Source organism: Psychrobacter sp. KCTC 72983 (genome assembly GCF_014280455.1).
In the GTDB taxonomy this organism is placed as follows: Bacteria; Pseudomonadota; Gammaproteobacteria; order Pseudomonadales; family Moraxellaceae; genus Psychrobacter; species Psychrobacter pacificensis.
The window spans coordinates 57,672-173,014 of the sequence record NZ_CP060390.1 but is presented as its reverse complement, the minus strand read 5'-3'; the positions used below and the strand labels follow the sequence as shown (position 1 = coordinate 173,014).

The 115,343-nt window shown below is 44.1% G+C and carries 92 protein-coding genes and 1 pseudogene (1 of these 93 only partly in view); 52 read left to right on the top strand and 41 right to left on the bottom strand.

Going from position 1 to position 115,343, the window contains the following annotated elements; all coding sequences use genetic code 11:
• From PSBA01_RS00685 to gspK, 7 genes are all read left to right on the top strand, one after another.
• Positions 1-395 carry the end of a GspE/PulE family protein gene (locus PSBA01_RS00685; RefSeq protein ID WP_186474751.1) on the top strand. 1,393 nt of this gene lie to the left of the window's left edge, so only the last 395 of its 1,788 coding nucleotides appear in the window; its start codon lies beyond the left edge, outside the window; its stop codon occupies positions 393-395.
• A 174-nt stretch (positions 396-569) separates the two neighbouring features.
• Positions 570-1,358, top strand: a complete 789-nt coding sequence (locus tag PSBA01_RS00680; protein ID WP_071001301.1) for a TatD family hydrolase — start codon at positions 570-572, stop codon at positions 1,356-1,358.
• 234 nt (positions 1,359-1,592) lie between these two features.
• Positions 1,593-2,276 (top strand): TetR/AcrR family transcriptional regulator, encoded by a 684-nt coding sequence (locus tag PSBA01_RS00675; RefSeq protein ID WP_058023814.1) that lies wholly within the window; start codon positions 1,593-1,595, stop codon positions 2,274-2,276.
• A gap of 166 nt (positions 2,277-2,442) precedes the next feature.
• Positions 2,443-3,267, top strand: coding sequence for a prepilin-type N-terminal cleavage/methylation domain-containing protein (locus PSBA01_RS00670; RefSeq protein WP_186474750.1), 825 nt, complete (start codon positions 2,443-2,445; stop codon positions 3,265-3,267).
• Positions 3,267-3,770 (top strand): type II secretion system minor pseudopilin GspI, encoded by a 504-nt coding sequence (gene gspI / locus PSBA01_RS00665; RefSeq protein WP_228724603.1) that lies wholly within the window; start codon positions 3,267-3,269, stop codon positions 3,768-3,770. Before PSBA01_RS00670 ends, gspI begins: the two co-directional genes overlap by 1 nt.
• 2 nt (positions 3,771-3,772) lie before the next feature.
• Positions 3,773-4,624 (top strand): type II secretion system minor pseudopilin GspJ, encoded by an 852-nt coding sequence (gene gspJ, locus PSBA01_RS00660; protein WP_186475387.1) that lies wholly within the window; start codon positions 3,773-3,775, stop codon positions 4,622-4,624.
• Positions 4,625-4,672: 48 nt separating this feature from the next.
• A complete protein-coding gene (gspK, locus tag PSBA01_RS00655) occupies positions 4,673-5,719 on the top strand; it encodes a type II secretion system minor pseudopilin GspK (protein WP_228724602.1) in 1,047 nt (348 codons plus the stop codon).
• A gap of 21 nt (positions 5,720-5,740) precedes the next feature.
• Here gspK and PSBA01_RS00650 read toward each other — a convergent pair whose 3' ends face one another.
• From PSBA01_RS00650 to ychF, 4 genes are all read right to left on the bottom strand, one after another.
• Positions 5,741-6,421: a TetR family transcriptional regulator gene (locus PSBA01_RS00650; protein ID WP_058023818.1), complete on the bottom strand. Its 681-nt coding sequence runs from the start codon at positions 6,419-6,421 to the stop codon at positions 5,741-5,743.
• Positions 6,422-6,525: 104 nt separating this feature from the next.
• Positions 6,526-7,941, bottom strand: coding sequence for a deoxyguanosinetriphosphate triphosphohydrolase (locus PSBA01_RS00645; protein WP_186474749.1), 1,416 nt, complete (start codon positions 7,939-7,941; stop codon positions 6,526-6,528).
• A gap of 78 nt (positions 7,942-8,019) precedes the next feature.
• Positions 8,020-8,532, bottom strand: a complete 513-nt coding sequence (locus PSBA01_RS13190; protein ID WP_071001306.1) for a hypothetical protein — start codon at positions 8,530-8,532, stop codon at positions 8,020-8,022.
• 185 nt (positions 8,533-8,717) lie between these two features.
• Entirely contained in the window at positions 8,718-9,809 is a 1,092-nt protein-coding gene (ychF, locus tag PSBA01_RS00635; RefSeq protein WP_186474748.1) for a redox-regulated ATPase YchF, read from the bottom strand.
• A 443-nt stretch (positions 9,810-10,252) separates the two neighbouring features.
• Between ychF and PSBA01_RS00630 the strand changes: the two genes are divergently transcribed.
• The 3 genes from PSBA01_RS00630 (at position 10,253) to PSBA01_RS00620 (ending at position 14,356) form a co-directional block, all read left to right on the top strand.
• Positions 10,253-12,451, top strand: a complete 2,199-nt coding sequence (locus PSBA01_RS00630) for an ATP-dependent helicase (protein WP_186474747.1) — start codon at positions 10,253-10,255, stop codon at positions 12,449-12,451.
• A 264-nt stretch (positions 12,452-12,715) separates the two neighbouring features.
• The gene (locus PSBA01_RS00625; RefSeq protein WP_186474746.1) at positions 12,716-13,963 is read left to right on the top strand and encodes an NAD(P)/FAD-dependent oxidoreductase; all 1,248 of its coding nucleotides are present in this window, start codon (positions 12,716-12,718) and stop codon (positions 13,961-13,963) included.
• Between the two features lie 54 nt (positions 13,964-14,017).
• On the top strand, positions 14,018-14,356 hold the full coding sequence (locus PSBA01_RS00620) for a RidA family protein (protein WP_055124581.1): 339 nt from the start codon (positions 14,018-14,020) through the stop codon (positions 14,354-14,356).
• Between the two features lie 187 nt (positions 14,357-14,543).
• Here the strand turns inward: PSBA01_RS00620 and PSBA01_RS00615 are convergent, their stop codons facing one another.
• Complete coding sequence (locus tag PSBA01_RS00615) at positions 14,544-14,690, bottom strand: hypothetical protein (protein ID WP_228724601.1); 147 nt, start codon at positions 14,688-14,690, stop codon at positions 14,544-14,546.
• A 237-nt stretch (positions 14,691-14,927) separates the two neighbouring features.
• Positions 14,928-15,428, bottom strand: a complete 501-nt coding sequence (locus PSBA01_RS00610) for a lactoylglutathione lyase family protein (RefSeq protein WP_186474745.1) — start codon at positions 15,426-15,428, stop codon at positions 14,928-14,930.
• A 107-nt stretch (positions 15,429-15,535) separates the two neighbouring features.
• On the opposite strand from PSBA01_RS00610, the gene PSBA01_RS00605 reads away from it, so the two are divergent.
• A complete protein-coding gene (locus tag PSBA01_RS00605) occupies positions 15,536-16,405 on the top strand; it encodes a LysR family transcriptional regulator (protein ID WP_186474744.1) in 870 nt (289 codons plus the stop codon).
• 95 nt (positions 16,406-16,500) lie between these two features.
• On the opposite strand, the gene PSBA01_RS00600 is transcribed toward PSBA01_RS00605, so the two are convergent.
• The 8 genes from PSBA01_RS00600 to ppsA form a co-directional block, all read right to left on the bottom strand.
• Entirely contained in the window at positions 16,501-17,637 is a 1,137-nt protein-coding gene (locus PSBA01_RS00600) for a glycerate kinase (protein WP_186474743.1), read from the bottom strand.
• 112 nt (positions 17,638-17,749) lie between these two features.
• Complete coding sequence (locus PSBA01_RS00595; protein ID WP_222436681.1) at positions 17,750-19,108, bottom strand: GntP family permease; 1,359 nt, start codon at positions 19,106-19,108, stop codon at positions 17,750-17,752.
• A 334-nt stretch (positions 19,109-19,442) separates the two neighbouring features.
• Entirely contained in the window at positions 19,443-19,682 is a 240-nt protein-coding gene (locus PSBA01_RS00590) for a hypothetical protein (RefSeq protein WP_093070989.1), read from the bottom strand.
• A gap of 321 nt (positions 19,683-20,003) precedes the next feature.
• Positions 20,004-20,510 (bottom strand): 50S ribosomal protein L9, encoded by a 507-nt coding sequence (gene rplI, locus PSBA01_RS00585; protein WP_186474741.1) that lies wholly within the window; start codon positions 20,508-20,510, stop codon positions 20,004-20,006.
• Between the two features lie 20 nt (positions 20,511-20,530).
• Entirely contained in the window at positions 20,531-20,761 is a 231-nt protein-coding gene (gene rpsR, locus PSBA01_RS00580) for a 30S ribosomal protein S18 (RefSeq protein ID WP_010198808.1), read from the bottom strand.
• A gap of 16 nt (positions 20,762-20,777) precedes the next feature.
• Positions 20,778-21,182, bottom strand: a complete 405-nt coding sequence (gene rpsF, locus PSBA01_RS00575) for a 30S ribosomal protein S6 (RefSeq protein ID WP_058023829.1) — start codon at positions 21,180-21,182, stop codon at positions 20,778-20,780.
• Positions 21,183-21,473: 291 nt separating this feature from the next.
• Complete coding sequence (locus tag PSBA01_RS00570; protein WP_186474740.1) at positions 21,474-22,454, bottom strand: RDD family protein; 981 nt, start codon at positions 22,452-22,454, stop codon at positions 21,474-21,476.
• 114 nt (positions 22,455-22,568) lie between these two features.
• Positions 22,569-24,950: a phosphoenolpyruvate synthase gene (gene ppsA / locus PSBA01_RS00565; protein WP_186474739.1), complete on the bottom strand. Its 2,382-nt coding sequence runs from the start codon at positions 24,948-24,950 to the stop codon at positions 22,569-22,571.
• A 596-nt stretch (positions 24,951-25,546) separates the two neighbouring features.
• Here ppsA and PSBA01_RS00560 point away from each other — a divergent pair.
• Both PSBA01_RS00560 and sthA read left to right on the top strand, forming a co-directional pair.
• The gene (locus PSBA01_RS00560) at positions 25,547-26,443 is read left to right on the top strand and encodes a pyruvate, water dikinase regulatory protein (RefSeq protein ID WP_071001320.1); all 897 of its coding nucleotides are present in this window, start codon (positions 25,547-25,549) and stop codon (positions 26,441-26,443) included.
• 158 nt (positions 26,444-26,601) lie between these two features.
• Complete coding sequence (gene sthA, locus PSBA01_RS00555) at positions 26,602-28,251, top strand: Si-specific NAD(P)(+) transhydrogenase (protein WP_186475385.1); 1,650 nt, start codon at positions 26,602-26,604, stop codon at positions 28,249-28,251.
• A 106-nt stretch (positions 28,252-28,357) separates the two neighbouring features.
• Here sthA and PSBA01_RS00550 read toward each other — a convergent pair whose 3' ends face one another.
• The 5 genes from PSBA01_RS00550 to PSBA01_RS00530 form a co-directional block, all read right to left on the bottom strand.
• On the bottom strand, positions 28,358-29,545 hold the full coding sequence (locus PSBA01_RS00550; protein WP_071001324.1) for an ABC transporter permease: 1,188 nt from the start codon (positions 29,543-29,545) through the stop codon (positions 28,358-28,360).
• Complete coding sequence (locus tag PSBA01_RS00545) at positions 29,545-30,855, bottom strand: ABC transporter permease (RefSeq protein ID WP_071001325.1); 1,311 nt, start codon at positions 30,853-30,855, stop codon at positions 29,545-29,547. Before PSBA01_RS00545 ends, PSBA01_RS00550 begins: the two co-directional genes overlap by 1 nt.
• A gap of 3 nt (positions 30,856-30,858) precedes the next feature.
• Positions 30,859-32,058, bottom strand: coding sequence for an HlyD family secretion protein (locus PSBA01_RS00540; protein ID WP_071001327.1), 1,200 nt, complete (start codon positions 32,056-32,058; stop codon positions 30,859-30,861).
• A 48-nt stretch (positions 32,059-32,106) separates the two neighbouring features.
• Positions 32,107-32,973, bottom strand: coding sequence for a YihY/virulence factor BrkB family protein (locus tag PSBA01_RS00535; RefSeq protein WP_071001329.1), 867 nt, complete (start codon positions 32,971-32,973; stop codon positions 32,107-32,109).
• Positions 32,974-33,139: 166 nt separating this feature from the next.
• Entirely contained in the window at positions 33,140-34,816 is a 1,677-nt protein-coding gene (locus PSBA01_RS00530; RefSeq protein WP_186474738.1) for a TolC family protein, read from the bottom strand.
• Positions 34,817-35,620: 804 nt separating this feature from the next.
• Here PSBA01_RS00530 and glpK point away from each other — a divergent pair.
• From glpK to PSBA01_RS00510, 4 genes are all read left to right on the top strand, one after another.
• Positions 35,621-37,231, top strand: a complete 1,611-nt coding sequence (glpK, locus tag PSBA01_RS00525) for a glycerol kinase GlpK (protein WP_186474737.1) — start codon at positions 35,621-35,623, stop codon at positions 37,229-37,231.
• A 248-nt stretch (positions 37,232-37,479) separates the two neighbouring features.
• Complete coding sequence (locus PSBA01_RS00520) at positions 37,480-37,992, top strand: hypothetical protein (RefSeq protein WP_071001334.1); 513 nt, start codon at positions 37,480-37,482, stop codon at positions 37,990-37,992.
• Positions 37,993-38,290: 298 nt separating this feature from the next.
• Positions 38,291-39,310 (top strand): endonuclease/exonuclease/phosphatase family protein, encoded by a 1,020-nt coding sequence (locus tag PSBA01_RS00515; protein WP_186474736.1) that lies wholly within the window; start codon positions 38,291-38,293, stop codon positions 39,308-39,310.
• Positions 39,311-39,547: 237 nt separating this feature from the next.
• Positions 39,548-40,240, top strand: a complete 693-nt coding sequence (locus tag PSBA01_RS00510) for a TetR/AcrR family transcriptional regulator (protein ID WP_186474735.1) — start codon at positions 39,548-39,550, stop codon at positions 40,238-40,240.
• 73 nt (positions 40,241-40,313) lie between these two features.
• On the opposite strand, the gene PSBA01_RS00505 is transcribed toward PSBA01_RS00510, so the two are convergent.
• The 5 genes from PSBA01_RS00505 to PSBA01_RS00485 form a co-directional block, all read right to left on the bottom strand.
• Positions 40,314-41,099 carry a hypothetical protein gene (locus PSBA01_RS00505; protein ID WP_186474734.1) on the bottom strand — a complete coding sequence of 262 codons (786 nt, stop codon included), beginning with the start codon at positions 41,097-41,099 and terminating at the stop codon, positions 40,314-40,316.
• A gap of 123 nt (positions 41,100-41,222) precedes the next feature.
• Positions 41,223-46,571 carry a DUF11 domain-containing protein gene (locus tag PSBA01_RS00500; protein ID WP_186474733.1) on the bottom strand — a complete coding sequence of 1,783 codons (5,349 nt, stop codon included), beginning with the start codon at positions 46,569-46,571 and terminating at the stop codon, positions 41,223-41,225.
• 139 nt (positions 46,572-46,710) lie between these two features.
• Positions 46,711-48,813: a beta strand repeat-containing protein gene (locus PSBA01_RS00495; protein ID WP_186474732.1), complete on the bottom strand. Its 2,103-nt coding sequence runs from the start codon at positions 48,811-48,813 to the stop codon at positions 46,711-46,713.
• Positions 48,814-48,879: 66 nt separating this feature from the next.
• The gene (locus PSBA01_RS00490; RefSeq protein ID WP_093070858.1) at positions 48,880-49,344 is read right to left on the bottom strand and encodes a hypothetical protein; all 465 of its coding nucleotides are present in this window, start codon (positions 49,342-49,344) and stop codon (positions 48,880-48,882) included.
• A 268-nt stretch (positions 49,345-49,612) separates the two neighbouring features.
• Positions 49,613-51,643, bottom strand: coding sequence for a hypothetical protein (locus tag PSBA01_RS00485; RefSeq protein WP_186474731.1), 2,031 nt, complete (start codon positions 51,641-51,643; stop codon positions 49,613-49,615).
• Positions 51,644-52,180: 537 nt separating this feature from the next.
• Here PSBA01_RS00485 and aceE point away from each other — a divergent pair.
• Both aceE and PSBA01_RS00475 read left to right on the top strand, forming a co-directional pair.
• Positions 52,181-54,994 (top strand): pyruvate dehydrogenase (acetyl-transferring), homodimeric type, encoded by a 2,814-nt coding sequence (gene aceE / locus PSBA01_RS00480; protein WP_186474730.1) that lies wholly within the window; start codon positions 52,181-52,183, stop codon positions 54,992-54,994.
• Positions 54,995-55,019: 25 nt separating this feature from the next.
• Positions 55,020-56,717: a 2-oxo acid dehydrogenase subunit E2 gene (locus PSBA01_RS00475; RefSeq protein WP_093070852.1), complete on the top strand. Its 1,698-nt coding sequence runs from the start codon at positions 55,020-55,022 to the stop codon at positions 56,715-56,717.
• Between the two features lie 162 nt (positions 56,718-56,879).
• Here PSBA01_RS00475 and PSBA01_RS00470 read toward each other — a convergent pair whose 3' ends face one another.
• On the bottom strand, positions 56,880-57,506 hold the full coding sequence (locus tag PSBA01_RS00470) for an OmpW/AlkL family protein (RefSeq protein WP_071001346.1): 627 nt from the start codon (positions 57,504-57,506) through the stop codon (positions 56,880-56,882).
• 890 nt (positions 57,507-58,396) lie between these two features.
• On the opposite strand from PSBA01_RS00470, the gene PSBA01_RS00465 reads away from it, so the two are divergent.
• A complete protein-coding gene (locus PSBA01_RS00465) occupies positions 58,397-59,380 on the top strand; it encodes an ion transporter (protein ID WP_186474729.1) in 984 nt (327 codons plus the stop codon).
• Positions 59,381-59,513: 133 nt separating this feature from the next.
• Here PSBA01_RS00465 and PSBA01_RS00460 read toward each other — a convergent pair whose 3' ends face one another.
• The 3 genes from PSBA01_RS00460 to PSBA01_RS00450 form a co-directional block, all read right to left on the bottom strand.
• Complete coding sequence (locus PSBA01_RS00460) at positions 59,514-60,161, bottom strand: TerD family protein (RefSeq protein WP_186474728.1); 648 nt, start codon at positions 60,159-60,161, stop codon at positions 59,514-59,516.
• 50 nt (positions 60,162-60,211) lie between these two features.
• Positions 60,212-61,339: a helix-turn-helix transcriptional regulator gene (locus PSBA01_RS00455; protein WP_186474727.1), complete on the bottom strand. Its 1,128-nt coding sequence runs from the start codon at positions 61,337-61,339 to the stop codon at positions 60,212-60,214.
• A 194-nt stretch (positions 61,340-61,533) separates the two neighbouring features.
• The gene (locus PSBA01_RS00450; protein ID WP_416383507.1) at positions 61,534-64,299 is read right to left on the bottom strand and encodes an AAA family ATPase; all 2,766 of its coding nucleotides are present in this window, start codon (positions 64,297-64,299) and stop codon (positions 61,534-61,536) included.
• A 379-nt stretch (positions 64,300-64,678) separates the two neighbouring features.
• Between PSBA01_RS00450 and rsmG the strand changes: the two genes are divergently transcribed.
• The 10 genes from rsmG to PSBA01_RS00400 all read left to right on the top strand — a co-directional run bounded on the left by rsmG (position 64,679) and on the right by PSBA01_RS00400 (position 74,590).
• Positions 64,679-65,395 carry a 16S rRNA (guanine(527)-N(7))-methyltransferase RsmG gene (gene rsmG / locus PSBA01_RS00445; protein ID WP_186474725.1) on the top strand — a complete coding sequence of 239 codons (717 nt, stop codon included), beginning with the start codon at positions 64,679-64,681 and terminating at the stop codon, positions 65,393-65,395.
• A 258-nt stretch (positions 65,396-65,653) separates the two neighbouring features.
• Positions 65,654-66,433: a ParA family protein gene (locus PSBA01_RS00440; protein ID WP_186474724.1), complete on the top strand. Its 780-nt coding sequence runs from the start codon at positions 65,654-65,656 to the stop codon at positions 66,431-66,433.
• 104 nt (positions 66,434-66,537) lie between these two features.
• Positions 66,538-67,680, top strand: coding sequence for a ParB/RepB/Spo0J family partition protein (locus tag PSBA01_RS00435; protein ID WP_071001353.1), 1,143 nt, complete (start codon positions 66,538-66,540; stop codon positions 67,678-67,680).
• A gap of 101 nt (positions 67,681-67,781) precedes the next feature.
• Positions 67,782-68,495, top strand: a complete 714-nt coding sequence (locus PSBA01_RS00430; RefSeq protein WP_071001354.1) for a MotA/TolQ/ExbB proton channel family protein — start codon at positions 67,782-67,784, stop codon at positions 68,493-68,495.
• Positions 68,496-68,567: 72 nt separating this feature from the next.
• Complete coding sequence (locus PSBA01_RS00425; RefSeq protein ID WP_058024949.1) at positions 68,568-68,999, top strand: ExbD/TolR family protein; 432 nt, start codon at positions 68,568-68,570, stop codon at positions 68,997-68,999.
• A 76-nt stretch (positions 69,000-69,075) separates the two neighbouring features.
• Complete coding sequence (gene msbA, locus PSBA01_RS00420) at positions 69,076-70,863, top strand: lipid A export permease/ATP-binding protein MsbA (protein WP_071001355.1); 1,788 nt, start codon at positions 69,076-69,078, stop codon at positions 70,861-70,863.
• Positions 70,864-70,929: 66 nt separating this feature from the next.
• Positions 70,930-72,051, top strand: a complete 1,122-nt coding sequence (gene lpxK / locus PSBA01_RS00415; protein WP_186474723.1) for a tetraacyldisaccharide 4'-kinase — start codon at positions 70,930-70,932, stop codon at positions 72,049-72,051.
• 45 nt (positions 72,052-72,096) lie between these two features.
• On the top strand, positions 72,097-72,909 hold the full coding sequence (kdsB, locus tag PSBA01_RS00410; protein ID WP_186474722.1) for a 3-deoxy-manno-octulosonate cytidylyltransferase: 813 nt from the start codon (positions 72,097-72,099) through the stop codon (positions 72,907-72,909).
• 86 nt (positions 72,910-72,995) lie between these two features.
• Positions 72,996-74,126, top strand: coding sequence for a DNA polymerase III subunit delta' (locus PSBA01_RS00405; RefSeq protein ID WP_071001358.1), 1,131 nt, complete (start codon positions 72,996-72,998; stop codon positions 74,124-74,126).
• 116 nt (positions 74,127-74,242) lie between these two features.
• Complete coding sequence (locus PSBA01_RS00400; RefSeq protein ID WP_058024954.1) at positions 74,243-74,590, top strand: PilZ domain-containing protein; 348 nt, start codon at positions 74,243-74,245, stop codon at positions 74,588-74,590.
• 123 nt (positions 74,591-74,713) lie between these two features.
• Here the strand turns inward: PSBA01_RS00400 and ppk2 are convergent, their stop codons facing one another.
• Complete coding sequence (ppk2, locus tag PSBA01_RS00395; protein WP_228724600.1) at positions 74,714-75,763, bottom strand: polyphosphate kinase 2; 1,050 nt, start codon at positions 75,761-75,763, stop codon at positions 74,714-74,716.
• A 232-nt stretch (positions 75,764-75,995) separates the two neighbouring features.
• Positions 75,996-77,624, bottom strand: a complete 1,629-nt coding sequence (locus PSBA01_RS00390; protein WP_071001359.1) for an acetyl-CoA C-acetyltransferase — start codon at positions 77,622-77,624, stop codon at positions 75,996-75,998.
• Positions 77,625-78,190: 566 nt separating this feature from the next.
• Here PSBA01_RS00390 and PSBA01_RS00385 point away from each other — a divergent pair.
• The 4 genes from PSBA01_RS00385 to PSBA01_RS00370 all read left to right on the top strand — a co-directional run bounded on the left by PSBA01_RS00385 (position 78,191) and on the right by PSBA01_RS00370 (position 83,057).
• On the top strand, positions 78,191-79,591 hold the full coding sequence (locus PSBA01_RS00385; RefSeq protein WP_058024956.1) for a 3-oxoacyl-ACP reductase: 1,401 nt from the start codon (positions 78,191-78,193) through the stop codon (positions 79,589-79,591).
• A gap of 306 nt (positions 79,592-79,897) precedes the next feature.
• The gene (locus PSBA01_RS00380) at positions 79,898-80,809 is read left to right on the top strand and encodes a MaoC family dehydratase (protein WP_071001360.1); all 912 of its coding nucleotides are present in this window, start codon (positions 79,898-79,900) and stop codon (positions 80,807-80,809) included.
• A gap of 129 nt (positions 80,810-80,938) precedes the next feature.
• Complete coding sequence (locus tag PSBA01_RS00375; RefSeq protein ID WP_186475384.1) at positions 80,939-81,463, top strand: beta-lactamase hydrolase domain-containing protein; 525 nt, start codon at positions 80,939-80,941, stop codon at positions 81,461-81,463.
• Positions 81,464-81,617: 154 nt separating this feature from the next.
• Entirely contained in the window at positions 81,618-83,057 is a 1,440-nt protein-coding gene (locus PSBA01_RS00370; protein WP_416383506.1) for a serine hydrolase domain-containing protein, read from the top strand.
• A gap of 56 nt (positions 83,058-83,113) precedes the next feature.
• Here PSBA01_RS00370 and PSBA01_RS00365 read toward each other — a convergent pair whose 3' ends face one another.
• Positions 83,114-84,361 (bottom strand): cation:proton antiporter, encoded by a 1,248-nt coding sequence (locus PSBA01_RS00365; RefSeq protein ID WP_186474721.1) that lies wholly within the window; start codon positions 84,359-84,361, stop codon positions 83,114-83,116.
• Between the two features lie 100 nt (positions 84,362-84,461).
• Between PSBA01_RS00365 and PSBA01_RS13360 the strand changes: the two genes are divergently transcribed.
• On the top strand, positions 84,462-84,587 hold the full coding sequence (locus PSBA01_RS13360) for a hypothetical protein (protein ID WP_267448336.1): 126 nt from the start codon (positions 84,462-84,464) through the stop codon (positions 84,585-84,587).
• A gap of 31 nt (positions 84,588-84,618) precedes the next feature.
• Here the strand turns inward: PSBA01_RS13360 and ilvD are convergent, their stop codons facing one another.
• Together ilvD and PSBA01_RS00355 are read right to left on the bottom strand one after the other, a co-directional pair.
• The gene (gene ilvD, locus PSBA01_RS00360) at positions 84,619-86,505 is read right to left on the bottom strand and encodes a dihydroxy-acid dehydratase (RefSeq protein WP_186474720.1); all 1,887 of its coding nucleotides are present in this window, start codon (positions 86,503-86,505) and stop codon (positions 84,619-84,621) included.
• 192 nt (positions 86,506-86,697) lie between these two features.
• Entirely contained in the window at positions 86,698-87,453 is a 756-nt protein-coding gene (locus tag PSBA01_RS00355; protein WP_228724599.1) for a hypothetical protein, read from the bottom strand.
• Between the two features lie 223 nt (positions 87,454-87,676).
• Between PSBA01_RS00355 and PSBA01_RS00350 the strand changes: the two genes are divergently transcribed.
• From PSBA01_RS00350 to dusB, 3 genes are all read left to right on the top strand, one after another.
• Positions 87,677-88,120: an HIT family protein gene (locus tag PSBA01_RS00350; protein WP_186474719.1), complete on the top strand. Its 444-nt coding sequence runs from the start codon at positions 87,677-87,679 to the stop codon at positions 88,118-88,120.
• A gap of 317 nt (positions 88,121-88,437) precedes the next feature.
• Positions 88,438-90,483, top strand: coding sequence for a BCCT family transporter (locus tag PSBA01_RS00345; protein WP_186474718.1), 2,046 nt, complete (start codon positions 88,438-88,440; stop codon positions 90,481-90,483).
• Positions 90,484-90,604: 121 nt separating this feature from the next.
• Entirely contained in the window at positions 90,605-91,636 is a 1,032-nt protein-coding gene (gene dusB, locus PSBA01_RS00340) for a tRNA dihydrouridine synthase DusB (protein WP_186474717.1), read from the top strand.
• Between the two features lie 76 nt (positions 91,637-91,712).
• Here dusB and PSBA01_RS00335 read toward each other — a convergent pair whose 3' ends face one another.
• Positions 91,713-92,120: a DUF1622 domain-containing protein gene (locus tag PSBA01_RS00335; protein WP_228724598.1), complete on the bottom strand. Its 408-nt coding sequence runs from the start codon at positions 92,118-92,120 to the stop codon at positions 91,713-91,715.
• A gap of 199 nt (positions 92,121-92,319) precedes the next feature.
• Between PSBA01_RS00335 and PSBA01_RS00330 the strand changes: the two genes are divergently transcribed.
• A complete protein-coding gene (locus PSBA01_RS00330) occupies positions 92,320-93,207 on the top strand; it encodes an SDR family NAD(P)-dependent oxidoreductase (RefSeq protein ID WP_071001368.1) in 888 nt (295 codons plus the stop codon).
• 609 nt (positions 93,208-93,816) lie between these two features.
• Here the strand turns inward: PSBA01_RS00330 and PSBA01_RS00325 are convergent.
• On the bottom strand, positions 93,817-94,650 hold the full coding sequence (locus PSBA01_RS00325; protein WP_186474716.1) for a cation transporter: 834 nt from the start codon (positions 94,648-94,650) through the stop codon (positions 93,817-93,819).
• A gap of 76 nt (positions 94,651-94,726) precedes the next feature.
• On the opposite strand from PSBA01_RS00325, the pseudogene PSBA01_RS00320 reads away from it, so the two are divergent.
• Positions 94,727-94,801: pseudogene (locus PSBA01_RS00320) on the top strand (IS1 family transposase); the annotation flags it as partial.
• Positions 94,802-95,010: 209 nt separating this feature from the next.
• On the opposite strand, the gene PSBA01_RS00315 reads toward PSBA01_RS00320, so the two are convergent.
• The 3 genes from PSBA01_RS00315 to lipB all read right to left on the bottom strand — a co-directional run bounded on the left by PSBA01_RS00315 (position 95,011) and on the right by lipB (position 97,234).
• Positions 95,011-95,478 carry a hypothetical protein gene (locus tag PSBA01_RS00315; protein ID WP_186474715.1) on the bottom strand — a complete coding sequence of 156 codons (468 nt, stop codon included), beginning with the start codon at positions 95,476-95,478 and terminating at the stop codon, positions 95,011-95,013.
• A gap of 177 nt (positions 95,479-95,655) precedes the next feature.
• A complete protein-coding gene (locus tag PSBA01_RS00310; RefSeq protein WP_186474714.1) occupies positions 95,656-96,186 on the bottom strand; it encodes an inorganic diphosphatase in 531 nt (176 codons plus the stop codon).
• 193 nt (positions 96,187-96,379) lie between these two features.
• The gene (gene lipB / locus PSBA01_RS00305) at positions 96,380-97,234 is read right to left on the bottom strand and encodes a lipoyl(octanoyl) transferase LipB (RefSeq protein ID WP_186474713.1); all 855 of its coding nucleotides are present in this window, start codon (positions 97,232-97,234) and stop codon (positions 96,380-96,382) included.
• Positions 97,235-97,643: 409 nt separating this feature from the next.
• Between lipB and PSBA01_RS00300 the strand changes: the two genes are divergently transcribed.
• The 5 genes from PSBA01_RS00300 (at position 97,644) to pncB (ending at position 105,943) form a co-directional block, all read left to right on the top strand.
• A complete protein-coding gene (locus PSBA01_RS00300; protein WP_186474712.1) occupies positions 97,644-99,128 on the top strand; it encodes a coniferyl aldehyde dehydrogenase in 1,485 nt (494 codons plus the stop codon).
• A 345-nt stretch (positions 99,129-99,473) separates the two neighbouring features.
• A complete protein-coding gene (locus tag PSBA01_RS00295; RefSeq protein WP_186474711.1) occupies positions 99,474-101,402 on the top strand; it encodes a glycine betaine ABC transporter substrate-binding protein in 1,929 nt (642 codons plus the stop codon).
• 64 nt (positions 101,403-101,466) lie between these two features.
• Entirely contained in the window at positions 101,467-102,360 is an 894-nt protein-coding gene (locus PSBA01_RS00290) for an ATP-binding cassette domain-containing protein (protein WP_186474710.1), read from the top strand.
• Positions 102,361-102,674: 314 nt separating this feature from the next.
• Complete coding sequence (gene msrAB, locus PSBA01_RS00285; protein WP_416383523.1) at positions 102,675-104,420, top strand: bifunctional peptide-methionine (S)-S-oxide reductase MsrA/peptide-methionine (R)-S-oxide reductase MsrB; 1,746 nt, start codon at positions 102,675-102,677, stop codon at positions 104,418-104,420.
• 296 nt (positions 104,421-104,716) lie between these two features.
• Positions 104,717-105,943: a nicotinate phosphoribosyltransferase gene (pncB, locus tag PSBA01_RS00280; RefSeq protein WP_186474708.1), complete on the top strand. Its 1,227-nt coding sequence runs from the start codon at positions 104,717-104,719 to the stop codon at positions 105,941-105,943.
• Between the two features lies 1 nt (position 105,944).
• Here the strand turns inward: pncB and xseB are convergent, their stop codons facing one another.
• From xseB to PSBA01_RS00265, 3 genes are all read right to left on the bottom strand, one after another.
• On the bottom strand, positions 105,945-106,190 hold the full coding sequence (xseB, locus tag PSBA01_RS00275) for an exodeoxyribonuclease VII small subunit (RefSeq protein ID WP_075106096.1): 246 nt from the start codon (positions 106,188-106,190) through the stop codon (positions 105,945-105,947).
• A 58-nt stretch (positions 106,191-106,248) separates the two neighbouring features.
• Positions 106,249-107,781 (bottom strand): exodeoxyribonuclease VII large subunit, encoded by a 1,533-nt coding sequence (xseA, locus tag PSBA01_RS00270; protein ID WP_186474707.1) that lies wholly within the window; start codon positions 107,779-107,781, stop codon positions 106,249-106,251.
• Between the two features lie 241 nt (positions 107,782-108,022).
• Positions 108,023-108,391 carry a hypothetical protein gene (locus PSBA01_RS00265; protein ID WP_186474706.1) on the bottom strand — a complete coding sequence of 123 codons (369 nt, stop codon included), beginning with the start codon at positions 108,389-108,391 and terminating at the stop codon, positions 108,023-108,025.
• Positions 108,392-108,681: 290 nt separating this feature from the next.
• On the opposite strand from PSBA01_RS00265, the gene PSBA01_RS00260 reads away from it, so the two are divergent.
• The 7 genes from PSBA01_RS00260 (at position 108,682) to gspM (ending at position 115,326) form a co-directional block, all read left to right on the top strand.
• Positions 108,682-109,332 carry an alpha/beta hydrolase gene (locus tag PSBA01_RS00260; protein WP_186474705.1) on the top strand — a complete coding sequence of 217 codons (651 nt, stop codon included), beginning with the start codon at positions 108,682-108,684 and terminating at the stop codon, positions 109,330-109,332.
• Positions 109,333-109,418: 86 nt separating this feature from the next.
• Entirely contained in the window at positions 109,419-110,519 is a 1,101-nt protein-coding gene (zapE, locus tag PSBA01_RS00255) for a cell division protein ZapE (protein ID WP_186474704.1), read from the top strand.
• Between the two features lie 134 nt (positions 110,520-110,653).
• On the top strand, positions 110,654-111,313 hold the full coding sequence (locus tag PSBA01_RS00250) for a nitroreductase (RefSeq protein WP_186474703.1): 660 nt from the start codon (positions 110,654-110,656) through the stop codon (positions 111,311-111,313).
• A gap of 123 nt (positions 111,314-111,436) precedes the next feature.
• Positions 111,437-112,753 (top strand): NAD(P)H-dependent glycerol-3-phosphate dehydrogenase, encoded by a 1,317-nt coding sequence (locus tag PSBA01_RS00245; protein WP_186474702.1) that lies wholly within the window; start codon positions 111,437-111,439, stop codon positions 112,751-112,753.
• A 60-nt stretch (positions 112,754-112,813) separates the two neighbouring features.
• Positions 112,814-113,272: a SixA phosphatase family protein gene (locus PSBA01_RS00240; protein WP_186474701.1), complete on the top strand. Its 459-nt coding sequence runs from the start codon at positions 112,814-112,816 to the stop codon at positions 113,270-113,272.
• A gap of 155 nt (positions 113,273-113,427) precedes the next feature.
• Complete coding sequence (gene gspL, locus PSBA01_RS00235; RefSeq protein WP_186474700.1) at positions 113,428-114,723, top strand: type II secretion system protein GspL; 1,296 nt, start codon at positions 113,428-113,430, stop codon at positions 114,721-114,723.
• 33 nt (positions 114,724-114,756) lie between these two features.
• The gene (gene gspM, locus PSBA01_RS00230) at positions 114,757-115,326 is read left to right on the top strand and encodes a type II secretion system protein GspM (RefSeq protein WP_186474699.1); all 570 of its coding nucleotides are present in this window, start codon (positions 114,757-114,759) and stop codon (positions 115,324-115,326) included.
• The last annotated feature ends 17 nt before the right edge of the window (positions 115,327-115,343 follow it).

Below are 115,343 nucleotides of genomic sequence, written 5' to 3'. Positions count from 1 at the left end.
CAGCGACTATATTAGGGGTCATGGCACAGCGCCTGTTACGGACGCTATGTCCGCACTGCAAACAAGCTGTGGACGTCACCGTAGATAGTGAGAGTGCCATCCAATGGCAAGAGCTTGTTCAGCCTTGGCGCGCGCCAGTACCCACACAGATTTATACCGCGCAAGGCTGCGAGCACTGTCGACATACTGGTTATCAAGGACGAGTCGGACTCTATGAGATTATGCCGCTCTCTAATGAGTTAAAAAAATTGGTCGCTGCCGATGCCAATTTAGACGTACTTAAGCAACAGGCATACCGCGAAGGGGTGCAACCCTTACGTGTCTCTGGTGCAAAACGCGTGAGTGAAGGGGTGACGACGATAGAAGAGGTGATGCGTGTGGTGCCGCTACATTAGTATGAAATATTTACAAACCAGATTATCAACAATAGCCACACCTAAATATTGCTGTGTTTGACTATAGCGATATTTTCTCGACTTGAAAATATAAGTCTTTAGAGCAATCAATACACTAACGAATGTTAAATTCCAATAACTTTTACTGATACTGTTCCAATAACGAGATTATTTATGTTTACAGATACGCATTGCCATCTTAACCGCTTAGATCTAACCAAATATGATGGCCAACTGGCTGGCGCGATTGACGCCATGAAAACGGCTAATGTCACTCGCGCGATGGCGATCATGTGTGATTTTGCTGAATATGATGAGATTGCTGATATTGTCAGCACTTATAATGATGAGACTTTAAACCTAGGGATGAGCGTCGGTATTCATCCTTGTGAAGACATTGGTATATTACAATCAGCGACAGTCGAGCGTCTGATAGAAACGGCCAAAGCGGATCATGTGTGGGCAATTGGAGAGACAGGACTCGATTATTACTGGTCAACAGAAAACAAAAAAGCGCAGCAAGCCAGCCTTGCGCGTCATATTCATGCCAGTCAGCAACTAAAAAAGCCACTCGTCATCCATATGCGTGATGCCAAAGAAGACACGATTGATATTCTAAAAAGTGAAGGTGCGGAGCATGGCATCATTCATTGTTTTACTGAAGATTGGGAGACGGCGAAGCGTGCGCTAGATCTAGGGTTTTATATCTCATTCTCAGGTATCGTGAGCTTTAAGAGCGCGCAAGACATCAAGGATGCAGCTCAAAAAATGCCGAGAGACAGAATACTCATTGAAACTGACAGTCCATACTTGGCGCCAGTCCCCAAACGCGGTAGACCAAACGAGCCTGCATATGTTCCCTACGTGGCAAACTGTATCGCAGACATGTATGGATGTAGTAGCGAGGAAGTCGGTGCACTGACGGCAAAAAACTTTGAAAATTTACTAGCACAGTATCATTAAAATGGTTATGCTATGACCACTCAGTCATTTATTTGATAGTCTTGTGGTTCAATCCCCTTAGGTATGTATCACACTAAATATAGCCACCTGATTATCAATGACTATTTAGCAAACATAAGCATATTCCCTTTTGTGGTCCTCGAGCAGTCTTGGTACAGTCCCATACTTTCATTGCCGATGTACTGCCGTAAATGATGGTTGTATGCTTAATCTTGTCATGTTTTAGGAGAGATTATGAGTCGTCAGCATCAGTTTAAGGCACGAGAAGAAAATATCTTAGCGATGGCAGAGCAATTGCTACTTGAGTCAGGCGATGGTGATATTACTTTGGACAGTTTGGCCGATCAGCTCGACTTGGCTAAAGGCACGCTATATAAGCATTTTTCTAGCAAAGATGAGCTTTATCTGCGTATTATTATCCGCTACGAAGAGCAGCTATTTGATATCAACCGTATTGATGACTGCCCATCGGCAGGCGTTGCCCGCATGATTTTTCAGCAGCTATTTAATCCGCAAAAAGCCATGCTATTGAATCAAATCGAAGAGCGTCTGGCAGCATCGGTCACTGGTCTGAATCGCTTATTTGGCGAGTTGTATGATATTCGTCGCCAGCGTATGAAGCGCTTGATTGATATTATCAGTGCTTATCTGAAAGACGAGCATAGTAGTCTGAGTACTCGCGATTATTTATCTTCTATTTGGGCGATGGGTCAAGGCGGTGCGGGTCTACTAAACTCAAGCTTTTATCAGCGTTATTTGGGTCGACGTGATACCTTGCGCTACGCCTTTGTTCAGCAAATGTTAGAATTGCCGAGTCATTATCCTGCCGAAGATGAAGAGGTGATGGATGAGGATATGCAAGAGTTGGTCGAGCAAATCGATACAGAATCAGAAGAGCATCGCAATACCAATTATTAGAATGTCGACTGATTTTCGATGTCATTGATTATTTAGTGTTACGTGTTGTCATACCTGATATGGCAGCACGTCAAAATCTATCTTTCAATGTATCTTTCTTAGCGTTCATAAAAATGAACGTTATCACCCTATATACAAAACTGAATTATAGGCTTATAGGTGCAATATGCCGGTCACTGTCAAGACTCAGTCCAGCTCAGCGGCCAACTGCCCTTTAGCCATCGTCGGTCAAACGCCTTGTCCAAATCGCTTTGGTATTTTAGCTACATCGTCTGATTGTAGTTGTCTCTCTCTATCAAGTAATGCATGTCCCTCACAACATACCTCATCAATAAGCAGTCATAAGCAAAGTGGTTTTACGCTGGTTGAAATCGTGGTAGTGGTGGTGATTCTATCTATATTTGCCGGCATGATGAGTCTGTCTGTCGGCAGTAGTGACTCTCGCAAAAACCGTGCATTTTATGAACACTTCACTGATTCACTGAGCTACGTCCGTTTGCTATCAGTTGAGCGTATGCAGCCGATGGGCTTACGTTTGCAGGCAGATAAGCAGGGACAGGTAGCGCCTGTAATCGTTACCTTATCGAATCCTTATATTGCCTATCAAACGGCTGATATTTCAGTAGGTAACAGGGACAGCCAGCCAAAGAACGCAATGGAGCTGTCTGCTGATTTGAGCAGTCTGTCAGACGCTACTGGAGAGACGCAGCCAACACCAAGCTGGGAGGTTGAATCAGAGGTTAGCCTGCCTGAGCTGCCCGCTGGCGTGAGTATCAGAGTGCAGAGCTTGGATGCTAGTAATTCAACGAGTACAGGACAGACGCAAACGCTACAGCCTTGGTTTAGTGATCAAAGCGTGCCGCAGGTATTATGGTTTGGTACGGGCCAAGCGACGCCTGTCACCATCGAAGTAATTCACGATTCGCGTCTGGTGGGTGAGGTGATTACGATAATGCCCGATGGTAGTATGATGATAGGGCAGGGATTATAGTGAATAAGTTGTCCAAATATTCTGCGACGAAGGCTCAGCCTACGTCTCTCAAATCTATATCACTTAAGTCTGGGCGCGAGAGTGGTTTTACCTTGATTGAGGTAATGGTTGCCTTAGCCATTCTGGCAGTAGTGGCCGTCGCGGCGAGCCGTGCTAGCAGTGCGTATTTGAAATCGGTTGATATATTGCGCACCCGCACGCTTGCTCATTTTGTTGCACAAAATGCCGCTGTTGATTTGCGTATTCAAGACACATGGTTGACTGCCAACCGTACCCAAACGATTAATGCTCAAGGGCGTGACTGGCAAATAGTCATGACTGTCGGTGATGCCATCACACCTGCACTAAAACAAATAAATATCGCAGTGGCGCCTATCATAGACGGACAGGCAGGCACGTCGGTCACTGATATTAGTGTCATGCTAAGCAATGCCGACCAAGATACGAGCAGTTTAGATTTAAGTAGTGAAAGTATTATCGGACAAGCAGGGGGCGGCTTGTGAGTATGAAACTACAGCGCGGGTTTACGCTGCTTGAGCTGATGGTTGCTATGGCGATATTTGCCATGTTGGCAGTCGCAGGCTGGCAAGTATTTGACAGTGTCAGCCGCGCCCGCGAGCGCGCACAACGTCATGCGGATAATTTGGCCGTACTACAGTATGCCTATCTACAACTACAGCAAGACATGGCACAAGTGATTCCTTATCAAGCGCTTAATACTCAAAATAATAGTACGCCAACTAACAGTACAAACGACAGTACAAGTAATAGTAACCAAGCAGGCGAGCAAAAAAATGAGATAGCACCTGAGCCTTTTATGAGGGTAGATGGTGAACATATCAGCTTTGTACGCTTTGCTGATCCTGATCCACGTTATCAAAGCAGCACTAGTCTCCAGCATATTGAATATATTTTTGCAGATGAGCGCCTGATACGTCGTCAATATACCAGTCTTGAAGATGGGCGCGATAGCGTCAGTTTAGACAGTGTGTTATTAGAAGGTGTTACTGCTGGGCGTTGGCAAGCCTATTTGCCAGAGCTTAGCACCAAATTTCCAAGCGATGACGTCAATAATAGTAGCAATACAAATATAGCATTGGGGCAAGCAGCGGGTGCTAATCCCGATGTTGTTTTGCTACCGAAAGGAATTGCCGTCAACTTTACTTATCAAGACATGCCTATCACTTGGCAGTGGGCCCTAGCGCCACAACCAATACCCCGTAGTAGCGCAAAGGCTGCTAATAGCAACGATAGTAATGATGATAATAGCAGCGACAATAATAATGGTAGTGATAGTAATAGTAATAACAGTAATAGCAGTAATACAGATAATAGCAGTGTGGGAAACAGTAATTGAGAAGGTAGTATTTAACATGCATCACTTGCTCAGCAACATAAGCTCTCTATGACAATGAAAGCAAACTCTCAGCGCGGTGTGGCGCTGCTTACTATCTTACTATTGGTGGTGAGTATCACGGTGGTGGCAGGCGCGATGCTTGCTAACCAAAAAGTTGCGATTAGGCGCAGCGGATTATTGTTTGATCAAAATCAGCTATTGCAAGATATCGATGCCGGTCAGCAGTTAGCAGTGACGATGATTCGTGCTGATAGCAAACTCAACGACACCGATAGTGAGCAAGATATCTGGGCACAGCCGATACCGCCGTACACATTAGCAAACCATAGTGTCAGCATCGAGCTGCGTGATGAGGCGGGTCGTTTTAATATCAATAACTTGTACCAAGGTGGTACGGTTGATACTGCTGCGCTAGAAGTGTTCCAACGTCTCTTAACACAGTTGAATTTAGAACCAGATATTGCTATTGCCGTCCTCGATTGGCAAGATACGGACAGTGAAGTTTATCTAGATGGCGGTGATGAAAGTGCGGTATATACCCAGCAACTAAACCGTTCAGTAGATGGCGCACTACCAAACCAGCCTTTTGTTAGCGTTGATCAGTTACAAGAGGTTCGGGGGGTGAGTGCAGAGGTGTTAGCGACACTACGACCTTATCTGACGGCTGTTCCTTATTATTTACCTATCAATATTAATACTGCGAGCCCCGCATTGCTTGCCGCACTGATCGATGGTGCCACCAGTCAGCAGATGCAGGGGATAGTCGACACGCGCAGTAAGCAAGTGCTCACATCTATCGATGAGCTATGGCAACTGCCAATTTTGAGTGGCTTAGATGAAAAGCAGCGGGCAGCATTGACGCCTTTGTTGGCAGTTGATAGCCAAGCCTTTATGGCGCTTATTACCGCGAGTGATAATGCAACTGTTGGTCAGGCAAGACAGCGCTTTGCCACTGTCTTGATTGGTAAAAACGCAGCGAACGACAGTCAAGCCACAAATGACACTAGTAGTAACAGCAGCGATGTCACTAGCGAAAAGCCCAAGGAAGTCAAAGTAGTCACGCAGCGACTATGGGCGTTTCGTCCTAGCTTTTGATGAATGGTGGTGCGCTTTTTATTAATCTCTTAAGCGAGTCTCTTCACTAGATTTCCAGTTGTAAGCACCATAAAATAGCATCTGCGCTTGGCGAGTGCAGTTATGTAGCATCAACTGTTTATTTTCTTCGATGACGTTTAGATCGATTTCGTCATCGTGATCTTCAGTGTAGGTCAATTCTAACCAGTCGATAATCCAAGAAAAGAACATATTTACGCCAGCCTCAGCCAATAGACGACGGTCATAATCATTGATATGGGTAAATGCTGGCTGTAATGCCAGATCATCTGCCAAACTTTGGGCATGTTTTTTAACCAGTTCATTGATGGCTTTTCGCACAGATTCTGAGCCACCGTAGCGCTCACTGACCAAAAACTGCCAGTAGTAAGGCTGATCGCTGACCATATATAAGAACAACTGAATGCTTTTGGCTATCTGACGATCAAAGCTACGCTTGCGCCCAATTTGTAGGCTATCGCTGAGTGTGGCGAGCGTACCACCCAACTCTTCGATGACCAAGGCGCGACCGAGCGACTCCATATCATCAAAATGGCGATAAAACGCAGTCGGCACAACGCCAACCTCACGCGTGACTTGTCTGAGACTGATAGAGCTAAAAGACTGCCCTGTCATACATAGATCGAGTACGGCATTAAAAAAAGCGTGCCGAGTTTGAAGTTTTTTTTGTTCGCGACTGCTCATAATATTTCAAAATTATCCGATAGAGGTTTATCATACTCATTTCAGCGCACAAATACGACCAAAATGCACAATTCGTGCTAATTTACTAAACCTGCATTGGTCTTTTAAACCACCGTACCCCAGTGACCTTGTAATTCTTGCGCCAATCGATAGGCTTCATGGTCATTCATACCTGTAATAAAATCTAAAATATTCAATATATTGTGATAAATATTATCTGATAACACGCGGCGATGCTCATCTAAGTGTGGCTGTAGTAATCTTAACAGACTCTGTTGCTCAAACGACATAGATGCAGCAGCTTCTACTGCCTCAGTCCCCGTCCAAGCCAGTGGTACAAAGGCATCCATGAGACGATGCAAGCATTGATTGGCCATTAGCTCCATTCTTACTTTGTTTGGATGATTAAATATTTTTTCGCGGGCCAATTGCTTGGCCTGCAAGATGCCAGTTTGTACAGTGGTGTCGCAATGGGCAAACAAGCTGCCTTGGAGCGTACCTGCCAGCAAGTCTTCACTATTGGCCACAAAAGCATCGGTGATCGTATTGACCAAGCGCATCATAGCGCGTGATCGCAAAGAGGCCAGACTCTGCCTGACTGACATATGCACAGGCAGGCTGACGCTATCAGGATGCTCGCCAATCAGCTCGTAAAATATCGTGGCAACCTCGCTATAGGTTAGCATATTCAGATTAATACCATCTTCTAAATCTATTAGCGCATAACAGATATCATCTGCCGCTTCTAACAGATACGCCAACGGATGGCGTGCAAAGCCATCGTGATGTGTTGAGCGCGGCAAATGCAAACAGGCTGCCAGCTCCTCTAACTGAGAGGTCTCGCTATAAAAGCAGCCGAATTTCTGTACATTATGGGCGTTGTCATTTGCATCATTGCTGTGAGTGGCAAGCCAAGGATATTTCATAAAAGCGCCTAGCGTTGCGCAGGTAAGACGCATACCGCCTTTATCGGGATGGTGCTCATTGCGCACCAGCAACCGAAACCCTTGTGCATTGCCTTCGTAGGCCAGTAAGTCTAACCGCTCGTTGCTGCTTAATTTTTGCAAAATCGCTTGAGGATCAGGCTGCCGAAACCAGTCACGAATGGCGTACTCTCCAGCATGACCAAACGGCGGATTACCAATATCGTGAGCGAGGCAGGCTGCTTGTACAATTACGCCAATATCAGATGGCGAGACTCCTGCTAGTAAGCCATTGCCTAGCTTATCATGGAGCTTTTCTGCGGTCATCATCCCTAAAGAGCGTCCAATAGAGGAGACCTCAAGCGAATGGGTCAGGCGAGTATGGATACCCAGCTGATTGGTCAATGGATGAACTTGGGTTTTTTGATTCAACTGCCTAAACGAGTGAGAGAATACCAGTCTGTCATAGTCTTTGTGAAACTGTGAGCGAGTACTTGTATTAGCGCCGTATTTTTTGGCAGCGCCAAGACGCTGTGAGTTGAGAAGATGAGACCATTGCGCAGTAGAAGACGACAAAGAGGTTGGGGTACTTAGCATATTGGAACATCCGAAACCAAGGGAGCCTCTAGCATAACAAAATAGCGCCCTTGGTACAGCCACTAAGCGCCATGGCAATTAAGATTTATGACAATCAAAAATTACCTCTTCCTCGTCGATAGGCACATCACTATTTAGTGTTTTGTTTAGCAAGGTTGCGTTGTCACCATCCACTTGCCATATAATGCCATGAGTGTCATCTAATCCAATATCACTTGTGTATATGGTTTTGTCAGTAAGGGCGTCGCTACCAGAGGCAGCTGTCAAATCGTATTCGATACCGTCAATAAGTAGGTGCGCGGTCTGTGGTGTGGCATCGGTATGATAGTAGACGCCGATAGTAGCAGTAGGCTCACAAGAGAATGGTGTGCTGTTGCTAGCGTGCTCAGAATGGTCGTGACCCTCATGATCATGTCCTTCGTGAACGTCCATGTCATTATGACTTTCATGGTCATGTCCTGCATGATCGTGTTCCATATCATCATGGGCATGTTCATCGTGCTCTGCGTGACTGTCTACGGTTGTCACATCTTCAGATGCTGCTGGCTCACCGTCTGTTTTTGGCTGGCAGCCTAACAATGAAACTGTCATAACACTGCCTATGAGAGCAGCACTTGCAAATTTGGAAAAAGAGAAAAAGTCAGTCAAAGTATAAGCCCTCAAATAAGCAAGATAAGATATGTTATAATATAACAAAAGGGTAATAAAATAAAGCCGATGCTGGAAAATATCCAACATCGGCTGATTAGCTATCAGATAGTATTGACTAGCTAAAGCTACACGTTAAATCTAAAGTGCATGACATCGCCATCTTGAACGATGTAAGTTTTGCCTTCCAGCCGTGACTTACCAGCGGCAGCAGCGCCTTTTTCACCGTTGTATTCGATGAAATCATCATAAGCGATCACTTCAGCACGAATAAAGCCGCGCTCAAAGTCCGTATGAATCACGCCAGCGGCTTGCGGGGCAGTAGCGCCAATTGCAACGGTCCATGCACGGACTTCTTTGACACCAGCGGTAAAATAGGTCTGCATATCAAGCAAATCATAACCACCGCGAATCACTTGATCAAGACCAGCCTCTTCCATGTCCATCTCAGCCAAAAAGTCTTTTTTGTCCTCTTCATCTAGCTGGGCAATTTCAGCTTCGATTTGGTTGCATAGAGGAATGACGATAGATTCTTCGCCAGTCGCGTAATCACGAACAGCGTCGAGATAGGGATTGTTTTCAAAACCATCTTCAGCAACGTTAGCAATATACATGGTTGGCTTTAGGGTGATGAGGCCGTAGCTGCGGATGAGTTTTTTCTCATCAGCGTCTAGATTGGCCGCGCGCGCCGCTTTGCCTTCTGCTAATAATGGCTCAATCTTTTTGAACACATCCAGCATGGCGCTAGCGTCTTTGTCACCGCCTTTGGCTTTTTTGGTCAAGTTCAGTATCGCGCGTTCAACCGCTTCCAAATCTGCCAATGCCAACTCAATATTGATGGTTTCGATATCATCAATCGGACTGACGCGACCATCGACGTGTACCACGTTGTCATCATCAAAACAGCGAACGACATGGGCAATCGCATCAGTCTCACGGATGTTGGCGAGGAACTGGTTGCCCATGCCTTCGCCTTTTGACGCGCCTGCCACCAAACCTGCGATGTCTACAAACTCCATCGTCGTTGGCAATACGCGTTCAGGGTTGACGATATCAGCCAATTTCTTTAGGCGTGGATCGGGTACTGGTACGATACCGGTGTTGGGATCTTTGGTACAAAACGGAAAGTTTTCAGCGGCGATACCCGCTTTGGTCAACGCATTAAACAAGGTGGATTTACCCACGTTTGGTAGGCCGACGATGCCGCAATTAAAACCCATAACAGTCTCTCAATGTATTAATAAAATAGTTGGTACTGAGCTAATATAAGACTTGATATTTAGTCAGGATAAAACTGAGTTCATCTAAAGCTCAGCTTGTTTGAAATATTAGTCAAATAGACAATCAAAATTGGGCACATTGTAGCAAATTTACGGGAATAGGGGTGAGGTTGTTACTTTATATGCTAAGGTTTTTACTCAGCGGTGGCAGGTGTGTTTGTACTAAGGCTCAGATAGGTTAAACGCTGAAAAGTGAATACAATGGGTTGCTTCTTATTTAGACAAGCGGTGTTCGATTTGGTATTCAGTATTTTTTGCTATAGTACGTTATCATAGATAAATAGTGGCATCAGCTCACAAACAGTCAGTGAAATTTGCTGGCTGGTTTAATTTTTTCAAACAATCAGCTCGCTCCAAAACAAAATGTAAGGCAATATCCGATAATGACAACCTCGATTTTTGATACACGCCGCTATAAATATCCACAGAATTTTCTTGAGATGAAGCCCAAACTTGCTCGACTTGAGCAGGCCATCAAAAAGCTCGAGACAAACCTCATTGACGCTAATGATCAAGCAAATACAAAGCTGCTTACGCAAAGGTTGGATAGTCATTTGGGATTGAAGGTCGACTATGCCAGTGAGCTCAATCCCGATCAGCTCATGGCTGCCACCACTATCGAAGGTAAAGTGTTGGTGATTGCGGGTGCAGGATCGGGCAAAACCAAGACTTTGACCTATCGCACCAGCTATTTGCTCGAAAACGGCGTGTCACCTAAAGAGATTTTGCTACTAACCTTTACTCGTAAAGCGGCAAATGAAATCAAAGATCGCGCTAAATCTTTGCTGGCAAGTAGTCTTTCAAATCAAGAGCTATCTGATGATGCATTGGCTGAAGATAAGCTCCCAACTGACAAGGCATTAAATAATATCACCAGTGGCACCTTTCACTCATTTTGCAATATGCTGCTGCGTCAATACTCTGGTCTGCTCGGTATCAATCCACGATTTACGATTTTAGATACTGGCGATAGCGAGGATGCTATCGACTTGGTACATAAAGAAAAAAAGTATCCTACCCAAACCAAAACCCAAGCCTTTCCGCGCAAAAAAACATTGCAAAATATCATTTCAACCTCTAGAAACAGACGCATTCCTATTCGCGACCTAATAGAAAGTAGCTATCCTGATATCGCCGTACATATTCCTATCATCGAGCAATTAGCAATTGATTTTCATGAGTATAAGCGCGCCAATCACTTATACGATTTTGACGACATTATCAGTCAAGTGGTACGTCATCTAAAAACCAACGACACCTTTAGGCAGCGACTTCAAAACACGTATCGTTATGTCATGGTTGATGAATATCAAGACACCAATATTCCGCAAAAGCAGCTAATTGACTTAATATGTGAGCCTGATTCGGTGTCACTAATGGTCGTTGGCGATGACAATCAAAGCATCTATGCCTTTCGCGGTGCTAATTACGAAAATATTTTGCTATTTGGTGAGACGTATCCCAATGCCAAACTTATCAAGCTTGAGCAAAATTATCGCAGTACACCTTCGGTACTAAACTATATCAACGCGTTGTCAGCGCAAATCACGCTAGGTTATCAAAAGCAGCTGTATTCTGATGCGCCAATAGCAGGCGACAAGCCAATATTTCGACGACTCAGCGATGAGACAAAAGAAGCGAGTTATATCACTGATAAGATAGTCGCGCTAAAGCCTGAGTATGATTATAACGACTTTGCGGTATTGTGCCGCACGTCTTTTCAGTCCAATTACGTACAGCTAGAATTTATGGCGCGCAATATTCCCTTCATCGTGGTGGGCGGTATCAAGTTTATTGAAAGACGCCATATCAAAGACGTGTTGGCTTTTGTCAAAGTTCTCTATAACCCGAACGATACGATTGCTTGGCATCGTATTTTAACTTTGTTTAAAGGGGTAGGAGCAGTCACGGCGACGCGCTTAACCCAAGCCATCACCGCTGACAATAATGCGTTTGAGTCGCTACTGGCAGCATCGTTTGCCAAAAAAAGCGATCAGCTAAAGCCTCTATATCACACGCTTACCAAGGCCCAGCAAGCAGAAACGGTTGAGACAGCCATTGAGCATATTCTTGAGTTTTATATCCCTGTATTAAAGTTGATAGAAGACAACTGGCGTGAGCGTAGCGAGGACTTTCGGGTGCTAAAGAATTTAGCGGCAGAGCACACGAGCCTCGATAGCTTTTTAGAAAATCTTGTGCTCGATCCGCCCAATGATTCTGTCGCGGTCATGGAAAGCTCTGACGATGGACAAAGTAATGATAAAGTCACGATCTCAACCATTCATAGCGCAAAAGGGCTTGAGTGGCCAGTGGTATTCGTCAATTCATTGGTCGATGGCATCACGCCGCATCATCGCTCATTAGATGACTTTGAAGCATTAGAAGAAGAGCGTAAGCTGTTTTATGTGGCCTGTAGTCGTGCGAAGACGCAGCTGTATTTGACCGCGCCGAATTACTTCTCTAGTTACTCTGGATACTTTGATATGGCCTCACGCTTTATTGCGGAGCTATCGGCTGACGAGGTAACAGTAGAGACGGTAAAATCGCCTATCAAGAAAAATGATGACCCAATATGGTGGTGATTTTTTGAGGATATTGATGGTATCTATCATACTGGGTTTTAGTGTGTATTTTGCGGATTTTGGTCGTCCAATAATGGCTTCATACGCCAACTATTCCTTTTGAAAATGACCTACAAATAAATGTATAGCCAAAAGTATTTAATAGCAAAAATATTTTTCAAATAAGGGTTTAAAATTTATCCCAATGCGTTACTATGACCACCTAATTTGGTAAGACCTTTATATTTGATACTCTGTATTAACACCCTAAGAAAAGGATAGGTTATGCGCTACGAAGTGATCGTTATCGGTGCAGGTATGGTTGGCACGTCAATCGCGTGGCATCTACAAAAAAATAACTCAAACGTATTACTCTTAGACAAAAAATTGCCAGGGTCAGAGACCTCATATGGTAATGCCGGCTTGATTCAGCGCGAAGCCATTCATACGCATCCTTTTCCTCGTCAGCTGACAGAGATGATCCGAGTATTACCTAACCAAGGTACTGATATTCGTTATCGCATACCGGCAATTCTGCGTTATCACCAAGCGCTGCTACAGTACTGGAAATACTCAACGCCTGCGTCAGTCAAAAAAATCGAATCTGAGTGGCAGACCTTGATTGAGCATTGTACCAGTGAGCACCAAACCATGATTAGCGCCTCTGGTGCTGATGAGCTCATTACTCGTGATGGTTGGCTACAATTACATCGCTCAGAAGAGACTTTCAAAGAAGCGCAAGCATCCGCCATTGATGCACGTAATCAAGGGGTTGAGCACAATGTATTGAACCTTGAAGAGCTAAAAGCAATGGAGCCCCGCGCCAATTTTGACGGTTTCGTTGGTGCTATTCATTGGTTGAATTCATGGCAGGTATCAAACCCAAGCTCGCTAGTAAAAGCCTATGCAAAAAACTTCCAAGACATGCAAGGTACGATCAAAGAAAATGACGTCAAAGAAATCGTCCAAGAGGCGGATGGCTGGAAAATCATCACTGATAAAGATACCTATTATAGTGATAAATTGGTCATCGCTGCAGGTCCTTGGTCGAATGATTTGATCAGACCACTTGGTTACAATCTGCCATTGTTCCCAATGCGCGGCTATCATCAGCATTTCAAAGTGACAGACAAGAACACAATCCATCACAGTATGTTTGATATGGACAAAGGCTTTGTCATGGGGCCAATGCAGCAGGGTATCCGTATCACTACGGGCGCTGAGATGACCACCATGAATGCGCCAAAGAATTTTGGTCAATTACAAACCGTATTGAAGCTTGCAAGAAAAATTTTGCCATTAGAAGATGCGGTTGAGAGTGAAGCATGGGCAGGATCGCGTCCTTGTATGCCTGACATGAAGCCCGTCATCGGTCCTGCTGATAAGCATGACAACCTCTGGTTCGCATTTGGTCACAGTCATCAAGGCTTCACTTTGGGACCAATGACAGGCCGTCTGGTTGAAGAGATGATTCACGATAAGCCTGCATTGGTCGATCTTGCACCATTTAGTGCCCAGCGTTTTTCTAACTAAGCGCGACTTGACTGACTAAACACAGATTCAAATTAATAAAAAGGTATAGACATGATTAAGAAGCTACATAGCAATCAGCGCATGAGCAAAACCGTAATCCATAACCAGACGATCTATTTGTGTGGTCAGGTCGGTAATGCAGAAGACGATATCAAAGCGCAAACGTTGACGTGTTTGGAAAAAATCCAAACGCTATTAGAAGAAGTGGGTAGTGATAAATCAAAGCTACTATCAGTCACCGTTTGGATCAAAGACATGGCGGACTTTGCTGCTATGAATGAAGTCTATGACCAGTGGTTTGAAGGCATACAGCCACCAGCGCGTGCATGTGGCGAATCAGCGCTTGCACGCCCTGAGCTATTGGTTGAGATGATCGCTATCGCTGCTGAGTAATAAACGGCTCGTAGTACTTGTAGTATATGTATTAAATAGAAATAAAGAAGGCCATGATAGCGATATCATGGCCTTCTTTATGCGTAGCAATCAGCCAACTCGATTACTGAAAAGGAATATGCTAGCTTTTTAATCCAAGCACGCGCCGTATAACATCAGCGAAGCAATACAATGATTATTATAGGAATTAGCATTCTTTCCATACCGCTTGGCGTTTCTCAATAAAAGCATCAATCCCTTCACCCACATCGTCTGCCATCATATTGCAAGTCATGGCCTCACTGGCATAGTCATAAGCGTCTTCGACACTCATATCCAGCTGCTTATAAAACATACAGAAGGTCATCTCTATCTAGAGTGGTGCCTAATTGAGTCATTTATCATCCTTGATAATGGGTTGGTTTATAGTTTTATATATAGCTGACTAAATAGTAGCATGGCTCATATTCTATACAATAGATGGAGCACATAGAAAGCGCATAAAAAAATAGCGCACTCAGGTGAGGAGTACGCTATTGGTTTTTCAGTTAAATATAAGCTAAATTCATACTAAGCTGTATTTATACTGAACCTAGTATGCGCCTTCGCTATAGATAAGCTCGTAGCTATGGCTATATATCTCGACGATGTTACCGAACGGGTCTTCCATATAGATCATGCGATATGGCTTTTCGCCAGGGTAGTAGTAGCGTGGTTTTTCCATACGTTTTTTGCCACCTGCGGCAACCATACGCTCAGCCAGCGCTTCAACGTTTGGATCTTGAACGCAGAAGTGAAAAATACCTGTTTTCCAGTATTCAAAGTTATTTTCAGGGTTTTCCTGATTTTTAAATTCAAAAATCTCAACACCGATACGGTCAGCAGTGGAGAGGTGAGCGATCCGAAAGCGGCCCCAACCAGCACCGAATACTTCAGTACACATCTCACCAATCGGGCTGTCATCTTCAACAATCTCAGTAGGCTCCATGATGGTGTACCAACCCATCACGTCAGTATAAAATTTTACAGCAGCATCTAAGTCAGGGACTGACAGACCGATGTGCGAAAAGCTTCTGGGATAAACGTTGTTCATAGCTTGTGCTCCTGTTTGCTGTACTCTTGTTTGACGTGAGGCCAGTATACAAACGCACTGTCATTATGTAAAATTATCAAATATTATAAAAATAAGTATGAAACGTAATGATTAATGTCACATGGCTACGCACTTTTTGTACGCTTGCCGAAGTTGGGCACTTTACTCGCACGGCTGAACGTCTATATATGACACAGTCCGGTGTGAGCCAACATATAAGTAAGCTAGAAGAGCAGCTGGACACAGATTTGTTAATTCGACAAGGAAAGCAGTTCTCATTGACCAATGCAGGTGAGCAGCTCTATAAAGAAGCAGGCGAGATATTGCAGCGATTATCAAATTTAGAGCAGCGCATCAGTGAAGATCCACCTTATGAAGGATTGGTACGGTTGATGTCACCGGGTAGTGTGGGACTTAAGCTATATCCGCAGCTTTTGACCTTACAGCAACAGCACCCAAAGCTAGTGATTGATTATCGCTTTGCCCCCAATGCTGATATTGAGCAGGCATTGGCAAATCACGAGATCGATATTGGTTTTATGACGGATATCTCAGATGATGAAACGATTAGCTGCAAGCCTATGGCTCAAGAAGCATTGATACTAGTGACACCTGCGACTACAGTAGAGCCGAGCTGGGAGCAGCTTATGGCACTTGGATTTATCGATCATCCGGATGGTGCCCATCATGCAGGCATGCTACTGACTGCCAATTATGAGCAATTCCAGCATATCAATGATTTTGAGAAAAAAGGCTTTTCGAATCAGATAGGGTTAATTTTAGAGCCCGTCAGCAGGGGAATAGGTTTTACGGTCTTGCCGGCGCATGCAGTTGCTGCTTATCCGAAGCCTGAGCTGATTAACAGTCATCATTTACCAGTTGCTGTTAGCGAAACGCTATATCTGGCAGTCAGACAACAGCAGGCACTTTCTAATAGAATGCATACGATCATTAATGAAGTAAAAAAATGGCTATAGATATGTTGAGAGTGATAAATGTACAGCTAACAAAGGATTAATAAAGGGTTTAATAACTGTGCATTTAGTGAAGAAGGTTTATTGATAGATTGCGACTATCTCAAAGTCTGCCCAAGTTTGATACTTGCGGCGATATTAGCAGCAGTCGTTTCAATGTTGTTGTAAGCGGAGCCCAACACATTATCGATCGTATCTACTTTTTGGATACTTGGCATCACAACATTGAACTGACTGGTCTGAGCAGGTTTTAGTCCGTCAACACTGCCACAGATAGCGATAACAGGTGTGCGGCTGGCCTGAGCGATTTGGCTGATACCACCAGCGACCTTACCCATGGCGGTTTGCGCATCGAGCTTGCCTTCGCCAGTGATGACAAGATCAGCCTCTGCGATATGCTGTGACAGGTGAGCCACTTCGGCAACCGTATCAAAGCCTGACTTCAGCTGAGCTTTAAAGAAAGTCATCATCGCATAGCCAAGACCGCCTGCCGCGCCAGCGCCTGCAACGTGTTGACAGTCTTCGTAACCATGATTGCTGCAGACAGTTGCAAAGTGACTGAGCGCTTTATCCAAGGTATTGACTTGCTCCGGACAAGCGCCTTTTTGTGGACCAAATACCGCGCTAGCCCCAAGCAGACCACAGAGCGGATTGGTCACATCACAAGCAACCTCAAATACCGTGTCTGATATCTTTGTATGAAGGTTAGTATTATCGAGTTTATGTAGGCTGGCAAGTGCGCCACCACCATGAGTGAGCAGACTGTCATTGATATCATGAAATGTTATGCCTAACGCCATTAGCATGCCAAGGCCTGCATCATTGGTTGCGCTACCACCCAGACCGATGATGATGCGTTTAGCCCCTTCCTCCAAAGCATCAGCGATCAGCTCCCCAACGCCATAAGTGCTAGCAACGATAGGATTACGCTCATCAGCTGTTAGTAGGTGCAATCCGCAGGCTTGAGCCACTTCAATAACCGCCGTCGCGTCAGGCAATAATAGATACTTTGCTGTAATCGGTCTCATCAACGGGTCATGCACTCTGACTTCTTTCCAGCGTCCGCCCAATACATAAGACAATACCGCTGAGGTGCCTTCACCGCCATCGGCCATTGGCAATAGCTTATAGTCAGCATCTGGAAATACTTGACTAAAGCCGGATTGAATAGCATGGCAAACATCGAGTGCTTCTAAACTTTCTTTAAACGAGTCAGGGGCGATCAAAATTTTCATACGGCTCTCTTTGAATATCTTAATGACACGATCATCGCGACAGTGTCGTGTTCTAAAACGTTTACTTAGCAATAATCAAATAAACGTATATATACGTACCCAATCTCATGAACTAGATAAACACTAGGGTTAACAACCAGATAAATACGATGCTAGTCACCCCTTGAATACCAGTGGCCATTGAGTGCGCTTTGTACGCTTGTGCCACGCTCATGCGACTAAACTGACTCACAATCCAAAAGAAGCTGTCATTGGCGTGAGAGATCGTCATGGCACCGGCACCAATTGCCATCACACAGAATACACGGCCAAGCTCACTGTCCAAGCCAATTTGGTTCAACAGTGGGGCAACCATAGCAGAGGTTGTGACCAATGCGACCGTGGTTGAGCCTTGTGCTGTTTTTAGCGCAGCAGAGACGATGAATGGCATAAAGATACCTAAACCCAAGGCCGATAACGTTGAACCTAGATAATCGCCAATTGGTGTGACTTTTAGCATGGCGCCAAATGCGCCGCCAGCACCAGTAATCAGTAGGATAGGGGCTGCTACTACCAAACCTTGCGAGATACTATCGCTGATTTGCTGCGTTTTTTGCTCTGAATCAATCAATAAAAACGATAAAAACAAACCAATCAACAAGGCAGTCAATGGGTTACCAATGAATATTAAAATCTCTGCCAGCATGCCACTACCGAACGGCGCACTTGGGAAATTGGCAACCGACGACAGACAAATTAATATGATAGGCACAATGATAGGTAAAAACGCCATTGTTGCTGAAGGCAGTTTGCTGTAGTCATCGCGTGTTTTTATGCCTTCAGGTAGGGTCGCTGCTTGAGCATCTGTGGCATTGATATTATCAGGCATAGCGTTAAGAAAGCGATTCGACCACCACCAGCCGGCCAATACGGCAACAGCCGTGACAACCACACCGACCATGATAACCAAGCCTAAGTTTGACTCTAGTCCTAAATTACCTGCCGCCGCGATTGGGCCTGGAGTTGGCGGGACAAAGGTATGAGTGGCGTATAGGCCAGTAGCCAAGGCAATACTCATGGCGACACTTGATACATGTAAGCGCTCAGCCAAAGACTCTTTTAGAGAGTTTAAGATAATGTAGCCAGAATCACAAAATACAGGCACCGAAACCACTGCACCAACGATAGACATGGTCAAGGTAGGAAAGCGCGGCCCCAATACATTGATGACTGACTCTGCCATCACAATAGCCGCACCCGTTTTTTCGAGGATTAAGCCAATAATCGTACCAAACACAATCACAAGACCGATGTAGCCTAAAATCCCACCGAAACCATCAGAGATCGTTTTTGCGACCGTATTAAGTGGTACTTGATAAAATAGCGCGACCAAAAAAGCGGACAAAATCAACACTAAAAAAGGATGCCACTTCAATTTTGCGGTAGCGAAAATAATAAAAAGAATGGTCAGCACAAGCCAAAATACAATCATCACTGTCTCAATATGGTTTATATCTTAATGAGTTATTCACGCAAACAGGCATCAATAACGATACGAAATTTTGAAGGGGCATATTTTATAGCAAATAGGGGTCACTAGGAAATACATTTGTCAAAGAGATGCTGTTTGTTATGGCGATATGAACATTTTCTGATGAGAGTGGGGGCATTATTTTGCCTGCAGAGTTATCGCTTTTTCGATTTTCAGACCGCATTTAACCAAGGTTTTTCACTAAAAAAAAGACTGACCACTATAGATGGCCAGTCCGTTTATAAGGTATCGCTTATTTTTTTTGTTCAAGATGAGTTTTTATATAAACTCCAATCTAAGCAATCTTATCGAAGAACGCTTTATTGTCAGTAGCTATCGTAGAATCGAAGCTTACGTAAATACCTTTATCATCTAGCGTTGCATACCAGTGATCATCATCGCCGCTGGTCAGTATCTGAAAGTATTTGTCATTTACGATTCTACCTACCGTATAGATCTCTCCCTCTGAATAGAAATCGTTACCTTTGACACAAAGTAGTTTATCGTCAGTGTTTATTTCATCAGTGTTGGTCATATTAAAGTACTCTATTAACGAAAAGTATAAAAATAGAGCATGAACTCTACTCGTTATGATGAATACAATTATATAGACAGTATCTTGTTGGTTGGTATAGCGTTTTTAATTGAGTTGTTGCAATTAGTTACTGCAAGATATCATGCTGACAAATAGTATTGAATACAGCTTTTAGTAATCGATTGATACTTACAAGGCATCAAGAAAACTCTAATGTAATGCGAAAGTATTATGATCACATGTATAAAATATCGACATAAAAAAAGCCAGCAACACAAGGTCACTGGCTTTTTTATAGACTGAGTCTAATTATCTAGAAGATTACTCTTCAGAATAATCTTCGTCAGCTTCTTCTTCGTCAGCTAAATCTTCGTTGTTACCATCTTCAGAAAGAATAGTAACTAAGATGCTAGCAGTCACGTCATGGTGTAGCTGAATATCAACATTGTATTCGCCAACTTGACGTAGCGTGCCTTCAGGTAGCTTGATTTCAGCACGGTCTACTTCTAGACCTGAGTTAGTCAATGCTTCAGCGATATCGCGAGTACCGATAGAGCCGAATAGCTTGCCTTCGTCACCTGATTTAGCACGCATGATAACATTAACGTCAGTTAGTGCATCAGCACGCTCTTGAGCAGTAGCGATTTCTTTTGCTTCTTCAGCTTCAAGCTCAGCACGACGTGCTTCGAACTTTTCAATGTTAGCTTTAGTCGCAGGTAGAGCGCGGCCTTGAGGGATAAGAAAGTTACGACCGTAACCTGGTTTTACATCGACAGTTTCACCGAGTTTACCAAGGTTGACGATACGCTGTAACAAAATAATTTGCATGAGTCATTCCTAGTTAGCGGTTAACCTTGATGGTTATCAGTGTATGGAAGTAGCGATAAATAACGAGCTTGCTTGATAGCAGTCGCTAGTTGACGCTGATATTTAGTAGACGTACCGGTAATACGGCTTGGTACGATTTTGCCATTATCACTAATGTACTGTTTTAGCAATTCAACATCTTTATAGTCGATGTGAGTAATGCCTTCAGCAGTGAAACGGCAGAATTTGCGACGGCGATAGAAACGTGCCATGAGTATTCTCCTTTAATTAGTCTTCACTGTTGTCGTTGTCGTCATTATCGTTTTCACGATTGTCTGGACGACGAGTAGTTGCTTTGCGTGCGCGTTTTTCATCGGCATTCTTGGCTAACTGCGACTCTTCAGTGACAGCTTCGTCACGGCGCATAACTAGACTACGAATGATCGCGTCGTTATAACGGAATAATTCTTCAAGTTCAGCTAAAGTTTCACCGTCAGTTTCAATGTTGAAAAGAACATAATGAGCTTTGTGAATCTTGTTGATTGGATAAGCCAGTTGACGACGGCCCCAATCTTCAAGGCGATGAATAGCACCACCGTTGTCTTGAACCAACTTGATATAGCGTTCAACCATGCCGACCACTTGGTCGCTTTGGTCTGGGTGTACAAGTAACACCAGTTCGTAATGTCGCATTATGACTCCTTACGGATTAGTAGCTATTAACCCTATGTTAATAGCAAGGAGATTTATAAGGTAAGCCCAATTCTAGTCATATTTTATAAAAAACAATCAAGAATAAGCTTAGTTTATAAAGCGCCGTATTATAACAGTACTCGGCAACTAACACAAAGGTTAATCACCAAGCTACTGTCAATAAAATATAAAAAGAGGCTAAATAAGCTTTGCTAAATAAAAAAGCCGCGATAGTACGCAGCTTTTTTGAGTGTAACGAGCTATAAAACCAATAGCCAAATCAAAATACTGTTATTCAGATTTTGACTTTTTTACCAGTTGGCTACTGTCTGCTTTAACCACTAAGGTTTTGGCAAGTTTGTCATGCCAACCAATATTCTCAGGGCTTTTAGATGCCATGTAATAATGGATAGCAATAATCACAAAACCCAAAAAGCTAGTAAACGAAAACAGTAAATTATAGATAATAAACAACAGTAACGTACGTGTACCGACCAGCTTGATAAACGAGGGTAGACGATGTGTGGTCTGATCCACAACCCGAATACCAGTAATCAGCTTGCCTAGTGACTGCCCACGCATGATAATAAAAAGCAATTGCAAGGCGAACAAGCCAAAAACCATGACTTGCGACATCATGAGCGTGCTACTAGGAAGGCTTTCCATCAACGACATTGAATATTGATAGGCAGCATCCATATCTTGGATATTTTGAAACTTGGTATAGTCCACATCCATTTTGGTCAATGCCATTACTAATGGCAATATGGCCAATACATACAGTAGCCCATTAAGCGCGGTTGCCAATATGCGTGACATAATCGGCGCAAGTACCACATCACCAATGACTTTATCATTATCTGCGACCGTCTTTTTGAGAGCAGTTTTGTTTAATGAGACATTGTTGTGCGGCGTTTGATGACGATTGGTCGTCATATCGGCCTTCACATTTTTAGAACGTTCAGGCTTGCCATATAGTCTATCTAATGATATTGAATTATTATCTTTAGTATTGCTGGTATCTTCAGGGAAGACTGTCACATTATTGATAATAGAATCATTCGCATCAGGAGTAGTAGCACCAGTCGGTCGATAAACCGTTTGATTATTGGTCACATTTCCTACGCGCTGCCACTGATCTAAGCCTTCATGCCAGATTAAATCATCAAGCAATACTTCGCCTGATGCCAGCATGATATTAAGCTGCTCCAGATTGTATGGACCAGCTTGTACGTTATTTCGAGCAAGGAAAATCTGCATAGTTGCCTGCATAGTTAGTCATGTCTTAAGACATTATATTAGGGTCTATTTGAAAAAATCAAATAGACCCTAATAGTGGTATCTTTAATGACTGTGTGAGTTACCGCTGCGACTGAACGTAACGGTCTACTTTTCTTCACCAGCTAGGAAGAACCAAGTATCTAGCACAGAATCAGGGTTCAATGATACCGAGCTGATACCTTGTTCCATTAACCAGAACGCTAGATCTGGATGGTCTGATGGGCCCTGACCACAGATGCCAACATATTTGTTTTGCTTACGGCAAGCGTCGATAGCCATAGTGAGCAATTTCTTAACAGCAGTGTCACGCTCATCAAATAGATGTGAGACGATACCTGAGTCACGATCAAGACCAAGCGTTAACTGAGTCAAATCGTTAGAGCCGATTGAGAAACCATCGAAGTACTCTAGGAACTCTTCTGCTAATAGCGCGTTGGTTGGTAGCTCACACATCATGATGATGCGTAGACCATTTTCACCGCGTTTTAGACCATTTTTCTCAAGTAACTCGATTACTTGCGCCGCTTCGCCAGTGGTGCGGACGAATGGAATCATAATCTCAACGTTGGTTAAGCCCATCTCATCACGAACACGTTTTAGCGCTTTACACTCAAGCTCAAAACAGTCACGGAAGTTATCAGAGACATAACGGCTAGCGCCGCGGAAACCAAGCATTGGGTTCTCTTCTGATGGCTCGTACAGCTTACCACCAAGCAAGTTAGCATATTCGTTTGATTTGAAATCTGACATACGAACAATAACTGGCTGATCCATAAAGGCAACGGCTAGGGTTGAGATACCTTCAACCAATTTATCAACATAAAAGTCAACAGGTGAGGCATAGCCTGCGATACGCTCTTGAATGGCTTGTGCGATCTCACGTGGCAAGCTGTTCATGTTTAGCAGCGCTTTTGGATGCACACCGATCATACGGTTGATAATGAACTCTAAACGCGCAAGACCAATACCTTCGTTTGGCATCTGGGTGAATGAGAAGGCGCGATCTGGGTTACCAACGTTCATCATGACTTTGAATGCAAGCTCTGGCATAGACTCAACCGAGTTGGTCTGTACTTCAAAGTCAATCTGGCCTTCATAAATAAAACCAGTGTCGCCTTCAGCACAAGACGCAGTCACGTCTTGACCATCGACTAGCAGTTCAGTGGCGTTACCACAACCAACGATGGCGGGCACACCTAACTCACGCGCGATAATGGCTGCGTGACACGTACGACCACCACGGTTGGTGATGATGGCAGAAGCGCGCTTCATGACTGGTTCCCAATCTGGATCCGTCATATCAGAGACTAATATATCGCCTTCTTCTACTTTGTCCATCTCGTTTAGGTGAGTAACGATACGTACTTTACCCGAACCGATGCGCTGACCGATTGAACGACCTTCACACAATACTTTTGCGCCAGTCGTGTCGATGACATAACGCTCCATGACATTGCTGTCTTGGCGGCTCTTAACGGTTTCAGGACGTGCTTGAACGATAAAGATTTCACCGCTATCACCGTCTTTTGCCCATTCGATATCCATCGCGTGGCCATAATGCTGCTCGATGGTGACCGCTTGCTTGGCAAGAGAGGTCAGCTCTTCGGTAGTCAAAGAAAACTGCATGCGATCTTGTTTTTCAACATCGACCGTTTTCACTGATTTTGCGGTGCTGCCTTCATCACCATAAACCATTTTCTTGTGCTTGCTGCCTAGGTTACGACGAATAACGGCAGGCTTACCATCGGCTAGCAGACGTTTTGAGATGTAGAATTCATCTGGGTTAACCGCGCCCTGTACAACCATTTCGCCAAGACCATAGCTTGACGTGATGAACACGACTTGATCAAAACCGCTTTCGGTATCAAGCGTGAACATAACACCAGCAGCACCAGTCTCTGAGCGCACCATACGCTGTACGGCAGCGGACAATGCCACACCTTCGTGCTCAAAACCTTTGTGTACACGGTAAGAGATCGCACGGTCGTTATATAGCGAGGCAAATACTTCTTTAATAGCAATTAGGACGTTATCAATACCGCGAATGTTCAAGAAGGTTTCTTGTTGACCAGCAAATGACGCATCTGGCAAATCTTCAGCAGTCGCAGAAGAGCGTACCGCAACAGCGATGTCTTCGCCGCCGCTCATGGTTTCGAACGCTTGACGTACTTCTTGCTCAAGATCTTTTGGCAATTCTTGCTCGATAATCCAAGTACGGATTTTTTTACCAGTCGCCGCAAGCTTATTAACATCATTGACATCCAATGTGTTTAGCTCGTTGTTGATTTTTTCTAATAAGCCTGTTTCTGTCAAAAAGCGATTGAATGCGTTTGATGTGGTGGCAAAGCCGCCTGGAACACTAACGCCTAAATCAGAAAGATGGCTGATCATCTCGCCAAGTGAGGCATTCTTGCCACCAACCATTTCGATGTCGTCTTTTCCTAGCTGATCAAGATTGATTACAAGTGCTGTAGATTGCGCTGCCATGATAACTCCAGAAAATAAGGTTATTTAGTAAAGATTATAACGGTGAATTATACCGCCATATTAGGAGGAATTCGAGGGGTTTTACCAAAAAACTTGTTAAAAATACACAAATTGTAGGATTTGCTACACAGAGTAAGGCCAGTCTAATCAAGTTTCGTATTTACTCAGATGAAAAATCTCATTGCTAGTGACGATGTTATGCGCTTTCAAAAGCCAATTACTGCATAAAATAGACGTATTCAAATAAGCCATATTTAGAGTATTTCTATAATTTATGTTTCAATCTTATGTTTATATATAGGAAATGCCATAAAAAATGCCTTGATGAGAGGTGGATTGGCTATGACGACAAGATGAAAAACAATGTTGGTGCTAAGTGTACGCCTGTAACATTAATTTCTATTAAGAAGCTAATATGCGTATAATGTAGCGGATAGATAAGTGATGCATATGGCTATATAAGTATGCAATAGCAGCGCTGCCATCGTTCTGCATTTAAAAGAGATAAGGCAGCCAAAGTTAGATAAATGCTATTAGATCAATACCAAAAATGAAATGAAGATCATTATTGAGTTTTCAACCGAGGTGTCAACGTTATGTACTCAAGCAATCCATCTGAACAAGTCAAGTCCACTATCCAAAATCGTCATGCGCTAAACTTGGACAGCTCACAAGCCATCAGAACGGCATTTTTTATCTCAGATGGCACCGCAATTACGGCTGAGACCCTCGGACGCGCTATTTTGAGTCAGTTTGCCTCGGTCCCTTTTGAGACAAGAGTGTTGCCATACGTCGATAGCTTAGAGCGTGCCGATGATGCCGTAGAGCAGATAAACATGGCGTATCAACGTGATGGGTCGTTGCCGTTGGTGTTTGATACGATCGTCAATCCAGAGATTCGTGAAAAAATCAATTCAGCACACAGCTGTAATTTGGATATGTACGAAGGGTTGATTGGCCGCGTTGCAGAAGAGACTGGCGTAGAGCCAGATGGTCATTCAGGTCATGCGCATGATGATGTTGATTCTGAGACGTATAAAGAGCGTATCGATGCAGTCCATTTCGCCTTAGACAATGATGATGGCGCACGTACTCGTCATTATAATGCAGCAGATATTATTTTGGTGGGTGTGTCACGCTCTGGTAAGACACCGACTTCTCTATATCTTGCGTTACAATTCGGTATTCGAGCCGCTAACTATCCTCTGACCGAAGATGATTTGTACGACAATCAACTACCAAAAGCGCTGCGTGACCATAAAGACAAACTGTTTGGTTTGCTCATTGATACCGATCGCTTGGTAAAAATACGCCAAGAGCGCCGTGCGGGCAGTCGTTACTCAAGTTATCAGCAATGCCAGCAAGAACAGCGCGCGATACAGGGAATTTATATCACGCACGGTATCCCAAGTTTGGATGTATCAGAGATGTCTGTTGAAGAAATTGCAACGCGTATATTACAGATGACAGGTCTTAAACGCCGCATTGGGTAATGGACTATTAATTTTATAATATGTAATCGTCATCAAGTTTGTAAAAAGTCTATTCATGCCTTATGGTGAGTACAACTTTACTAAGCTGCTTGGATATTAAAAATATTAACTCGTGCACATAGATATTAATAGAGCAAACAATACATAAAGAGGACATGATGGTAAGTAAGAATATAAGTGACGCAACCAATGATACTGGTAAAGACGTCCATACTGAAGTATCGAATAAATCTAATGGTCGTTCGCCCAATTCTGAGCATACTGAAGGTAAAGACACAAAACAGAAAATCGAGCAGACTCATGAGCAGGTCACTGAAGATATCATGCATTACCCTGATCTCATCAACCCGCTTGATGACACTCGTATTGATATCAAATCTGGATTTACCAAAGATTCTCGTCGACTAAAAAGTGACGATCACGAGTATGAGTATGATGCGGTGGTTTTAGGTGCAGGTCCTGCTGGTGAAGCCGCTGCCATGAAGCTGACCAAATCTGGTAAAAGAGTGGTCGTCGTCGATCCGCGTGATCAAGTAGGAGGTAACTCTACTCACGTCGGTACAATTCCTAGTAAAGCATTGCGCCAATCAGTATTTAACTTAATTAACTTCCGTCGCGACCCGATGTTTACCAAAGCGATGGAGTATAAGCAAGTTCCGCTAAATGAAGTATTGGCTAAGGCGCGTCAAGTAATCCGTCGTCAAGTCAGTACGCATACCCGTTTTTATGAGCGCAACCGTATCGAAGTTATTCAAGGTTGGGCAAGTTTTATTGACGCTCATACGCTGCGCATTGAAGTCGATGACAATGTCTACGAAACTATTACTTTCAATAAAGCCATCATTACTGTCGGTAGTCGTCCTTACCGTCCTGATATTTTAGACTTTAAACATCCACGCGTTTTTGACTCTGACAAAATCTTGCAAATGGATTATGTGGTCAAAAAAATCATCATCTATGGTGCAGGGGTGATTGGCTGTGAGTATGCGTCTATCTTTACGGGTCTTGGCTACAAGGTTGATCTAATCAATAACCAAGATCAGCTGCTCAACTATTTGGATAGCGAAATTAGCGATGCGATCGCGCATGACTTTAGACAGTTCGGTGTGCTTATCCGCAGTAATGAAGAGATTGATCATCTCGAGACTCATGATGATTATGTGGTCTTGCACTTAAAGAGCGGCAAGCGCATCAAATCAGATGCCATTCTTTGGTCAAATGGTCGCTCAGGTAACACAGAAGGCTTAAACTTAGAAGCCATTGGGCTAAAAGCAAATAGCCGTGGTCAGTTAAAAGTAGATGATACTTACTGTACGGACGTCGACAATATTTATGCTGCTGGTGATGTCATCGGTTGGCCATCATTAGCCTCTGCTGCCTATGATCAAGGTCGCTGTGCTGCTGCCTTTATGGTCGGTGATAGTGATGCCGAGCCAGTATCTAGTGTCCCAACTGGTATCTATACCATTCCTGAAATCTCTTGTATCGGTAAAACAGAGCAGGAGCTAACGGATGAGAAAGTTCCGTATGAAGTGGGTCAAGCGTTCTTCAAACATCTGGCACGTGCCCAAATCATTGGTGAACGCTCGGGCGTATTAAAGATATTGTTCCATCGTGATACGTTAGAAATTTTAGGCATTCATTGCTACGGCAACCATGCTTCAGAGATTATTCATATTGGTCAAGCAGTGATGAAGTGCAAAAGCAACAATACGCTTGAGTATTTTGTAAATACGACTTTTAACTATCCAACGATGGCAGAAGCGTATCGTGTGGCTGCGCTTAACGGTTTGAACCGAGTATTTTAATGTTTAAAAATGACTCAAAGTGAAAGTGTCATATGTATAAAGAAGCGCCTGCTAATATTAGCAGGCGCTTCTTTATGCTCATAGATTTAATTAACTTAAAGATTTATCAGTAGGCTTTTTTTTGCGGAATACGCTTGCGTAAAAATAGCAATAAAACAAAATAGAGCAACCACAAGCCTGCCAACGCATAAAACCCTATGGCGACTTGAGAGATACTTGCACCCATTTGGTTAAGCTGTACAGAGGTGTTGATCGCAGGGGTAGTTGGTACGATCCAGCGTATTACTTGCAAAACTTGGGGCAACTGGTCGGCTGGCCAAGGGTAGCCGCTTAAGAAGAATATCGGTAGGGAGATAAAGATTAAGATCTGCATACTGCGCTCACGCTGCCGGAACCATAGCCCAAGTACACAGCCGAGCGTTGCGACTGTCGGACAAAACAGTGCTAAAAACAATAGCGTTCCGAGCATATTTTGCCCACGTGGATAATGATGCAGCTCAAACGCCCAACCATAATAAAAACAGCCAATGATAAAGCTTAGCGTGCTCAGCGCTGTGATACGTCCGAGCCAACCGCGTACACTCGCAGCATGACGCCGCTGCTCATACCAAGTGCCAATCAGCATGGCGGTTGCCATCAATAGTGTCTGTTGTAAGATAATGACGGAGACGGCTGGTACGACGTAGGCACCGTAGCCTTCAGTTTGATTATAAAGTGGCATGATTTGTAGTGGTACTGCTTGAGCGCTCTGTGCTGCGGTGGGTGCATAAGCGCCTTTAGCGATATTTTTCTTTACCTTGATCCCCGCTGATACGGTACCAACTGCTTTAGAGAATCCCAGTTGGACGTTCTTATTTAAAATAAAGTAGCCGCCATTGCCGAGGACGCTAACATACGCTTGCTGTCCTGACATGACTTGTTCTTCAAGGCCGCTTGGAATCACCATATAGCCTGCAATTTGATCGGACCATATGGCTTCTTTGGCCGCTTGTTCATTGATAAAGTGCTCAGTATCTAGATATGGACTGGCACTTGCATAACGAGCGAGCGTGCGCGACAAGTTACTATTGTCATGATCAACAATACCCACTGGTACATGGTTGACCACTTCAGTTGAGTAGGGCCAAGGATAGAAAAACCCATAGATAATCGGGGCAATAATCAACATCAAAAGCACGCCTTTATCCCCAAAGACATCTTTTATAGTTTGAGAGAAGCTTGCCCAAAAAGTCTGCGCAGTTAAAGAAGTGGTGGCTTTAGCGTTGTTTTGCTTGGTATTTAAAGGTGATGACATCAGCGTGCTCCCCAGCGTTCAGGATGCGCCAATGCGCGTTTGGTCAATAGGGCTGTCAGTAGCATGGCGATGATAGTGGCAAGCGCCAGACCGTAGACAATAGGCACAGAGATAGCAATAGGCGCTTGCATTTGTAACTGGGCAATATGTAGCTTGAGGTAATGTGTCAGTGGCAATGCATTTGACCAGTATTGCGCGCTATCACTAATCGCAATATAAGGAAAGGTCACACCAGCAAAGGCATAAGAAGGCGCTGAAATAAAACCAGTGGTTGACAAACCCATACGCAGTGAAAAGGAGTTCAAAGTAAAAATAGCACCAAGCCAGAATGACAGTATCATCAAACACAATAGGCCGATATATACTGCGATGATTGACCCAATGCTTATATTTTGGTTCGACGTTACAAGCCACAATACCAAAGCCGACCATAAGCTATAGGCCAATATTGGCCAAAAATACTTACCCAATAGACCGGATAGCAATACTGATATACTCACCGAATTGGGCATTTTTGAGTCTGATGATGGTGCAGTGTTGTTGGTGCTATCTTGTGTGGTGTTTAACGCAGCTGCTTTTTTAGAGGATTTAACCAAAGCTAAGTCAGGTGTACCTGTACTGATAAAGCGATACCAGTGACCAATATTTTTATCGCGCAGCTCGCGACCAATGGTGGTTGCCCCGACGACCATCGCTAATATGTGTAGCAGGGCAGGTATGACGGTCGATGCCAAAAACTGCTGATAATCGGTTGCAGCATTGAACAAACTAATACGCTGGATACTGATAGGCGAGTAAGCAGTCATGGCTTGCGACGGCCCTACGCCTTGCTTTACCAATCGTTTGATCTCTACCCCTGCGGATAAGGTGCTAGCGACTGCTTGGACAGCCGTTTGAATAATGCCAGAGTGCGTACCGTACTGGGCGTTTACTTGTAGGATTAAAGGGGCAGGCTTGTTAGATAAAATGTTACGCGAAAAGTCTTCAGGAATGATGACAACCGCATAAATATCACGTTGCAAGATCGCAGCCTCTGCATCCGCTGGTGAATAATAAAGTTGTCTAACCGTAAGCGTAGGACTGGCTTCTAAGTAACGTACGGTAGTATTGGCAACAGCACTATTGTCTTGATCGATCACTCCAATGGGTAAGTCAGTAATCTGCGTTTGTGAAAATATCCACCAAATCAGCAGCACTGTGGCTAGTGGTATCCATACCACCATACTAAGGTCCCAATGGTTTTTGGCTAAAAAACGGCGCTCATAAGCGGCGCTACGTAAAAAAGCCTCACTTAACTTAGTCAAGTGCATGGCCTACTCTTGGTTCTGATTGATAGGATTAATATGCACAACCACACTCATTCCTGAGCGAATGCGAGTATCAGGCGTGGATGGTCGTGCTTTGACCTCAAAGGTACGCACATCAAAACCATCATCATTGTTGGTCGGTCGCCAAGTGGCAAAATCAGATAAGGTCGATGTCGCATAAACAGTAAACTGCTTGCTATAAGGCTTATCTGCTGATGATAATGCGGGAATAGTACCTGTAAATGTCTGACCGATAGCGAACTGGTTTAAATACGACTCAGTGACATTGAGCACTACCCATTGGTCATTGGTATCCACCAACGTCAGCAAAGGAACGCCTTGACCGATGACTTCTCCAGCACTAACGATGACATTGTCCACAACACCAGCGATAGGGCTCTTTAGATTGGCCTCTTCTTTTGCTGCCAGTGCTTCATCTAGCTGGGCATCAACTTGTGCGACTTGAGCGGTAGCCGCTGATTTGTCTTCACTGCGAGCACCTTCTAATGCCAAATCATATTGCAAACGTGCGGCTTCAGTTTGGTCTTGAGTGGCTAGGTATTGGGCATAAGCCTCATCGCGTTTTTGCCGTGCCATCAATCCTTCTTCATACAGACGATTGACACGCTGATAGGTGTTTTCTGCCAAATCAGACGCGGCTTTATTGGCTTGCCAAGCGGCTTTGGCTTGAGCGATCTCTTGCGGGCGTGCCCCGTTTTCTGCTTTGTCCAATTGACTTTGTGCGATTTGCTTACCAGCACGTGCTTGGTTGATCTTAGCGTTAATCTCAGGCGAATCCATCTCAATGAGTTGTTGACCCACCGTAACCGTATCACCTTCTGTCACCATAATGTTAGCAATGCGGCCTGCTACCTTTGCAGCGATAGAGGTTTGCTGCATTTGCATTTGCCCTTGGAGGGTAATGACTTCTGGTTCATTATGCTGATTGCTTTTATATAAACCGTATGCAATTGCGCCAAGAACACCTAATACAAACAGTACGAGCAATATCTTTTTCATACGAGCAGATTTATCAGCTTTTGCGTTGCCCCGACTATAAGCGGGTACAGATTGCTCTGGAACGTCAGACCCACTAGATACATTTTCTATTGGATCGACGGAGGCTTTTGTATCTTGAGAGGTCACTGACTCGTTTGAATCAACTGATTTATTTGAGTTGTCTGATTCGTTTGGAAATTCAGTCATGACGGTGTGATTCCTAAAGCAGCAAAGTTGAGAACAAAGGATTTATGATTAGTACACTCGAACAGCATAAGGTTTGGCATTGTCTATGGCTTCAGAATTAAAAATCGCACCAAAAGCGACGACAAAGGCTGAATAATATAGCCAAAGCATAATGACCACCGCCGCTGATAGCGCCCCAAATTCAGCACTATAGTTGTTGAAGTTTTGCACATAAATCGAAAACAGTACGGACAATATAATCCAAAGAATGGTCGCGAGCGTTGCTCCTGGAACCAGTTTTTTTAGTGCAACGGCATCGCGATTTGGCGCGAGACGATAAAGACTTAAAAAGCTTAAAAAGATAATACCCGCCAATACAGGCCATCTGGCCCACAGTGCAACCGTTTCAGCCACTTGAGGGAAGGGGAAGTAATTCGCTGCTACAGGGATAATAGCAATAGAAGACACCGCTATTATCAAGACGACTACTGCACCAAAGGTCAGGCTCACTGCTCGAACCGTGCCTTGTATAAAGCTGCGCTCTTGGGTGATATGAAAAGCGAGATTGACAAGGGCAATTAAAGATTTGATGCCTTTGGAACCAGCATAAAGGGCAAGTAAGGTCGATATGATCAGGCTAAATGTCAGCGTGGATTTGGTATTAGAGACCAACTCGCTCAGGCGCGAATTGAGGACTTCGTACACTGTATCAGGTATAAACGGACGCAAAATGGAGATATGCTCCTGCATCTCAACGGGTGAAAATACGAGACCATAAATCAGCACAAATACCGCCATTGCTGGAAAGATGGATAAAAAACCAAAAAATCCGACACTGGCGCAATGTGCCCAAACATTAGTGGTATTCGCAATAGGCCACGTTTGTAGCAAAGTTTGTAGCCAATTATTTATCGATTTGGACGTTGGTTTTTTCATAAAACAGTGATTCACTATAGTAATAGTATGGTTTATTGAGCGTTATTGTTTGATAGCGTCATGCTGGTTTGGTATATATCTTCGCTCATTAGCCTTATAACACTTAAAAGTTGAAACGACGACATAGCGCTTATTCGTATACTTTATAAGCTTTCATATACAATCATCATTCAGTGTACAAAGTCGGCAGCTGGATATCAGCGGCATTGAGGTACGCATTAAAAGCCAGTGGCGTACCGCAGCTTTGCATGAGTGCGGCCAATGACTGTACATAGTCGTTTGCTGCTTGCGCTTGCTCAGTACGTGCTTTGAGTGATTGTGTTTGCGCTTGTACCACATCGACTGTGGTGTTCACGCCTTCTTGCAATCCTAAGCGGCGCAATCTTAACACTTCTGCAGCCAAATCAACGTTACTTTGTAGCGCTTGATAGCGTGATTGAGCATTATTAACATCGTGCCAGTTTTTTTCTACCAGCAGTAGCAGGTTATCACTGACTTCAATCTCAGAAAGATCTGCCTGACGTATTTGAGCATTGCTTGATGCCAATGACGCGGTTTTATCCAGTCCGCCCCATAGCTTCCAACTGGCAGAGATACCAGCGACCCAGCTTGGGTCTTTTTCGAGCTGACCATAACCATATAGCAAGACTGTCGGCTTGTAGCCAGTATCTGATAATGCATGCAACTGCTGAGCCTGCGCGCGTTTGGCGGCGACCTTTTGTAATCCTGGATGATTATTCAGTGCCAAATCCTGAAAATAGCTAACATCCGGTAGGGGACGGCTAGAGACAAATAATGGCGTCGTCGGCTTAATACGATAATCAGTACGTAGCAATCGCTGTAGCGCAATCATGGCTAAGCGCGCGTCGTTATTGGCATTGACGGATTCGCTTTTGGCATCGGCAAGCGCAGACTGTGCTTCTAGTCTATCGACGCGCGAAATAAAGCCTTCTTCAAACAAGCGTTCTGCCATATGATCCGTTTGCTGCAAGGTATCGTAAGCATCCTCACGTAAGTAAGCGGCAATGATCGCCAATTGGGCCTTAAAATACCGTTCAATTAACGTATTATAAAGCTCGTTTTTATCAAGGATGCTATCGGCGACTGCTTCTTGTGTGCGTGCATCTGAGGCGCCAGTCAATGCGTCCGTACGTCCAGCTGTATAAATAGGCCAGACCACACCAAGACCTGCGCCCGTCGTCGATCCTGAGCGCTTAATATTATAAGAGTCTGGAATTCGCTCACCGACCAACTCCCCAAAGTTTGGTAAATCTGGCAGGTCTGCAATCGGAGGAACCGCGTTATCGACGGTATTATTTACTCCGTTGACGATACCGTTTCTAAGAGACGATAGATCTATATCCTCATCAAGATGGTAAGCACTGGCAGAGACGCGCGCAAATACGAGGGGGTTGTCGATGGTTCTGAGGGCCTCAGTTTGGTATTCGCTGGCAGCGATGGCTGCTTGATTGGCCGCTATTTTGGGCGAGACTTGAACCAAAAGCTTTTGCGCTTGTTCTAGGCTTAAAAAGCTAGAGACTTCTAATGGATAGCTATTATCCACGGCTTTGTGTGTGATTGGATCGATAAGGGTGTTTAATGCACTGTGCTCAGCATGAGTCTCTGCTAATGTATGACTAGGTGCCATTGCTGTCTGAGCTGTCTGAGCTGTCTGATTATTAATCTGACCATCGGCATCCACAATTTTTGTCACAGTCACCGGTGTCATGTCATCTGATGATTCTATATTATCTGAGCCCGTGCTCGCATAAGTCACTATAGGGCCGCTCATGAGTGCAACTGTCATCATAGCAGTCGGTAGCGCTGATAAAGTGAATTTCATAAGTCACATAAGCCATTAATTAGAATGTAAGGTATTATAAAATAACGGACAGCATTAATAGATTTTATCGCTCAGAATATAAAGCGGTCATACTATTATAAACGATTTGCTAGTAAGCGAATAAATGATGCTGAAATAAAGTATTTGTACTGAAATATCAGAATGCTTTTTAATAAAGTGCGTGCTAATACGAAAGCGCTAAAAATGTATCATTCAAAACAAGGCGTACACTGTATAGCCACAATGGTGACGGGTCAATGCTCAGTATTCTGCTACTCTCTATTGTGTCATCCCTAGCGGTATGATAGAGGTTTGAGCTGTTTTTTAAATATTCGTTTATAAGTAACATCATAGCGAATAAGACGTCTTAGAGTTAACCAATTTAAATTAACGTGCTGTTATTTTTATCATTAGGGCGTGTTGAACATTCGACCATGGCACTGACAGCGACTATTTTTTAGGCGATTCGATGTTAAAAATAATAAGTTTAGTCACTCTAAGCGCTTATTTTTAACGATGAAGCGGCAAAAAAGAGTCCTGTCCCCTGCTTTTATCGTTGGGGCTGATGCTAAAATTGCCCCATACTGCGTTACAAATCTCGCTAAGGCATCTGCATTATCGTCACTTTGTGCCTTGTCTGGAACCATTTTAGCGATCAGCAGTGCCTATTTGCGAATGTTCAACACGCCCTAAATAATTTGGCCAGTCATTTATAAAATATACAGTGATTGATTAACAGCAAATAATGAATAGCCACTGGTTTTTATCAAATAGAACCAACAATATCAGTAGAGGATATGCGTAATGGCAGGATATATTTTGGCGTTAGATCAAGGGACAACGTCGAGTCGAGCGATATTATACGATGATCATGCACGGCCTATTAAGATGGCACAACAGCCAACGACGCTGCAAACGCCAAAAGCGGGATTTGTTGAGCAAGACGCACAGCAAATCTGGCAAACTCAGATTAGCTGTGCGCATGATGTTATCAATCAGGCAGGGTTGCTTGCTACTGATGTCACCAGTATCGCGATTACCAATCAACGCGAGTCTATTGTCATGTGGGACAAGCAAACAGGGAAACCGCTCGCACCCGCTATCATTTGGCAAGACAGGCGCACGGCAAACTATTGCAAGACACTCGCTGCTGAAAGCGCTACCAATAGTATGGATGATAGCGTTCATCAGGGTGCTGATAGCGCCAATATGGCCGATGAGGTTCAGCGCATCACAGGTCTGCGCTTAGATCCGTACTTCAGTGCCAGTAAAATTGCTTGGCTGCTCGAAAATAATCCCAAACTCAGCGTACGTGCGAGTAAAGGTGAGATAGCAGTTGGCACCATCGATAGCTGGCTGATTTACAAGCTAACTGGCGGCGAGCATGTCATCGACGTGACCAATGCTTCTCGTACTTTGCTATTTGATATTCATAAATTGGCTTGGTCAGAGACGCTTTGCGATCGGTTTGCCATTCCTATGACTATATTGCCTAAGGTACTGCCATCTGACGGTGATTTTGGCAAAACCAAAAAAGGCCTATTTGCAAAGCAAATACCCATTCAAGCCGTGCTCGGCGATCAGCAGGCCGCGCTTTTTGGGCAAGGCTGTCTCGATGCTGGCATGGCCAAAAATACTTATGGCACAGGGTGCTTTATGCTGATGAACATTGGTCAGCAGCCAAAACTGAGCGAGCACAAGCTGCTAACCACCATCGCATGGCAGCGAAAAATATCGCCAACTCGTCCAGACAATTTATCATTTGATCAAATCTTACAGTCAGGTAAGCGAATGCTACAGCCACCCAAAAAAGAAGTTACCTATGCCTTGGAGGGTAGTGTTTTTATGGCAGGAGCTATCATCCAATGGCTACGTGACAATTTGGGTATGATTCAACAAAGTAGCGATGTTGAAGATTTAGCTCGCCAAGTAGACAGTAGCGAAGGTGTGGTGCTATTACCTGCTTTTACCGGATTGGGTGCGCCTTACTGGCGTTCTGATATCAGTGCTAGCATCACTGGTATGAGCCGCGGTACTACTAAAGCCCATATTGCCCGTGCTGCGTTGGAAGCAGTTGCCTACCAGACTTATGATGTACTCATCGCCATGCAAAAAGACAGCCCTCATCCCTTGACTGAGCTGAGAGTAGATGGCGGCGCGGCAAATAATGATTTGCTGATGCAGTTTCAGGCAGATTTGCTAGATGTTCCGGTGCTACGTCCAAGAGACACAGAGATTACGGCAAAGGGTGCAGCACTACTCGCTGGTTTAAAGACTGGGCTTTACGATGAGTCAACCATGAAAGCATCATGGCAAGTAGATCGTATTTTTGAGCCAAGTATGTCGATTGATGCTCGTGAGCAACACCTTGATAAATGGCAACGTACCATCGCAAGGTCATTAATGCAGATATAGGGTTGATTTCTATAGTAAATTTATCAATGCTAATCTCTTATGATTACCCAAAATATGAGCGCACCGTACATAGACGTCATAAAGATACAGGCTGTAACGCAATGTAATCGCAATACGGACACAGTTTACATAATCAGGCTATCTGTCTCTACCTATAAGTTTCTATACTTCAGTTGGATTTAGCAATATCGCTAATCTTTTAGCAAATAAATAATTCAACAAATAATAAATAATTTAGGGACAATACTATGAGTAACCATGACGCTATCGATCGCAGTGAAGTAAAAAACATGTCTAAAGAGACAAAAGAAGATTTGAATGCAGACATTATTACAGGTGAGCCAGGCTCACATCCAGTAGGTACAGGTATTGGCGGTGTAGGCGGTGCAGCAGCAGGTGCAGCCATCGGTACTATGGCAGGCCCATTAGGTACGCTCATTGGTGGTGCAATCGGTGCAGTTGTTGGTGGCGGCGCAGGTCATGCAGCAGCTGAAGCCATTGATCCAACCCATGAGGAAGCTTACTGGCGCGCAGAGTATGCCAATGCTGATTATTACAAAGAAGGTTACGAGTTTGATCGCGACCTACACCCAGCGTATGCGGTAGGCTATGCAAATCGCGCTCGCTATCCAGTAGATGCACGTTTTGAAGATCATGAAGCCGACTTAGAGCGTTCATGGAATGAAGTGAAAGGCGATTCTCGTTTGGCGTGGGATGAAGCGCGTCTAGCATCACGTGACGCATGGCATCGTGTATCGTAGTACGTGTTTTACAAGAAAGTCAGATGTTAAAAAGACTTATGAATATGACTACTGTTTACTCAATGACTTTAATAGATAGCTAACTTAGCAGACGAGCTGTCTCTTAAAAAAGCTGACAATAGATTACTATTTCGTTGCTGAAAATAGATTGATTGTACGATTGGTTCTATTAATGACTTTGACCAGCAGTATGTATGTTATTTTAAAACTTCCAAAGTCAACCTTTGGGAGTTTTTTTGGCATAAAATTTGCTATGAATCCATATGTATGAATATAATATAAGAAAAACAGGGGACTTATGACTAATAATGACGGTAGTAAACAGTTTTATATTGCCACAGCTAATTTATTGAACTTTGCTAACCCTAATCGCATTTATTATGAGAATGCCCCAGCTTATGATAATAAAGCCTATGAGCATAAGCGACGTGGTCTGACAGATCTGCTGGCTAAAGCACACGCTGATATCATTGCCGTACAAGAAGTATGGGATAGTAATGCACTAGAAGCACTAGCTGTCGCACTAGGATTCAAACCAGAGCAGGTGGTTATTCCGCTTGCAAGCAATGACACTGCAAGTCCATATACTCAAGGTAGAGGCGCACAGCATACACCAGCCGTTGGTATTATTAGTCGATTTGAGCAATTAGAGACGACCTTATTAGAAGAGATTGCACCAAAAGCTGTGATTGATATCCCCGATATCGGGCCTCATCAGCATTTTAATCGTCCACCTTTGATATTGCGTGTTGACGCATATGGTCAACCAATAACGATCATCACGGCGCATCTAAAAAGTAAACGTGCGTTTTTCTTACGTGACGAAAATGGTAACCTATTAGAAGACATGGATGATCCAAATATCCGTATTCGTGCCAAGCTTCGTAGTTTGTGCATGCGTGCTGCAGAGGCGGCATCTATTCGTATGTCGATCATGGAACGTTTGCATCACACGCGTGAGCCATTGATACTGCTTGGCGACATGAATGATGTGACTGGTAGCGTAACGACTCAGCTGATGACTGAGACTGGCGAGGTTAATTATGATAAAAGTATGCGTGATGTCGCACTTTTTGACGCCGCTCGTATTCAAGCTCGCTATGGTTGGATGAAAGATGTGGCTTACACCCATATTCATCAAGGTATGCCAGAAGTGATCGATCAGTTATTTGTTTCAGAAGAGTTCTTACCTGATAGCAAGTTTTCGCTCGGTCGGGTTGAAAGAGTTGATTATTTCAATGACCATCTTAAGTGGGATTATTCAGATAGGGTGACTGATCATGGTATTATAAGAGCGAAAATTAAACTGAATGATTAACTTCATAAAATTAGATAGTTAACTCTAGTAGAGTGTTAATCGATACATTAACTTTTAACCCATTCATGTCCCTTGCTTGATAGTGTACAAGCGTTTATGATGCCTCCTCATTGAGGTTAGTAGCGATAACGTTGGCTCTACATTTGAGCCACTCGTTGATTCTCCAGTGATTTAGGACGAATGCTACTCAATGAAGATTGTATTTATGAAATAGGACGTAACATTAAGAGATTTACGATGAGTGATAACAAAGACGAAAAAATTGAAGATGTGTTAGTAGATTCGGAGTTGGCAAAAAAACTTGTACCAAACAAGTTTAAATTTACCAGCCAACAGGGCCGCGCACGGCGTCAAAAACTTTTGGCTGGTGCCAAAAAGTTGAGTGAAACACAAGCTATTAATGATATTACTCTAGCAGCTGTGTGTGAAGAAGCAGGCATACCAAGAGCTTCTGCTTATCATTTCTTCCCTAACATTGAAGCAATATTTTTAGCATTGCGCTTTTTGAATGCGATTGAAATATTAGAGATGGTAGAAACCGTTGATATCGGCAACTACGATAGATGGCAAGGATATTTAACCGCGCTGATTGATCAGTGCGTAACGATCTTCCATAACGATGAGACCAAAGCCAAACTTATTTATGACACCAATACGCCTGATTTTGAAGGTGATGAATTTGGCGAAGATATAGACCATCAAATTGTTGACCTGGTCTATAAGCGTTTATCAGAGCGTTATGAGATGCCAAATTTTGAGGATATCCAAAACACGCTATTGATTGCTTATAGTATTGTTAATGCGATATTTACCTTGTCTTATCGTCGTCATCAGACCATTACGGATGACTATATTCAAGAAGCAAATACCGCATTTATCGCGTACTTACGCTGCTATCTACCAGAAAAACTACCACGTAAAAACCGCTAATTTTATCTATATTAGACACAAAAAAGCCGACAAATCTGTCGGCTTTTTTACCTCTGTTATTTAATAAGGCGCTTTAATTATTAGGCGTTAGATCTTGTCCGCGGCAGATATCATCACTGGCATCTAAAGGCGCATACTGCTTGTAGTAGCTGACGATAGATTGCTCTAAAGCCACGTTAGTCTGTGAATCATGAGCATTCACGTAAGCTTCGCGTGCTTGCTCAAGCCAGCGATCTGCCATACGAAAATGTATGCCTGACTCGCGCCACCCTCGCTTACATTGATTGGTCGCCGCCCAAATTAACGCCACTTCACTAAATGCCATCTCACGTGGCGCTGACTCTATACCGCCACTTTCTTTCAGCGCACTCAGCGTCGCCCACAGATCAGGTCGCATTAGAGCAGAGGTAGTAGGGATATCTTGCTGTAGTTTGATGCTTTGCGCTGTATCGTTCTTTAGCGATTGTAAGATAGACTCTGCCGTTTCTGCCGCAACTACGCCCGCAGCTGAGCGGTTATTCATACTGTCTTGATGGATCGCATAAGTAAGCCATGCTTGTGCTTTGTAAGCGAGGTACTGCTGATGAGCGGTTTTGTCTTTTTGCTGATAGGGCTGTAGTTGCTCTACCATACAGTTGAGTACACGTTGCTGCGTGCTTTGATATTTATAAGAAGGGGCTTGAGCCTGAATATCATCACGACAGTCTACAGCACTATTCGCATCAACGATTTGAGACGTGTTGTTAGCGATGCTATCTTGTGCTGAAGCAAGGGATACGACACTCAAAAGTAACAGTGCCGAGAGTGCAGTATGTACTGGTTGTTTATAAGCAGTGGTTTTAATGGCAGCTTTAAACATGATGCAAACCTTATCTGAAGGTAATGAGTGTGGGTATTTACCATTATTAGGGCTGACTCTGCGACTCCTGTCTAATCGCTTATTATATTGCCAGTAGACAGGAGTTAAGACGCTATCATTAGCTTACAAGGTAGTCGTATTAACTTGCGTAGAGTCACTGTTTAAACGCTTGTTCTTAAGTGGGTCTTCACGCTTGAATAGATTTTCATCAAACTTAAAGCGCAATCTAAAGTAAGCCCCTTCTTGAGTACTGTCGTCATAGGCGATGTCTTCATCTTCAAAGCCCATAAAATTATAGCCAAGTGACAACCAAAGGTTGGTCATTGGGCTATAGCCCACTTCAGCACCTAACATATAAGACAAATCATCTGCTTGCTTATTCCAGTAAGTACCCGCTTGCAAACCGACATCCCAACGTTCGCTAATATCGTACAGACCGCGACCATAAACGGCATGAGCAGTATTGTCACTGTTAATATTGTCTGCTTCATATTCTGTATACTTACCCGCATAGCGACCAGACAAGGTTAAGGCACGCGTTGGATGGTAGTTACCATTCCATGACCAGACAGTGGTGTCTTTTTGATAAGTATCATTACCCGTGTTATTGTCATCTAAACGATACTCAAGCTTTGCAAGCATGTCTAGTTGATTGCTGTCGTAATCACGATAAGCGGCACCAAGTTGGAAACGATTAATCGTGCGATCACCATCATTATAGTCGATGCGCGAATAGGTATCTTTGGCCAATAAGGTGATCTCATCGGTATAACGATAGGCAATACCTGCGCTACCAAGTAAGGTGTCGCTTGTCTCGCCCCAACGTTTCTCGACACGTCCTGATGCTTTGTAGTTTTCTTTGGCAAGATACTCAACGCCAAAACCTGCCGCCGTGGCGGTGTTGTTATCTTCGCCTTCTAATGACTCAACGCGCTCAAACAGTGTATTAAGGGTCAAGCCTTCTTGCACGTACCATTTGTTTTTTAGACCGATAGCGGCCTCCGCTTCACGCGCACTGATTGCATCACGCATGCGGTATTCGCTATACACTTTACCGTCTTTCATATAATTGGCGTCAAAGCCAACAACGGTACGTTGACGCTCATCAGTATCATCAAGACCATAGCTACCAGACAAGCTATTGATCAAATCATGACGTGCATACAGACGACCCAAGCCACCGATTGGCATCTCACCACCGATGGACGTCGCGTTACGTGAGCTATTTTCGATATCTTGCTCATACTCTGCAAACACCAAGCTATTATTTAGCTTGGGTAGACGAGAAGTGATACGGGCACGAACCGTTGTGCCTTCGATGTCTTTGTCCGCATCACTAACGCTATTCAATGCTGACTGGTTGATAATGTCATCATTGAACAGCGTGTCATCAGTAACATCTACCACATCTGTGGCTGCTTGGTTGTTGCGTGAAGCGGCAGTGGCATCTTGTTTGTAGTAACGCACACCGATTTCACCAACGACATTTTCACTCAAGCGTTGCTCGATACTGGCTTGTACGCCTTCACGACTCGCGTCAGTAGTATGATCCTTGGTACGCACACCTTCTAATTTCAACGCTGTTTTTTTGTCGTTGAATGTATGGATGACTTCTACGCCAGACTCCGTACGTCCAGCAGTCAGTGGTGATGCACCAGTGACAAATCCTTCATCTGCATCATTGTAATAAGCCTTGGCACGCGTGTCTTTCTTATTATCAAAGTCAAGCTCGACACGTAAGGCATTGCCCTCAACATTATTATCGTCTAATTCTGTGGTGTTGATCTGATTACTTGGCTGAAAATTAGCGTTCTCAGCTTTGTTCATCGCGTATTCAGCGACCAGCTTTAGCTTGTTATTCATCTTGATAACGCTATTGACACTAGCCAGCTCTTCTTTGTTCAATGGGTCGTCGCTATTGATATAGCTACCACCGATAGAGACTTTATTAGTCAGTTGCTGTTTGGCAGCGATACCACCAACCAAATAGTCCTCACCACCTTCGTCGACTTCTACTGTGACACGAATGTAGATAGGATTGCCTTCGAGATCTTGACTCGCAATCGGTGATTTTAGATATAAACTGCGGCTAATCGGGTCTATCTCATAATCAGCAAAACGCGTGAGGGTCTCACGGTTGACGATTAAGCCAGGGTTATTACGGTCGCGAGTGATCACTTCGATAGTTTCCGAGTTCTCTAACACGGCATCGAAGTCTTCAGCTAATGGGTAGGGACCTGAGATACCTAAACCGCGAGTCTCATTAACGCGCTGGCTAGTACTGGTCTCTGCCAAAAACGCAGTCACGCGAGTATTATTATCTTCAAATTGCGCCTTTAGACCAGTCAATGTACGGTTGTATTGACCAAGCTCAATCCCTTCATCATTGTCAATTTGTGTTTTTAGGTCGCCATACATAGCAAACGAGCGGCCTTTGTCCAAACGCACATAGAGCTTACTGGTTGATTGGGCATCAAAGCCCTTAGCCGATGAGTCACCATAGACAGGATAGTATTCGCCAGGCTCGATATCACGGAATAATCGCTCGCCTTTTTTGTCACTGTCATAAGCCAGCGTCAGCAAGTAATCTCCGCGCACTTTGCCTTTCAAGAACATCGCCGCACGACCAGATGCGGTATAGTCATCGTTACCGGCAAAATCATGCAGCTCTTGCTCGAACGCGCCTTGTGCGTCTGTGATATTGCTGCCATCAAAGTCTTTGAGAGAGATAGCACCTTCGACGATACCCACAGCAATGAGTGGACGCAGCTTAGCCGTGAACTGTAGTGGGATAATTTGCTTGCTACTACCCGTATCGATGACCAACTCACCTTTGCCTGGTGCGCTTGGCGCGATGACTGGTATTAATAGCTCACCCCCTGATACAGTAACTTGGGTACCGGCTTGATCTTGGCTGCTGTCTTTCAGATTGATACGACCGATATTAGTATCAAGTGTAAGAGAAGTAGTACCGATATAGGGGCGATTGTCGCGATCTTTTAGACTAATAACAACCTGATATTCGCTGATACCATCTGCTGGGACTAGTTGTGCTTGCGTACGATAATCAATCGCTTGCAGACTATCAGGTGTCAATACGGTGATGGTCTGCTCGGAAATAGTTTTGCCATTGATGTCAGTTGCCACACCACGTAGAGTATTGCGTCCGCGTTTTAGGTCAACCGCATAATAGTCAAAAGCCATTACATTTTGCTTTTCTTGCTCAGCAGTTTTACCGATTTGCTGCTCTGATATCGCTTTGCCATTGGCGTATAGAGTAAATATTGAACCAAGTGGTGCTTGTACCTGTACCATCTGCTTGTAAGTACTGAGCTGTTGACCTTCATTTAGGTTAATGAAGGTGACATTATTGTTAGCCACTTCTTTTAGATATTCTTCGAGCTCTTTTTCTACTGGAGGTGCAACCGTTGTCACGGCCATGTCTACACGATTGGTCGCATCCCCAATCATGTCGTTGACAATAGCAGAATCACAGTTGTTACCAAGGTCTAGGTCGCCATTGATATTGCAGCCACTTGCATCGACATTATCAGTCGTGTCGGCATCGTAGTTTGGCTCTAATGTTAGCACTGTTTTTACCGCTTGCTCTAGCGTATCATTCTTAGCACTCACTGATTTGCTACGAGCGATTAACTCGGCGTTCAGACGCTCAGTACTATCGCCCATGCCGCCCACAATCGCAAAATCTGCACGATGTAGCTCGCCATATTTCAAATCGACAAAACGGCTGCCAGCATCACCCGCATTACGGTTGCTTTGGGTGACCAGCTCTGTTTCTCTAGGGATCGTCGTGCTATCTACTTTTAGTACGTGTGTTTTGGCACTGACCCCATAAAAGTTGTATTTACCTTCAGGATCGGTCACGATGAAGTTGCCGTTCTCCATATAAATACGGACACCAGCAACCCCAAGCTCGCCGTCTTCTTTTTGCTGAATACCATCACGGTTGATATCGTGATAGACCTTACCAATGATGATACCGTCAGTATTCATGACGCCGCGTTCTACGTCGATTTTCCACTGTGCTTCTCTTGATACTAAGCTTTGGCCTTGCTCATTGTTAGCAACTGCGATTGCGCGGTTGATACCATCACCACCTAGTGATGAAGCACCGATAAGCACACGATAAGTAATTTTTTTACTTTCGCCATTTTCCATGTTTCCTAAGTTCAATACCTGATATTTACCATCAGCTTTAAACTCGGTGGTCTGTGCTTGATTGATATCAATATCAGTCGTTGGACTAACACGTACACTATTCTCAACGTAGTCAAAACCACGTGGTAAGGCATCTTTTAGCTGTACATCGTAAGCAGTAGCGTTACCATTGTTCGTGATATTGATGGTGTAGCTGACATAATCGCCGAGTTCAGCACTTTTTACGTCACTTTCCTTTGTGACAACTAAAGCTGGGTTGTCATCGACGATATTAATTTGTGAGCTCAGGTCACTGATACGCACGGTGAAGTCAGACGCGTTCGGCAGTTCATCAGCACCAGTACCAACCGAAGGGGCGATACAAGCATCTAAACTGACAGTCAATGTGTCGCTGTTCAACGTTTGGATAAGCTTATCGTCAATAGCGTTAGCGTTATTTTGAGTGGCTGCTGATAGCTGATATTTACCTGTGTTATTACCGGTTTCTATAGCTTTAAGTGAATAGCTATCACCACTACCAATGGGCGGGTTAGCTGATTTGATGGTTACCCATACTTGATCAGGCTTGTCAGTTTGTACATTACATTGCGCATAGCTGGCACTGACATAAACGTCATCATTAATTTGTGAAATCGTTTTGCTTTCATCAAATTTAGGAGTGGTGAATTTGATACCAGATTCGATAATGACTAAACTATCGGTCGCACTCACGCTGGTCACTGACGGGTCTTCTAACACAACCGCACCAATCTTAATGTCAGCAGTATCTCCATCCTTACCATTAGCATCTGATAGAGCTTGTACAATAAACTGAATGTTTTCACTCTGACCAAGCTTGATTTGGGCACTCATGTTATCAAGAATCAGTTGTGTATCACCACTATCGACAATGCCGTTGTTATTCAAGTCTTGATAAACTTTCAAATTAGATAGAGTTGGCGATACATCAAGCGTCAGCTCAATAGTCTGATCACTATAGCTAGTATTACTAAGAACATTAACCCAATTCACCAATGTGTTGGGTGCAACAGTACGCACAGGTTGCTGAGTTAAGTTAATACCATATTCAGATAAGGCAGAGGCTTTGACTTGAACTTGGTTTGAAATGCTATTCTGTTTGATAGAATTGACGTCATAAGAAGCATTAGCGATGTTGTTGATAGTTTGTACGAGAGTGGTGGGCGCAGCAAACGCCATATTTGATTGCATAAGCAACATTGCAGCCGTCAGCGCAGAGATCTTCGCTGTATGCAACGTAATACGATTAGACGGTGTCATTAAAGATTTAGTCATATGTCGCTTATCCAATAAAATATAAAAGGGTCGGATAGTAATTCTCCAGCTTGGCTCATATAAATCAATTAGGTCAAGCTGGAGCGTTAGTCTATAAGCGTCTTGTGAAGCTTATAGACTTTGAAATGTTAAATATCAATTAACGAGCGTTTTTAATTTTGATTTTAAAAGTCAAGGTGCCAACGCCCTGAGGAACTAGGGTATAGTTAGTACCAAGAACTGCAGTACTGGTAGTACTAGCTATGCCTGCAGTAGATGAGGCAGTCGCAGAAGTAGCAGGTGAACCAGCTACTAAATCCGCACCAGTTGAAAAGTTAGACAACAAATCCGAGATGGTTAAAGCGTTAAGATTAAAACCTAACGCTGCTGAAGAAGTATTAGTCGCCTGAATACGATAGATAACACACTGATCAGGTTTCGCCTCCACCACATCCTGAATAAAGGTACTTGCAGCAACCGTACCTGAACAAGTCGCATCTAATGCTTGAGACTTCACTAAAGTTAAGCCTCTAACGTTAGTCGTATCAGTCACTGTAGTAGCAGCAGGTGCATTAATACCAGCAGGCGTTAGCGTTACAACAGAAGTTTCAGTGCTACCAACAGCTGCAGCATCAGCAACAGTTTCAGGAGCAGCTACATTGCCCGACGACACATTGTAGTTGATTGCTAATGTGCCACCAGGTGCAATACCATTTGGAAATTGAGCGGTTGGTAGTGTAGTGCTATTAAGAGTATATGTATTACCACCAGCAACGGTAGGTTGCAGCGTTATAGTAACCGGAGCGCCATTGCCAGGCGGCGTATAAGTAGCACTAACAGGACCAGTAACAGGTCTGACAGCCCCATTATTGCCACCATCAGCAATAGTGAAAGTCAATGGGTTAGTATTGGTACCTTCAGCATCTTGACCGCTGTTAGTAATGAGAGTTGAATGAGTCGCTTGACTAGCAGTACCTGAGGCAGGGGGAACTTCTCTAGTCGTTGGATTGCTCACCGCAACCGCTCGTCTGGTAAAGTTGGTCACACCAGGAGTATCTATACCAGCGCCGTTACCTTCACCCGCCTCATCAGGTATTCTAGTAACACCTACAGTGCCATCTGTACTATCGAAAATATCATAGTCAGTACCAAGTACAGGAGTAGCAGGTAGCGGGCTAACCGGACCGACGAACTTATCGTAGACTTCTGCGTTGTTAGTTACTGAACTATTAGCAGCTGTAAACTGATTTTTATCGACGTTAACCGTGAAAGTAATCGTGCGACTTGCGCCAACGGCTAAGTTCGCTACGGCAACATCAATAGCTTGTCGACCACCGATAGTGGAAATCGTCGCGGTACCAGCACCAGTTACGGTCACGTCTGATGCTGTGCCATTAGGCAAACTCAAACCTGCAGGAAGCACATCTCGAATGACAATATCAGTCGCAGCAGCACTATAGTCAGTAGTCGCGTTAGTGACTACGATACTATAAGCAATCTGTGGGTTAGCGACTGTCAAATCGACAGTACTGGTCGCTGTTTTTACAATTTTAAAGGTAGGCAATCTCACGATAGTTTGGTTTTCGTTTACCAATGTCGCACCAGGTGCATTATTAGCAGTAAAGAAAGTACTGGTCGCTGTTAATGTGCCTACACCTTTGTCATTACCGTTACGATTGTCTGGCGTAGCTGCTTCGTAGCTTAAGTTAGCTCTAGTACCTGGCTGTAGTCTAATAGTACCGCCATTAGTTAGGGTACCTGTCTGTGCTTGAGTTCCTAAAGCGGTGACTTGAGCAGAAGTTAGAGGAGTGCCATCTGCTTGTACAATAGTAAACGTAACAGGCGCAGTACCTAAAGGGTAGTCTGGAGTAGCCGTTACTAGTGATGAGTCATTACCTGTGGTGTTAATGGTATAAGTATCCGTCACGTTACCCGTGTTGGTTAAATTATGAGTAAAGGTAGTTGTACCACCTGGCGTAGCAGTCTGATTGATAGCAGTATCGTCACCAATACTACCATCATCAACAGTCGATGTAAGTGCAAAGTTAGCCGTTTCGCTAACGTTAACGGTTACTGTGTTAGAGGTTACAGATGGCTGACTGACGCCAGCAATACTGTAGCTTGCAGTTGCTACGTTATTAATTGGCGCAGCGCCTGCTGTTACAGCGTTAGCTGGGGTCGCTGCATTAGCGCCAGTAGACACACCCATTACTGCGGCGACGCCGACAGCTAGCAGGCTATAGTTAAAAGTGGTTGATTTCATATAATGCTCCAGAGTTAAGATTAAAAATTGAAACGTTAAAAGCGTGAAGGTTTAATGTCTATTGAATTAATTAACGGTGGTATTGAGAGCAACAGCTGCTGACTTTTTAGCTGGCAATAACTTAATATTCCAACGCAGAGTGCGGTATTCAGAATATGGAATCTTGACCATTTTGCCATCGACTTTACGCATAAGTGGTATATCAGCGTAATTCTCACCATCGATACTGGCTTGTGCACTTGCAGGCATCGCATCGCCAGTAAATGTCATATTGGCAGGAATAGGTAGCGTCACCATTAAATCGTTAATATCTTTATTGATGGTATTGGTATAATTCGCTTTATACTGAATCACAGTACCTGCCGGTGCGGTGCGTACTGGCTTATAGACTGTTTTACCTTCCGCATTCTTTATGACTTGATTGGCTGTTAGTTCCATTTTTAGAGCATCATCAGCATGTGCTACATTTAGTAAAGAGCTAGAAGCTATAGTAGCTAATAGAATATTACGTAGAATCTTGAAACGTTTCATATAAAATCCTTTCTTATACCGTTACTATCATTGGGATATTGATGCTTTGGGTTGCCGTGAAACTGTCTATCATTTGCTATCAGGGTCGTCTGTAAAAAGCACACATTCCCTTTTAAGCTATTGTAACGTAATCGATACAAGTATCAATTATAAAGATGATAAATGGTATTTCAAGATGACCAAACGGTAAAAGCCCTGTCTAAGAAGACAGGGCTTTTTTGTATTAGAAAAGGAAATAGTAATAATCTAGAGTTGCAATAGATAATAGCTACTGAGTGTTCGCTGTAGTGCCATATTTGGTATTAAAACGAATGGCCTGACGGCGAGTGGCTGTAGTAGCACCTAAGGAAAAAGTATTGGTGATCACTGTACCGTTGTTACCAATAGATACTGAGTTTGTTGCAAATGATGGAGTGCCACTATTTTCACCAATAGGTATTGGATTAGCTAAGGTAGAGGTAATTAGCGAATTATTAGAGTCGTTTTTACTCTGTAGCTTATCCTTGATAACAATATCTGTCAGAGAAACATTACCTCGATTGATAGCTTCAATTCTATAAGCGATACATTGTCCTGGCACAATGCCAGATATTGGTTTTATACTATACGCGCTGCTAGCACTACCTTCATAATTAACACCAATTGTGGCAAGGTTATTTAGACTACAGTCATGGACATACTGACTTTTGATTAATACCAACGCAGCATTTGCTTGGATAACATCACCGAAATCATTACTAGGATAGTTGTACTGACTATTAATGATGTTTATTTGTCGCACATCGCTTGTCGTGTCTACAGAATATGTATAATTACTAGGTTCATTCTGAGTGACACAGAGTCTTGTGTAACTGCCAACTTGTGCAGATGTCAAATTGAAGCTGTAGGTACCGTCACTATTGATATTCACTGTTTGAGGTGAAAACGTCCCACTATCACCGGCACATTTATTCAAAGTAATGGTGTGACCAGTGGTAAAGGGGATCCCAGATTCAGTTGGTGAATCGTACTTACCGTTGAAGTAAAAGACATTATTTAGATATTTATCTGATACATCGTCTTTATTTGGGCTTGCAACGTTACCGTTATCGTTAAATACGGTGCCTGAGAATACGTAGTTTGCACTATTAGTGATAGTACATGTAATTTCATCACCATAAGTAACATTACTAAGGGTGAATGAACGAGTTTTAGTAGTAGGGTTATAGCTCATTGCAGTCGTAGGCATAACTGTTGTACTACCTGTAGTAGCGTTGCTGCAAGTATAAGTAGCGTTATAGTTCGCTATATTACCCAAGGTCGTACCGTTCATAACACGCTCAGTAATGGTATAACTTGTACTCTCTGCCAAGCTAAGCGTTGCACTGGTTCCATTGGTGATTGTGGAGCCTGTACCAGTAGTAGTAAAGCTATTAGTCGCTACTGATCCGCCACTAACGACGATTTCAAATTGATCGTTAGCATTAACACGTGTACCACTCAACGTTTTTCTCACGATAACTTTAGGCGGTGCAAGACAAAAATAGAAATCTGAATAGCCTACTGCATGAGGGCTGTTTGTTTCACTTACTGTGTTATTGTGTTTTAGATTGAGTGCAATATCAGCGAGTGTATAGTTCCAATTAGCATCAATTGTACAGTCACCTGTACCACAGTTAAGGCCTCTTCTACCAGTGACTATATTTCTATTTGTATTAATAGTTTGATAGGTACTGTTATGCGTTAATTGTCCACCATTGGCAGACACGTCCACCTGTTCAATATACGGAGTTAAAGTACCATTAGTAACTGAGTCTACATCCTGAATCTTGTAACCTACTTTGCTGGTTGGACGGTTAATGCTCACATCCATGACATGGTTTGTTCTAGAATTCGCTGATACGGGAGAGTTATGAACAAGATTCAAAGCTGCAGTAGTGACTCCATTTAATGTTCCGTAAAAAGGTGGCGTACCACCATAATTACTATTGATATCTACAACCGAAGAAAAGTTTATCTTAAATATTTTGTTACCTGAAGATTCGGCAAATGTAAAAGTATTTGAAAGGTTTCCGGCAGTCCAACTAAGAGGTAAATTGACGACAGGTGCGCTTGTAGTTGATGCAGGTGGACTTGCGCCAATATAGTACATTTTATGATTGGCAGGACAAGCAGCAACTGCAGAGCTTTCATTTGTCGCAAAATTAGCCTGAGCATCATTTGTAATCAGTACAATAGTAAGTAGTGCGAATACGATAGAACTTGTGACACTATTTAATTTGGAGTATTTTTCCAAGAATAGATACTTGTGTTTATTCATCTTACTACCTCAGAGTGTCTTTTGACTTTTCATATTACTATGTAAGAAAAGTAAATATTAGTAATTTTATTTAACCAAATATAACTAAAGAATGAGTGGAAAGCTCATTAAAGAAGATGAAAGGTTAAATGATACGATGAGTAGTTTTATAAATGTAATTCAAGGACAAGATTAACTAAATATTTACCTAATAACTAATCATTATTTATTTAAAAAATACTTGTCATTTATTCATTTCTTTACAGCCATAAACAATTGCCTCGCAAACGCTTATAATAGAGTGTCAAAATCATTCATGACTGAATATACAGGGACAACAGTATGATCTGTTTTGTAGTTTCGTCCATTTGACGCATATGTCAGCTCTCAGTGGCACTATTTTGTATAATCTAGCTGTACCTCACCGTATGAAACAAGGGAATGCTTGGACATAGCAAGGAAGTCATAAGTAAACCGATATCTCACTTCACACCAGTATTTAACAAAGCCCTACCGTCTAGATAGGTAGGTATGACTGATATAAAAGGATCGACAACAATGAATTATTACAAGGATGCTGATAGCACCGAGACCAGAGAGTGGCTACAAGCCTTTGAGTCTGTTCTCAAACATACAGATAAGGATCGCGCGCAGTTTCTTCTAAAAGCCTTATACAATATGGCTGTTCAAGAAGGGCTACCATTCAACCGCCTTGATACTGCTTATATCAATACCATCGCAGTCGAGGACGAGCCAATGTATCCAGGCGATCTTGGTATGGAGCGTAAAATTCGTGCGTTGATTCGTTATAACGCTTTGGCAATGGTCATGCGTGCCAACAAAAACGATGATGATTTGGGTGGTCACTTGGCGTCATTTGCCTCTAGTGCCACGCTTTATGAAACAGGGTTCAACCATTTTTTCCGTGCGGCAAGCGATCACTTCGGTGGGGACATGATTTATTATCAAGGTCACTCAGCGCCAGGTATCTATGCACGTTCTTATTTAGAAGGTCGTCTAACCGAAGATCAGCTTGATAACTTCCGCCGTGAAGTGGGTGGTAAAGGCTTATCAAGCTATCCTCATCCATATTTGATGCCTGACTATTGGCAGTTCCCAACGGTATCAATGGGCTTAGGTCCGATCATGTCGATCTATCATGCTCACGTGCATCGTTACATGGAAAACCGTGGCTTACTCGAAAAAGAAGGCCGTAAGATTTGGGCATTCTTAGGTGATGGTGAGACGGATGAGCCAGAAAGCTTGGGCGCAATCTCTCTTGCTGGTCGTGAGAAGCTGGACAATCTAATTTGGGTTGTTAACTGTAATCTACAGCGTCTTGATGGTCCAGTCCGTGGTAATGGTAAAATTATTCAAGAGCTAGAGTCGGTATTTCGCGGTGCTGGCTGGCGTGTGATTAAAGTCATTTGGGGTGGTAAATGGGATAGCCTGCTTGCCAATGATGATACTGGCGTGCTCAAACATCGTATGGAAGAAGTGGTCGATGGTGAATACCAGCTATATGAAGCGCGTACGCCTGAATTTACTCGCAAAGAATTCTTTGGTAAATATCCTGAATTAAAAGAAATGGCAGATGCATTGACTGATAAAGACATTGCACGCCTAAACCGTGGTGGTCATGACCCAATGAAGGTCTATGCTGCGTTTAGCGAAGCGATGAAAACCAAAGGTCAGCCAACGGTCGTACTGGTCAAAACTGTCAAAGGCTATGGTTTGTCAAGCACAACACAAGCGGTCAATAAATCGCATCAAATCAAGAAGCTTGATCAAGAGGCGCTTGTGTATTTCCGTGATCGCTTTGATTTGCCATTTACCGATGAGCAATTAGAGACTCTACCATTCTACCGTCCTGAAGAAGGTTCGGCAGAGATGAAGTATCTAAAAGGTCGCCGTGAAGCATTGGGTGGTCATCTGCCAAACCGCCGTAGTGGCCATATTCCGCTGAACATCCCTGAGCTGTCGATATTTGATCGCGTATTAAAGGGTAGTAACGGCAAAGAACAATCAACGACGATGGTATTTGTACGTCTGTTATCAGCCATGCTGAAAAACAAAGACATCCAAGATCGCGTGGTACCAATCGTACCAGACGAAGCGCGTACCTTTGGTTTAGAAGGTATGTTCCGTCAATTGGGTATTTACTCTGCGGTCGGACAAAAATATACGCCAGAAGATAGCGAAGCATTGATGGGCTATAAAGAAGCCATCGATGGCCATATGTTAGAAGAAGGTATCAACGAAGCGGGTGCGATGAGTACATGGATTGCCTTGGCAACCAGTTACTCTGTGAACGCGCTACCAATGATTCCGATGTACATCTATTACTCGATGTTTGGCTTCCAGCGCATAGGTGACTTGGCGTGGGCAGCAGGTGACTGTCAGGCACAAGGCTTCTTATTAGGGGCTACTGCGGGTCGTACGACTTTGAATGGTGAAGGCTTGCAGCATCAAGATGGCCATTCGCAGATTTTGTTTAACACCGTACCGAACTGCGTGAGCTATGACCCTTGCTATGGTTATGAGTTGGCGGTCATCATGCATGATGGCCTACGTCGGATGTACGGAGAAGGCGAGCGCGTTTATTATTACCTAACGCTAATGAACGAAAACTACGACCAGCCTGCCATGCCAGAAGGAAGCGAGGAAGGTATCAAGCGCGGTATGTATTTGCTTGAAGACAACGGCTCAACTCAGGTACAGCTATTGGGTTCAGGCGTGATTCTACGTGAAGTACAAAAAGCGGCTCAGATCCTAAAAGATGAGTTCAATATCACATCAAACGTTTGGAGTGTCACCAGCTTCAACGAGTTGACTCGTGATGGTATGGTTTGTGACGACTACAACCGTCTACATCCAATGAATGAAGAAAAAGTGCCATGGGTTACTGAGCAATTAGCACCGCACGAAGGCATCGTAGTTGCAGCCACTGACTACATGCGTAACTACTCAGAGCAAATTCGTGCTTGGTTACCAGACAACCGTCCTTATACCACGCTTGGCACAGATGGTTATGGCCGCTCTGATACTCGCGAGAACCTACGCAGCTTCTTTAACGTTGATGCGGCTCATATCGTTGTCGCCACGCTTAAGCGCTTAGCGGATGAGGGTGAAGTCGAGATGCGTTTGGTAAAAGATGCGATTTCAAGCTTAGGCATCGATGCGGATCAGCCACCTGCATGGCACCAACAGTCTTATTATGATCATTCTCCAGATGCACCTGCACCAGGCAAAGTCAACCCAAGTCCTGTGCCTGAGTTCGTTGCTGAAGACGATGAAGATATCAGCAATGAAGGCCGCGCCGAAGATCAAGCAGATGCGCCCTTGCTCAATGACGGTGATGTCAAAGAATAATAATCATAAGACTAGGAGATAAAACATGGACATTAAAGCCCCCGATTTGGGTGTCGATAGTGCTGAAGTCAGCGAAATTATGGTAGCAGTGGGTGATGTCATCGCAAAAGATGACAACATCGTTTTGTTAGAGTCTGACAAAGCGTCAGTTGAAGTACCAAGCTCTGCTGCTGGTAAAGTCACCAAAATCAATGTCGCCATCGGCGATCAAGTCAGCGAAGGCATGGTATTGATCGAAGTAGAGAGTGCTGACGCAAGCGATGATAATGACGATACTGCCGAAGAAGTAACTGATTCAGAACAAGCAGACGATAATAATGAAGACGCACCTGTTGAAGATGATGCAGATGCAGAAGAAGCGACTGATGATGCTGGCGAAGGCGCATCGACTACCCATGCACTGCCAGATATAGGCGTTGATGAAGCGCAAGTGGCTGAGATTATGGTGAGTGTAGGCGACACGGTCAGTGCCGATGAGTCTATCCTACTGATTGAGTCAGACAAAGCCTCAGTCGAAGTGCCTGCACCAGAAGCAGGCGTAGTTGAAAAAATCTTGGTTAATGCTGGTGACACTGTTGCCAACGGTCAAGACTTTATCGTTATTAAAGCGGCAGGTACTCCTAAGGCAAAACCGAAAGCAGATACTGCTAAAACTGAAGATAAAGCGGACAAGCCTGCACCGAAAACTGAAAGCAAGTCACAGCCAGCCCCAACAGGCGAGCCAGAGCAAGCGCCTGCACCGACCTCAACTGCTGCACCTGCGGGCAAAAAATTGAGCGAAGCGGAAGTCAATGAAAAGTTGGTTGATGTATATGCAGGTCCTGCTGTACGTAAATTGGCTCGTCAGCTTGGCGTCGATATCACACAGGTAAAGGGTTCAGCACTAAACGATCGCATTCTAAAAGAAGATCTGTTTGCGCATGTTAAAAACCGTTTGACCACCCAACAAGCCGCACCAGCTGCTCAGGGTGCTGTTAGCTCAGGTCTGCCAAAACTACCTGATATGAGCAATGTTGAAATCTGGGGCGAAACAGAAACCCAAGATTTAAGCCGCTTGCAAAAAGTGTCAATCCCGCAGCTGAACTACAATACCTATCTACCGCAAGTGACACAGTTTGATTTGTCTGATATCACCGAAACTGAAAAACTACGCGGTGAGCTAAAGGGTGACATGAAGGCGCAAGGTATTGGCCTGACTATTTTGGCCTTTATTGTTAAAGCAACTGCTTACGCCTTGACTCAGCATCCACGTTTCAACAGTCATTTGAGCGACGATAATACACAAATTATCTTACGTAAGAGTGTCAACATGGGTATTGCGGTTGCGACTGATGACGGCCTAGTGGTTCCTGTGATTAAAAATGCACAGGACAAAGGCATCAAGCAGATCGCGATTGAAATTGGTGAGCTTGCAGGCAAAGCCCGTGATAAAAAGCTCACTACTAAAGATATGCAAGGTGCCAGCTTTACCATATCAAGCCAAGGTATCTTGGGCGGTACATCATTCACGCCACTGGTCAACTGGCCACAAGTAGGCATCTTGGGCGCATCAGAAGCGACCATGCAGCCAGTTTGGAATGACGCTAAGCAAACTTTTGAGCCGCGCTTGATGCTGCCATTATCATTGTCTTATGACCACCGCGTCATCAATGGTGCGGATGCAGCGGTATTCACTCGCTATGTTGCTACATTGCTTGCTGATCCACGCCGTATTTTGCTATAGCTGATACGCTACTTTAAAAACTAAAACCAAAAAAAGACTGCCTAAGGGTGGTCTTTTTTTTGAGCAGTACTGTATTAGATATGAGTAACTATCAGCCAAAAAAAAGCCAGCATCAGCGCTGGCTTTTTATACTTAGATCATCGAGTTTAATACGATTTGTGATTAAAACTGTTTAACAAATGCAATGCCATATGCCCAAGGGCTGATATCGATTTCACCGATGTCACCGCCATCTAAAGTAGCATCTGTTTTGATGTCCATATAGCGTGCATCGATACGGAAAGCTTCAGTTGGAGCGAAAGGAATGTCTAAACCGACATGACCAGCCACACCAACACTATCATCAAGATCTAAATCACCACCAGTAGAGATTCTTTCTTTAAAAAAGGTCGTATAGTTCACGCCAACACCAACGAATGGCTTGATATTCATTGGCATGTTGTCAGAGTCAAAGTGATATTGCACAGAAAGAGTTGGTGGTAAATGTTGGGTTTTACCTGTTAAAACTTGTGTGCCATCCGCACTGTTTAGATCAAAATCATGATGAAATGGAAGTGCTGCGAGTAGCTCAACACCGACATTGTTGGCAATGAAATACTCACCACTAATAGTTGGCTGTATATCGCCGTCAACATCAACAGACAAACCATTATCTAGAGTGCCATTATCACTTTTAGGGTCAACATAATGTGCACCAGCCGCAATAGACCAAGTGCCAGAAGGTACGGCAAAAGCAGTGGTCATGGTAAGGGCAGTGGCAGCGGCTAAAACTAGGGATTGTAGTTTCATGATTTGGTTCCTTAATATATTAAAAGGTTATCAGTGCTAATGAGGGATGACATTGCACACTGATACATAATGTTATAATGGATGATAAAGCGGTAACATTATGACTCCATTATAGTATAAAACCACAATTACTGTAAGGTTTTAATTGTGCTTTACTAAGTTTTATTTAATTATTTATAGTAAAGGCAATAACGGTATAATTATTTTGATTATTTAAAAAAATTGATTATTGTGAGGTAGGGTATAAGCCTGTTGTGATACTCTGAAAATAGGTAGATAAGAATTATAGTCAATCCACTAAAAAAGCGTTACAGCGTTAACCTCGCTTGTAGTATGACGTATACATCTGCACTCGGTTGCCTTGTACCACTCTTAAATTGGATCAACTATATATTGATTATTGCTAATGTCTAAACGGTAGAATTGGAAATAAATGGTGACGGCTTACTGAATTGATATTCATGATTTGATAAAAGGCGTACGTATTATGCTTGGTTATTGTAGCAACTCCCCACTACGTTGTAAGAACGCCCGTTCTACCAAAATATTGAATCAGGTAGATTCTTGTTGCCCTGAGTGCCATTTATTTTTAGTACCTGCTCAAGACATCAGCCAGCAATTGCCCGCTGATGAGCAGTTTTTACGATTATCAGTAGTAGGCACCGCATTGGTGCTATTAATAGCAGTCTATCTTTATTATCTACATAGGACATAATAGCGGCTGCTGATGAACAGGCGATAAGCCAATGCCATGCTGGGTCATGTCAAATAGTTGATATTTTCGTATTGATGAAAGCGTGCGCTCTTGATGATAGAGCGCTTGAACACCTTGCAAGGCAGTTAATTTATTTTATTTATATAATACCTGTATTTCACCGAATAGGGACGGCATGCTACTCCAATCTATAAGGCGCTTACGTCATTTTGTTTATGATACGTTGCAAAATGATGAACATGACACTTTATTTAGCCGCTATATTGATTATTTTCTCATATTTTTGATTATGACCAATGTGGCAGCTGTGATTGCTGAGTCAGTTGACAGCTGGTACTACCCTTATCAAAATTATTTTACTTGGTTCGAAAACTTCTCTATTGTGGTCTTTTCTATTGAATATTTGCTGAGACTATGGAGTGTTGCTGAAGCCAAACCGGACAATACAACGTGGAAACAGCGTTGGGATTGGATCAGAAGTCCTTCCGCACTCATTGACTTGGTAGCCATTGTTCCAGCCTTCTTAAACTTCTTCGTCAATATTGATCTGCGTTTCTTACGTATTTTGCGTTTGTTCCGTATTCTCAAATTGACCCGCTATTTTGCGTCCATGCGTATCCTTTTGGTGGTCATCAGTAAAGAACGCGGCTCGTTTCAAGCGGTTATTTTTATATTGATTATTATGATTGTGACCGCCTCGAGTGGCATTTATTTGGTCGAAAACCATGCGCAGCCAGAAGAGTTTGAGTCAATACCCAAGGCGATGTGGTGGGCTGTGGTAACGCTCACGACCGTGGGTTATGGGGATGTCACACCAATCACTAATGCTGGCAAGATATTGGGTGCTATTATTACGATATTGGGTGTGGGTCTAGCGGCACTGCCTGCAGGTATTTTGGCAACGGGTCTTGCAAATGAGTTGGCGCAGCGCCGCGAAGAGCTTGAGCAGCATTTTCGTGAGCAGCTGATCGATAGCGACTTTGATTTGGTACAAAATCAGATGATGATTGATAAGATTCGCCGAGAGCTAGGATTAGACAAAGAGCAAGCACAAAATATCGTACTACAAGTACTGCGTGAACAAGAGCTTGAGCGGCGAGAAAAAGAAGTGGAGGTGCGTCAAAAGAATTTTTGCCCACATTGCGGTGAGGTTTTATAGCTTAGTATCTATTAGGCAATCATAGAAATTTATGCTTAAGATTTCTAGAAATGAATATGTTTGGCAGGAAAAATAAAAGGGTATTGTGTGATTAAGACGCAGTACCCTTTGTAGATTTTATAATCGACTGACGTTATATTCCTTGAGGAATCGGTAGTGCCCGTGCTAATTCATGTGCGACTTCTTGTGCTGCATTCGATAGATCTTCAGCGCTCAGTGGTAAGTTTTGTAGGGTTAAATGCCAGTCATCAACGGATCGGCGCAAATGAGCCACCCAAAGCGTCTTACAATCACGTGGGAGCTGCTTTAGGTTGACTTCAAAACAGCGGTTACCCTCATCATCACTCAAATGAATCTCACCTTTTTTGACCCTAGAGAGTGAGTGCCCGTGATAGGAGTTGGCAATCAAAGCGATATGAGTGATATGTAAGGGAATTTCTTCTAGCTCTAGTCTGATTTGTTCTTGATCAAGCGGAGCCAAATACATGGCTTGCTCTCCGCGATCCTTACCGTTTAGACTGTCTCCTTGGTGCTTGACGGACTCAGCTTTGTCACGTAATTGTTTGAACCAGACAATATCACTAATGATGCAATTGTCATCATATAAAACGCAAGCCAGATCGATATCTACCGCGCTTTTGTCCTTTTTAAAACGCTTCAACAACCCTTTTGGCTCGATCTTAGTAAATTCATAGTTGAGCGCAAAAAATAACGTTCCCGTATCCAAGCCCAGTCCTCTTAAACTGTCGGAAAGCAGCGGTGATGAGGCAGTGGTTGGCATAATATTCCTTTTTTAATTTTTAGTGGTTAACGATTAGTGTCATTCGAGTGTTATTCGTTGTTTGTCATTGCAGGTTGGTCCAATACCGCTTGATAAAGGAGTGCAGGCTTGGCGTCTAACAGTCCACTGCCAAAACCACGTAACCACCAGACCAGCTGTGAGGTCAAATTAACAGTCGCTTTTATTGTTAGGGTGTCGTCGTCGTTTGATGTGACGATTTGATCATCACTCAGCTTGCTCTCAGTGAGGCTTCGGCCTGCTTTTTGGGTAAATTGTAGCTCAACGGCTGTATTTTTACCACGCTCAGCCAGTTCACCAAATAACGGATGGCTAAAGCCCATGCTGCCTTCATCCAAATAAGTATCGAGTTGAAAGTTATCTGGTGTCTGTGCTGCGCTTTCTAAAATCTCGACTCTATCAAATCGATGCAGCGCAAAAGTGCGAATGGTGGCTTTTGGGTCATCGGTACGAGTCGCCAGTAGGTAAATAATCACACCACGCTGGATAATGGCAATAGGGTTTAGCGTATATTCGCTGGCCTCTGACTTATTGCTGCGAGTGTAGCAGGCATTGATTTGCAGCTGATAAAACAATGCATGGTAAATGTTGTCTTTGCTATCTAAATCTATATCTGGGGCAATAAGTGGCTGGGTAGCAGGTTCGATACGCACGCGGTCTATCCATGAATGCGTGACTTTACTGTTTTTGAGCTGTCGTCTTGCTAGATCAAACCACGGAAATAGCTCATCTAAAATCACAGGCGGCAATAGCTGAGTGAGATTGGCCTCAACCATATTAAAAGCAACTGCCTGCGATAGATTCATATGCGGCAAGCTTTGCAGCGGCGCATCCTCTTTCCAGCGCCAACCTTGTGGATTGGCGTTGTTTTTTTCGATAGGAAAGCGTTTGGCCAATGCGTTCAAATCACGTTGCACGGTACGCAGGCTGATGTCAAAACCGGCCATCATGAGCTGTTCATAAATATGCGTCGTACCTACCCAGCGATTGCGCTGTAGCTGTGACAGCACTTGCCATTGACGAGCCGTTGTCGCTGCCCCGTAACGATTGTCTTGGGTCTCTTTTAACACATCATTTTCTGCCGCCTCTATTGCAACTGCTTGCTCATCAGAATCTGATTGAGCTTGAAGGTTATTGGCATTAGTAGAATGTACAGTCATCAAAAAATACCCTTTATAAAGTCACAGGTTATTGTTCTACAGATTTTGGCTGGTTGTTTATCATCTCAGAAAAGTATCAAAGCGTCTAGGGACGTTCGTATACATTTAGACATCGTTTAGGCGCCATCTAAGCGCCGTCTAAACATGGTCTAGATACGTTCTAGTTATCATTTTGGTGTGTTGTCATTGACACTTTAAGCTTCACTTTGCTCATGGTTATCAGTGACGTCACTATCGTTATTTTCGCCTTTACGTTTTTCTTTTTCTATTTTGTCCTCTTTTTTTTGGCGCTTAGCTTTGCGTTTTTTCTTCTCTTTCTTTTTTGACTTTTTATCATCTACCTCATCATCGCCGTCTTGGTTCTCATCCCATAACATCAGACGATTTAGGACTTTGCCAAATAAGGTGTCTTTGCGGTAGCGACCTTTTTTATTCATGGTATCGATGGGTAGGCCTGTCATCAAGGTCAATGCTTCACTCAAGGTATAAACGCCATAAATATGAAAGTCGCCGTCTTTTACCGCAGTAATGATATCGTCGCGTAGCATGAGTTGTTTGACATTGGCCATTGGAATGACTACGCCTTGAGCGCCCGTCAACTCTTGCTCACGGCACGCATCAAAAAAGCCGGCGATTTTGGCATTGATACCACCAACTGCTTGTACTTCGCCCAGCTGATTCATAGAACCAGTAATGGCAAAGGATTGATCAATAGGGACATTTGCTAAAGCGGATAGTAGCGCACAACCTTCACTGACAGTGGCACTATCACCATCGATATGGGCGTAGCTTTGTTCAAACGCGAGCGAAGCGCTGAAGTTTAGTGCATGGTGTTGGCTAAATAACGCACGCAAATAACTGGTCATGATTAGCATCCCTTTAGCGTGCAAGCTACCACCCAAGTCTACATCACGCTCGATATCAAGGATTTCACCTGCGCCAATATTGGGCTGAATAACGGCAGTGAGGCGCGCTGGCATGCCAAACTCACTATCGGCATAGCTGACGACGGTCAGGGCGTTGACTTGCCCAACTGCAGTGCCTTGGGTTTGAATCAGCTGCTGGCCGTTTTTGAGTTCGTCCCAGTATAGATCGCGCAAATATCCTGAGCGCTCATCCATGTCGTCAATTGCCTGAGTGACATGATCTGCTGTCACCACTGTCTCATCATTTAAACGAGCGTGACGGTTTGATTCATGCAACAGTTTAATCAACAAATCACTGTGTAGGCTTAAACGGTCCTGCTCTTCAGCTTGCAAGCTTAAATGCTCAAGCAACGTGGCTTGCGCGCTACTATCGAATGGATAGAGATCAGCATAATCGATGATGTCTGCCATTTTCGCTACCAGTGCCAATTCATGCTCGCTGGTGCGCGTCACATCATCATGAAAGTCCGCGCGAACTTTAAACACTGCATCAAACTCAGGCTCAAGCTCAAGCAGCTCATAATATAAGTCTGCTTCACCTAATAAGATCACTTTGATATCAAGATCAATGGGCGCTGGTGATAAAGACAAGCTACCTGTTAGCGTTAGCATTTGCTCAAGGCTTGAGAGCTTAATTTTGCGTGACTGTAGCGCGCGCTTTAGACCTTGCCATGCATAAGGATGCTCAAGTAGATGGCTGGCTTCTAGCAGCAGATAGCCGCCATTGGCACGGTGTAGGGCACCTGCGCGAATCATACTGACATCAGTCGTTACTGTCCCTAATTGAGTGATTTGCTCAACATGACCCAATAAGTTTAGATGGGTTGGTAAGTCTTCAAAGACAACAGGCGCGCCACTGTCTGGTGCGTGACTGACAATGACATTGACCGCGTAACGGCTGGGTGTTGTGGTCAATACAGCCGTCACAAACTCTTCATCATCGCCGTTAACGATACGCTCTACATGGGTAACCATATCGGCAAATATGGCTTTGAGATAGTCAACCACAAGTGGGTGCGTGGCAAATTGCTCATAAACAGGCGCGAACAAAGGCTGTAGTGCACGGCGCGCGATACTGCGATGCAGTGATTCTATCGCATCGTTGGCTTCGTCTTCTAACTGCTCCAACGCAATGGTTAGTTGACTGAGGCGCTTTTGCATATGGTTTTTTTGGACAAAGTTATTTAACTCAGCCTCGTACTCACTGTTACCATACTCAGAATTTTGAGCGTTGTTTTGCTCTTCATCATGGTTAGTCTTATCGTTGCTCAATATATTGGCTTTTTCGTTATCATTTCTTGGCGACGAATTTGCACTGTTGCTAGATGATTCTGAAGCCTTTACAGGGTCGCTACTACTGTCTGTCGTCAACTGACTGGGATGGACGAAAACTGCCTTGTTATCAAACGAGCGAAACGTCAAGGCGAGGTCATACTGTTTGCCCTCAGCGTTTAGCGCGTCGTAAGCATGACTCTCTTTTTGATGCGTATTATTTTTAATCGCTTCGATTTTACTTTGGTATTGGTCGCTACGAAAGCGTTGGCTTAGTCGCTTTTTTGCTTGTTGCCACAAGTTATTGACCTGCTGTTGTAGCAAGGCGGCTTGCCCTGCAGGTAGACGCAGAGCCAGTGGCGTACGTGGATCGGTAAAATTGTGCACATAAACCCAATCATCAGGCGTTGGTGCGTCGGCGGCAATACGGGCCAACAGGCGACTGATGACAGTACGCTTACCCAAGCCGTTCTCGCCAGCAGCAAACACATGATAGCCACTTGCATTGATGTCTAGCGCTGTATGCAAGGCTTTGAGCGCACGTTGTTGACCGAAGCCAACATCTAAGTCAGGCGCAGTACGTGTGTCTGTAGGCAGCTCATCAGGGTCGCTATAGCGTTTTAGTTGCTCAGCCGAAATACGGCAGCTTTTTTGAACCTCAGTAAAAATAGGATTTGGGGCGTTAGATATTACTGGTTTATCGTCTTGTGAGTCAGCGGTAGGTGGTACCATATTATTAGCGTCTTTTGATATTTGAGACATAAGGGGGTAGGGTCGTTCGGTCATAGGTTTTTGAGAGATCGTTTTAAAGGTATTGAAAGAGTATGAGGGATAATATATTTATTCTGGTCATGCGCGCATTGAATTTTTTATAATTAATAGTGACATCTTACAAGATATCGTCGCATTTTAGCGAAGTCATTAAACGCAGTTTGTCTCATATTTACAGGAATCCTTGATCATGATAAACGAAAAATAAAGAAACTAGGCAAGGCGTTTTATGCTGTTAACGCAGAATAACGCGTCATGAACGGTGCAGATAGTATAAGATGTCCCACATTGGCGCAATCTGCAACTATTCAATGAGCAGACTGCATGATAAAATAGGCGGTTCACATGTCAAAACTGGATAACTCGTTGTATGTCAGCTTCCGCTAAAACCTCTTCGTCGTCTACTAGCACGGGTAAAATCAATATTGATCCGACTGGCTTTGTGAAGCTTGGCTCACAATTGCCAAAGCTGGCCAGTATCTTAGCACAAGCCGTAAGTGAGCTAAGTCTATCACTAAGTGAGAAACAGCAGCGCACGTTATTACTATACTTAGACCAGCTTTTGTTGTGGAATAAAGCGTATAATCTGACCGCCATCACCGATCCAGAAGAAGCGCTGATCAAACATGTGATTGATTGCTTGTCTATTATAACGCATTTGCCGACAGGGTCGCTGCTTGATATCGGTACAGGTGCAGGGTTGCCTGCAGTGATTATTGCGATTTGTCAGCCTGAGCGCTCGTGTACAGCCCTTGATAGTAATCAAAAAAAGATTCGCTTTATTAAGCAGATCAGCAGTGAGCTTGGCTTACGTAATATGCAACCGATCGCTTCGCGTATCGAAGCGCACGAAGCCAGCTATGATGTGGTGACTTCTAGAGCGTTTGCCAGTTTGATAGATTTTGTGGAAGTAGCGCAGCCGAGATTGGCAGATGGCGGTTATTTGTGTGCTATGAAAGGCAAGGCACCGAGCGATGAAGAGCTACAAGCGCTCGATAGTGATTGGCACATTAAGACGATTAAGCTGACAGTGCCGCGTCTGCATGATAGTCGTCATTTGATTGAAATGTCTGCTAAAAATGCCTGAAAGGTAGATACTTCTCAGTCATGAAACAGCAGTCGTTTTTTGTGAAACGCAGTTTACGTTTGTACCTAAATGGCATAGTATTTAAAAGCACTGAAAATATACAAACGAAAATTGGGTAATTTATAAAAGAATTTTTTTATAAATGGCTGCCTTTCATGAAGCGCTGATTTAGTAGCACTGCATAAGCATATAAGATTGAGCGGCAAATAAATTAAAAGAAAAAGTCAGTAACAGACCTTAATAAAATTGAGTGAGTGTATGGAAATCATAGCAATTGCGAATCAAAAAGGCGGCGTGGGCAAAACCACGACGGCGGTAAACTTGACCGCCAGTTTAGCTGCTAAGCGCAAGCACGTACTACTGATTGACTTAGACCCACAGGGCAATGCAACCAGCGGTACTGGTGTCGACAAAAACGAGCTGACGCTTACCATAGCCGATGTTTTACTGGATGGTGTCGCGCTGTCGGAAGCCATTGTGACCAGTCCGGCAGGGTTTGATGTTATCGGTGCCAATCGTGATTTGGCTGGTATGGACATCACATTGATGAGTAAAACGGACAGTCACGAGCTGTTCAAAACGGCGATGAAAAATCTGGTTGATGCGCAGACATCCTCGCAACAGCCGCCATACGATTACGTGATTATAGACTGTGCACCCAGTTTGAACCTACTGACGATTAATGCCTTGGTTGCAACTGATAGTGTGATTATCCCAATGCAGTGTGAATATTATGCATTAGAGGGATTAGCGGATTTATCACAGACGATTGAGCGTCTTACTGAATTAAACCCTAAGTTATATATTCGCGGTGTTGTGAGAACGCTGTTTGATGCGCGTAACACGCTTGCCCGTGATGTGTCTGCTGAATTAGAAGCGCACTTTGGCGATATTATGTATAAGACTCATATTCCAAGAAACATTCGCCTAGCAGAAGCACCCGCGCATGGTCTACCAGTGATTGCTTATGAGAGATGGTCAAAAGGCGCGCGCGCCTATCAAAAATTGGCCGCTGAAGTGATGAAGCAAAGTAGCTAGTTTTTCTATAAAAGCTTTCGAACAATAAAGCACTTAACATTGTATTTAGTAAGCCGCAGCAGTAATCAATTGGCTTTTATTTTAGCGTTAGAGGATAGGTAATCATGGCGAAGAAAAGAGGGTTGGCTGCCAATCGAGGCTTAGATGCCTTATTAGGGTCAATCAAGAAAGAAAAGCAAATCACCGCCTCTGCCTTGCAAGATGATATGGCTGCACGCGATGTGGCCGTGCCAGCTGAAACGCTAGACACCAACATGCCTGTGAAAACTGCCCCCGTCGATGCGGCTGCGCCCAAAGCCAGTAAAAAATCGGCTGCAAAATCCACTGATAATGACACTACTGTCAGTAATAGTACTCGTTCATCACGTGTGACAAGCAAGACGGCTATCAACAAAACGCGTGGTAATAGCACAGACGTAAACGCTTCAGAGGATCAAATCAGCCTCGTGCAGATCGATGTCACGCGTCTACAAGCAGGTAAGTATCAACCGCGCCGTGACATGAGTGAAACGGCACTGGCAGAATTGGCATCTTCTATTGAGCAGCATGGCGTGATGCAGCCCATCGTTATCCGCCCATTGCTCGCCAATGAAGATAAGAGTGAAGTATTTGTCACTCATGAAATTATCGCTGGCGAACGTCGCTGGCGCGCGGCAAAAATGGCGGGTAAGTCGGTTATTCCAGCGATTGAGCGTGCGTTATCTGATGAGCTTGCTATTGCATTGGCCTTAATTGAAAATATCCAGCGTGAAGATCTATCGGTGATCGAGCAGGCAGCCGCGTTGCAGCGCTTTCATACAGAGTTTGGTATGAGTCACGCCATGATTGCTGAAGTGGTAGGCAAGGCGCGTACAACGGTATCGAATTTACTACGTCTAAATCAATTGCATGATACGGTAAAAGATCATTTGGCAAATAGCGCACTAGACATGGGTCACGCTCGAACGCTTTTAGCATTGTCTTCTGAGCAGCAGCCAATCATTGCACAAAAAATCATCGATGGCGGTATGACGGTGCGAGAAGCTGAAAAGCTGGTCAAATCCATTTTGAACCCTGTACCCAAGGCTAACCGTGTCGAACAAGCACAGTCTCGTGACGAAGAGCGTCTCACGCAAAGATTGACAGATATGTTGGGTGCTGAAGTCAAGCTTAAGCACAAAAAAGACGGGCAGGGTAGTGTTGAGATCTTTTTTCACAGTCAAGACCAGTTAGCTGCTTTGATTAAACACATAGAAGCACAGGCTTAAGACAATACGCAAGCTAGTAGGACTGATTTATTAGTAACGACTATTTACGTATAAATCCATCTACGTAATAACTGTTTTTAAAAATATGGAAGAGAGCAAATATGTGGGAGTTAGTAAAGGCAGGCGGCTGGCTAATGACACCTATTGTCGTCTGCTCTATATTGGCATTGGTTATCATTATTGAGCGTAGTCATACATTGCAATTTAGCAAGACTGTGCCTAGCAGACTGCGTGAGCAGCTCATCACTCGCCTACGCGAAAATGGCGATATCGGCCGTACACAATTGATGAATGTCAAAGAGAAGACAGCGCTTGGTGATATTTTGGCAACGGGGCTGCTCTATCGTCAGTACGGCCTAGAGTCTATGACCATGCATATGCAAAATCGTGCTAGCGTACAAGTCCACCAGCTAGAAAAAAATATCAATATGTTGGGTACAATTGGTGCCATTGCGCCATTGCTTGGATTATTAGGTACGGTATTAGGTATTATTTCTTCATTCTTAGCGATTACTGATGGTGCGATGCAAGATCCAACAATGCTTGCTGCTGGTGTCTCACAAGCACTAATTACCACGGCTGCTGGTATGATCGTCGCCATCCCAGCGCTTGTCGCGTATCGATACTTTCAGCGGCGTATCATCGACATCAATGCACAGTTCGAGACTCAAGCAGGGCTGATGATTCAAGAGCTATACGACTACCAATTGCTCGACAATACTTACGTAGCGGCACCTGCTAATAGTATGACTACTATTGATGAGCGTGCTACTGATCGATTAGATGTAGATAAAAGCAATATGGCGACAATATAATTGTCATAGTTTTGATCCTGAGTTTGATGCTCAAAGTACGTTCGTAATAGCAGGTAAGTAGAAGAGATTCATATGCGCTTTAGAAAACCGACTGTTGAGCCGCTTGAAATTAATCTGACGCCCATGATTGATTGCTTATTGTTTTTAATCGTCTTTTTACTACTGGCTACTTCTTTTAATCATTTTAGTCGTTTAAATATTATCCTTCCTGAAGCAGAAGGTGTGGCGCAGACAGAGCAAAAAAATAGTATAGAAGTAGCTGTACAAGAAGATGGCAGTTATTTGGTGAATGGTATTACGCTTGCTAGTAGTAACGAGGCTGAACTGACCAGCATGTTGCAGCAAGAAGCAGGAAGCAATCGCGATATGCTATTTGTCATCGCAGCGGATGCCAACGCTACCCATCAATCTGTCGTACGGGTGATGGATGTTGCTGGTAAACTCGGATTTTTGAACTTAAATATCAGCACCGTTGTCCCACTTGGTCAAACTTTGCCGCAATAATATTTGCCGCATCATTACTATAAACTGTGTATCAAGCACAGCCCATTCATGTCATGACACCTACATTGAGGCTTTTATGAGCCAAGCTTATACACCTGACTCTACAAAACCTTCTGCTAAAAAACCTTCAGCAGCCCCGTCTAATCCGCCAAAAAGTAAAACTTTACTGCGTCTATTAAAATATCTAAAACCGTATTGGTGGGCTTTGCTACTGACTGTTTTGGGCTTTGCTATCAACGCAGGGACTGAGATTTGGATTGCCAAGCTGTTGCAATACATTACTGATGCCATTAACCAAAGTGATCGAAGCAAACAGGCGTTATTTCCATTACTCATCATTGCGCTATTTTTCGTACGCGGTCTGGGCAGTTTTTTGGGTAACTATTACTCGGCTTTGGTCTCACGTAATTTGGTTTATGAGCTGCGGGTCGAGGTTTTTAATAAGCTACTGCGCTTGCCAAGTTCATTCTATTTGGCCAATCCTGCTGGTACGATCTCATCCAAGTTGATATTTGATGTTGAGCAAGTCACGGCAGCCAGTACAGACTCAATGAAGACCTTGCTGCGTGATGGTTTGACGGTTGTGGCATTGATAGGGTTTTTGCTTTATAGCAACTGGCGCTTGACTCTAATTCTATTTGTCGTATTGCCACCAATACTATGGCTCATTCGCATTGCCTCCAAGCGTTATCTTAAGCTCTCTAAAGGTATCCAAAAAACGATGGGTAGTGTCAGTCATATTACCAATGAGGTCATCAGTGGCTATCAGGTGGTAAAGAATTATGGCGGACAAGCATATGAAGCCGAGCGCTTTGATAAGACTTCAAAAAAGAACTTACGTCAAGGCATGAAGGTGGTCGTCACCAATAGCATCAATACCCCAGCGGTGCAGCTGCTGATGGCGATAGCGATGTCGGTGGTGGTATGGCTTGCATTGAGACCTTCAGTTATTAGCGGTATTTCAGCAGGAGAGTTCATATCCTATATTGCAGCGGCGGGTTTACTGAGTAAGCCGGTCCGTTCATTGACTGATGTCAATCAAAAACTGCAAAAAGGTATTGCTGCTGGTGAGTCGATTTTTGCATTACTTGATGAGCCAGAAGAAGAAGACACAGGCACTATCAGCAAGGCGTTATCTGGTCAGATGTCTTTGGATAATATCAGTTTGGTATATCCAGATTCGACAGTTGCTCTACGTGATTTTACGTTAAATATAAAAGCAGGCGAGACGGTTGCATTGGTAGGACGAAGCGGAGCAGGCAAGTCCTCCTTGGTTAATCTCTTAACGCGTACTTTAGAAACCTCTTCAGGACAAATTACCTTAGATGGTGTGCCGATAGACCAGATTAAGCTAGAGAGCTTGCGCGCACAAATTGCGATGGTGAATCAGCAGGTTGTACTATTTAATACCACAGTATTTAATAACATTGCTTATGGGGGATTGGCCAACAAGAGCCAAGCTGAGGTCGAGGAGGCTGCAAAAGCGGCTTTCGCGCATGACTTTATCATGAAAATGCCAAACGGCTATCAAAGCGAGATTGGGGCCGAAGGGCTCCAGCTGTCTGGCGGCCAGCGTCAACGACTATCTATTGCTCGCGCGTTGTTAAAAGATGCGCCGATTCTGATTTTGGATGAAGCCACCAGTGCGCTTGATAATGAGTCAGAGTATTATATTCAGCAAGCGCTCGATAACGTCATGAAAAACCGTACGACGCTAGTGATTGCGCACCGCTTAACGACTATTGAATCTGCGGATCGTATTGCTGTGATGGATGGTGGTCAGATAGTTGAGCTTGGCACTCACAATGAGCTGATGCAGCTGCAAGGCCATTATGCGCAAATGTATGCTCGAGACTTTGAGTAGAATAGATTTATTTGATAAAGCGTCAACGCCTAAGCAGCGAATCGATAGGATACATGGCAATTATTCATGAGTATTGAAACGATAATTACTAATGCATGGCAACGTAAGGCCGCTTGGTTATGGCTGTTGCTACCTATTAGCTGGCTTTATGGACTGATCACCTTGCTTCGTCGTCACGCTTATAAAGTTGGGCTGCTATCAAGTTATCGCGCACCTATACCCGTTATGGTTATTGGTAATATCAGTGTGGGTGGTAGCGGCAAAACACCGTTAATTATCGCCTTGGTCAATCACTTGCAAAAACGAGGCATAAAAGTCGGCGTCATCAGTCGCGGTTATGGTGGTGATACGAGCCAAATGCCAGCATTGGTCAATGCCACCAGTTTGCCTAACGTAGTAGGCGACGAACCATGTTTGATTGTTCATATGACAGGCGCTGCCATGGCAGTATGTCCCAATCGTCAGCAAGCAATTACTACCTTGTTGGATGCTGAACCTGATTTGCAATTAATTATCGCTGACGATGGTTTGCAACATTATGCGCTCAAGCGGGATATAGAGTGGATTGTGGTAGATGCCGCGCGAGGGTTTGGTAATGAGCAATTATTGCCAACCGGATTTTTGCGTGAGCCAATGTCACGACTAGAAGGTGCTCATGTGATTTATCATGACAAGCCAAAAACAGACTCGGCTAAAAGTAGTAATAAGCCACAGAGCTCTGAGCGCTTGAGCATGCATTTGCAAGCTGATGAATTGCAACATCTATGGAGTCCTCAATCACCTATTAAGCAAATAGATAATGTCGTTCCTGCCAGCAATAGTAGAGTACACGCAGTCAGTGGTATCGGCTATCCACAGCGTTTTTTTGATACGTTGGAGTCTCTTGGTTTTGACGTGATAGGGCATCCTTATCCTGATCACTATGACTTTAGTTTGACTGAGCTGTTGCAATACAGCGATTATCCTATCGTCGTTACTAGCAAAGATGCGGTAAAAATAAAAGCATTGCTGTCAGACTATACGGCGGAGCAAGCAACAAGTGATGAGTATGCACAGCTCATTAGCAGGTTGTGGGTTTTGCCTGTGACGGCCGTATTATCCGATAACTGTTATCATCATCTAAACCAGCAATTAAAAGCTTTGGGTATTGAGGCTGACTCTGATGTTGGTACAAAAACGCCATCATAGATAATACTCAATACGTCAAACTGACACAATTTTTAGGAATAAACCATGTCGCTTGTCACCACACCTGCCAAAACCCATATTGTGATTCCTGCACGCTTTAAGAGCACACGGTTACCCGGTAAGCCATTATTGAGCATTCATGGCAAACCGATGATACTTTGGGTGGCTGAAAAGGCAAAGACAGCAACCTTTGCTGACGATATGTGTATTGCAACTGATGATGAGCGCATTGCAAAGGTCTGTATCGATGCCGGTTTTGATGTCGTGATGACAAGTTGCGAGCATGCTTCAGGCACTGACCGCTTGGCGGAAGTGGCGGCTATCAAAGGCTGGGCTGATCATGATATTGTGGTCAATATGCAAGGCGATGAACCGCTTGTACCTCCCTTACTGCTTGAGCAGGTGCAGGCGCTTTTGGTAGCGGATGAGGCCAGCGTCATGGCGACACTCTGTGAGCCTATCAATGATTACGATACGTTCCAGCGAGCTTCTGTGGTAAAGGTAGTCAGCCAACATACGAACAATTTGCAGCGCGCGCTTTATTTTAGTCGCGCACCAATCCCTTTTGATCGTGATGTCGTATTGGCGGATGACAATCAAAGGCAGCCACCAAAAAATGCGTATCGTCATTTGGGTTTATACGCCTATCGCGTTAGTCTATTACAGCAGTTTGTGCATTGGCCACAGACGCCACTTGAGCTACTCGAGAGTCTGGAGCAGCTACGAGTGCTAGAAAACGGTAAGCTTATCGCCATTGCAGAGGCCGCCTGTCAACTGCCGGCTGGTGTCGATACCCAAGAGGATCTAAACCGTTTAAATGCCATGCGCTTGGCTGATTTTCAAAACCCCGCTAAATAATGGTTTGAGCAAGCGCTCGCACATTATCCAGAGTATCATTAGCGTGCCGCATCCTAAATATCTAAAAACGTGATAGAGCTATTGTTATGAATGATCTGACAGCAAATGTAGGCGCGCAAGAGCGTTCAGATAGTATCTATTTTGCGCCCTTATTGCCGTGGCAACAGACATTGTGGTCGCAATTGACGCAGCGAGTATTGACTCAGCAGTCCTTGCCGCATGCATTGCTCGCTGCTGGTATGCAGGGAATGGGTAAACACGCCTTTGTATGGCGGTTGGTGGCTTGGTTATTATGCCGCGAGCATGATACGAATCCACTAGGCGCATGCGGCACGTGTGAAAGTTGTCAATGGCTCAAGTCGGGTACTCACCCAAGCTTGCAAGTGCTGCCAATCGTGAGTATGCCAATCAATGCGGATAGCGACACCCTCCAAGACAAATCAAGCAGCGCAAAAGACAAAAAAGCCACTAAGAGCACCAGCAACAGCGCGATTAAAATCAAAGTGGATGACATTCGTGCCTTGCAGCCTTTTATTTATCAAGGCGGGCAAGGGATGCGCATCTGTGTGTTAGATCATGCTGAGCAAATGACCGTCGCCGCTGCCAATGCGTTACTCAAAACCTTGGAGGAGCCGCAAGCGCAAGTTCATCTATTTTTAATCAGTGACACGCCTGCTCAGCTGCTTCCGACCATCAAGAGCCGTGTACAACAGCTGGCATTACAGACTATTGAGCCCGCTGTTGCTATCGATTATGTGACAAAAGCGCTCGGTCATACCATCAATCGTGAAGCCGTCAGTAAGATGGCGATTGAGCAGTTGATACAATTAGCAAACGGCGCACCTCTCGCTGCGGTAGCATTGGCACAGGCACCGTGGTACAGCAAACGTGCACTGTGGCTGACCACATGGCAGGCACTGCGAAGTGGTAAACGTAGTAGCGTAGCGGCAAGTGATTATTGGCAAAAACAGCTGAGTATTAAAGAGTTTATTCAACTGTCTGAACGGATGCTCCTAGACATAAAGCGCATCTGCCTAGGACTGAATGAATTACAAACAGATATCAACCTATCAGAAGCATTAGCCTCTTATCAACCCGATGCTCTCAATCTAGAAGTATTCGGCGATAGTTTGCAGCAAACCAAAGTTGCACTGCAACAAAATGTGCAAGAAAAATTTGCCTATGATAAGCTAATGCAAGAATTGGCCTGCTTGTAGGAGTGGTGACATAGCCTTTGTGAGCTATTGAAACTTATTGATATAAATTGCTTTTGTTTATATCTCACAATCATTTATAAAAATATATTTGACCCAATTGATAAAGGAAGCTGATTATGGCAATGCCAGGACGCGGCGGGATTTTAACCTGCCATATTGAGACTATCGAAACGTTGTATGCCAGCTATCTGTCTTTTGTGAACAATGGCGCTTTGTTTGTGCCCTCTGATCAGCCGCAGCAATTGGGTAATGAAGTTTTTATTGCTGTTACACTGCCCAACTCTAGTGAGCGTTTGCCAATGAATGGTAAGGTTGTTTGGATCAACTCCAAAACGCAGAGCGGTCGACCAGCAGGCTTTGCTGTGCAAATTGGTAGTGATATCGCAGGACAACGAATCAAGAACGAAGTTGAGCGTTTATTGGCTGGTAAAATAGATAGCCTGCAATCCACTTATACCATGTAGCCCATACCACTTAACCCAAAAACCTAGGCGTCTTTATCGATGGTCATCATGGCTATATTGTATGATTAATAAAAAAGCCTTATAACTGTATAAGGCTTTTTTTAGGATATATATCCATGAGTGCTAGTAGCGCGACGGTACGTACATATCATCAGGAATAGGCTCGCGGTAGTATTCGTCATCACGTTTGCGACTGGGCAATTCAACTTCCTCACGAGGTATCTCTTTATAAGGAATCTGGTCGAGCAGATGTGCAATACAGTTGAGCCTAGCGCGCTTCTTATTGTTGCCTTCAACCACCCACCATGGGGCCTCAGGGATATGAGTGCGCTCAAACATGGTCTCTTTTGCTTTGGTATAATCCTCCCAGCGCCTACGGGATTGTAAGTCCATCGGCGAGAGTTTCCACTGTTTTAGCGGATCGTATATTCGGCTCATAAAGCGTGCATGCTGCTCATCGTCAGTAATAGAAAACCAGTATTTCACCAAGCGAATGCCTGATCGCACAAGCATGCGTTCAAACTCTGGCACTGACTGGAAAAATTCCTCATATTGCTCATCAGTACAAAAGCCCATGACGCGCTCGACACCGCCGCGATTGTACCAACTACGATCAAACAAAACGATCTCACCTGCGGCTGGTAGATGCGCGACATAGCGCTGAAAATACCACTGGGTTTGCTCGCGTTCAGTAGGAGCAGGTAAGGCGGCAACACGGCACACGCGTGGATTTAGCCGCTGAGTGATACGTTTAATGGCCCCACCTTTGCCAGCAGAGTCTCGCCCTTCAAAGATAACGACGATACGCTCACCATTTGCGACCACCCAGTCTTGCAGCTTAATAAGTTCTCGCTGCAATCGTACCAACTCATGGAAATAGGTACGCCGATCCAGTTTTTCTTGCTCACTCATCTCACGACCATTGAAGCGAAAGTCACGTGCATAGTCATCTATTTCGTTTTCTAGCTCTTCATCGTAGGTATCGATAAGGTCTTGATGCATTTTTCGACGTAGCTCATCATCAAGAATGTCTTTTTCGATGCGCTCAGCCAAGATGGCTTGTTCTCGGTTGTATTGATCTAATTGCTCCTGGGTGGTGAGTGATTGAAAGTCAGTGGTTGTAATGGGTTTTGTCGTTACCAATTTATCAGAGCCAAAAATGATTTGTCTCATTTTTCTTAATAGAAACTTTTTTTTAAGTAGAAATTCTGTCTTACCCATAAATATTACCTTTGTTTGGCGTGTCAGCTTTTTTAAGAGGCTACTATCTAGGTCGGTTCTATCATAGCAAAGTACAGACAATAAAAAATGCCCTTTAACTATTTAAAGGGCATTTTTTATGAGAATAGATGAGCTGATAAAAATGATGAATCAAGTACTCATTTTCATTCGTTACTTACCGAACTTATTTTTCTAAGATGCAAGTCACGCCTTGACCACCGGCTGCGCAGATAGAGATTAGCGCACGGCCTGAGCCTTTTTGGTCAAGTAGTTTTGCGGCGGTGGCTAGGATACGACCACCGGTCGCGGCAAATGGATGGCCTGCTGCTAGCGATGAGCCATTCACGTTTAGCTTGCTGCGATCGATCGAGCCTAGTGGCGCATCAAGACCTAGGCGCTCTTCACAGAATGTCTCATCTTCCCAAGCGGCGAGTGTCGATAGCACTTGTGAGGCAAACGCTTCATGAATCTCATAGAAATCAAAGTCTTGTAGCGTGAGGCCAGCGCGCTCAAGCATACGCGGTACCGCATAAGCGGGTGCCATGAGTAAGCCTTCGGTAGTACCAGATTTACCGATAAAGTCTACCGCTGCTGTCTCTTGGTGCACGATATAAGCCAGTGGTTTTAGACCATGCTCTTTTGCCCATTCATCAGTACCCAATAGGACACAAGATGCGCCATCAGTCAGTGGCGTTGAGTTAGCAGCAGTCATCGTTGGATTGGCGTTCTTTTTGCCAAATACTGGCTTTAGCTTACCCAGTTTCTCTAGCGTGGTGTCTGGACGTAAGTTGTTATCACGAGTCAGACCTTTGTATGGGGTGATCAAGTCATCAAAGAAACCTTCGTCATAAGCGCGTGCTAGGTTTTTGTGACTGTTAAAGGCAAGCTCGTCTTGAGCTTCACGAGTGATGTTCCACTCAAGCGTGGTGATGGCTTGGTGCTCGCCCATCGATAGACCAGTGCGCGGCTCGCCATTTTGCGGTGAGTCAATCAAGTCTTTTGGATTTAGACCCATCAATGCCTTTAGGCGTTGCTTGTTGTCTTTGGCGGCACCAAGCTTGATCAGTACTTTACGCAGACCATCACCAATAGCGATAGGCGCATCTGAAGTAGTATCTACGCCGCCTGTAATGGCTGAATCGATAATACCCAGTGCGATTTTGTTCGCAGAAGCAAAGGTCGCTTGTAGGCCAGTTCCGCACGCTTGTGAGATATCATAGGCTGGTGTGTGTGGGTTCAGCGCTGTGTTCAATGTTGCTTCGCGAGTCAGGTTGATATCGCGGCTTAGCTTCATAACGGCACCAGCGACCACTTCGCCGATGACTTCGTCTTGTAAGTTGTAGCGCTCAACCAAGCCGTCTAGAGCCGCAGTCAACATATCTGTATTGCTGACGTCAGCGTATGAGCCATTTGAGCGAGCAAATGGAATACGGTTACCACCTAAGATTGCCACACGATTCTGGTTTGTAGCAGGTTTAGTTGTACTCGCTTTTTTAGTTGCAGTCGCTGGTTTTTTAGCTGCTGTGGTTTCTACTTTTTCATCATCTGGTTGTTTGCTAGTGGTATTTTTAGTCTCTGAGTCGTTGGTATCAGTTCCTTTAGCGTCAGATTTTTTAGTAGCTGGCGCTTCTTTTTTTGTGTTGTCAGCTTGTGTGCTATCAGCCTTGGTATCGTTGGCCTTAGTATCAGCTTTAACGTCAGCAGTTTTAGCAGGTTCATTGTTTTCAGCAATTTCTTGTGGTTTTGCATCGCTGGCTTTAACAACAGTGCTTTCGACAACTGGACTATCAGGGTGGTTATTTTTATTACTCATAATATTATCCTTAAAAAGTATGGGCAGAAAAGTTGAAGGGTAAAAATAAAAAGTGGCAAAGTCATGTTAAGCAAAAATCAAATATTATCATTTATCGCCTAGTGTCGCTGTGTATGATAAGTCGTTTTGTGCTCGTTTAATGTATGTCTTTAGCAAACGATGTGTCGCTTGTATAAGTTCAATGACAGCTTTAAGCGTACTGGTTAAGGCGCTGATAGACTGACGAGTACCAACGAATATCAGATAGTAGCATTGCATAATGATATGTTTGATAATATATTGTTATCAATAATTATGTTTGCCATAACTTATACGTCAGATTTTAACATGTTATGATGGTCAGTAAGTGGGTAAAAAGTCGTCAGCTTGTATACTGACTTGTTTACAGATTGTTGTAGACATTGTCTGTTTTTGGACATGTTTTTAATGGCAGTGTATAGTTTGGCCAGTTTTAAAATGATTTACCAAATATCAATAATTACAATGTTGATGAGTCTATATAATAGGCGTATTACATTTAGTGTTTATTATTATTTCAACCATTCATTATTTATAGGGAATATATTATGTCAGACCGTTATGGTGATTTTGTTCAATCTTCTATTGGTAAAAAAGTCGCAAAGAACTTAGGTTTGCCAATGCCAGCGACGCTTGATCGTTTTGAAAGCGGTGAGCGTTTGGTTCGTGGCAGTGTACTAGTTGGCCGTGCTAATGGTGAGGACAAAAGCATTAGTGAATCTGTTGCACGTATTTTGTTAGATGTGCATGCTGATGTATATGTAAACAGCAGTGATGATGTTAAAGACGCCCTTGCTGATGCAGGCGTTGAAGCAAAAGCCAATACAGGTGGTGACGATCAGTTCAAAGTATTGCTTTTTGATGCAAGTAATATCAGCAATGCAGATCAGCTAAAAGAAGTGTACGAGTTTTTTCATAGCGTTGCGCGCCGCGTTGAAAAATCAGGCCGTGTGATCGTTATTGGTCGTACGCCAGAGGACATCACTGATATCGAAACTGCCATGGCACAACGGGCACTTGAGGGCTTTGTAAAATCAGTAGGCAAAGAGTTCAAGCGCGGCATTACAGCTCAGCTTATCTATGTAGAAACAGGCGCTGAGCAAAACCTAGACTCGACCTTACGCTTTTTTACTTCAGCACGTTCAGCTTATGTCTCAGGACAAGTGGTACGCGTGAGCAAGGGCGACTCAGTTGATGTCGATTGGAATCAGCCTCTAGGCGGTAAAACGATGCTAGTGACGGGCGCAAGTCGCGGTATTGGCGAAGCAATTGCTCGCGTCTTGGCTCGCGAGGGCGCGCATGTAATCTGTCTTGATGTACCGCAGCAGCAAGCTGACCTACAAAAAGTTGCTAGCGAAATCAGTGGCTCTGTATTGACAGTAGACATCACTAGCGATGACGCTGGTGCAGAAATCGCAGATGCGGCGCAAAAGCGTGGTGGTCTGGATTCAGTCATTCATAATGCTGGCGTGACACGTGATAAGACATTGGCCAGAATGGATGAGAAAAAGTGGGATATGGTCATCGATATTAACTTGGGCAGCATTGCTAAGCTGAATCGCTACTTGCTTGATAATGACGTGCTAAAAGAAAACGCCCGTATCGTCTGTGTGTCATCTATTTCAGGTATCGCTGGCAACATGGGTCAGACCAATTATGCCACTTCTAAAGCGGGTGTTATTGGCTTGGTTAATGCGACTGCTAAGCAGTTAGAAGACAACGCAAAAGGCATGACCATCAATGCAGTAGCACCAGGGTTTATCGAAACACAAATGACGGAAGCGATTCCGTTTGCTATTCGCGAAGCTGGTCGTCGTATGAATTCAATGAGCCAAGGCGGTTTACCAGTTGACGTGGCTGAGACCATCGCATGGTTGGCTTCACCTGCTTCGGGTGGCCTAAATGGCAACACAGTTCGTGTTTGTGGTCAAAGCTTACTTGGCGCATAATACTGATTTGTTGGTGAGACTGTGTGGCAAATGAGGAGAAAGTAGCGTGATGGTATTATCCCTTGTTTTTGATTTGCCTCACATATGCTTACGAAATATTTGCTGATAATTTGTAATAAAGCTGCCCACGGGTGGCTTTTTTATGATAAAAACACAAGAGCCATCAGCCAAACTATTTTTTGCTATTAAAGATACTTGCAAAATTGATTGAATATAGTACTCATTGATAATAGGTATCAGTCAATGACTGCTTAATGTCTTTAGATACGTTAAAAATCTTGTTCAAGCCACATTTAGGATTTACTTATGCCAGACACCCATTATGACGCGTTGCCAAAAGCGCACACTACCTATGCCAATATTGTCAAAAGCTTACTACCGATTGGTAACAGCGGCAAAGTCAGTAAAGATCAATTGCCACAGGCCACCTATTACGTCGATGATTTGCATATCGATCATGATAATCTAAACGACTATCGTAAAATTTGTGGCTTTGCTGATAATAGTAAAGTTCCAGCGACGTACTTTTCAGTACTATCACAGACTCTACAGATGAATATGATGGTCAAAGAGCCGTTTCCGTTTGCGATGTTGGGTCTGGTACACGTAGACAATAGCGTCACGCAGCATCGTCCTATCGGTGAGCGCGAAACGGTGTCCATGTCGGTCACTTTTGATAACTTGCGTGACCATGCTCAAGGTCAGCAATTTGACTTTGTCACCACGGTCAAAGCAGAGGACAAAGTGATCTGGGAAGGAACGTCAACTTACCTATCACGCAGCAAAAAAACGGCCAGCAGTAAAGATAAAAAAAGCACGCCGCGTCCAGTTGCTGTGAAGCCAGAAGTAGGTAAAAAAGACGTACACAGTATTTTTGAAGTGCCAGAAGATATTGGTCGCCGTTATGCTTTTGTGTCAGGTGACTTTAACCTGATTCATTTGCACCCACTATCAGCACGCGCGTTTGGCTTCCCTAAAGCGATTGCACACGGCATGTGGTCAAAAGCCAAGTGTCTTGCTCTAATGGATGAGCTGCCTGATGCTTATACCGTTGATGTTTCTTTCAAGTTACCGATCTTTTTGCCAGCAGAAGTAGAGCTTATTGCGCAGCCAATCGCTCAGCTTGAAAGTGTCGGCGATACCTGTGATTTTGGCTTATATAGCTCCAAAAACAGTAAGCCACATTTGGCGGGTGTCGTGACGTTAAATAGCAAGTAGCAAGCATTGTACGACGTATTCAAACCGATATCTTAATAGCCATATTTAACCAACACGTTTATCATTATGACTGCACAAAACATGAATTCACAAAATAGCGCGACAATTACGGATCAAGCTGACAGATCAATGACTATTGATACAGTAGCTGCTAATGACAACGCTGTCACTGATATCTCAAGTGATGATCATAGCGATTCTGACAATGGTGTTGATTTGTCCGCTGTCTTTGAGCCTTATTTTCGTCCGGATGCCAATACTATTGTGTGCGGCGCGTTAAATGAGGAAAAAGTCGCCGCTCTAGCAAAAGCTGGCGTTGAGTTGGTGATTAATTTGCAGTCAGAGGATGAGTTGAGTTTTAATGAATCAGCTGCCGTTGAGCGCGCAGGAATGAGCTATGAGCACCTGCCTATTAATGGCGCTGAAGAGCTAAAGCAGCTTAAAATATTGGCTTTTGATAATATATTGCGTCAGTATCATGGTAAAAAGATGGCCATACACTGTGGTTCAGGCAACAGGGTAGGGGCTGCCATTGCACTACGCGCAGGCTGGTTGCGTGGTCGCAAGATGGATACGGCTATGGAGCGTGGACGCAGTCACGGCTTGACCAAGCTTGAACAAGAAGTCCATAATCGCTTGCTAGTACCGCGCTAAATTATCATAATAATTGAAGCATAAAAAGGCGACCGATAGGTGGCCTTTTTTATTGGTTATCAATGCATTTATACTGATCTCCAATATCTCTATAACGCATGTACCCAACTGATTTCAATACGAGGTCAGTTCACAATACTGGAGCAAGGTAGCAATGATGGACGACAACAAGCAAAATAATGATAAAAATATCGATACATCTATGAGCATAGATTTACAACGCCGCTTACAGCAGTTATTGACAGACTTACAGCTAGATGACGCGCCAGCTGGTGGTGCTGTGGTTGTGTATCAGGCAGGCGAGTGTATTGCACAGGCAAGTACAGGTATGGCGCGTTTGGATGCATCATGGCAGTCTGATACGCTTGCCATCAATTTTTCTACCGGTAAAGGCATCTTAGCGACGCTACTGCATGTATTGGTTTCGCAGCAGCTGCTTGGTTATGATGTGCCTATTGCTCACTATTGGCCAGAGTTTGCCGCAACAGGTAAAGACAAAATTACCTTGCGACAGGTGATGTCACATCAGGCGGATTTGTTTTCGATCACCAGTATCGATGTCGATAGTGACACGATGCTCGATTGGCGCGTTATGCTGAATCATATTGAAGGAATGCCTATCACAGCACCTGAGGACGCCGCTGTATATGACAGCGCTTATAGCGCGTTGGTCTATGGTTGGGTACTTGGCGGTGTGATAGAAGCCGTAACGCATATGTCATTAGCCGAAGCTTTACGTCAGTATCTAACCGAGCCTTTAGGTATTGCAGACAGTTGCTATTTTGGTGTACCAGATAGCAAAGTAGATCAAGTAGCAAAGCTTGCCAAAGACTTTGAGTCATCAAATGAGGATAGCGTACAACTGCGTAACAAGCGCCAAAAACCAACCCTAAAATCCGACTCACCAAGCACCTTACATACTTATGCAAGTCTGCCTAGCTATTATTGCTGGCAACAGAAAATGCTCAATGATGAGCGTACAGCTGAAACGCAAAGTAGCCTTAACGACGATCTGGACGATAAAAATATTGATAACATACAACCTGTATTAAATACTGCGCGTATTAATAGCCTATATTTTAATACCAGTCAGCTCAATCTTAAAAACTATAAAGCAGCGCTCATTCCTGCCGGAAAACAAGCACTTGATTATCACAATCGCAAGACACTACAGGCAATCATTCCCGCTGCTAATGGCGTCGCTTCAGCGGATGCGCTAGCCACTATCTATGCTATGTTGGCCAATGGTGGGGTTTGGCAAGGGCAGACGCTAATTGATAGTGCTACGTTTAAGCAGCTCTCCGCAATACAAGTCACAGGCCTAGATGCCGTCATGCCAGCACCTATGCAGTGGCGACTGGGCTACCACAGATTATTCAGTATATGCAGTGGTAACGACACTATCGATAATAGCATTGATCCAGCATTATCAGGGTTTGGGCACATGGGATATAACGGCTCAGTCGCTTGGTGTGATCCTACGCGTCAACTGTCATTTGCCTTTATCCATAATTTTGACACCACCATGCTCAATGATATCCGTCAGTTTGCATTGACAGAAGTGGTTTTGAGCTGGGTTGATGAAGTACGCTGATAAAGGCAGTTCTATAAATGAATCCACTTTATCAATGATAATAGCAGCATGAATGGTTAATGATGCTCTTTTGGTGTCATTTTAAGTAGCCTTGTTGCGCTCAGACCATGGATGAAGATGGAGGTCAGAATCACAATCGAGCAGACAATCCAGAGTTTGAGTGCATCATCCTCAGCAAAGAAATCTGTGTTGAGCGCATAAGACAGATAGTACAAAGTACCAATACCGCGTATACCTAGTGCTGAAATTGCGTATTTTTCAGTACGGGGTAAATGAAGTCCTGATAACGCGATAAATCCGCCAATAGGACGTATGAGGAGCAGGAAGGTAAAACTCACAATATAGACACGCCATGTTAGCTCAACACCAGCTTGCAAACCTTGACCCAAGAACATACCAAAAATAACCAGTACTAACGACATTAACAAACCTTCTGATTGCTCAGCAAAATCGTGTAGTTTTTGATGGTAGGAGTGCTCACATTCTGAACGCCTAAATGCAAATGCAGCGACGAAAACAGCGATAAAACCATAGCTGTGCACATACTCTGCGACACCATATGCCACCAAAGTCAGAGCAATAACTACATATCCTTGCGATATCGTGGTCTCACGGGTGTGTTTAGAAAATACTGCTTTGGCCATCGCCTTACCAACCAGCACACCAACCAATACCCCTGCGCCAATCTTCCACAAAACATCATGGGTGAACCATGACCACAGCATCTCACTGGTAAAAGCGTTTCCTTCACTAAAAGCTTCCGCAATTTTAATCGCCAAGTAAACAAAAGGAAAAGCCAATCCGTCGTTTAACCCTGCTTCTGAAGTCAACGTAAAGCGAGGTGTGTCCTCTCTTCCTGTATTAGGGGGGCCCACCTGAATACTAGAAGCCAGAACAGGATCGGTAGGTGCTAATACCGCACCCAGCAAAATAGCAGCGCCAAGGCTCAAGCCAAAGGCATAATAGCCTAACCCTGCCATCGCAAAAATACCGATGGGCATTGTAATGAGTAAGAGCCTAACCGTCGGCCGCCACAGCTGCCAAGAGAAATCAGTATCAATTTTGATACCCGCACCAACCAACGAGACTAAAATGACAATTTCAGTCAGTTTTTCGATGATTATTCCATTATTGATAGGGTCCAAAAACGATAGAGACGTCCACCAGTAACCCATCATTAGACCGAAACTCACTTGTAGCATAGGCAATGATATCGAGGTGCGTTTAAAGATAACAGGAAACAATGCCCCTAACAAAAAGGCGATACCGCAGATTAATAAAAATAAATTATAGTTTTCAATCATAAGGTTTTCGCACGTTGTTATATTTTAAGGATTTGTTTTGAGAGGTTGGCTTTCGATATTGATAATGGTTGGTATGGATGTTTAATATCTAGCCTGCAATATGACTTATCATAACGATAAAAAAGAATTATTACCGAAAGAAATAGTTATCAGAACGACAGATGCGTTGTTTTTTGGTGAAAAAAAAAGCCTGCATGGCGCAGGCTTGATAGATTTTTATAAGTAAGTTATGAAAACGAAGGGTTTAGATAGCGTTCTTAGCGCTCAACTTGGCTTACGTCGCGCACAGCGCCAGTGTCCGCACTGGTCGTCATTGCAGCATAAGCACGTAATGCCGGCGAGACATGACGATCACGACTGACGGGTTTCCATGCGTCGCGACCGCGTGCTTCCATAGCTTCTCGGCGTGCGGCCAAGTCTGCATCACTGACTTGCATGTTGATAGTACGATTTGGAATGTCGATGTGAATGCTATCACCTTCTTCAACCAGACCAATGGCACCGCCTTCAGCAGCTTCTGGGCTGACATGACCGATTGATAGACCGGATGTGCCACCAGAAAAACGACCATCAGTGAGTAGGGCGCATTCTTTACCCAAACCTTTTGACTTCAGATACGTCGTTGGATAGAGCATCTCTTGCATACCAGGGCCACCTTTAGGGCCCTCATAGCGGATGATGACCACATCGCCTGCAACGATTTTGTCGTCTAAAACTGCCGCGACAGCCGCATCTTGTGATTCAAAAATACGCGCGCGACCGGTAAAGGTTAAGATACTCTCATCGACACCAGCGGTTTTGACCACGCAGCCACGTTCGGCAATATTGCCATACAGTACAGCCAATCCACCATCTGCAGAGTAGGCGTGTTCGGCACTACGGATACAACCTGACTCACGGTTGACGTCAAGGTTTGACCACTCTTTTGATTGTGAAAACGCCTCGGTGGTGCGAACGCCACCCGGTGCAGCAAGGAAGCGCGCGCGTGCCTCATGGTTATCATGATTCATGATATCCCACTTATCAATCGCTTCTTTCATTGTCGTACTATGGATGGTCGGCACGTCAGTTTTCAACAATCCCGCACGATCAAGTTCAGCCAACAACGCAAAAACACCGCCCGCACGATGCACGTCTTCCATATGGAATTTTTGTGAGGCAGGGGCTACTTTTGCTAGGCAAGGCACACCGCGGCTTAAACGGTCAATATCAGCCATTTTAAAATCAATCTCAGCTTCATTGGCCGCAGCAAGTAGATGCAAGATCGTATTGGTTGAACCCCCCATGGCAATATCTAAGCTCATTGCGTTCTCAAAAGCGGCTTTGGTCGCGATTGAGCGTGGTAATACTGAATCATCATCTTGCTCGTAGCGACGTTTCGCAAGCGAGACAATAGTGCGTCCCGCTTCCAAAAACAGCTCACGGCGTAGTGAATGAGTAGCGAGTAGCGAGCCATTACCCGGTAGGGCCAAGCCTAACGCTTCGGTCAAGCAGTTCATCGAGTTGGCTGTGAACATCCCAGAGCACGAGCCGCAAGTCGGACAGGCTGAGGCTTCGATAGTGGCCACGTCCTCATCACTGATGCTGTCATCAGCCGCGTCCATCATTGCATCAACGAGGTCAAGCTTACGAATGGCACTGTTATCATTACTATCGGTATTGTGGCTCTTACCGACGGTACTGGCTAGGATTTTGCCCGCTTCCATTGGGCCACCTGAAATAAATACCACAGGTATGTTAAGACGCATTGCTGCCATCAGCATACCGGGGGTGATTTTGTCACAGTTAGAAATACAAACCAGCGCATCTGCACAGTGGGCATTGACCATATACTCGACAGAATCAGCGATCAAATCACGGCTTGGTAGCGAGTACAACATACCGCTATGGCCCATCGCAATACCATCATCGACCGCAATGGTATTGAACTCTTTTGCAACGCCGCCTGCTTGCTCAATCTCACGGGCGACCAGTTGTCCAAGATCTTTTAGATGCACATGGCCGGGTACGAATTGGGTAAAAGAGTTGGCAATCGCAATGATTGGCTTGCCAAAGTCGCCGTCAGTCATGCCAGTGGCACGCCATAATGCGCGCGCGCCTGCCATATTACGACCGCCGGTAGAGGTTTTTGAGCGATAATCCATGTGATATTCCTTACAAATAGGCGGGGTTGTTAAAATCTGCACCCTCAGTTCTGATAAGGATAGTGTGCTTTTTATAGAGGGTGAGGACTAGTGAATAATACTAATTCATTACCATACCATTAGATATGAATAATAAAAAATCATGTGCCAATAATAATGAAGTTATAACCATAAAAGATGGGTAAAAATGGACTATTCAAGACGCGCTAAGATGGCTTTTTCAAACCAAGGTAGTTCAGCTTTATCGGCTTCTAGCTTCATAATAACTGCCAGCGCATGGGTGGCCAGTAGTTGTTGATAGTCACCACTTGCCTCAATCGTCAATAGCGATTCGGCAGGTAGCTCTTGCGTATTAGAGTTTTGCTCGTCAATACTGATTAATATCTGCTTATTATTTTTATAAAGGACGTCTACACGACCAAAAAACTGCCAGTCTTCAAAAGCGGCAATAATAGCGTCGGCGGCATCCTTAGTATAGATTTGCTGCGTCTCTTTGCTCGTATTGGTCCAATGTAGGCGTACGGCTAACTGCAATGCCTCACTAAATACCACCAATGAGCCCATAATTTTTACATGCCAAGGACTGGTCAGCAGCTCCTCGTCAATGCCAATTAACTGAGCCGCTTCACGAGCTGACATAGGTGTATTGAATTGAAGCAGTAATTCAGGTGTAAGCGGATGCGACCGCTTGACGGCATCGTCTAAGCTATCATAATGATACAGAAAAGGCAGTGGCAAATCTTGCGTGACGGTCTTTTTGATGATTTTACAGTTGTGTATCTGCCAGCTAATCGCCTTGTCAGTCAAAGCTTCTGCTAAGATGATAGCGTTTGGATCGATAGTTTTAGTACCGCTTTCACTCTCAATATCAGAGTGTTCTTCCTTATTATCAAGGGTTATAGCAGTATTATCCATATCTGTTTGAGTTGGCAAAGTAGACGAATCCATAAACATAGCGTTATTAAAGTAGAGGGTTAATATAACATTTTAAGGGCATGGCCCGCCAATAAATTAGTGGGATAAGCTAGGGAGTGTACAGCTTGATTTTATCAACGACGGAAATGATAGCAACTTGTACTAAACTTATATTTCGTCCACTATATGACAAGCGCTCTAAACCATTTTAAAAGCTGTTAAGCATCCAACAATCAAATAATCAAAGGAAAAAATAATGACTGAAGTAAATCAAAAGACTGCTTATGACGACAATAATATCTTTGCCAAAATGTTAGATGGTGATATTCCTTGTCATAAAGTCTATGAAGACGACAAAACCCTTGCTTTTATGGATATCATGCCGCAAGCCGAAGGTCATGTATTGGTGATACCTAAGCAAAAAGCGGTAGATTTGGTAGATCTTGAGCCAGAGTATGCCGCTGCTGTCCTGATGACTTCTAAAAAGGTTGTGCAAGCACAGCGTCAAGTGTTTGAGCGTGAAGGCGTTATTCAGATGCAGTTGAATGGCTCACAAGCCGGTCAAACGGTTTTTCATTATCATGTGCATTTGATTCCATCGAGTATTCATGAGTTAGGACGTCATGCAGTAACGCAGGCGGATCAAGGTGAGCTTGCAGATATTGCTCAGCGACTTGCTACAGCTATTAGTGCTGCCTGATATCGAGGTATAAATTGCTAGGATGATAGGTATATAAGATTGAAGGGCAACTAACAAGTTGCCTTTTTTATTGCCTAGTAATCATTGTGTAATAAACGTTAAGTTATTGTTGTAAACACGCGTTTATCTTGGGATTTGGCTAAAGTTTATGTTACATAGTATTCCCATCTATACAGAATGCGTCGGTATTATTGCTAACGTGCTGTTTTAATATTGATGACATCTATTGTTTGTAGATTGATATCTACTATGTTGATGAGTATCAGGAATAGGATTCTTTATCACTTATTTTTATGGATTTGAGGATACCACTGCTTATGAGTAACGGTTCACGCTCTACCATTTTACTACCAGTCTTTATACCCGCAGCTGTGATTATGATGCTGTTGGTCATCGGTACCGCCATCAATCCTGAGGCAGCAGGGGCTTTGTTTAGCGATGTGCTTAGCTTTACGACCGAGACATTCGGCTGGTTTTATATGCTGGCAGTGGCGCTGTTTTTGATGTTTATTATTGTACTGGCGTTTTCGTCTTATGGCAGTATCAAGCTGGGCCCTGATCATGCTGAGGCGGAATACGGATTCCTTGAATGGTTTGCCATGCTGTTTTCGGCAGGTTACGGCATTGCCTTACTATTCTACGGGGTTGCCGAGCCAGTCATGCATTTTTCTAGTCCGCCAATGTCTGATCCTCAGACCATTGCGGCGGCAAAAGAGGCGATGCAAATTGCGTATTTCCATTGGGGTTTTCATATTTGGGCGATTTATGGTGTTGTTGGTTTATCACTGGCGTATTTTGCGTTTCGTCATGGTCTACCATTATCAATACGCTCGACACTGTATCCGATTATTGGTGACAGGATTCATGGCCCTATCGGTCATACGGTCGATGTGTTTGCGATATTGGGTACGATGTTCGGTATTGCTACCAGTCTTGGTCTGTCAGTATCGCAAATCAATGCAGGTCTAAACTACTTGTTACCTGATATTATCCCCGTGAATACTACCATACAGGTCGTGGCGATTGCATTAGTGACATCAGCAGCACTGGTGTCCGTATTGGCAGGGATGGACAAAGGGGTAAAACGCTTGTCTATTCTAAATATGGTATTGGCAACTGCGCTGATGGTGTTTGTATTTGTAGTAGGGCCGACGATCTTTATCCTAAATGCCTTTATGGAAAATACGGGTAGTTATTTGGGTAATATCGTTGAGCGTACCTTTAGCTTACAAGCGTATGAGAATAGCGATTGGATCGGTAGCTGGACCTTATTTATCTTTGCATGGACGATTGCATGGGCCCCCTTTGTCGGTCTGTTTATTGCCAAGATTAGCCGTGGTCGTACCATCCGTGAGTTTGTACTCGGTGTGATGTTGGTGCCAACGTTCTTTACATTCTTCTGGTTTTCTGTATTTGGTGATACTGCCCTACATATGATTATGGTCGATGGCTATAACTCACTCATTAGCGAGGTACAAAACAACCAAGCGATTGCTTTATTTAAGTTATTAGAGCGATTACCGTTTACCGAATTTGTGTCGTCATTGACTATTTTGTTGATTATTACGTTTTTTGTAACGTCATCGGATTCTGGCTCATTGGTGATCGATTCGCTAGCGGCTGGTGGGCGTAGTGATACGCCATGGTGGCAGCGCAGCTTTTGGGTAGTGACTGAAGGGGCCGTTGCCGCGGTGCTTTTGATTGCAGGCGGTCTCACAGCGCTACAAACGGCAGCAATCGTTAGTGCACTACCATTTGCGATTATCATTCTGATCTCCATGTTCGGTATGTGGCGCGCATTGCGTATCGAGGGACATCGTAATCAAAGCCTCGATCAAAATAACAAACTACCGCCGCACTTACTTAAACCGTCTGCATGGCGTGAGCGTATTGATTATATGACCGACAAGCCGACGCGTGAAAAGGTCTTGAACTACATCAAAGAAGTGGTGATGCCTTCGATGATGGAAGTGTCGTCTAAATTTGCAGAAACCGGCTGGACGACTGAGGTGAATTATGATGCAGCCAATAACCGTGCCGTGCTTGAGTTGCAACGTGGTGACGATGTCGAGTTTTGGTATGAGGTACGCTTGTCTGAACATGAAGCGCCTGATTATTATACTGAAAGCAGCGCCGACACCTTGCCGCAAGAGCACCATCATCGCGCTGAGGTGTATCTGCGCCGTGGTGGTCAGACCTATGACTTATACGGCTATAAGTCTGAATCAGTGATCAATGATATCATCGATCAGTTCGAGAAGTATTTGCACTTCTTGAATGTGTCACCTGATAGCCTACCGTGGCGTATGCAAGCGCATGATGATGCTATCACGCTAGAGCAGGGCAGTGTGCTTGATAAATAATGAATAGAATGTATCAAAAATGAGTAATGCTTATGCAAGCTATTCACGTTAATCGCTTGCAATAAATGTAAGAATCCTTAGAATAACGGCTTGTTTTCCTTACAAATCAAGCCGTTTTTCTATGTCTATTGATTCTCCTGTGTTACCTTCATCCTCGACTTTGTCCGACCATCCATTGTTGCAACCCTTAAATATAGGTGGCCTGACGATTGAAAACCGTTTGATGGTTGCGCCGATGGCGGGCGTGACGGACAATCCTTTTCGCCGATTGTGTAAGTCATTTGGCGCAGGTCATGCGGTCAGCGAGATGATCATCGCTGATACGGCACTTTATGCACGCAAAAAATCCCTATATCGTGCCAATTTCGACAATGAGATTGCGCCTATTTCTGCACAGATAGCAGGCGCAGAGCCAGACAAATTGGCTGAAGCGGCTCGTTATCAAATCGATAATGGCGCGCAGATTATCGATATCAATATGGGCTGTCCGGCCAAAAAAGTCTGCCGTAAGCTGGCAGGCTCAGCGCTGCTGCAAGATGAGGATTTAGTAGCAAGATTGCTTGATGCTGCAGTCAATGCCGTTGATGCGCCTGTCACACTAAAGACACGATTGGGGTTTGAAAACGGTCGTGAAAACATCCTGCGAGTCGCCAAGCGGGCAGAGCAAGCAGGTATTGCCGCGATTGCGATTCATGGGCGTACGCGCGAGGATATGTATACGGGCGAGGCGCGTTATGAGTTAATACGCGAAGTCAAAGACAGCATTAGCATTCCTGTCATTGCGAATGGCGATATCGATAGCGCGCAAAAAGCGCAGCATGTTTATGAGATGACAGGCTGTGATGCAGTGATGATTGGGCGAGCCGCGCAAGGTCAGCCGTGGATATTTCGTGATATTGAGCGCTTTTTGCGCACAGGTGATGTGCTTAATGCCCCAAGTGTGAGCGAGATTAAGGAAGTTGTACTGGCGCATTTGCAAGAGCTGTATGACTTTTACGGCGAGTACTCTGGCTGCCGTATCGCCCGCAAGCATATTGCGTGGTATACGACAGGCATCCCCAACTCCAACGCCTTCCGTCAAGCGATGTATGGCGAGGAGAGTACAGCAGGGCAGTTCCGCGTGGTTGAGCGTTTTTTGCAGACGCATGAGTAGTAATGATCTGTACAGTTTCATCACGCTTATCATAAGCATAAATCACTGATACGTCTTTTAATCCTGTTGATTAAAGCTATGTGTTATCAACAAGTGTGGCTTCATTAAAAGGCATAGCATCAGAGTTTTTCTCAGATGTTGGCTTTTCTTTTTGCCAAGGGAATCGGCCTTCTAGCTCAACTTGTAGTGATAAACTCAAAAACGTACGAATAAGCACGATAATACCCAACACCAAGACGCTGCGTAATGTCGGCTCTGTCACCACTGTTGCCATAATGTCTGCGGCAATCAGTACCTCAAGTCCCAAAAGAATGGATTTGCCAACGGTCTGCCTACTCTCTACATAGGTATTATGGTTCAGGCCGCCCGATACCCGAAATGCTTTGTAAAAGGCAAAGAGGAGTCCAAAGAACATAATCAAGACACCAATGACTTCGACTATCTTGGCAATCAAGTCAATATAGTGGGTTAGGTTTCCGATCAAAATAATGTCTCCTCTGTATTAGTTAGCAAAAAGTATGGCGCTAAATATCGTCACTATTATATGATGATATATCACTATAAACCTCTAAAACCGTCAAGTTAACTATCAGCTATTGGTGTTTTGTTCACTGTATGCGATATTTTTTTGCTATGCTGTAAACGAATATTCATTGGCATAGGACAGACAAAAAGGACTTTTTATGGCTAATCCCTCGAAAAAAGCAATAACAAAAGCAGTAAAAGGCAAGAATATTATCATTACGGGTGCATCAAGTGGTATTGGCGAGCGTACGGCTTTTTTATTAAGTGAGTGCGGGGCGCATGTTATTTTGTTGGCGCGTACTGAAGACAAACTAAAAACCGTCAAAGAAAATATTGAAATATTGGGTGGCAGGGCCAGTTATTATCCATGTGACCTCACCAATATGGATGAGATTGAAAAAATCAGCGAACAAATTCTTGCTGATTTTAAACATGTGGATGTATTGGTCAATAATGCTGGTCGCTCGATTCGCCGTTCAGTCCATGAGTCGGTCAACCGTTTTCATGACTTTGAGCGCACCATGGAAATCAATTATTTTGGCGCGGTCAAAATTATTTTGGGTTTCTTGCCGACGATGATTAGCCGCCAGACGGGTCAAGTCGTCAATATCTCTTCGATTGGGGTATTGGCCAACAGCCCTCGTTTTGCCGCGTATGTGGCGTCAAAATCTGCGTTAGATGCGTTTAGTCGTTGCTTAGCCGCGGAAGTCAAAGGCGATAATATCAAGGTCACCAATATCTTTATGCCCTTGGTACGTACCCCTATGATTGCCCCAACCAAACTATACCGTTATATGCCAGCTTTGATGCCTGATGAAGCCGCATTAATGGTCGCAAAAGCGATTGTCCATAAGCCAAACAGTATCGCCAGTAATATGGGCAAATTCGCCTCAGCGACGTACTCGTTGGTGCCAGCCTTTAACGTCGGTATTCAATCAATTGGTTATCGTATCTTCCCAAGTTCGACGGCAGCGCAAACGACTGATAGTAAGCCTAACTTTGCTCAGCGTGCCTTTGCCAGAATTCTCCCTGGTGAGCATCACTAAGATAGGTTTATTCTCAATTATTACGAAAACAAAAAAAAGGATACGATGGTATCCTTTTTTAATACCCTATCTATTTGTATTGATGTTCCTATAATATAGATAGGTAAGGCGTTAGTAGCCTTTTGTTCTTAGCAATTTACTTCGGTTAAAGTTTATTTGCCATAATCCACCTTTATGCGCAGAATGGGCGGTTCCCTAGTGAGGACTTGAATCTTTGGCTGTGAGCTAATGGTATTAAGGTTTCAACTTGCTGAGATAGCCACAGTGTACTTCATGATGTACTTACCATAGATATTCTATCTATGATCGGTGCGCTAGTGAGGACTTGAAGAGACCATCCCAGATTCTGTGTAACTGACGTTTAGATTAAATACTTACACAAAATTTAGGAAGGTCTCCCAGATTCTTATCAAAGACTTCATCATCTATTATTCGCCAAACGGCAACTTGCTGATGGTCTTTGGTGGTGACTAGATTTAAAGTTTGTTCAATCATTGCTTGAGGTCTCATATCCTTATGATGTTTATTTGCTTCAAACCCAGTTACTTTACACTTAGCGGTTTAATTAAGCTACTTACTTGAGCTATTTGCTTCAGTTATTAGGCTTGGCTACTTACTCAACTTCAATATTCTAAAGGCGCCCTGAATAACTACAGCAAATACGATGCTACCAATAATCAAATCAGGCGTACTAGAGTGTAACCAATTAACCAAAATCCCTGCAACAATTACCCCTAAATTGATAATCACATCGTTTGAAGTGAAAATCATACTGGCTTGCATATGGGCTTCTTCTTCTTTGCTTTTCGATTTTTGTAGTAAATAGAGGCAAATCAAGTTTGCAATTAGCGCAAGAATCGATATGACTATCATGGTAGAAAAGTCAGGTAACTGCTCATTGCCAAAGAAACGTCTTAGTACTTCTAAAAAACCAAGAATCGCTAGCGTAATTTGAAAATATCCGGCAATTCTAGCAATCCGTTTTTTCTTAATGACCGTTCCACCGACCGCAAATAAGCTAATTCCGTACACGAAGCTATCTGCTAACATATCTAAGCTGTCGGCGACCAACCCCATCGAACGAGAAATCAGTCCCGTGCTCATTTCAATAATAAAGAAAGCAAAGTTAATGACCAGCACTATCCATAGTAGCTTTCTTTGCTCAGCATCTTTTTTGTGACTAGAGTCAGCATCAATTTTAAAATTATTGTTGGGATCAGAGGGGTCAATGGTTTCGGTCGAGAGTAGGGTGTCTCCTAATTTTAGGTCATGAATAGCAGTCTCTATCCCTTCTATATTGTCATGATGAAACACAGTTAATTGACGGTTAGGAATGTCGAACTCAAGATGTTCAATATTCGAGTGGCCCTCTAATTTCATTCGGATTAGGTTTTCCTCCGAAGGGCAGTCCATCTTCGATATTTTAAAAGTTGTTTTATTCATAGCTACATTTATATCCGGGTGGTGGTTCAAAAAGTAGGCTGGAAAAAAACAGGCTGAGAAATTGATAAATAGTGAAATGCAAATGACACTATACATCAAATGCCCAGCCTGTCTAAGTGACAATATAAAGAAAAATGGTTTCAAAAGCTATACCCCAAGGGAACCAACCATTTAACCCTTCAAACCTATTAACAGACCATTTAAAACAGACTGCTATAATGGAACCACTTATAACAGACTAGCGAAACCAACAAACCTTGTTAGGCTTTTCTATTGTCCAGCCTGTGAGTAACAATACTCGCAGGCTACAGTATCAGCGATAAACGGTTCTATAAAAAGTATCGCGCTCAAGTACTTTACTTAACCAAACACTCGCCACAATATCCAAAATATACCCATCATCAAGACAGCGATGACGAGTAATCGTTTTAGCCAATAAGGGAGCAAAGGTTTCTTATAACCCAAGTCATTCAGCTGACCATTGACACCATCTTGCAAGCTCTTAAATGCTTGGCTTTGCTTGGTGGTTTTGACGCGATTTTTTACCAATGGACCGGGCTCATCTTCGACCTCTTGCTCTCTATCGAAACTAATGGCCTGATTTGGGATACCTTGTTTGCTGGCGATGGTATTGAGCTTTTGCTGTTGTTTTACCTTGAGTGCAGTCTCATAGGCATCAATTCTGGTTTTGGCTTCATCCATACTGATGTTTTCGTCGGCCGCCAAGGTTTTGATGGCCATCACCAAGTTGTTTTTTTCGACCATCATAATGATGTCTTTTGGCAACTTTGTACTGACAGGCTTTGCGCTGGGGTCGGGGTTAAACATGGCTGTCCTTATTACGGCGTATGAGTGTGAATGAGTAGTCGCGTTTATTATAACCATTTTACATACAGAGTATTCAAGTTACACGCAGAGTATTCAAGCAAAAAAATACCGCCATCACAGTGTGATCGCGGTATTTTACTCTTTATCTTTTATCAGCATTGAGCCAATTTTGATAAATTATAGATCTTTCCAGCGTTGGATAGATTCTTTGATGACTTCTTTGGCTTCGCTCACATCACCCCAAGATTCGACCACGGTAGTACCCGCTTTTTTCAGGTCTTTATAGTGGCTGAAATGGAACTCTAGTTGGTTGATCAACTGCTTTGGCAGATCTTCTAGGCTGTTGTAGGCATTGCCCGTATCACGGTCATCAGCAGGGACGACAACGATTTTGTCATCGACTTCGCCATCATCAACAAACTTCATGACACCGATGACTTTGGCCTTTAAAAAGATGCCAGTCGGTAGCGGCTGCTCAGTCAAAATCAATGCATCTAGCTCATCACCATCTTCGTCAAGCGTTTGCGGGATGAAACCATAGTTACATGGCTTAGCAAAAATCTGTGGATCAATACGATCAAGCTCAAATACGGCCAAGTCGCGATTCCACTCAATTTTATGACTGCTACCAGTTGGGATTTCTACTACTACATTGATGATGCCGCCGTCTACGTCGCCTGCATCCAAAATTTTGTTAAAATCTGCCATGAAATGCTCCAATTTGCTTTTGTTTTAGGTGTTTGAATGATTGATTTAGCTAGGGATACTGCAAAATTTTTACCGCACCCGATTTGTACTGGGTGCGATTATAACAAGTTTGGTCTAAATTTTCTCTTAATGCTTAAGTCTAAGCGTGCAAGATATTATGCAAAAAAAGATTATGCAAAAATGGACTCAAAACTCACTTTGGCGCTATTGCTCGCAATTCAATCAGTCCAGCATGACGCTTGGCGATATTATCGATAAGTTTTTGAGTAACTATCTTGTAGTTTAATGTGTCGCTGATTTGTTGAGTCGTTTGTGTTTCTGACTCTTTTTGCTCTGAATCTGTCTGCATGGCCACAAAATCAGACAAGCGCAACATCTGCATCCCCGCATAACCGCAAGGATTGATAGCATTAAATGCTGACAAATCACAGTCTAAGTTAATTGCGATACCATGATAGCTAAAACCATGCTTAATCTTAAAGCCCAATGACGCTATTTTCCCAAGCATAATCTTGTCATCCAAAGAGTCGCTACTGGCTGGCATGCCATCTGGATCATCCGCCATATTCGTTACAGGTGACTCCGCATACAGATACACACCAGGCGCATCACGGCGGGCGTGGGCACTGATATTGTCACGACTAGATGGCGAGCTATGCAGACAGTCATTTACCACATCCTCTATCGCCTGCTCAGCATGGGAGACCAGATGGCGCACACTCCAGCCCAAACTGTTTAAGTCAAACAACCAGTAAAGTACCAGCTGTCCGTGACCATGCCAAGTTACCTGACCACCGCGGTCGGTCTTGATAATCGGCGTGTCGGTGCGCTGCAATATGTGCTCTTCTTTGCCTGCTTGTCCAAGCGTATAAACATCGTTGTGATCAACGATCCATAACTCATCAGGCGTGCGCAGTCCTTGCTGTTTTTTTAGATCGATACGTTCGAGAGTACGTGACAGCATGGCATCGAGAGTGGGAACATAATCGGCTGCTGACAGAGATTTACTGATCAGCATGTCATTGAGCGGTTGTGTGTCGTTTTGCATGAGCGTGTCTGTCTTATTATTGTCTGGTTTAAATATATATAATGCCGATGGCTAGTGTAGCAGTTTTGGCAGGTATCGCTCAAAGATTATATGCTATCACGCAGTCTAAAAGACAGTTAAATACTAAGGGTGAAAAGTCATGAAGGACCATAAAAATATTTATATATCATTGAGTTAGCTGATAGGTAGACAACACTAGTACAGACGCACTAGTCAACCAAAGAAGCTGTTCATTGCGCAGTCAATGCGCTACATTAAAGTTTGATAAGCAAAACCGAATAAAATGTACGGTCAGGGCATATAACGGATGCGCGCGTCTGACTAACAAAGTAACACCATAATTCAATAAACCATAATTCAATAAACATAGTGACCATGTGACATCATATGAGCACGACAAGGAAGATAAATGACAGATAGCAACCAACACGCCCATGAGCAGGCACCAACCGATGCAGGTTTTGCGTTGCAGCGTATGCCTGAAGCGTTGAGTACCGCAAAAACCATCGATGAGATGAAAGCGCAATTTGCGCGCTTACAAATGCTAAGCCGTAAGCAGCCGATCAATGATTGGGGTACTCGTGAGACTCAGCTAGATAATCTGGAGGTGATGCTGAGCGACAATCAAGAAAGCTTTGCAAAAGCAATCAGCGCAGACTTTGGCTATCGTAGCCAATCAGAGACTCAGTTTGCTGAGTTGTTTCCAAGCTTTACGGGTATCAGTCATGCCAAAAAGCACGGCAAAAAATGGATGAAAACGTATCGTGCGCCTATTTCACCCTTATATATGCCCGCTCACAACGAGATTCAGCCGCAGCCATTGGGGGTGGTCGGTATCATGGTGCCGTGGAATTATCCGCTGTTTTTGGCGATTGGTCCGATGATTGATGCAATCACCGCGGGCAACCGTATCATGGTCAAAATGAGCGAAGCTGCGCCGCAGTTTGCTCAGACATTTGCTGATGCCATTTCTCGTTATTTTTCGCCCGATATGATTTGTGTGGTGCTGGGTGAGGTGGATATTGCGGCCGCCTTTAGTGAGTTACCATTTGACCACTTGCTATACACGGGTTCGACTGCTGTAGGCAAAAAGGTAATGGCTGCCGCTGCGCCTAACTTGACCCCAGTGACGCTTGAGCTTGGCGGTAAGTCACCAGTGATTGTATTGGATGATGCCAATCTAGAGTCGGTGGTCAACCGTGTCATGATGGGTAAAACACTAAATGCAGGTCAGACGTGTATTGCTCCAGATTATGTATTGATTCAGCGTCAATATCATGATCAGTTTATTCATTTGGCAAAAGAGTGGATGGCCAAGCACTATCCCAATATCGAAAACAATCCAGACTATTCACGCATTATCAATGGTGAGCAGTTTAAACGGGTCAAGGGTTACCTAGACGCGCTAACAGGTGTTGAGATACACGCACTTACTGCAGTTGAGCCCAATATCGAAACGCGCTTGATGCCACCTGTGATTGTGAGCGAGCCTGCGCCTGATAGCGATCTGATGCAAAATGAGATTTTTGCCCCGATTTTGCCATTGGTGCATTATGAGACACTCGACGATGCGATTTCTTTCGTCAACGCGCGTCCACGTCCATTAGCGCTGTATGTCTTTAGCGACAACCACAGCTATATCGAAAATGTGCGCAATCATACCGTCTCTGGTGGTCTATGTATCAATGAAGTGATCATGCATGTCGCCCAGCATGACTTGCCGTTTGGTGGGGTCGGTGACTCTGGTACAGGCGCATACCATGGCAAAGCGGGCTTTGAGCGCTTGAGCCATATGAAACCTATCTTTGTACAGACCAAGCTAAATGGTCTCAATTTCTTATTGCCGCCTTATGGTGGACTGTTTAAAAAGGCGATGGCATTGTTTTTGAAATAATTGCTCTATGGGAGTTATTCAAAAATTGATTTTGAACTCTCTTCATTCGATACCTATATCTATAGCATCTATAAAAATAGGTGCTATTTTTTTGTCAAAAAATCAAAGGTTAGCATTGGGAAAAGATTTATTAATGATAGCGTTATATCTGCATGGCATGAGGTTTAACAATCTCAGCAATCGACAAATAAGCATTTGTTATTACTCCTATAAGTCGCTACACTTTGTAGTAAGTCTAAACAACAATGAATGATTCATAGATGTTGTGAGTCAATATGGCATCGTGATGCTCTGTGGTTGTGATACTTCTTTCATGCCAGTACAAAACAATAAATAGGACAAAGCATGCGCCAATGGATTGCATTAAGTTTACTGTGTATGAGCGCGTTGTTGCTGCCTTTATCAGCATCAGCAGCTTGTGAGTCACCGATCAAGTTTGGCGCACTGACGTGGGAGAGCGGACAGTTTACTTCTGGGGTACTCAAATATATTGCTGAAGAGGGTTACGACTGTACGGTCGAGGAGGTACCAGGAGCAGGACCTGCGCTTGAGACCGCATTGTCTCAAAACGATATTCAGATCATCGGTGAGCAGTGGATTGGACGCTCACCAATCATGGAAAATGCCATCGAGCAGAACAAAGTGGCCGTCATTGGCGATACGCTCAAAGGCGGCGCAACCCAAGGGTGGTATGTCCCAAAATATGTATTAGAAGAAAACCCAGGGCTACGTCGTTATCAAGACTTGCCCAAATATGCTGATCTATTCAAAGACCCTGAAGATCCGAGCAAATCTCGCTTTATGAACTGTCCTTCTGGCTGGACCTGTGAGATTTTTAATACGCGCCTTCTAAAAAATACGGGGCTTGATAGTATTTTTAACAATGCTCATCCTGGTACGGGCGCTGCGCTCGATGCCGAAATCGCCTCTGCTTTTGAGCAGCACAAGCCTCTATTGTTTTACTACTGGCAGCCTACGGGCCTAATGGCAAAGTATGATTTTGCTGCTTTGGAGTTCCCAGATCACAAAGATGCCTGCTGGCAAGACCTATTACTCGCTGACGGTACATCTGATTGCGTGTCTGGTTTTCCCGTATCGCCGCTAGGTATTGCCGTATCTACCCCATTTATCGAATCTAACCCTGAGCTGGCAGAGGTCTTCAAAAAGATACAGTTTACGCCTGATGAGCTGAACGGCGCTATCTTGGAGATGAGTGAGAGTAAGCGTAGTGGCGATGAGCAGGCGTTGGTGTTTTTGCGTGATAACCCAGACGTTTGGCGCGGTTGGTTGTCTGAGGAAGCTGCTACCAATCTTGCGACTAAGCTAGGTGTCAGTTTGGACGGTACCACCTCGATTGATGATACTGCTTCTACTATGGATCAGTCGGTATTATCATCCAGTTTTCCATCATGGTCACTTGAGACCCCGCTCAACAATGCCTTATCAAGCGTCGTCCAAAACTACGGAGACGTATTTCGCACTATTAGCACGGTGACACTTACGTACTTGCTCTTACCCATTGAGCGATTATTAACGATTATTCCGCCTTGGCTGATTATCGCCTTGGTGGCTGTATTGGCGTGGTTTGGTGTACGCAAGATTTGGTTTGCGTTGGCATGCGGCGCGGGGCTATTTTTGATTGGTGCTTTTGGCTTATGGGGAGCACTGATTGACACCTTGGCTCTGCTTATTGTATCGGTGCTCGTTACAGTAGTGACTGGTATTCCTATCGGCATTGCCATGTCGGGTAGCAAGCTGCTGCGCAAGATTGTGACGCCAGTACTTGATGTAATGCAGACGATGCCAAGCTTTGTGTATCTCATACCGGTACTGATGCTGTTTGGTATTGGTAAAGTGCCTGCACTTTTTGCAACGGTTATTTACGCGTTGCCGCCACTGATTCGTCTGACAACGTTGGGTGTTACCCAAGTGAATCATGAAATGGTCGAGGCAGGACGCTCTTTTGGTAGTACGCATTTACAGCTACTCATTTGGATTAAACTGCCACAGGCGTTGCCTAGTATCATGGCTGGTATTAACCAAGCGGTGATGATGTCGCTTGCCATGGTGGTACTGGCGTCGATGATTGGTGCCCCAGGCCTTGGTGAAGATGTATTGCAATCTATCCAAACGCTTAATATCGGGCAAGGCTTACAAGCGGGTACGGCGATCGTTATCGTTGCCATTATCATTGACCGCATTACTCAAGCCTTTGGTCAAGGAAAGCGTGCTCGTCAAAAAACGATCAAAGCAGGCAGGCGTCCGATTGGGTAGAAACTTGTCCAATAGTCAATGAGTAAAGCCAGCATAAAAAATCAAGCAAATAGCGAGAGTCACGATGAATCATATCCAGCTAAAAAATATCAGTAAAATCTATAATGCCAATAGCACGCAAGCCCAGTCTGCAATGGCGTTACTGGCTGAGGGTATGGATAGCGTTGCAGTTAAAGAACAAACTGGCTACTCGGTGGGGCTCTACGATATCAATCTCGATATCAAAGCAGGGGAGCTGCATTGTATTATGGGGTTGTCAGGCTCTGGCAAGTCGACCTTGATACGTCATCTCAATCGATTGATTGATCCAACCAGCGGCGAGATATGGGTTAACACGACGGTCAATACCAAAACGCACGCCAAGGATAATACTCAGGCAAACACTGCGCCAGTAGACGAAAGCTCATCTAACGCTATCAATATTTTAGAACTTAATGATAAACAATTGCAGCACTACCGCCAGCAAACGGTCAGCATGGTTTTTCAGCATTTCGGCTTAGTTCCACACATGACTGTGATTCAAAACGTCGCTTATGGTCTGCGTGTCCGTAAAATGAGTGTGAGCGAGCGTCATGAGATCGCGCGTTATTGGCTCAATGAAGTGGGGCTTACCAATTTAGAGCACAGCTACCCTGATGAGCTATCAGGTGGGATGCAGCAGCGTGTTGGGCTGGCTCGTGCGCTAGCAACGGACAATCCCATCTTATTGATGGATGAGGCATTCTCTGCGCTTGATCCGCTTATTCGCGCGCAGTTGCAAGATCAATTATTAGAACTACAAGAGCGCCTGAACAAAACCATCGTTTTTATCACCCATGATATCGATGAGGCTATTAAAGTTGGTCAGCGCATCAGTATTTTAAATGGCGGACGCTTAGTACAGACAGGAACACCAAGCGACTTAAGACACAATCCTGCTGATGATTATGTCGAGCAGTTTATGCGTGCCAAAGCTTAATTGGGACTGATGAGGGTGTCAGACACTTCTCTATCAGCACTCTTACTATCCTGTTAAATAAGTGTAGCTATCGATAGCTTACTATTAAAGTAGGCTCCAGTAGCGTTGTATACTATTAAGATGAACTAATGCGTCTCAACCATCAGAATCACTGTCTCTCCACCATTTTTCAAAGTCTTATCTCTTTAACTTGAGTTCCTCATAATAGAATTTTGAGCAATGTAGTCGCTCATGGTTGCCAAAACTCGCACCATTCGTAACAAGGACATGTCATGTCATATAAAAACAATCAAAAAAATAGTAATCATGAAGAAATTAAGAAACCTCGCTCACTAAGCTGGCTAAAAAATGTTAGCGCCTTTAGCATGACAACAGTGCTAAGTGCAGGAATATTAGTCGCCTGTGGCCAGATGAGTAATGCAGAAAGCAGCGCAAGCAGTAGTACCAAATCAGGTAGTCAAAATACTGGTGTCACAAGCTCTCGTGACATGTTGCCTTCCGACATGCTCAAACAAATGCAAGCATTGTCGCAGCTAACGAGCGGCTTAGGCGACACAGGTGCGGCAGTGATTGATCCTAATAAGCCAACCTTGGTAAAATTTTGGGCGAGTTGGTGCCCGTTATGCTTGGGAACGTTAAAGGAGACTGAGACATGGCGCATGGATCCCAAATTTTCAGGGCTGAATGTCATGACTGTCGCCAGTCCTGGTCACCTGAATGAAAAAGCGGATGATGAGTTTAGTACTTGGTATGCAGGCGTACAAGCTGACTACCCAAACTTGCCTGTCTTGACTGACCCTTCAGGTGAACTTATCAATAAGCTTGGCGTGCAAGTTTATCCAAGCTGGGCTATCCTTGATAAAAATGGCAATCTAGTACACTTGGTAAAAGGTAATATATCAGCAGAGCAAGCCTACGCACTTGCCGAAAATGCAGATAATGGCTTTGCTGAGCTCAAAGCAGGTAACGCTAAACCTGCCAATGCACAAGCATCAGATAACCATAAAATCGAAACCATCAAGCAAAAAGATGGCGTGTATTACAATGAGACCGGCAAACCAATCAACACCCGCTCAATCTACCTTGCAGGGGGCTGTTTTTGGGGTGTTGAAGCTTATATGGAGCGCGTTGATGGCGTCATCGATGCCGTATCAGGTTACGCCAATGGCGATACAGCCAATCCAAGCTATGAGCAAGTCATTCGTGGCTCAGGGCATGCAGAAACCGTAAAAGTTACCTATGATGCCGACAAAACAGACCTCGATACCATCTTAAAATACTATTTCCGAGTGGTTGATCCAACGAGTCTGAACAAGCAAGGTAATGATCGCGGTGTGCAGTATCGCTCAGGTGTGTATTACACCGACACAGAAGACAAAGCCGTGATTGATGCTGCGCTCAAGCGTGTACAAAGCAAATACGAGCAAAAAGTCGTGGTCGAAAATGAGCCCTTAGATAATTTTTATTTGGCTGAGATGTATCATCAGGATTATCTGGCAAAAAATCCAAATGGTTATTGTCATATTGATTTGAGTCTTGCTGATGATAAGCCTGAAGGGGCAGCTCGCACCAAACTTGCGCCAGCTAATACGGTCGCTGAGACGTTAGATCCCAAGCGCTATGCTAAATTTGACAAAGATGCGCTAAAGAATACGTTGACTAAAGCGCAATACAATATCACGCAAGAGGCTGGGACGGAGCGCGCCTTTAGTCATGAATATGATGATTTATTTGCGCCTGGTATTTATGTCGACGTAGTCAGTGGTGAGCCGTTGTTTTTGTCGACAGACAAATACCAGTCAGGATGCGGCTGGCCCAGCTTTACCAAGCCTATTGATATGCAAGTGATTACTCAGCATCAAGATACGGCATTCAATATGGTACGTACTGAGGTGCGCTCGCGCGTAGCAGATTCACATCTGGGTCATGTATTTCCTGACGGTCCAAAAGACCGTGGCGGGCTGCGTTATTGCATCAATGGCGGGGCGCTACAGTTCATACCAGTCGATGTGATGCCGCAATCGGGCTATGCACCATTGGTAAAACTGGTGAAATCATAGTCGTTTTATTGCCACCTTTGGATAAATAAAAAAGATGCTAAGTTCACTCTTAGCGTCTTTTTTGTTTCATGTAACTATTAGATATTCGATGATCATTTTCGGTGGTTGTACGAATTTTGCTGCAATCTCATGCGAACTCTGACATCAATACCAAACTTCGTTATACTGGATGGTTTATGGATGACGCATACTTTATGGGCGTCTATTATCCAGATGTTATTTATTATTCAGACATAAGGTCGCTTGGTTGATTCGGTGACACTTGTTTCTCATTTCTGCACTTTTAAGGCCATAGCATGACTGCTACTTATTCACCTATTATTACCTCACTGCTTGATAATGATTTGTACAAATTTACGATGTTGCAAGCCATGTTGCATCAATTTCCGCAGACGCATGGGGTCTACCGTTTTCGCTGCCGCAATAATAAAGACACCGCTTATCCACTCGCCAATATCAAAAAAGATCTAGAGCAGCAACTAGACAGCCTGTGTGAACTGCGCTTTTTGCCAGATGAGCTGGACTACCTACGTGGTTTGCGCTTTATGCGCTCAGACTTTGTGGATTATCTTGAGCTATTTAAGCTAAAGCGCCGGTTTATTACCGTCAGTATCGATGAGAAAGGCCGTTTGTCTATCGACATCGAAGGACCGATGATACAGGCAATGTTCTTTGAAGTATTTGTGCTGGCTATCGTCAATGAGCTATATTTCAATGCGTTATCTGACGATAGCGTGATTGTAGAAGGGCAGCGCCGCCTCGATGAAAAAGTGGCATTGCTGCATCAATATGCGGCAGAGCAGAAAAAAGAAGATCGTAATACGCCGCCGTTTATCGTCGCTGATTTTGGGACGCGTCGCCGCTTTAGCAAACGCTGGCAGGCGCATGTGGTAGAGACATTATACAAGGCTGCGCCAAAAATCGTGGGCGGCACATCCAATGTATATCTGGCAAAACAGCTCGGCATGACACCGATAGGCACGATGGCACATGAGTTTATGCAAGCCTTTCAGGCATTGGATGTACGTCTGCGCGATTCACAAAAGGCCGCGCTTGAAGCATGGGTGCATGAATATCGCGGTGATTTGGGTATTGCATTGACAGACGTGGTTGGTATGGATGCGTTCTTGCGCGACTTTGATTTGTATTTTGCCAAGCTCTTTGATGGGCTGCGTCACGATAGTGGCGACCCTTACATCTGGGGAGATAAAGCTGTGGCGCATTATGAAAAGCTAAAAATAGACCCAAAAACAAAAATCTTGACCTTTAGTGATGGGCTGGATTTAGAAAAAGCGTGGGAGCTGCATCAATACTTCAAAGACCGTATCAGAACCAGCTTTGGCATTGGCACCAATTTGACCAATGACATGGGTATCACACCGATTAATATCGTACTTAAATTGGTTGAGTGCAATGGTCAGCCAGTGGCCAAGCTCTCTGATAGCCCAGGCAAGACCATGATCAATAATGACACGTATCTTGCCTATCTACGCCAAGTCTTTGAAGTTGATGAGCCTGAATAAACTAACTGTCCGTGCTGCTAGTAGGTTTTTCTTCGGCGAAGGCCGCATCCAATGCTTGCTGTACCGCGTTAATACGGGTTTCGCAAACGCGATAAGCAGCAATAGATTCTTCAACCGTGGTCATCAGATTATCAATATCAGGCTCGTCTTGTTGCTGTAATTCGGCCGCATTGGTTTTTAAAATATCGTAAGCTGCCTTAAAGGTTTTTGGGGCGGCTTTTTTGCGTCTGCGAGTAGGGGTGGTCATAAAATTTCCTAATTGTTAAAGGTAAGTAGATAAGTAGTTGTTAGATATTATTATATGATTAAATGGGCATGTCTGAGGTTTCAGTCGCTTTCTTGTCGATATTGACATCGATAATCTGCGCTTTTGCATTGCCATCTTTTAAAATGATATTGACAGTTTGCTCAGGAGACAGTTGGGTGCTGGTCGTGAGCGTTTGGTTGTTTTTGGCATCCGTGAGCATGGTATAGCCTTGTTTGAGCACGCGAGACGGGCGATGTAATAGCACAATATCACGTAGATGTTCGCTATCACGCTGTGCTTGTATGACTTGCTGCTGCACGTTTTGCATAATCGATTCTTGATGAGTTTTGCTATTGGTCGCGGCTTTCGTCAGTTGTTGACGTGCCAAGGTTTGCGTTTGTGTATATCGCTCAGCCGTCAGTCTAGCGGCTTGCTTTACTTGACGCTGTGCGCTTTGTTGAATGCTACGCCACGCATAATCACTGTCTTTTCGCAGAGCGGTGAGTTGCCCAATAGTTTGCGACTGTATTTGGCTCAACTGGCGTGTGCTTTGTTGCTCCGCCGTATTGAGTTGGCGCTGAGCGGCTTGTTTGATTTGCGCTTGATATTGTAGCGTCTGAGTGACGAGCTGGGCTAAATGGCTATGGATAGCAGCAATCACTTTTGAGGGCGTATCAAAGCTGGTGTGCGCCACTTCATCTAAGATCACTTTGTCGCGTTCATGACCGATACCCACCCAGACAGGCACAGGCTGCTCAGCAACCAACGCTGCCAGCTCATAATCATTAAGATAAGCCAAATCACCAACCGCACCGCCGCCGCGAATAATCACCAATAAATCAGGCAAACGCTGATAAATTTCATAAAACTGCTGCTGAGCACTAACGATGGCTTGGCGTATCTCAGCGGGTGCATGATTGCCTTGAAAAGTCGCATTATGGTAGTGGAAATGACAAGCACCTGTACTGGCTAAGCGATCCGCATCTGCTTGAAAGTCACCCAATCCAGCCGCCTTTTCAGGCGCGATGACCAGCACATGCTCGATATCAAAAGGGGTAGGCAGCTGCTGATTGAGGTGTAATAGCCCTTCGCCTGTTAAGCGATCAACCATTTCTGCATACTGCCGTGCCAAGTCGCCTAGGGTATAGCTGGGATCGATATCCTCAATCGTGATTGAAAAACCGTACTGGGCATGGAATCCTGCCGATACTTTAAGGAGTACGGTCAAGTCACGCTCAAGCGGCATACCCGTTGCGCGCTCAAACTTGGCTAATACACGAGCCGCTTTAAAGCGCCAAAGGTTGCCGCGGCAGCTGGCGACCACTTTGCCATCATCGTCTTTTTCTGCCAATTCAAAGTAATAGTGACCACCTTTGCTCGACAGGTTACGGATTTCAGCTTTGACCCATACCCGATGGTCAAAGGTCTGTTTGATGACCATTTCAACCGCGGATAAGTAATCACTCAGGCGTAGGACTGTATCCTCTAAATGGTCTTCTTGCTCAGCGAGCTCGGCCTCTAGAGTGGCCAAATCTTTGGCAGGTGCGAGTACTTTGGCCTGTTTGATATTTGAAAGGTTAGGTTTGCGCATGATATAAGACCAAAGATAATGAAAATATAAAGACTGATGAGGATGTGCTGAATACGATAGCGGATAGTTTAACCCAAAAGGGCGCGCACAAAAAGTAAAGCCAACAAGCTTTGATTGATATATCATCCATATCGCGGCTTGTTGGCTATTTCATAAATCACAGTATGTCAGGTGATGCTAGAGAAACGCAAATGGCGTCGCTCATTTAGAGAGTTACTGATAGGGAGTTACTGATAGAGAGTTACTGACAACGAAAATTGATCTTGTACTCATAATCATCATTGCGTGACAAATCTGGCGTGCCCGTGCCAAAGATTGAGCCAACCACGGAACCCACTTGCCCAACCATACGGCCAGTACGTTCATTTAAGATACCATTATATTTGACATTGTCATCAACGATAATGACTTGTTTGCTTCGACAGGTTTTTTGCGCACTATCAATTGCATTTTGCTGCGCTTTGACTTTGGTATCAGCGATTCCCGTGGTTTCATAAATAGAGTTGGCGCGCTGGATCACTGGTGATGATGGCGTGCTTTGACAAGCGCTTAAAACGAGCGCACCGGCCAATATTGCACCTAAACTGGCAGTTTTGTTAAAGGTATTCATAAATAATTCCTAATGTATATAAACAGAACGTCTTAGCGATAGGCAAAGCTTCATGAATGTAGCGCATCTAGATATTACCTGTCTAGACGCTTATTGTGTGCGGTATTACAGCAGTATTACCTATCCAATTTATGACAAAAAAAGCGTGCTTAAATAAATCATATGCTCAGCTGCTGGGCATCAACTTTGGCCTAACATAAAACAAGTCGCACCCGTACACAGCAAATCACTTGAAATAAAAATCATATCTAGGATAATTGAGCCATTCATTTTTATTAATAAGTAATACTATGCAATTGATTCCTGCTCCTGCTGGTGTGCTCGAGGTCGACGCACTATGGCAAAATGACAATCCTAACGACCCAAATACAGATACCGTCGCGCTGCTGTGTCATCCCAATCCGTTGTTCGATGGGACAATGAACAATAAAGTGGTTACGACTATGTACCGCTTTGCCCGTGACAATGGCATGCATGTGGTGCGCTTTAACTTTCGCGGCGTTGGTCAATCGACAGGCGAGCATGATTATGCGGAAGGTGAAGTGGTCGATGCAATGACCGTGCTACAATGGATTGCTGAACAAACCAATGCCCGAAAGCTATGGCTGGGCGGTTTTTCTTTTGGTGGTTATGTCACTGCCCGCGTAGCTGAGCAAGTGCTTGAAGCCGCGCATATATGGGGGTTGGATGATTTTGACGTGTCAAAAATCGCGCTTATCGCACCCTCAGTTGAAAAAAATGACAGTACTGATATCAATCTACCCGCCGATAAAACCTTTGAGATTTATGGTAATGCGGACGAAGTAATCGCGCCTAAAAATATGCAGGCATTTGCAGATCGCTTAGGAGTTGCAGTAAGCGTCGTCGATGGTGCTGGTCACTTTTTTCACGGTCGCTTATCAGAGCTCAAGAAGTTATTAGAAACGCATAGTAACGCATAGTTTTAACCTTAACCGATAATTCATGTTTTAGGGTAGCACTTAGCCACTCCAATATTTTGATATTTAATCCAACGATGAGTCGTATTATGAGTTTATCTCCATTGCAACGTTACGAGAAAGCCGTCAGTACCGATGAGTTTACTCGGGATGAGCAGCAATTTCAGGCCATGAGCTATCTTGATGAGATATACCATCAGCTCATCAATAGCGCACCGCAAAAGAAAGGGTTCTTTGGGTTTTTAAAATCTAAGCCTGCCGCGCCAACTGGATTATATATGTGGGGCGGTGTCGGTCGCGGCAAGACGTGGATGATGGATATGTTTTATGATTCATTGACCATTGAGCGCAAAATGCGTCTGCATTTCCATCATTTTATGCAGCGTGTTCATCAGGAGTTGAATAAGCTTCAAGGCGAGAGTGATCCACTCGAAAAAGTCGCCGATATTATTTATAAAGAAGCGGTCATTATCTGCTTTGATGAGTTTTTTGTGTCTAACGTCTCTGATGCGATGATTTTGGGTGATTTATTTACGATGCTGTTTAATCGCGGTATCACTTTGGTTGCCACCTCAAATATTGAGCCGTCTGGTTTATACAAAGATGGTTTGCACCGCGACCGTTTTTTACCAGCCATTGCAGAGGTCGAGAGTCATACGACTGTGATGAATATAGACTCTGGTATTGATTACCGTCTGCGCGTGCTACAGCAAGCAGAGTTGTACAAATCACCAATGACCAAAGCCAACCATCACTGGCTCGCCAACCGCTTTGCCAGCTTGTCTAATAATCAAAAAATCAGCAATGACCCGATTACTATCAATGGCCGCGAGATCCCAATCAACGCGCGTACCGAAGATATCTTGTTTTGCGATTTTCGACATCTATGCATGGCACCGCGCTCGGCATCTGATTTTATTGAACTTGCAAAACAATTCAGCACGGTATTAGTTGATTCAGTACCCGCTTTAGATGATGATTTGCGTGATCCAACGCGCCGTTTTATTTATCTGGTCGATGAGTTTTATGATCGCCGTGTAAAACTGTTGGTACGCGCAGAGCAATCGATTTTGGACTTGTATCAAGGGGAAAAGCTAGCGTTTGAGATTGAGCGTACCCGCTCGCGCTTGCTTGAGATGCAGTCAGAAGACTATCTACGCATGGATCACCGTGTCGAGGATGCTGCGTAATTGATGTTTTTTAAAACGGCATTGCTAGAGCTCAAATGTTTTTTAGCATTCGGTGCTTAGTATTTTCAATGACAAGTATCAGATTTAAAAGTAGTTCGTGAAAAGAAATAAATAATAATAAGTAAGGACAGGCAATGACGACAACAGATGAAAATAACCAAGCGCCACAGGACAATAAACTGCCCGTTAAAAATGTAGCCACAAATGATGTCTCAGCTAGCAGTGAAGCGCTGATTGGTTGGATTAATTCAAGACGCAGCATGGGCAATTTGGATACACCAGCCCCAACGCGGGATCAAATCGAGTCTGCTATTGGGTGTGCAGCGACAGCGCCCGATCACAAAAAACTGCGTCCATGGCGCTTTATTGTGACGCAAGGCGAGGCACGTCACGAGTTAGGTAATGCTTTGGTAGCCGCAGCAAAAGAAAAAGCGCTCAAAGAGGGCGAAGAGCTGTCTGAGAAAACCATCAAAAAAACCCATACCATGCCGTTCCGAGCACCTGTTATCATAACGGTCGTGACGCAAATGCAAGAACATAAAAAAGTGCCACCCTTTGAGCAAATGCTAAGTGCAGGTGCTGCTGTGCAAAATTTGATACTGGCACTCAAAGCTCAGGGATTTAGTACAGTTTGGCGTACTGGGCTGTTATGTAATGAGCCTGCGGTAAAAGCTTATTTTGATGTGGGTCCAGATGATTATGTGACCGCTTTTGTTTATACTGGTACTAGTCCAAAAGATGAGTCCAAACGCAAACCTATTGATATCGAGCCGTTAGTACGCTTCGAGTCGTAATTTGACTCAGTGCTGTCTCTTGGTAAAATTATTACCTCAAAAAGACCGCGAGCCCGAGTATCGGAGATATCTGGGAACAGTAGCTCCTATTGAGAATAAGTCAGTCAACATGGATAAAAGAACATGACAAGTCCTAACGATAGCAATAAAAATAACAACAGCGCTAACAATGAGGCGGGCAACAATACGTCTGAAAAACAAAACGGTATGTTGGCAGGTATCTTAGAGCGTGCAAGTAAGTCAGGCATCGGTCGTAAAAAATCAACGCCCAGTCCAGTTGAGTCGGCAGTCGCAAAAGACATGGCAGAGATTCACAGCAACCCTACCAAGCTGCGTTTGGCGTTTTTAGGTGGTGGTAGCTTTGGTACGGCAATGGCAAACTTGGCTGCGCGTAATGGCTGCGATGCTACGCTGTGGGTACGTAATAAACGTACTGTAAAAGCGATGGCAAAAACTCAAACTAATAAAAAATATCTGCCTGGCTACAAGCTTGATGACCGTTTGAAATACAGTCATGATTTGGCGGCTACCGTCAAAGACAAAGATATTATCTTTATCGCCGTGCCGGGATTGGCTTTTCGCGAAACGGTAAAAAACATTGCGCCTTTGATCAGTGGGCAGTCTATCGTATCGTTGACCAAAGGGATGGAGAAAGATACCTTTGCTATGATGAGCGACATTATTAAAGAAGTGTTGCCTGAAGTGAATTTCGGTGTTATGTCAGGGCCAAACCTTGCCATAGAAATCATGAAAAACATGCCGTCTGCCACGGTGATTGCAAGTGAGTCTGAGCCATTGCGTCATGCGGTACAAGCGGCCTTACACAGTGCATTCTTTAGAGTGTTCGCGAGTGATGATGTACGCGGTGTCGAGCTTGGCGGCGCGCTCAAAAACATCTATGCCATCGCCATGGGTATGGCAGCTGCTTATGAAGTGGGTGAAAATACCAAAGCAATGATCCTTACTCGTGCCTTGGCAGAAATGAGTCGTTTCGGTGTTGAAGAGGGGGCCAATCCGCTAACCTTTTTAGGTTTGTCAGGAGTGGGGGATTTATATGCCACTTGTAGCTCAGAGTTAAGCCGCAACTATCGTATTGGTAATATGCTCGGTCGCGGCATGAGTATTGATGCTGCCGTCAAAAAACTGGGTCAAACTGCTGAAGGGGTCAATACGATTCAGCAAGTCCACGAAAAAGCCACTAAAGCGGGCATCTATATGCCTATCACCCATGCGCTCTATGCGGTCATTTATGAAGATAAAGCAGCATTAGGCGTGGCACTACATTTGATGGAAGCGGGATTCCGTAGTGATGTTGAGTTTGTGATGGCGCATGATCATAGCAATGCTGCGCTTACCGCTCATATGAAAAACTCCAGTAACAGCGCTAAAGACAATACCAAAGACGACACCAAAAGTAAAAATAGCGATGCTGATAAGTAAGATATTTTATTAAAAGGTACTATTGAGAGACAGTGCTAACTCCGCGCACCAAGGAAGGTTATGAAAATTATATTAGTACGTCATGGTCAAGCTGAAGATGAGACGCGTCCGGATAGTGCGCGTCAGCTGACTGACTTTGGTCAACAGCAAGCGGCACAGACGGCAGAGTATGTGACCACACACTATCATCCAGATTGTTTTATCGTCAGTCCTTATGATAGGGCGCAGCAGACGCTGGCTGCATTCCAGTCACGAATGCCCAACGTACTTTCAACAGTACAAGATAATATCACGCCCTCTGATGATGCCCGTGAGGCTTTAATTGATATTGCGAATATTGATGCAGACTGTCTGGTCGTTGTTTGTCATATGTCAATCGTCGCTTATATCGCAGGCTTGTTGACTGGTGATTATCCTGAGTCATTCTCTTTGGCAGAAGCCAGAGTGTTTGAAATGGAGTTTGTTATGACTGGGATGGCCACTGAAGTGGATCGTTTTGTACCTGACCAACCATACTAGGCTAGCCATTTCTTAGATAGGGTGAATTCAGAGTGAGGCAATCATGCCAATTAAGCGACTGGCTCAGCAGATAAAATGACTCAATCCTTTCTAAATAGTAGCACTGCTTCATCACAGTACTTTTATAACCGCAGCAATAATCGAGGACACGTTTAGTGTTACATGTTTGGTTACGAGCGCAGCATAGTCCGCTAGCTGTCTGGCGCGAAGATGTACAGCAATGGCAGACGGTTGATGGTTGGCAACAGTTACAAACTCTCTATGGTCATCATAAATCGAATGGCCAAAAGGCAATTTGTTTATATTTTCCCTCAAGTCATGTATTGCAAGTAGACACAGCGCTTAATACTGCTCAGCTCAAGCAGCTGGGCAATAGTGGTAAGCAGTATTTGTTTGAAGAAACCTCCCTAACGCCAGTTGAGCAATTGGTTATTCGTCAGTTGAGCCATGCTGATACGACGCAGCTTTACGCATTGGCACAAAGCGATATTGAGTCATGGCAGCAAATTGCTCAGCTCGTGGGTATGAATATAGTGGCACTACTGCCAGATTTCCTATTACTGCCACCGCCAGAAGAAGGTGCAGGTCAGCAAGTGACATTATATCAAGACGAGCAGACTCTGCTATTGCGCCAATCATTGCGCCAAGGTATGGCTGTCAGCTATTTGCCGTTGATCTTTGAGCGCTTTCCGCATTTAAGCGAAGTGATGTTGCTGACTTCTATTGAAGCCAATAGCCTTGCTATTAGTGATTTAGCCACTAATAAAATGGATAGTATGGGTATCAATGATAACCCAGCAACATCAGCGACTACCAGTTCTATGGCGCAAACTAAAGCGCTGATTGCTGATCACCAGCTGTTATTAACGAGCTTGCCCACGACACCAGCGCCCATTGACAACCCAGAACGTCATGCGCTGAATTTCTTTATCAAATCAACCGACTCACAGTTATCACCGTATCTACGGGTAGCAATGATGGTTGCGTTATCGGCTTTAGTGCTACAGATGGCAACCGATGGGGTGCAGTGGTACCAGTATAATGAGGCAACAGCTGCCACCAAGACTGAAATAGCAGCGCAGTATCAATCTTGGTTCACTGATGAGCCCCTCAGCACTCGAACCAAGCTCCAAGTACAATTACAGCCAAAACTGCTTAGCGACAGCCAGGCACCTGCATCACACATGGCAGCGCTGTCAAAGATATCACCCTTAATCAAACAATCTTCACTGCGTGCGCAGACGCTAGTGATGCAGCCATCTGCACTCAGTTTTACACTCATTGCACCTGATCGTGGCAGTTTGGATCAATTCACGAGCACGCTAGTAGCGCAAGGTTTGAATGCCAAGCTTGCGCAAGTGAGTAGTAATGATCAAGGTCAATTTAGTGCTCAGGTCACTGTGGATGTGGTGGAAAACAGCGATACGGCGAACACTTCGGCAGCATCATAATTCATCAGTGTATTGGTAAGAAAAGGTCAAAACATGAAACGATTACAGCGCCGTACCAAACGCAGTGCAGCTGTCTCTGCAACCAATACTAAAACGCACGCATTCTCTGAGCGTATGAGCAGTTACCAAAATATGCTATCAACGCGCTGGCAAGCATTACCGCCACGCGATCAGCTAGCGTTAGCTATATTATCCGTATTTTTGTTGGTATTTATCGGCGGTTATGGTGGTTATAGCATTCATCAAGCGGCAAAAGAGAGCGAAAATGATTATCAGGAACAAGTGGCTGATTATTTTTGGTTGCGGGCGCAAGCAGGTAATATCGATAGTAATGCATTAAGTGCTGGCAATAACGCTAATGGAGAGGCTGACATGCCGCCTGCCAATCGCATTAGTGCGCTGCTAAATACCACAGGAATTACAGATGCTCAGGTCGTTGCGGCTGGTGATTCGGTGCAGTTAAGCTTTATCCACCCCAGTCAAGCTGTCGTAAGTACCGCTCTTGGCAAGTTAGAGCAGCAAGGTTGGCAGTTCACGCAGTTATCCATGCAGCAAGACCTAACGAATAAATCTATCCAAGTGCAAGCCACTGTCACTTTATAACTCGATACTGTTTAGTG

Excerpts from the sequence above, each read along its gene's own strand:
- PSBA01_RS00680 (WP_071001301.1), top strand. The coding sequence starts at position 570 with ATGTTTACAGATACGCATTGCCATCTTAACCGCTTAGATCTAACCAAA.
- PSBA01_RS00675 (WP_058023814.1), top strand. The coding sequence starts at position 1,593 with ATGAGTCGTCAGCATCAGTTTAAGGCACGAGAAGAAAATATCTTAGCG.
- PSBA01_RS00670 (WP_186474750.1), top strand. The coding sequence starts at position 2,443 with ATGCCGGTCACTGTCAAGACTCAGTCCAGCTCAGCGGCCAACTGCCCT.
- gspJ (WP_186475387.1), top strand. The coding sequence starts at position 3,773 with ATGAAACTACAGCGCGGGTTTACGCTGCTTGAGCTGATGGTTGCTATG.
- gspK (WP_228724602.1), top strand. The coding sequence starts at position 4,673 with ATGACAATGAAAGCAAACTCTCAGCGCGGTGTGGCGCTGCTTACTATC.
- PSBA01_RS00650 (WP_058023818.1), bottom strand. The coding sequence starts at position 6,421 with ATGAGCAGTCGCGAACAAAAAAAACTTCAAACTCGGCACGCTTTTTTT.
- PSBA01_RS00645 (WP_186474749.1), bottom strand. The coding sequence starts at position 7,941 with ATGCTAAGTACCCCAACCTCTTTGTCGTCTTCTACTGCGCAATGGTCT.
- PSBA01_RS13190 (WP_071001306.1), bottom strand. The coding sequence starts at position 8,532 with ATGACAGTTTCATTGTTAGGCTGCCAGCCAAAAACAGACGGTGAGCCA.
- ychF (WP_186474748.1), bottom strand. The coding sequence starts at position 9,809 with ATGGGTTTTAATTGCGGCATCGTCGGCCTACCAAACGTGGGTAAATCC.
- PSBA01_RS00630 (WP_186474747.1), top strand. The coding sequence starts at position 10,253 with ATGACAACCTCGATTTTTGATACACGCCGCTATAAATATCCACAGAAT.
- PSBA01_RS00625 (WP_186474746.1), top strand. The coding sequence starts at position 12,716 with ATGCGCTACGAAGTGATCGTTATCGGTGCAGGTATGGTTGGCACGTCA.
- PSBA01_RS00615 (WP_228724601.1), bottom strand. The coding sequence starts at position 14,690 with ATGTTTTATAAGCAGCTGGATATGAGTGTCGAAGACGCTTATGACTAT.
- PSBA01_RS00610 (WP_186474745.1), bottom strand. The coding sequence starts at position 15,428 with ATGAACAACGTTTATCCCAGAAGCTTTTCGCACATCGGTCTGTCAGTC.
- PSBA01_RS00605 (WP_186474744.1), top strand. The coding sequence starts at position 15,536 with ATGATTAATGTCACATGGCTACGCACTTTTTGTACGCTTGCCGAAGTT.
- PSBA01_RS00600 (WP_186474743.1), bottom strand. The coding sequence starts at position 17,637 with ATGAAAATTTTGATCGCCCCTGACTCGTTTAAAGAAAGTTTAGAAGCA.
- PSBA01_RS00595 (WP_222436681.1), bottom strand. The coding sequence starts at position 19,108 with ATGATTGTATTTTGGCTTGTGCTGACCATTCTTTTTATTATTTTCGCT.
- PSBA01_RS00590 (WP_093070989.1), bottom strand. The coding sequence starts at position 19,682 with ATGACCAACACTGATGAAATAAACACTGACGATAAACTACTTTGTGTC.
- rplI (WP_186474741.1), bottom strand. The coding sequence starts at position 20,510 with ATGCAAATTATTTTGTTACAGCGTATCGTCAACCTTGGTAAACTCGGT.
- rpsR (WP_010198808.1), bottom strand. The coding sequence starts at position 20,761 with ATGGCACGTTTCTATCGCCGTCGCAAATTCTGCCGTTTCACTGCTGAA.
- rpsF (WP_058023829.1), bottom strand. The coding sequence starts at position 21,182 with ATGCGACATTACGAACTGGTGTTACTTGTACACCCAGACCAAAGCGAC.
- PSBA01_RS00570 (WP_186474740.1), bottom strand. The coding sequence starts at position 22,454 with ATGCAGGCAACTATGCAGATTTTCCTTGCTCGAAATAACGTACAAGCT.
- ppsA (WP_186474739.1), bottom strand. The coding sequence starts at position 24,950 with ATGGCAGCGCAATCTACAGCACTTGTAATCAATCTTGATCAGCTAGGA.
- PSBA01_RS00560 (WP_071001320.1), top strand. The coding sequence starts at position 25,547 with ATGTACTCAAGCAATCCATCTGAACAAGTCAAGTCCACTATCCAAAAT.
- sthA (WP_186475385.1), top strand. The coding sequence starts at position 26,602 with ATGGTAAGTAAGAATATAAGTGACGCAACCAATGATACTGGTAAAGAC.
- PSBA01_RS00550 (WP_071001324.1), bottom strand. The coding sequence starts at position 29,545 with ATGTCATCACCTTTAAATACCAAGCAAAACAACGCTAAAGCCACCACT.
- PSBA01_RS00545 (WP_071001325.1), bottom strand. The coding sequence starts at position 30,855 with ATGCACTTGACTAAGTTAAGTGAGGCTTTTTTACGTAGCGCCGCTTAT.
- PSBA01_RS00540 (WP_071001327.1), bottom strand. The coding sequence starts at position 32,058 with ATGACTGAATTTCCAAACGAATCAGACAACTCAAATAAATCAGTTGAT.
- PSBA01_RS00535 (WP_071001329.1), bottom strand. The coding sequence starts at position 32,973 with ATGAAAAAACCAACGTCCAAATCGATAAATAATTGGCTACAAACTTTG.
- PSBA01_RS00530 (WP_186474738.1), bottom strand. The coding sequence starts at position 34,816 with ATGAAATTCACTTTATCAGCGCTACCGACTGCTATGATGACAGTTGCA.
- glpK (WP_186474737.1), top strand. The coding sequence starts at position 35,621 with ATGGCAGGATATATTTTGGCGTTAGATCAAGGGACAACGTCGAGTCGA.
- PSBA01_RS00520 (WP_071001334.1), top strand. The coding sequence starts at position 37,480 with ATGAGTAACCATGACGCTATCGATCGCAGTGAAGTAAAAAACATGTCT.
- PSBA01_RS00515 (WP_186474736.1), top strand. The coding sequence starts at position 38,291 with ATGACTAATAATGACGGTAGTAAACAGTTTTATATTGCCACAGCTAAT.
- PSBA01_RS00510 (WP_186474735.1), top strand. The coding sequence starts at position 39,548 with ATGAGTGATAACAAAGACGAAAAAATTGAAGATGTGTTAGTAGATTCG.
- PSBA01_RS00505 (WP_186474734.1), bottom strand. The coding sequence starts at position 41,099 with ATGTTTAAAGCTGCCATTAAAACCACTGCTTATAAACAACCAGTACAT.
- PSBA01_RS00500 (WP_186474733.1), bottom strand. The coding sequence starts at position 46,571 with ATGACTAAATCTTTAATGACACCGTCTAATCGTATTACGTTGCATACA.
- PSBA01_RS00495 (WP_186474732.1), bottom strand. The coding sequence starts at position 48,813 with ATGAAATCAACCACTTTTAACTATAGCCTGCTAGCTGTCGGCGTCGCC.
- PSBA01_RS00490 (WP_093070858.1), bottom strand. The coding sequence starts at position 49,344 with ATGAAACGTTTCAAGATTCTACGTAATATTCTATTAGCTACTATAGCT.
- PSBA01_RS00485 (WP_186474731.1), bottom strand. The coding sequence starts at position 51,643 with ATGAATAAACACAAGTATCTATTCTTGGAAAAATACTCCAAATTAAAT.
- aceE (WP_186474730.1), top strand. The coding sequence starts at position 52,181 with ATGAATTATTACAAGGATGCTGATAGCACCGAGACCAGAGAGTGGCTA.
- PSBA01_RS00475 (WP_093070852.1), top strand. The coding sequence starts at position 55,020 with ATGGACATTAAAGCCCCCGATTTGGGTGTCGATAGTGCTGAAGTCAGC.
- PSBA01_RS00470 (WP_071001346.1), bottom strand. The coding sequence starts at position 57,506 with ATGAAACTACAATCCCTAGTTTTAGCCGCTGCCACTGCCCTTACCATG.
- PSBA01_RS00465 (WP_186474729.1), top strand. The coding sequence starts at position 58,397 with ATGCTACTCCAATCTATAAGGCGCTTACGTCATTTTGTTTATGATACG.
- PSBA01_RS00460 (WP_186474728.1), bottom strand. The coding sequence starts at position 60,161 with ATGCCAACCACTGCCTCATCACCGCTGCTTTCCGACAGTTTAAGAGGA.
- PSBA01_RS00455 (WP_186474727.1), bottom strand. The coding sequence starts at position 61,339 with ATGACTGTACATTCTACTAATGCCAATAACCTTCAAGCTCAATCAGAT.
- PSBA01_RS00450 (WP_416383507.1), bottom strand. The coding sequence starts at position 64,299 with ATGTCTCAAATATCAAAAGACGCTAATAATATGGTACCACCTACCGCT.
- rsmG (WP_186474725.1), top strand. The coding sequence starts at position 64,679 with ATGTCAGCTTCCGCTAAAACCTCTTCGTCGTCTACTAGCACGGGTAAA.
- PSBA01_RS00440 (WP_186474724.1), top strand. The coding sequence starts at position 65,654 with ATGGAAATCATAGCAATTGCGAATCAAAAAGGCGGCGTGGGCAAAACC.
- PSBA01_RS00435 (WP_071001353.1), top strand. The coding sequence starts at position 66,538 with ATGGCGAAGAAAAGAGGGTTGGCTGCCAATCGAGGCTTAGATGCCTTA.
- PSBA01_RS00430 (WP_071001354.1), top strand. The coding sequence starts at position 67,782 with ATGTGGGAGTTAGTAAAGGCAGGCGGCTGGCTAATGACACCTATTGTC.
- PSBA01_RS00425 (WP_058024949.1), top strand. The coding sequence starts at position 68,568 with ATGCGCTTTAGAAAACCGACTGTTGAGCCGCTTGAAATTAATCTGACG.
- msbA (WP_071001355.1), top strand. The coding sequence starts at position 69,076 with ATGAGCCAAGCTTATACACCTGACTCTACAAAACCTTCTGCTAAAAAA.
- lpxK (WP_186474723.1), top strand. The coding sequence starts at position 70,930 with ATGAGTATTGAAACGATAATTACTAATGCATGGCAACGTAAGGCCGCT.
- kdsB (WP_186474722.1), top strand. The coding sequence starts at position 72,097 with ATGTCGCTTGTCACCACACCTGCCAAAACCCATATTGTGATTCCTGCA.
- PSBA01_RS00405 (WP_071001358.1), top strand. The coding sequence starts at position 72,996 with ATGAATGATCTGACAGCAAATGTAGGCGCGCAAGAGCGTTCAGATAGT.
- PSBA01_RS00400 (WP_058024954.1), top strand. The coding sequence starts at position 74,243 with ATGGCAATGCCAGGACGCGGCGGGATTTTAACCTGCCATATTGAGACT.
- ppk2 (WP_228724600.1), bottom strand. The coding sequence starts at position 75,763 with ATGAGACAAATCATTTTTGGCTCTGATAAATTGGTAACGACAAAACCC.
- PSBA01_RS00390 (WP_071001359.1), bottom strand. The coding sequence starts at position 77,624 with ATGAGTAATAAAAATAACCACCCTGATAGTCCAGTTGTCGAAAGCACT.
- PSBA01_RS00385 (WP_058024956.1), top strand. The coding sequence starts at position 78,191 with ATGTCAGACCGTTATGGTGATTTTGTTCAATCTTCTATTGGTAAAAAA.
- PSBA01_RS00380 (WP_071001360.1), top strand. The coding sequence starts at position 79,898 with ATGCCAGACACCCATTATGACGCGTTGCCAAAAGCGCACACTACCTAT.
- PSBA01_RS00375 (WP_186475384.1), top strand. The coding sequence starts at position 80,939 with ATGACTATTGATACAGTAGCTGCTAATGACAACGCTGTCACTGATATC.
- PSBA01_RS00370 (WP_416383506.1), top strand. The coding sequence starts at position 81,618 with ATGATGGACGACAACAAGCAAAATAATGATAAAAATATCGATACATCT.
- PSBA01_RS00365 (WP_186474721.1), bottom strand. The coding sequence starts at position 84,361 with ATGATTGAAAACTATAATTTATTTTTATTAATCTGCGGTATCGCCTTT.
- PSBA01_RS13360 (WP_267448336.1), top strand. The coding sequence starts at position 84,462 with ATGACTTATCATAACGATAAAAAAGAATTATTACCGAAAGAAATAGTT.
- ilvD (WP_186474720.1), bottom strand. The coding sequence starts at position 86,505 with ATGGATTATCGCTCAAAAACCTCTACCGGCGGTCGTAATATGGCAGGC.
- PSBA01_RS00355 (WP_228724599.1), bottom strand. The coding sequence starts at position 87,453 with ATGGATTCGTCTACTTTGCCAACTCAAACAGATATGGATAATACTGCT.
- PSBA01_RS00350 (WP_186474719.1), top strand. The coding sequence starts at position 87,677 with ATGACTGAAGTAAATCAAAAGACTGCTTATGACGACAATAATATCTTT.
- PSBA01_RS00345 (WP_186474718.1), top strand. The coding sequence starts at position 88,438 with ATGAGTAACGGTTCACGCTCTACCATTTTACTACCAGTCTTTATACCC.
- dusB (WP_186474717.1), top strand. The coding sequence starts at position 90,605 with ATGTCTATTGATTCTCCTGTGTTACCTTCATCCTCGACTTTGTCCGAC.
- PSBA01_RS00330 (WP_071001368.1), top strand. The coding sequence starts at position 92,320 with ATGGCTAATCCCTCGAAAAAAGCAATAACAAAAGCAGTAAAAGGCAAG.
- PSBA01_RS00325 (WP_186474716.1), bottom strand. The coding sequence starts at position 94,650 with ATGAATAAAACAACTTTTAAAATATCGAAGATGGACTGCCCTTCGGAG.
- PSBA01_RS00315 (WP_186474715.1), bottom strand. The coding sequence starts at position 95,478 with ATGTTTAACCCCGACCCCAGCGCAAAGCCTGTCAGTACAAAGTTGCCA.
- PSBA01_RS00310 (WP_186474714.1), bottom strand. The coding sequence starts at position 96,186 with ATGGCAGATTTTAACAAAATTTTGGATGCAGGCGACGTAGACGGCGGC.
- lipB (WP_186474713.1), bottom strand. The coding sequence starts at position 97,234 with ATGCAAAACGACACACAACCGCTCAATGACATGCTGATCAGTAAATCT.
- PSBA01_RS00300 (WP_186474712.1), top strand. The coding sequence starts at position 97,644 with ATGACAGATAGCAACCAACACGCCCATGAGCAGGCACCAACCGATGCA.
- PSBA01_RS00295 (WP_186474711.1), top strand. The coding sequence starts at position 99,474 with ATGCGCCAATGGATTGCATTAAGTTTACTGTGTATGAGCGCGTTGTTG.
- PSBA01_RS00290 (WP_186474710.1), top strand. The coding sequence starts at position 101,467 with ATGAATCATATCCAGCTAAAAAATATCAGTAAAATCTATAATGCCAAT.
- pncB (WP_186474708.1), top strand. The coding sequence starts at position 104,717 with ATGACTGCTACTTATTCACCTATTATTACCTCACTGCTTGATAATGAT.
- xseB (WP_075106096.1), bottom strand. The coding sequence starts at position 106,190 with ATGACCACCCCTACTCGCAGACGCAAAAAAGCCGCCCCAAAAACCTTT.
- xseA (WP_186474707.1), bottom strand. The coding sequence starts at position 107,781 with ATGCGCAAACCTAACCTTTCAAATATCAAACAGGCCAAAGTACTCGCA.
- PSBA01_RS00265 (WP_186474706.1), bottom strand. The coding sequence starts at position 108,391 with ATGAATACCTTTAACAAAACTGCCAGTTTAGGTGCAATATTGGCCGGT.
- PSBA01_RS00260 (WP_186474705.1), top strand. The coding sequence starts at position 108,682 with ATGCAATTGATTCCTGCTCCTGCTGGTGTGCTCGAGGTCGACGCACTA.
- zapE (WP_186474704.1), top strand. The coding sequence starts at position 109,419 with ATGAGTTTATCTCCATTGCAACGTTACGAGAAAGCCGTCAGTACCGAT.
- PSBA01_RS00250 (WP_186474703.1), top strand. The coding sequence starts at position 110,654 with ATGACGACAACAGATGAAAATAACCAAGCGCCACAGGACAATAAACTG.
- PSBA01_RS00245 (WP_186474702.1), top strand. The coding sequence starts at position 111,437 with ATGACAAGTCCTAACGATAGCAATAAAAATAACAACAGCGCTAACAAT.
- PSBA01_RS00240 (WP_186474701.1), top strand. The coding sequence starts at position 112,814 with ATGAAAATTATATTAGTACGTCATGGTCAAGCTGAAGATGAGACGCGT.
- gspM (WP_186474699.1), top strand. The coding sequence starts at position 114,757 with ATGAAACGATTACAGCGCCGTACCAAACGCAGTGCAGCTGTCTCTGCA.